We start from the raw sequence: 115343 nt of genomic DNA on the forward strand, positions 1-115343 counted from the left end.
ACTCCACGCCCCCTTGTCCCACCTCCCACCATCCTCTCTCCTTCGCTCAACAGCGTTTGTGGTTTCTCTATCAGCTGACTCCCAATAATCCCTTCTACAATGTGCCTGCGGCAATTCGCCTCAGGGGAAATTTAGATCAAACGGCCCTAGAGCGGGCGTTTAACTGCATTGTCCAGCGACATGCAACCTTGCGCACCAGATTCGTTGTCCGCGATGGAGAGCCAGCCCAGATTATTCTGAGTAACGTGCAAGTCGATTTTTTAGCTGTAGATTTGCACATGGTACCGAGTCATGAACGAGACCAAATTAGCCAACAATTAGCAGCGGCTGAAGCACATCATCCCTTCAATCTAACGGTCGATGCACCTCTACGAGTGTCGTTGCTGCAATTTGAGCCAACTGAGGCGCTGTTGCTGCTAACGATGCATCACATTGTGGCTGATGGTTGGTCCATTGGCGTGCTGATCCAGGAACTGGCTCACTTTTACGCTGCACTGGTAGAAGGCCGAACCCCTAGCTTGCCTGCTTTACCGATTCAATACACCGATTTTGTTTACTGGCAGCACAGTTGGCTACAGGGAGAAGTTTTGGAGCATCAGCTCGCGTACTGGCGCAATCAGCTACGAGATTTGCCGATGTTGAATTTGCCAAGCGACCGGCCTCGTCCTGCGGTTCAGACCTACCGAGGCGCAACACAGCCGCTGCAAATTTCTCCCAGCCTGACCCAGCAGTTAGTCAGCTTGAGTCAGCAAGCCGGAGTGTCGCTGTTTATGACTCTACTAGCGGCCTTTCAAACCTTGCTACATCGGTATACTGAACAGGATGATATTGCCGTTGGTGTGCCGATTGCGAACCGCCATCACAGCGATTTGGAAGGATTAATCGGCTTTTTTGTAAATAGCTTGGTGATGCGATCTGACCTATCAGGCAATCCGACATTTCGTGAGCTATTGGAACGAGTTCGGATCACTGCCTTGAAAGCCTATGAACACCAAGATTTACCATTTGAGAAGCTGGTTGAAGCCTTAGATCCGGAGCGAGACCTTAGCCATAATCCGCTGTTTCAAGTTGCCTTTGCTCTGCAAAATGCCCCAGTGCAAGCCCTGGAGTTGTCGGGGTTGAGGCTAGACCCCGCACCTTTAGAGACCGCCAGCACCCGCTTTGATTTGGAGATTCACCTGTGGGAACCAACTCAAGGATTGCGGAGCCTCTGGCAGTCTCAGGACGGTTTGAGTGGTTTTATCTCCTACAGCACGGATCTATTCGACAGTGACCGCATTCACCGATTGATCGGCCATTTTCAAACTTTATTGGCAGGCATTGTGGCCAATCCTGAGTCCCGTCTATCAGATTTACCGCTGCTTACACCCCTCGAATATCAGCAAATAGTTGCCTGGAACCAAACCGAAACTCAATCCACCAATCTGTACTTTCATCAAATCTTCGAGACTCAGGTGCAACAATCCCCAGAGGCAATTGCGCTTGTGTCTGAATCAGAATGCCTTACCTACAGAGAGCTAGACGAACGAGCCAATCAGCTAGCCCAAATTTTGCAGCAGATGGGTGTTCAGCCCAATACCCTGGTAGGATTAGCGGTGGATCGCTCTGCCGATATGATCATTGGAATTTTAGGAATTCTCAAAGCCGGAGGAGCCTATGTCCCTCTCGATCCCAATTATCCTGAGGAACGGCTGCACTTCATGCTAACCGATACCCAGATTCCAATTCTGCTGACCCAATCTTGGTTAATTGCATCCTTACCTACCTGCCAAGCAAAACTCCTTTGTTTAGATCAACTTTCTTTAGAGCAAACCTTTGGTTTTCCCACCTTTTCCAGCTCCTCAATTCCTTTCCCCCAGCATCACCCTGTTAGCGCAGGCAACTTTGCCTATGTTATCTACACTTCTGGTTCCACAGGTATTCCCAAAGGCGTTCTACTGTCCCATCGGGGTTTATCTAACGTAGTGCAAGCTCAGCAGCAACTCTTTGATATCGGACCCAATAGTCGAATTCTGCAATTTAGTTCTCTCAGTTTTGATGCTTCTGTTTTTGAAATTGCGCTTGCCTTCGGTTCTGGTGGCACACTGTACATTCCACCCAAATCAGCTCAGCTACCAGGAACAGCCTTAGTGCAATTTCTTCAGGACCACGCCATTACCCATGCCCTGCTCACCCCAGCTGTGCTAGCGGTTCTACCGGCAGTCGAACTGCCAGCCCTGCAAGTTTTAATTACGGGCGGAGAAGCCTGCTCTCAGCAAATCCTAGATCGCTGGGCCACAAACCGTCGCTTCTTCAATGCCTATGGGCCTACCGAAATCACGATTTTTGCCACTGCTGCCGAGCTGCATCCAGGCGATCATGCCTCAATTATTGGCCGTCCGATTGCAAATACACGTTTGTATATTTTAGATGCCCATCTTAATCCGGTTCCGATTGGCGTTCCTGGTGAACTATATATCAGCGGGGCAGGCGTAGCAGAAGGATATTTGAACCGACCCGAGTTAACGGAGGAACGGTTCGTTAGTTTAGAGTGCTCAAGACTCTACAAAACCGGCGATCGTGCTCGTTACCGTAGCGATGGCTCAATCGAGTTTCTGGGCCGGGGGGACACTCAGGTCAAAATTCGCGGATTTCGAGTCGAAATGGGCGAAATCGAGGCAGCCTTACAGCGCCATCCCGCAATCCAAGATGCGGTTGTGATTGCTTCCGCCGCCGGTACGAGTGAAACGCGCCTGATTGCCTACTTTAGCCTCGATCTAGCCAAGCTCAATTTGAGTCAGCAAAGTACTGAATGCCCGCAGCGGCAACTTGCTGTTGCAGAGCCGCTCCAATCTCAGCAACTCCAGTATTGGCGAACGCTTTATGATCAAACCTATCAGGCCAAGGAGGGCAGTCAGGAGCTAGGAGCCAGGCTTCCCAGAGCGTCAGCCGACGGGAGTCAGGAGTGGCGAACCCTTTCTGAGCAAACGGGTCAAGCCATAACTGAGAAAGCTAGGAATATAGGATTAGAAATAAAGCAGGACAAAGAGCAGGATCAAACAGCTATACAAACTGGAGAAGCTGATTTTCAATCTGATGCAAAATTCGATATTACGGGTTGGAACAGCAGCTATACTGGAGAGCCAATTTCCTCAGACCAGATGCAAGAGTGGGTCAACGATCGGGTCCAGCAAATTCTGGCTCTTCAGCCCAGGCGAGTGCTGGAAATTGGTTGTGGAACTGGACTATTACTCTTACCGATTGCACCTCAGTGTCAGAAATATGTAGGGACCGATTTTTCTCCAGTTGTGTTGCAGTCGCTTCAGCACCAGCTAGACAGACTCGATCTGCCCCAAGTTGAACTGCTGCACCGCACGGCAACTGATTTTGATGGGATCGATGCGGCCTCGTTCGATCTGGTAATTTTGAATTCGATTGTGCAGTATTTTCCAAGCAGAGAGTATTTGATGCAAGTCCTAGAAGCAGCGGTGCAGGCTGTCGCGCCAGGGGGACATGTGTTTGTGGGCGATGTGCGTAGTTTACCGCTGTTGACCGCTTTTCATACCTGGATGCAGTTTTCTCAGGCCGATGGCAGCATGGAACGAACTCAACTCCAGTCCCAAGTTGAACGGTCTCAGTTTGAGGAATCTGAACTGGCAATCGATCCCCGCTTCTTCTATGCTTTGTCTCAGCGATTTCCCCAAATTCGGCAAGTGCAAGTTCGGCTTTCACGCGGACGTAGCCTCAATGAAATGACTCAGTTTCGCTATAATGTGTTGCTGCATGTAGCAGAGATTCAAGAAGGCTGTAATCGGGTGCAATCACCGGCTGCGCAGCATAACTGGAAACTTTCCTCTGTCCGCGTTGCAGATGTTCAAGCGTTACTCGCTGAGACGAAACCAGAGACCTATCTAATCACCAATATTACGAATAGTCGAGTCAGCTATGCTATTCAGACAGCAAATTGGTTGTACAATCCAGCCCTAATAGCATCAAGGACCGCCCCGAAAACAGTTCTAAAAACAGTTGGGCGGATGCGAGAGTGGCTGCAAGCAAATTCCGGGAATCATTCTGAGAATTATGCTGAGAATTATGCTGAACTGGGAATTAACCCGGAGGATTGGTGGAACCTGGAAACACTCCTGCCCTATAGGATCGAAATTACCTGGTCTGCTCAAACCAACACAGGTGACTATGATGTACTATTCATTCGGCATGGAGTTGAGGCAACGATTGATTTCCCTTTGGCTGAGATACCTGATCGATTCTGTGATGCCTACACAAACTACCCACTTCAGTCACAATTGGCGCGCCAACTCGTGCCCGAACTGCGCCAATCCCTGAAACAAACCTTACCGGATTACATGGTACCTGCTGCCTTGATGCCGTTGGCAACGCTGCCTCGCACGACGAATGGTAAAGTAGACCGTGCCAAAATCATTACGCTGTATGAAACTGAGGGAACAGCACCTAATGATATCCAGCCAATAAATTCAGCTGCAATCGCTGCACCTACTTCAGACCATCCAGTATTGTCACGAGCAGAAGCGATGCTAGTAGATATATGGAAAGAACTGCTGCATCTCAAGCAAGTGAATACCTCTGATAACTTTTTTGAGTTGGGCGGCCATTCCCTGCTGGCAACGCAAATGGCTTCTCGCATCCGGGATCTGTTTGATGTAGAATTACCGTTGCAGAGTGTGTTTGAAACACCGACAATTGCCCAACTCGCTGCTCTGCTGGAATCTCGACGGGCTACAACCGCACCCTTGCCAATACCTCCCCTGGTACGGTTGGATCGCTCGCTTTATCGCCGTAAGGCCTCACACTTTGCAACTCCTCAGAATAGGGAAGAAGGGCAGGATGAGCAACCATTGATCTCTGACCAGCTGATCTCTGACCAGCCAGCTGCCAAAACTGCAACAGCTTCGTCTCCGCTAGTTGCCTTGACGCTCGGTGGCAGTCAGTCTCCTTTCTTCTGTATACACCCTATGTTTGGGGTTGTGTTTCCCTATTTGGAACTGGCCCATCATCTCGGACAGCAACGTAGCTTCTATGGCTTGCAATCCGTGGGCTTGAGCGGCAACGCTCCACCGCTTAACCGGATTGAAGCGATGGCAGCCTATTACATTGAGGCAATTCAAAGGCTCCAGCCTCATGGCCCCTACTACTTGGGTGGGTGGTCGTTTGGAGGGCTGGTTGCCTTTGAGATGGCGCAACAGTTAACCCAAGCCGGCCAGTCAGTGGGTTTGCTTGCTATCCTGGATACTCCAGCCCCCTGTTACCAACCCTCTTTTTCTCAAAGTCTTAAGTTTCTGTTGGGTACAGCCCTTTGGTCAGGTCTGCCATTTTTACTGAACTACGGGGCCATTGCCACCCAACGCTGGCAGTCCCAAGCTTGGCTGTCTCGCTGGCAGTGGGCGGCGATCACTCGTTTACTTCCCCAATCCCGGCTACGGTTATTGGATGAGTCTGCCATTGTACCAATGCTGCGAATTTTCTATGCCAACGCCCAAGCTGCCTACCGCTATGTGCCGCAGCATTACCCTCACCGGATCACCGTATTCAAAGCTGCTGAATCCGTAGATAAACTGCGGTCCGATCCGATGCTTGGTTGGCAGTCCTTAGCGAACGATGTTCAACTGCATTCGGTGCCGGGAAATCATCTATCCTTGCTGCAACCACCCCATGTACAAGTGCTGGCGGAAAGACTGGGACAATGTCTGGCGGAAAACCCATAGGCTTCTACTGACTGGCTTGCAGCGCCGTCTTGATTGCCTGTTCTCGCTGGGGATCGGCTCCCGCCGCGTAAGGGAGAACAGCTGAAACTGGGATATCGGGAACCACGCCTCGTCCTTCCAACCGTTGCGTTCCGTCCAATAAAACATCTGCTACTGCCACATACAGGGCGCTTCCATCCGGCATCAAAAACGGACGACCGGCCACTACAGCACCGGCAGTTCTAGAACCAACAACCGGACCAATTTTGTATTGCTGAAACGCATAGGCGAGAATTTCCTTGGCACTGCGGCTCTCTTGATTTACCAGCATCACAACCGGCTTGTTCCAGTGAGATGGCGTTGTAGCCCGCAGGTTTTGCCGGGGGACAATATTAGTGATGCTAGGTCCCCGGCCTGTAAAGAAATTCAGCACTGTGGGTGAGGCTCCTCCCCAGCCGCCGCGTAAATCCAAAACAAAAGCATCCACATCCTTCAATCGCCCATAAAGTAACTCGTCCTCTAGCTGTTGCTGATACTGATCGCCGGCATAGGACCAGAGGTGCATATAGCCAATTCTGCGATTTTGTTGTTCAATCACCTCGGTGCTGGCAATCTGCGCATCCAGAAACATCGTGGTGGCCTCAAACTGTTTGGGCGCAACGGTCAATGTTTGTAAGCTGTCTTGACTAGCGGTACGCTGAATCACCATCTCAACTCGATTGATGCCATGATCAAAAGACTGAATTGGATGAAACGGACGCCCCGCTACGCTCACGATCCGATCGCCTACCTGCAAGCCGGCAGCAGCGGCAGGGCTGCCCTCCAGCACACCGCTAACAAACGTTTCACCGTCCAGGGTGCGGGTAAAAATGCCAATACCGGGATAGGTGATCTTGCCATCTGGGAAAAAGGGTTGGAGCTGATCCTGTAAGTCAGACGATCTGGGCTGAAAGATGCCCAAAAGCTGATAATAGGCTGGCTCTTCGGGAATGTAGAGGCGGGTATGGGAGGTATTTAATTCTGCCAACATCGTGTTGATGATCGCAGCCGCTGCTTCACGAGTATTGACCTGTTGGACTTGGGGTTGATACTGTTCCCGCAGCGCCGACCAGTTGACGCCATTGAACTCAGGATCATAAAAGTGCTCGTTTACCGTCTGCCAAACTTGCTCAAATAGCGTTACAGCATTGAAGCCGCTGGCCTGATTGGCGGATGAGAGACTGCCGGAATATAGATGCAACCCAATCGTGATCAGGACTGCCAGAATACCTGAAGCCACAGATAGGCGGGAAATTTTTCGATCTAAAATTTTCATGTTGATTTTGCTAGTGTTTTGCTGGTGTAGAGGCATGTAGTGCAGTTCAACTTCAGTACTTCAGACGGTGCTGCCCTGTCTTAGTTTCGAGTCTGATCACGGCAATTGATAGCCCGTTGCTAGCGTCCGATAAGCTGCGATTTGCTGCTGCTGCCACGCTTCGTCTAGTCCTAACTCTTCGGCTAGAAGAGCAGCCACCCGAGGAGCAGATTCCAGACTTGCAGCCGCATCCAGGATCAGAGCGCGCGTTCTCCGAGCCAAGATATCTTCAACCGTGCGAGCCATTTCATAGCGGGCAGCCCAGCGCACTTCGGCCTCAGTGTAGGGGAATTGGGGATGTAGCAATTGGTCAGCGCCAGAGAGAGTTTGGATTTGAGCCGCATCGGTGCCGTAAACATCCCAGGGTGGTACAGCAGGGGTTAGGGTCCATCCATGCAGGTGTAGGGTTGCGGTGATCGAGGGTTGGGGCGGCAGCTTGCCTTGCTGAATCACCTGATCGATCACGTCTTCGCCCATTTTGCGATAGGTTGTCCATTTGCCGCCGGTAATAGTTACTAGGCCAGAGTTCGAGCAGCGAATTGTGTGTTCTCGCGATAGGGCAGCCGTTGAAGTGGTATGGTCGGCTTTCACAAGAGGACGCTGACCCACAAACACACTCAACACATCGGCTTTTGTCGGAGCCGGATCGAGATAGTGGGCGGCGGTTTGCAAGATAAAATCAATTTCAGCCTCCAGGGGACGCGGCTCGTATTCTGGTTGCTTCACTGGCGTATCGGTGGTGCCGAGCAGCGTTTTGCCGTGCCAGGGCAGCGCAAACAGCACCCGCCCATCGGCAGTTTTGGGAATCATCAGGGCGCTGTTACCGGGTAAAAACCGTTGATTGACAACCAGATGCACCCCTTGGCTAGGAGACAGCATCTCCTGCGCCGTAGGATCATCCATCTGCCGAACCGTATCGACAAACACTCCTGTGGCATTGACGGCAACATTTCCCTTCAGCGCAAAGGTTTCTCCAGTTTCAGCATCCTGTACCTGCACACCGGTAATCTGTCCTGCGGTTTTGCTGAAGCCAATCACGGGAGCATAGTTGAGGGCAAGGCCGCCCAAATCCAGCAGTGTTCGCAGCAGGGTGATGGCTAAGCGCGCATCATCAAACTGACCATCGTGGTAGAGTATGCCACCGCGCAGACCGTCCTGCTTGAGGGTTGGCAATTGTTCCAGAGTGGCTTTGGCATTGAGCCAGCGGCTAGAGCCGAGGCTGAGCCGTCCGGCCAGAAAATCATACAGCTTCAAGCCAGCCCCATAGAAGAGCTGCGACCACCAGGTATAACCCGGCACCACAAAGGACAAATCTTTGACTAGATGGGGTGCATTCCGCCGTAACACTCCTCGTTCGTACAGCGCTTCCCGCACTAGCGGCAGATTGCCCTGAGCCAGATAGCGTACCCCCCCATGCACTAGCTTCGTTGAACGGCTAGACGTGCCCTTGGCAAAATCATACTTTTCCAATAGCAAGGTTCTGTAACCGCGACTGGCAGCTTCCACGGCAGTTCCCAAGCCAGTTGCACCACCACCAATTACGATGATGTCCCACGAGCTGGGCTGCCGCAATCTGTTCAAAACGGTGGGTCGGGTGAGAGAAGTCATATCAAATCCGGTTGATTAGCCATAATTTCTGGAGCGGCAGTGCTCAGTTCGCAGGAACTATCGCCCGTACAATATCAGCATTTTAACTATGGCCATTTCGTCGGATCTGACGGGATGCCTGATTCTCTATTTCAACTATAGCCATCGCCACAACAATGTCCTATCTCTTCTGGCAAACCCTATAGGATCAATATTGGAGATCTAATAAAAAGGGTGCAGAGAGGTTTCTCTACACCCTTGTCAACTTCAGCTAACTCAAACTAGCTAACTCAAACTTGAGACATCAGACTCAGGAGCCAAATCGACCTGCAGTGGATGCCAGGAGAAAGGCCGCATAGGTGAGAATGTAGCCCACCGTGAAGTGAGTTAGCCCCACTAGCCAGCCTTGAACGATGGACAACGCTACCGGCTTATCTTTCCAGCGCACCAAATTGGCCAGCGGCGTGCGTTCATGTGCCCACACCAGCGTTTCAATTAGCTCTTGCCAATAGCCCCGCCAAGCAATCAGGAACATGAAACCCGTCGCCCAAACCAAGTGACCAAACAAGAACATCCAGTCCCAGACTGCTAAGTTGTTCATCCCAAACGGGTTATAACCATTGATCACCGGAGCGGAGTAGAGCCAGAGATAATCTCGCAGCCAGCCCATCAGGTAAGTCGATCCTTCATTGAACTGAGCTATGTTGCCCTGCCAAATTCCCAGGTGTTTCCAGTGCCAGTAGAAGGTGACCCAAGCAATGGTGTTGAGCATCCAGAAAGTAGCCAGGAAGAAGGATTGTTCCCAAGCAGCGGTTTGGCAGGTGCCGCCCCGTCCAGGACCATCGCAAGGGAAGGTAAAGCCAAAGTCCTTTTTGTCAGGAAACAGCTTGCTGCCACGAGCATCGAGGGCACCTTTGACACAAATTAACGTAGTCGTGTGCAGGCCTAGCGCAATCGCGTGGTGCACCAAAAAGTCTCCCGGTCCAATGGTGAGGAATAGGGAATTAGTGCCGCTGTTAATCGCATCTAGCCAGCCCGGTAGCCAGACGTTGCCGTGGTTGGGCCAAGCGGTAGAGGCAATGCTGTCTGGATTTGAGAGCAAGGTATCAAAACCATAGAGCAGCTTGCCGTGGGCCGCCTGAATAAACTGGGCAAATACTGGCTCGATCAGGATTTGTTTTTCTGGTGTGCCAAAGGCATTCACGACATCATTGTGGACATAGAGACCCAGCGTGTGGAATCCCAAAAACAGCGATACCCAGCTCAAGTGGGAAATAATCGCCTCTTTGTGCTTGATCACCCGATCCAACACGTTGCCCTGATTTTGCACCGGGTCGTAGTCGCGAACCCAGAAAATGGCACCATGAGCAAAGGCTCCCACCATCAAAAAGCCAGCAATGTACTGGTGATGGGTATAGAGAGCAGCCTGGGTTGTGAAGTCCTGCCCCATGAACACATAGGGCGTCATCGAGTACATATGCTGTGCCACCAAGGAGGTTGCTACACCCAGAGCCGCTAGGTGAATGCCTAACTGAAAATGCAGCGAGTTGTTGTAGGTGTCGTAGAGGCCATGATGCGGCAAATTAAACTGGCCTTCGCTTCTGCCGCCAAACAGTCCGGCTTTGGAGTCAAGCATCTCGCGGATGTTGTGACCAATGCCGAAGTTGGTACGGTACATGTGCCCAGCAATGATAAAGATAATTGCCAGGGCTAAATGATGGTGGGCCATATCCGTCAGCCAGAGGGACTGAGTTTGAGGATGAAAGCCACCTAAAAATGTCAGAATCGCCGTTCCTGCACCGTTGGCCGTGCTGAAGATATGCTCAGCCGTATCGGGATTCTGGGCATAAGCTCCCCAGTTGCCGGTAAAGAAGGGCCGTAAGCCTTCTGGATGGGGTGGTGTAGTCAGGAAGTTTCCCCAGCCGACATGCTGCCCCCGCGACTCAGGAATTGCAACATGCACGAGGTGGCCTGCCCAAGCTAAGCAACTAACGCCGAACAAACCTGCCAAGTGGTGATTCAGACGAGATTCAGCATTCTTAAACCAGGATAGAGAAGGCCGGAACTTGGGCTGGAGATGCAGCCACCCTGCAAACAAAAACACTGCCGCCAGCAGCAGTAGGAACACCGAACCCATCCAGAGATCGCCATTCGTTCGCATACCGATGGTGTACCACCAGTGATAAATGCCAGAATAGGCGATGTTGACCGGATAGGTTGCTCCTCCCTGCGTAAAGGCATCGACTGCCGCCTGACCAAAGTGGGGATCCCAAATCGCATGGGCAATCGGACGAATATGGGTCGGGTCTTTGATCCAGCGTTCAAAGTTACCCTGCCAAGCCACATGAAACAGCAGACTCGAAGCCCAGAGAAAAATAATTGCGACATGACCGAAATGAGACGCAAAAATCTTTTGATATAGATTCTCTTCCGTCATGCCGTCATGCATTTCAAAGTCATGAGCTGTCGCGATCCCATACCAAATTCGGCGAGTGGTGGGATCTTGCGCTAACCCTTGACTAAATTTCGGAAACTTTGTTGCCATATAGTTACCTCATCCCTAACAGCGCTTGGCGCTTGAATGGCGCTTGAAGAAATGCTCTGTCAGCTTTCAAGCGCATCAGGTATTGACTCAAACCAGGGTGAACGCTATTGCGGGCGCTAAACTTCCCTGCGCGGCACTTGATTGGCGTAAGGGCTACCCTGCATTCTCCGGTAAGGATTTTTCTAGCAATCTAGTTCTACTGATTTTCTACTGATTAGTCTTTAGCAACCGATGTCTCCAGCTTGGGGTTGAAGTATGCCTATCCCAAGTATGCCCTGCGCCATAAAGTGCCAGTTAGCTCCTTACATTAAACTGCGGCTTCTTTGCCCTCTCTCTACCTCTAGAATGAGAATTGCGTTGATTTCGCCGGTAGTTTATGTACAGCCTCAATACGTAGCCCAAATAGACTGAAAAGAATGTTCTTGTAACACTAAATTGCTTCATCTGATTTTATTCCCAAGAGAGAGGGTAGTTTCAAAGCATTTTGAAGTAATAGAAGAGAGGCTATATATAGATGAAAAAACACGTGCGTATATTTAGTTTCATATTCAACTTCAGGGTTTTGGTAGTAGCAGCACTGCTGAGTTCGCTGTTTGTGATGGCTATCTACTACGGGATTATCAATCCTTAAGGTGGAGAACAAGTAGAGAACGGGTTTGGAATTGCTGCTGTGACCTGTTGGCTCGATGGTGAGTATGAATTAGGCACGGAAATCAGGAGATGAAAGTATGCATTGGTTTTTTGCGTTTGCAGCATGGGGATTTATTTCAACAGCAGTGTGGAGCCTGTGGGCTATTGTTCGAGACACCATTAAACAGACAAAACAACTCCACCAAATTCCCTGCTCTAACTGTTTATTTTTTACAGACAGCTACTATCTTAAATGTCCAGTCCATCCTCATAGCGCTCTGACAGAAGAGGCAATTAACTGCCCTGACTATTTTTCATCACATGCGAATTACTCGGTGACCCCAACAACTGTTCCATCCCGTGCAACAACCCATGCAACTGCTAACCGCAGATGAATCTAACTTGCCAACCTTTTCCTTGGATTTTGGTAAAGGTTACCGAATGATAGATGCTGGTTGGTCGAGAAGTGGATAAGGTGATTGGAGTTTTTATGTCGGACTTATCGGACTAAACTGTTATGGATGCCTTTCCTCTCGTTGTTAACCAACAGCAACTCAAGCTGATGCAGCAAGCTGCGAATCAGGCTATTGCTGATTTAGAGAACCAAAAACAAGCTGGAGCATTTGACTCAAATGGCAGTCAGCAGGAAGAAAACCTGTTGACTTATGGAACTGATGATTATGAGTCAGCGCGTCAGCTGGTCCAGACTATTGAGCAGGAGCTTCAGTCAAAAGTACAGGCTTGGGAGGAAACTCCGGAAACCAACCAGCCTGTAGAAATTTCTTTCAATTCCTACCAAATTGGCTTAGTGCGAGCCAACCTGAAGCGAGTCATGCAGTCGCGCGCAGATGCCCAGCCTTCAGCCGATCAGTCTGAAACACAACTGCTGCAAGACTTGTTAGAGCAACTTCCTGAAGACAGTCCGCAAGAAGATGCTGATTAGGCTGTAGTTGCTTCCGTGGCAGGCCCCAAGAAACTGCCCAGGCACAGGAAGGTTACACTACACCAACGGGGCTAGATACAAGAGTTAAGGCGCTCTGGTAACAACGTCTGGCGTTCCTGAATAGGAATGATTGTTTGGAGTTTCGTTTCCTGCCAGCCTGCTAACTCCCTCATCTTTTAGCTCTGTCGTGCATCCTAGAAAGAAGATAGATTCACTTAGAATTTGCCGTTCATAAATTTCACAGCAACAAGGAAAAAACAATAAAGACCAGAGTAGCAAAAGCTATTCTCTGGTCTTTTCCCCTGTTATCGAACTGTTGTTATCAGCGTGGAATCAGCGTAACATTAGCGTCGGTAGTCTGGACGAGTTGTGGAAGCAGGGTCTACATCGGCTGGGTCACGATAGCGAACCCGCTCTTCTGGTTTACGAGCTAAGCCTGCTAGACCAAGCAAACCAATGAGTCCCAGCAATCCCCAGTCAAATCCATCGTTGTCATCTTCCACAGTTGTGGTGGTATCTGGAGAGGTGGTAGTACCCGTTGCCCCCGGAACCGTGGTAGTAGTTCCGGTTGTACCTGTCGTGCCGGTGGTGCCAGTAGTGTCTGGAGCAGTTCCAGTTCCGGTTTGAGCAGAACCAGAGAGGGCTAGAGGTGCTGTGAGGAGGCTCATCGCGATGGCACTGATCCAGAATGGCTTAGCGAGCTTAGATATTTTCATGAGGAAGTTCTCCTTGCTTCTACAGAGTAGAGATGATTTCTTACTGGTTAGTTGAGTACTCGTTTTTTGAGCACTTGCTGCCCATCTTTCGGGTCTAAGAGATGAGCAATCAATTGAAAAACAGACAGAAGGAATGGGATACTTTAGCTGCCAACTTTAGTTGCCAAAACTTTAGTCGCCAAAAAGATAACCCGGTTATTAAGGATGACTCAGTTGATTGAGTTAGTTGATTGGTTCTTGCTCAGAAGCTGGTGGACTTTAGCCGATGCAGCAATCCAACGGAATCGCGATTCTGCTTTTAGTTTGCGCTAGAAAATCCGGTTTCATATCTAACTTTGGATTTATCTACGCTAAGGTCAGAGCTATACCTAACTTTTGATATAGCCACCATTAACTAAAGCTGTATTCTAGGCTAAACAGTTTTAGCTGGATATGGAGCGATTGCCCTGGGTTGAGCAACAAAGGCAACCGCTTCATATTCCCACCAGTTTTCAAGTTAGCTTAGCCAACTGTCAGAGAGGCAACGTTAGCTTGCCACCTATCTACAGCCTTTTTCAGGCTAGTGAAGTACGAAAAACGGGGTGCTAGCGCCCCTGCGTGGGGGCGAAGCCTCCACACCCCCTACACCTCACATGAATGAAAAACGCTGTATCTGAGCAAACTGCTCTACTTTTTAGAGGATGACTTGGAAGATGGCTGCATCGGCTGGCCTTCCGGAATAGCATTAGTTCCATGTAAGCGCGGATCGCCTGGAGGCGGCAAATGCTCTTCGCTCAGGGGTTGGGGCTTGGCAACATACTGAAATTCGCCTTTGCCATCGGGGGTTTGCCCTTTGGCCCAGCGGCCCTCGCCACTCTCTTCGCCTTCGGAATGGTTCCAGAACTGATAGGCATGTTCGTTCTTGCCATATTCGTAAGCAACTTTGGGAACCACTACATCTTCAAAGCCTTCAGCTTGCAAATCTTCAATGGCTGCTAACCACTGGTTTTGATGCATCGTATCGCGGGCGATCATGAAGCTGAGGTGGTCTCTCACGCCTGGATCGTCGGTCATTTCATACAGTCGTACCGCCTGCATCAAACCCTGAGACTCGGCATGCAGATTAGAGCGAAAATCGGCCAACAGGTTGCCGCTGGCAACAATAAAGCGACCATTCCAGGGAAAGCCAACGCTATCAGCCGGCATAGCACCGCCACCTGACACAATGCCATGCTGCGGATTCATTGCAGCATTGATCGTGTCGGTAATCACTTCTCTGGGATTACTACCTCCCATCACGGCACCCACTACCGGATCTTTGGCACCATTCTCTTGCATTTTGATCGGTGCTTTATCAAGTAGATAGGCGATCATTGTAGCCAGCATCTCGACGTGACCGATTTCCTCAGTGCCGATGTCTAGTAGCATATCGCGGTATTTAGCAGGGCCTCGGCAATTCCAACCTTGGAAGAGATACTGCATCATCACAGTCATTTCACCAAAAGCACCGCCAACCAGTTCCTGTAGCTTTTTAGCGTAGGCGGCATCAGGCTTGGCAGGTGGAGTAAAATACTGCAACTGTTTTGCATGATAAAACATCGAAGTTACCTCAATTCAACTTCAAACAGAGCTTGGACAATGCTGCAAGGATGCCTGTGATAAGCAGGCAACAAAATAGAGCATTAGGTTTTCGCTACTTGCTTTTCTAACGTTTGAAAATAGTTGCTAAATCAACCGCAGGAGAGACCATAGGAAAACTCAATCCTAAGGGCGACTAAATGTTGAAATTGAGGAATTTTCGCTATCTCAATCTGAGTAAGCGAAGGTAAGAAGCAGTGTATTTGCGATCACCTGATTAATTCATTCAGAAGCTCGGCGGGGTTAGAGAATGCAGGCAGGAGCATACTGGCAGAGATGTCCAAGCCTTCGCTGCCCCCGAACCCCCAAGACTGGGGACTTTGAAGAGCTATGAGCGGGTTCCCCAACTTTGGCTACCGTGTATACCGATCTCGATCGCGACTCATTGCAAGGGGTGATCCCCCTTTTCTGAGATGCCCGCAGGGCTATAATCCCCCCTAAACCCCTACGGGGATGCGCCTTCGGCGTAGGATAAGGGGGACTTCAATCCCCGATTGGTAGGTGCTGCGCACAGGCTGTGCCTCTTCCCTTTTATTTAAGGGGGGTTAGGGGGGATCTTCGACTTGTGTGGACACCGTAGCCAACTTTGGGGGCTAGGGGGGCATTCTTGCACAGCTTCTGAATAGCTGGTTAAACTCCCCGCTTTCCCACCCAATTCTGGTAGGCATGGGTAAGCTGAATTTGTTCCCAAGTAGACAGTTTCTCCAGCTTTTTGATCGAACCTTGGATTTGCAAAAACTGTTCCAGCTGCTGTCTGGTTGGAAGTAGGGTTGTTTGGCTTGATGTAATTTGTTTCCTCATAGCTAACGGCACTGTAGGCTGTTGTGTTACGGAATGCGCTGTAGAAAAAAGATTATACGAAGACATAGGTGTTGATTCTTGTTTTGTAGTTGTTTTGCGATTGTTTTGCGGTTGTTTTGCGATTTTCAAACGTTGATTGAGCAAGTCTTTACTCAACCTGCTCCTGGAAGTCCATCAGGGCATTTAACAAGTCACTTGATGCACTCTCATGTCGTGCATTCTCATGGATACTATTCTATGTAGCATCCTATGTAACTTTGTAGCTTAAATAAACCTGTGCTAGGTCAGCCCTAGAATAGATTTAAACCTGCTTCAGTCCTTACTGTTCCCTCTATATTCGGGGAAAAGCTATGTCGGGGAAAAGCTATATCGAGAAAAAGACAGCACTACAGAGAGCAGAACACTGCTCAACGTCTTCCCTGAGTTTGTTTGAGCCAAGGGACACAGACAGACTGAAGGCTTTTCAGTTCACTTCAATAGTTAGCCCTGTAAAGGTTACCACATATGCCACCGCAAGCGCCACTCACGGTTATTAGTGGTTTAGACTATTGGCGATTTAATATTTGCTTTTCAGCTGTACGCTTGTTAGAGTCGTATCGGTCCTTATGATGCGGCTAATACAAGCTAATACAATCTTTATACTAACAAATTTTCTCTACTCCATGTAGGTTGCTCATGTAGGCTGCTACTGAGTACATGTTATACAAGCCCATTAGCTTGGGGTTGCATCAGGCCAGGACGAGATGCTGATGAACTTCTTCTACTGCAGCTTCCCTTGATCCAGACCTAATCCAAAGGCACAGCTACAGCTTTTTCCGCTCTGGTAAGGTACGAGGGGTGGGGGGCAAAGCTCCCACGCAGGGGCCGTGCCCCTGTACCCCATTTTTTGTACTTCATTAGCCTGGAAAAGGCTGGATCAATGACTTGAAATGACTTGAGCAGAGTCGCTAAGCAATACCTAGAAGAAGAAGCGAGTCCGCACGACACCGATGATCACATCATCGTTCTCAGCGTTGTGGTTGGGAGCGGTGAGCCAAATCACCCCTGGAGTAATATCGATATTGTCGGTGAGGCGATAGCGGTAGAAGGCTTCGATGTGAAGCGAGGTGTCGGGATCGGCTTCTCCATCGTTGACACTGCTGTCAATTCGAGCTAAGCGCGGTTCCATGCCCACGAACAGCCCGCCGATATTCCCTTCGCCACCCAAATCGGGGAACGATAAGCTACCGGCCCAAGTCCAAACATCGCCATCCCCACGCCCAATATAGCGATGATGGGAATAGCCAACCCAACCGCCAATCGCCAGCCAATCGGTGATATCAATTGTGCCGGAGATGCCATAGGAGTTGGTGACTACTGGACGGTCAAAGTCGCTATTGGCCAGGTTACTCCCCGTGGCTAAGCCAAAGTCGGCCTCAGTGGGGCTGTAGGAGTTGATGTAGGTGAAACCGAGGCGGATGCTGTCGCTGGGATAGACAATGACTTGCCCCAATGCTCCGTATTTGCCGTTAAACAAGCCGCGACCGGGGGAAGGATCTCCTGCATCTGGCACCAGATAGCCCAGGTTTAACTCGACTACATCGCCGAAGAAATGCCGGAGGCCAAAGCCTGTGCCGCCTGAGTAGTTGTAAATTGGGTTGCGCAATGCAAAGAGGGAAACGGCTGTGCCGTCTAGATAGGGCGTCAGCTGACTTGAGGCATCCAGATCCACAAAGCCGTTGCCTGTACCGGCGAGATAGATGTTGGTATTTTCGCCCACTGGAAACACATAGCGCAGCAAGGCCAGATTGACTTCATTCTCACTGTCGCCGTCAAATTCAATTCGGCCTTCGTTGGTGCCCAGAACACCGCTATTGGTGCCGCCCAGCGGCTCAACGTTGCTGGCCTGGAGCCGAGTTGTGAGCAGATCTTCGCCGGTGAAGCTGGTTTGCAGATTTAGCCGCACCCGATAGCCAAACGTCGGATTGCGGGGCGCATCTTCACCGTCGGCACTGTCGCCAGCTGCCACTCCAATCAGGCCAAAAATGGTCTCACCTTCGAGCTTGGTAGTAGTCGAGAACTGGTTGGCTTCTAGTTCGGCTGTGCGGGCTTCTAGCGTATCGACCCGTCCGCGCAGGGCTGTGAGTTCTGCCGCAAATTCTTCTTGCAGGCGTTGCAGCGTCGCCAGGTCTTCTTGAGTCGCGAAGTTGGCCGTGCTGGCCGCAATGAGTTCGCTGATCCGATCCAAACAGGCGTTGAGGCCGGCGGCGAACTCGTAGCGACTGAGAGCACGATTGCCGCGATAGGTCTGATCGGGATAGCCTACGATACAGCCATAGCGTTCTACCAAGGATTGCAATGCCTGATAAGCCCAGTCAGTTGGCTGCACATCGGACAACTGATCTACGGATGTGACCTGGCCGATACTGGAGGGAATTGACAAACTATTAACCCCAGCCCCTGTAGTTTGTGTAGTAGTCCCTGTAGTAGTCCCTGTAGTAGTCCCTGTAGCAGTCTCTGTGGCAGTTTCTGTAGTAACACTAGCTGTTGATTGCGCTAATTGTACGGATTCTCCTAGTTGCACTACCGGCATCCTGGTTTCTGTGGGGACAGGTTCAGGCAAGAGAGATTCTGACAGAGATTCCCCCAACGAAGCTGATAAGAAATCCGCGTGTCGCGAGGCAGCCACCGGGCTAACTGATTTGCTAAACGCTTCAGCAGAGGACTTTAGATCTACGGAAGTAGGCGCATCTGAAATAGCGTTAGCCGGAGCAAGGGCTACTGGAGAATTTGCCGCATCCAACTCAATTGTTGCAGCGAAACAGGGTAGTCCACCGATTAAGGCAAGCGAAGCACTCAGTAAGCATGAGTACTGTAACTTTAGAACTATCTTCATTTTTTGATTTAGCGATTTGAGGTAATTAGTGATTTAGCAGAAACGCATGAGTTGGAAGCCAATGAGGATTAGAATTAAGCAGATTAAAGCAATGATCTAGCATTAGAGCGCCTGCTCTCACTTAGCTCATACTTACTCATACCTGACCCATATCTGTACATTTATATGTACATTAATTTGTTCATCAAGCTGTGATCAAAAAATTGATACAGCATCAATAAAATATCAACCTAAACGCTCTAACTTAACTCAAAATACTATTAAGCATTGTGACAACTCAACCGTTCATAAGTGGTCTATGTACGATCCACAAGCGGCTGCAATTGAGGCAAGATTAGCGATTAGTTGATGAACCAAGAACCTATAGAAAAACTTGTTTGATCAAGTGGCACGGTCCACCCAATCAAGCTGCCTAAAATAGGCTCAGAATCCTCGCTTACGCTTAGGTTCTTAGGTATGTAAAACTTGATAAGAATCAGAGAGCAGATGTAATGCTTTTTCTTTGCTTCTAATGCAATTTATACTGCAATCTATACTGACCCTATATTGATTTTTTTTATTATTTCTCTATCTCAAGAGTGAATTGAATCTAAAGAAATCTTGCTAAATATGCTACAACCAGGCAAGAAACAGGTTATATTTCTTAACTTTTAGTCTATGTCTATTGATAGAAGTAATTGGAAAATTAATCATCGTAACTTATAGATTGTAGGGGCTTGTATCCATAGATATAAAACAGCGACGATGAAAAATTGTTAACACTTACAAACAATTTTTCTAAGTTTCATATATTGTGTTTGATCTTGTCAAGTTAGCATCAAGTTCAAATCTCAATTGCTCCACCACTATCATAGATTTGATATTTGGTAGAGCAGTAATATCTTTGATATAAACTCCATCCTGTGTTACGCGACTGCATTTACCTGTTTGAAAAGTAGAGTAAATGCTAGCGGTTCATAAATTAACAAAATTGCCTTTGCTCCATTCTGGTTTCAGAGTGGTGAAGTTTCGCATTAGGGTGATTTATTTCGTTTGTTATTAGGGAACCATGAATGTTCATCTATTGATTCGTAGACTGCGTCGGCTTTTCTCACATTGGCTATTTCATCGCTGGCGCTGGGTTGGAGTCGCGGTTACGGTTTGTTTGGGTATCCTATTTGCCAGCGTGGCATTTTCACAGCAGCCGGTGCATGTCACAATGCTGACATCCGCTTTAGATGCGGCTCAAGAGCGCCACATTATTGAAGCATTTGAAGCCAAAAATCCTGATATTAAAGTTGACGTAATCGAGGGACCGAATGCCTCTAACCTAATTGAGGACCTCTATACGTCATCGTTTCTGCTGGGCGGTTCACCTTACGATCTGGTGATGATGGATATTGTCTGGTTGCCCAAGTTTGCGGCAGCTGGATGGCTGCTGGATTTATCGGATCGAGTCACCCAAGCTGATTTAGCCGATTTTCTACCTGCTGATGTAGAAGGCAGTCGTTACGATGACAAACTCTATCGGATGCCGATTCGCACAGACGCTGGCTTACTCTACTACCGAGAAGATCTGCTGCAACAGGCCGGTGTCGAACCGCCCGAAACCTTTGCCGATCTGATTCAAGTCTCGCAGCAGCTACAAGACTCTGATGTGGCCAATTGGGGCTATGTCTGGCAGGGTCGCCAATATGAAGGGCTTTCGGCCATGTTTCTAGAGGTGCTCGCCGGCTCAGGTGGTTTTTGGATCAATCCCGAAACTAGAGAAGTTGGCCTCGATCGACCCGAAACCCTGAAGGCGATTGAATTCCTCCGCAGTACAATCAGTCAGGGCGTTTCGCCTCCGGGTGTGACGACCTATCAAGAAGAAGAAGCGCGCCGATTGTTCCAGAACGGAGAGGCGGTATTCATGCGCAACTGGCCCTATGCTTTGCCTTTGACTAATTCAGAAGATTCGCCAATCAAAGGCAAAGTTGGGATTAAGCCAATGGTTCACGCTCCGAATCAAGAGAGTGCTGGCTGTTTAGGCGGTTGGGGATTGGGTATTGCCAGGTCTTCTCCCAATGTGGATGCGGCTTGGCGGGTAGTTGAGTATTACTCTAGCACCGAAGCTCAGCGCAATCTGGTGTTGAAGAATGGTTATTTGCCATCCCGTCGCTCGCTCTACACCGATCCACAAATCGTGCAGGAGTATCCCTATTTCCCCGACATGTTGGAAGTGGCGGAAAGTGCCGTATTGCGGCCTCCAGTGGCTCAATATGCCCAAGCCTCTGATATCCTTCAGCGCTACCTGAGTGCCGCACTGACTAATCGAATGGAGCCGGAACAGGCGATGCGAGCGGCGGCTGAAGAAACGCGCACCCTTCTGAAACGCTATGCCCCATCCTAAGGAGAACCCCATGACGGACACGATTCGGGCAAGAGAACAGCGGACGGGCTGGATATTATTGATTCCGGCACTGCTGGTGCTGCTCTTGGTCTATGCCTATCCCATTCTGCGGTCTTTCTGGTTGAGCCTGTTTACCCAAAACCTGGGTACCGAGCTACAGCCGGTGTTTTCAGGCTTAGAAAACTATGGGCGGATGGCCCAGGATGGCCGCTTTTGGCAAAGTATCATCAACACTACGGTCTTCACCATTAGCTCGCTGATTCTAGAGTTGATTCTGGGCATGGCAATTGCGCTAGTGCTCAATCAGGCGTTTCGGGGGCGCAGCACAGTACGGACAATTGCGATTATTCCCTGGGCGTTACCCACGGCGTTGATTGCTACTACCTGGGCCTGGATTTTCAACGCGGAGTTTGGTGTGTGGAATGACATTCTGATGCGGTTGAACATTATTCCCGAAGGTCAGGGTATTAACTGGTTGGGGGAACCGACTTTAGCGATGATGTCGGTGATTGCCGCTGATGTCTGGAAAACCACGCCGTTTATCAGCATCTTGCTGCTGGCTGGATTACAGTCGATTCCCGAAGATCTGTATGAGGCTCATGCCATTGATGGCGCATCTGCTTGGCAGAGTTTTCGGCAAATTACCCTGCCGCTGCTAATGCCCCAGATCCTGATCGCTTCGCTATTCCGGTTTGCTCAAGCCTTCGGGATTTTCGATTTGATTGCGGTCATGACAGGCGGTGGCCCAGCAGGTGCAACGGAAACCGTCTCTATTTATGTCTATGCCACAATCATGCGCTATCTAGATTTCGGCTATGGCGCAGCGTTGGTGGTGATTACCTTCCTGGTGCTGATTTTGGCGGTTGCCTTGGCTGCCGTCTTGCTGTCGAAAACTCGTACTGCCCTGAGAGGATAACCCATGACCACGACCCATCCGTCTGCCTATCCTGCGGCCAAAACCGATCGCGCCTTTTCACTGCGCAAAGTATTGCTGACGATTGGTGTAATATTCGTTGTGGTGTTCAGCCTAGCGCCAATTCTGTGGCAGGTATTGACGTCGATTAAAGTAAACGCTGATATTGCCGCGATTCCTAACGTTTACTTTCCCCGCCAATTTACACTGCAACACTATATCGAAATTTTCAACCGGCGTCCGTTTCTCAACTACATGCTAAACAGCTTTTTTGTGGCAGCCACGTCTACGCTGCTGTGTTTAGCCTTGGGTACTCCGGCGGCCTATGCACTAGCACGGCTGCGAGTGCCGGGTGAACGGTTTATTCTAGCGCTGGTGCTGATCGTAACGCTGTTTCCCTACATTCTGCTGTTCATTGGTCTGCTGGAAATTGTTCGAGCTACTGGGCTAGCAAATAACTATCTGGCGCTGATCATCCCCTACACGGCAATCAATATTCCGTTGACGATTCTGGTGATGCGCAGTTTCTTTCAGCAGTTACCCCGCGACCTGGAAGACTCGGCCAAAGTAGATGGCTACAACACCTGGCAGATGCTGGTGCAGATCTTGCTGCCTCTCACCACTCCGGCCCTCGTCACGACCGGCATTCTCGCCTTTATCGCCGCCTGGAATGAATTCATCTTTGCCCTCACTTTCATTACGCGCGAGTCGATGAAAACCATTCCGGTTGCCGTGGCCCAGATCAGCGGTACTGCCGTGTTTGAGATTCCCTACGGTGCCTTGGCCGCCGCGACGGTCGTGGGTACTTTGCCGCTGGTGATCTTGGTGCTGCTGTTCCAACGTCGAATTGTGCAAGGTCTAACGGCAGGTGCGGTGAAAGGATGATGTGGCTCTGGCTGACCCTATGGCAAGGCTATGGCCCAACGTAAGGGCGAAGCATTTGCCAAATAGTCCATAGCAGAGTCAGATAAATTTATCAGCATATGCTTCGCCCCTACTAATACCCAAACTCCAAACTTAAAACTCAAAACTCAAAACTTCCTAACGATCATGGCTAAACTTGAACTCCGACACCTGAACAAAACCTACAGTCCCAAAGTAATTCCAGTTAAAGATTTGAGTCTGGATGTGGATAATGATGAGTTTTTAACTCTTCTAGGTCCTTCGGGCTGTGGTAAATCCACGACGCTGCGGATGATTGCTGGACTAGAACAGCCAACTCGCGGTGATATTGTGATTGGCGATAAAAAAGTTACCTATGCAGCACCGGGCGATCGGAATATCGCGATGGTGTTTCAGAGCTATGCACTTTATCCGCATATGACCGTGTACGATAACCTGGCATCTGGACTAAAGCTGCGCAAAATGCATTCGGAAGAAATTCGTCGCCGCATTGCAGAGGTAAGTGGTTTTTTGGGCTTGGATAGCTTGATGGAGCGCAAACCAGGACAGCTCTCAGGCGGACAGCGGCAGCGAGTCGCGCTGGGTCGGGCCTTGGTGCGGCAACCGGAAGTCTTCTTGCTGGATGAGCCGTTGAGTAACTTGGATGCCCTATTGCGGGAACAGGTGCGAGCCGAACTGAAGCAAATTTTTGAATCGTTGCATACGCCGGTGGTTTATGTTACCCACGACCAAACCGAAGCGATGACGCTCTCCTCGAAAGTGGCCGTACTGAATGATGGCTATCTGCAACAGCTCGATCCACCGCGCCGCATCTATACTCATCCGGCGAATCGATTTGTGGCTGGCTTTATCGGCAGTCCCCAAATGAATCTGCTCGACTTGAACTGTGACCGGGGTGCCGCTGTGTTAGGCGACTATCGGATTCCTCTGCCCACGGGTGCAACCCCACCGGCTAGGATCACGCTGGGTATCCGTCCAGAGCATGTAGAGTTAGCCAATTCGGATGTGAATGGGGATACCCAAACGGTGCAGGGTAAAGTCATTCTGATGGAGAATTTAGGCATGAGTAATTTGGTCAGCATCCGCATCAGAGGTGCAGAGAATGTGACACTGCGTGCTTTAATTCCTAGCGATCGCGCTTGGCGCGAAGAAATGATTACTTTAGCATTGCCGTCGGAACATATCCATTGGTTTGATGTGGAGACGGGAGAGCGTCTATTCTCGGAACCACTGCAGATACCAACAGCCCACCCCCAAACCCAACAGCTAGATATCCGCTCAACCTAGTGACGGTTGATACGCTAAGCCTTAAGGACAAGTAAAACTCGGTAGGTAAAAGGGCGCTCTTTGGGGTGCCCTTTTCTGGGTATACGGTGTGTTTATAGGGTTGTATCTGGAGTGGCGCTACTATAACGGATACCAATTAGCTTAACATTTCTCCTTTCACCCGACAGAGGTTGGCAAATCGGCAAATCGGTATGTTGAAGGAATCAAGTCTAAAACGGAGTTATATCCGTTAACACACGATTTGACTTCATTAAGTTAAGGAAACGACAATGTCAGCACGTAATTTTGCCCTGTTTAGTGGTATCTTCTTTATTGCCATTGGCATACTTGGTTTTGTTCCAGGTATGGTCAGTATACCTCCAACTCAGCCTGATCCAGAACTGATAGTGAATACAGGCTATGGCTATTTATTTGGTTTGTTTCCGACCAATCTAGTGCATAACTTAGTGCATATCGCAGTAGGCGTCTGGGGCGTTACTTCAGCTCGTACTCCCAAAAGCGCTATCTTGTATTGTCAGGCGTTTGCAATTCTGTATAGCTTGATTGCGGTGATGGGCCTGCTTCCTGGCGCTGGCACCACCTTTGGCTTGATGCCAATCTTCGGCGGCAATGTGCTGCTGAATTTGGCTACGGCAGCGATTGCGGCCTACTTTGGCTTTATCAAGGTATCTGGAATTGACGTGGGGCCAGAAGATAAAGGTCGGGTAGCCAGTTAGAAGCATAAGCTAGGAGCATATTAATGAAAGCAGTTTGCTGGCACGGTGCCCATGATGTGCGTGTAGAAACGGTTGCCGATCCCAAAATTCTGAATCCGCGCGATGCGATTCTCAAAGTTACCGCCACAACGATTTGCGGTTCCGATCTGCATATCTACGATGGCTATATTCCCACGATGCAGGCCGGCGATATCATGGGGCACGAATTCATGGGCGAGATCGTGGAAGTGGGGCCAGAAGTGCGGAAACTGAAGCGGGGCGACCGAGTCGTGGTGTCTTCAATCATTGGCTGTGGTCAATGCTATTTTTGCTCGCAGCAAATGTGGTCGCTCTGCGATAACTCGAATCCGAATGGTTGGATGCAGGAGCCTTTGTTCGGCTTTAGCACCTCTGGTATTTTTGGCTACTCTCATCTGTTCGGTGGCTATGCCGGGTCGTTTGCCGAATATATTCGGATTCCCTTTGCTGACTATGGTGCAATTCGCGTCCCCAATGGCATTCCCGATGAAAAGATTCTGCCCATTTCGGATGCGTTTCCAACTGGTTACATGGGCGCAGAGCTATGCAATATTCAACCTGGGGACATCGTGGCGGTGTGGGGTGCTGGTCCAGTCGGCCAGTTCGCGATGCTGAGCGCTCAACTGCTGGGAGCCGAACGGGTGATTGCGATTGATCGAGTTCCAGAGCGGCTGGCATTGGCTCAGCGGTTTGCCAAAGCAGAACCAATTAACTACGAAGAAGTAGATGCTGGTGAAGCTCTCAAGGAAATGACTGGCGGACGTGGTCCCGATGCCTGTATTGATGCGGTTGGCCTGGAAGCGCATGGCATGGGCGCTGAAGGGCTTTATGACAAAGCTAAGCAAGCGGTGCGGTTGGAAACGGATCGTCCCCATGTGCTGCGCCAAATGATGGTAGCCTGTCGCAAGGGCGGTACCCTATCGGTGATGGGGGTTTACAGTGGCTTTGTCGATAAGCTGCCGATGGGTGCGGCCTTCAATAAGGGCTTGACGTTCCGCATGGGCCAGATGTTTGGGCAGAAATATATCCCAATGCTGGTAGATCTAGTCGAGCAGGGAAAAATCGATCCATCGCAGGTGTTCACTCACCAGTTGCCGCTGGAACAAACCAAACAGGGCTTCGAAATGTTTAAGCACAAGCAGGACAACTGCATCAAAGTGTTGCTTAGACCCTGAGTAGCGTTCCCGGATCAGTCGATGTTTTTCTAGTTTGAAATTCAACCCTCTTATCCGCAAAGAACTATGAAACCGGAAGAATCCTTTAATCCCAATGCGCCCCAACCGACTGGGGTACAGCGAGATAGCGAAACGCCATTACCGAAAAAGCCTTCATTTTTGTATCTCGCTAGTATCACGATTGGTGTTCTCATAATTATTCTATTAGCAGTCAGCGCTTATCACGGTATTACTCACTAATCGGTGAGTAATAAATATCCGATTGTTCCTCCTAAAACGTTCATAACGTTTAGTTTCAGTCGATCGAAAATGAATTCGTTTGGATCACTAGACTTGGATTGATCCCCCTAAATCCCCCTTGATAAGGGGGACTTCAAACCACTGTGCCCGGTTCCCCCCTTCTGTAAGGGGGGTTAGGGGGGATCTCAACAGGATTGCGATCTACTGAGTTTGTCTGTTATGAGCTTGGGGAAGCGACCGGATTTAATCGTGCAAGCAGTAGATGCTGAATTGTCTTCAAATACATTCTGTGAATAAGTAGGTAGGTGAGCCGGTGGGATATAGAGTAATGGTTCCTGTAACGTAACTAGTTAAGTGAAGCATACTGGGGGAAGCATGAAGTTTAAACCACGGCGTTCAATTCTGATCCTGCTGATTGTGATCCTTGGAGCTGCCAGCTTGGGCTATGCTCTCGAACTGTCTTTACCAACTCGTGCTCCGCTCTTAAGCAGTACACTAACGCCCAGCGCCCAACCCACGGCTCAGGAGGTTGGCTCTTATGATGTGATGGGTATCAGTGTGGACCGGGCAACCGCAGCGCAATTGCTGCAAACCGAGGCGGGTCGGATTGAGTTGGCTCCCGAGAACGGAGCGGTGGCCGTCACCGAGGATTTGATTAATCTAGGCCGGGATGCCTTTTACCGGGAAACCTTTGGCAACGAGTATTTCTTCACCGATGTGCTGGGTGCCATCGATGGCCCAATTAACCTAATTAGCGTCAGCAAAGCCATTCTGGCTCTAAAAGGTCAGCCCACAACCAATTTGCAAATTGTGCTAGATCGGGATGTGACCGTCGGTGGGCGAGAGTTTCCAGCGGGGACCGTGCTGAATACCGGGTTAGATGTGCCGGCTGGATCGCTGATTCCGTTGGGAATGCAGATCCACAAACAGGGCGCTAAAATTCGCGTCGGTTTGACTTGTGCGCTTTGCCATGCCTCGGTGGATATGGCGAGCGGACAGATTGTGGAAGGCGCACCCAATGCCGATTTGGATACGGGCTTACTGCAAGCGTTTGGCACGAACTCTGCGGCCATGTTTCGCCAAACTGGTGTAAATCCACTCACGATTCCTGTTGGCAATCGTGCTTATATCAACGCGGCGGGAGAAGTGGATCACCTGCCCGATCCTGAAGCATTAGAAGCGGCAGTAGATGCCCAGTTCCTAGCTTGGCCGCCTGGTAATTTCGATTCAACTCCCGATAACGTCAACAACCCATCCCAAAATCCGTCTTCCTACACGTTCCAATCCTATCCTTACGGCTGGAGCGGTTTTTCTGCAGTGGGCTGGTTCCACGGACTGAGTACGCTCAACAATAACGTTCACGCCACCAATTCCGATCCTACTACCGGCTCCTATGCTAGCCAAGCTCTACTGGGAATGGATAAGGAAACCTATCTCGGCGTAATTCTGCAAAATTCAGCTAATCCCCTATTCCGCTTGCCCGCAGGCGCTAAACCGTCCGAGTTTCTGCAAGCCCACGACCCCACACCCGGCACACCCGCGATCAACGAAGTAATCAAAATGCCAGGGTATCCCAAAGGTTCACCATTTATGATCGATGGCTTCATGGCTAATTCACCAGGTTTTCCAGTTGCGGCTCAAATTAACGGTATGTCGGCCTATCAGAACACTCTGGCTCCACCGCCCCAGCCTACCGCTGACGAAACAACGCTGCATCGAGGGGCTGCCGTATTTGAGCAAGCGAACTGCGCCCAATGTCATAGCGGACGTTACTTCACGAATCACGACGTTATTCCAATTGACGAAATTAAGTCCCAACCTTCACGCGCTAAAGCACTCGCCAAACTGCCGCAGATTTTTGTGCCACCCGAAACCTATCCCAGCAATGTGCCTGTCCCCCTGCCGCCCGATCCGTCGATCATCTCGGTGCCCATGGGCATTACACCTGAGCAGTCTCTCCGCCTCGCCTTTGCAATGGATAATGCGGGTGGCTACAAAGTCCAGAACCTGATTGGGCTTTACCTGAGTGCCCCCTATTTGCACGATGGTGGGGTGGCCGCGAGTCGTGAAGCCTTGCAGCCCGATGCAAATGGGCATTACAGTGTGGCTAAACCCGAAGCAATGGGCATGGCTGGCACGCTGATGCAGCAAATTCCTGCCGATCCTGAAGCTAGCCTGCGAGTTCTGCTCGATCGAGACCTACGGGCGGCTGCGGTGGCGGCCAATCGCGCCCATTCCGATCTGCAGGCAACCCATGTGGATGGTAGCGGTCATGAATATTGGGTGGATCAACAAGCAGGCTACACACCTCAAGAGCAAACCGATCTAGTGCAATTTCTACTCTCGATCGATGATGCACCACTCGTGTTACCAGCTTCCAATCAAGAATAGATTAGCTGCCCATTGTGTTTTGCGTTACAGACGTTATGCCGGTCTAATTCACCTTTCTGGGTACTCGAACATAATCCCAGAGAAGAGGTTTGTAAAGCGGTTTTCGATTGTAATAGGAGTGTCACGCTACTGGTACTACACCTTTGATTATTGAGGTGATTATTAAGGACCAGTAGCTTGATTCGTTCATAACCTTTGCCAATATCGTTCATTTTTTGGAGTGTGATTCATGCAAGGACAAGGAAAAACCACCCAAGGTCATTATTTTCAGCGTTACCTCTCGCTAATTCCCGTGCTTGCTGTACTCGCTATTTCAGTCGCCTTCACCACCTGGGTACTCTTCAACGCGGCATTTCCCGATCTGCTATTTCACCCGATGCCGTAATTTGAGCTGCTGAGTATACAGTAGCCAGTTCTGGGTAGACAAGTAGCCCCCTTCTCTGGAATGCTAAAAGACAATAATCTTCCATTCTGGGGGCTTTCAAACCATTTTCCGGCATTACTGAATAAAGCTATGAATCGTGCAGTCAATTGTCATCTCGGCAGCCCCCTAAATCCCCCAATGCTGCGGGACTTTGATGGCTTGATTCCCCCAAAGTTGGAGGGCCGCATCTCCCTCCCCTCGTTCGGCGAGGCTCTCGAGCCGCATCTCCCGCATCTCCTCACCCTACCGCTCAGCAAAGGACACAACTCATGGACCCCATACAACTCAGTAAAGAACTGCGAGAAGGCACCAGTTCCGATCTAGAGCGTCGCCGCTGGATTGTTGGACTTTCGGCAGTTAGTGCTTCGATGGCCCAAATTGTAACGCTTTACCAAATGGGTATTCTGAAACAGCTTCCCGATCTGCCAATTCCGTTTGTGGATTCAGATCGAGTCGATGCATCGGCCTATGCCTATAGTCGCCTGAATACGCCCGATGGTCCGCTCATGCTGGTCAATTACGGGATTACGGCCTGGTTGACTACGACCGGCGGCGAAAACCGTGCTAAAGAAGCTCCGCTGATCCCGATTGCAATGGGTGTGAAGCTGTTGATCGATGCGATTGCAGCAGTAGAACTGGCTCGTGAAGAATGGAGTGAAAATAAGGCGTTTTGTGAGTATTGTCAGGTGGCGACGCTCTGCTCATTTGCGTCCTTAGCGCTAGCGGCTCCTGAAGTGATAACTGCGGTTCAAACTTTGTTGGGTCAGAAAGATTAGCACGTTTCTAATAATGGAGTGTTAATGATGTAGCGTCGGTTGGGGTATAGTCTGGCTGAGGGACGGTTGCCGTAAGGCAGGACGCCGACAGAGATACACTAACGGTCCGAATAGGGGCATCCAGGTGAGCCATTCTGTTCGTCCAGCCGCAGACCAGCCCCGCCGCGCCCGATCATCGCCCCAGAGGGTAGGGTAGGGAAAGAGCAGGCAAAACAGACAAAAAGCCAAACTCATGCCGTTGACAAATCGATTGGTTTGAAACTCATAGACAAAAGCGGCCCAGTCGCCAAATAGCAGGCCGTAGGCGAGCAGAATTGCTGTGCTAACAGTAAGGATAACTCCGGTTGAACGCGCATCCATCAGCGCTAACCAGGCGTCTTTCTCGCCGCTAAATTCCTGATTCGGCTGGCGCATAGCTAAGTAGGGAATCAATCCCAGCACGCCGGTACCCATGGCCGCCAACATAAACGCCCAGGCCGGTAGATCCTGCATCCGACCGTCCGCAAAGGTCAGGCAACTATAGATCAGCAACCAGATACCAATCAAGCTAAATAAGGCGATCATCACTGGATTAACAGATGGTAATTGGCCGCTGAACAAGGTTTGAAGGGGTTGAAATGTATCAGCCTGGATAGGCGGAGCAAACAGCAGAATATAGGCAATGAAGCCCAGCCACACTATCCACAGGAGCGTTTGTCGCATTTTAATTAACCTTTTTTGTGAGCTGTTACAGTGCCTTTTTATTGTTGGGGTTCGGCTGAGAAAGCAACACTGGCTGGGGAAAGATTGCCCACCCGAACAAATTCTGTTTTGTAGAACACAGCGTCGCGCAACATCAAATTTGCTACTCGAACGGCTAAATTTCAAGCCTATCTATAGACAGAGGTAAATCAACCGCCGCTCCATAAAGATAAAGCAAGCCGGAGCAATTGATAGGTATACAGCCTTTTTCAGGCTAATGAAGTACGAAAAACGGGGTGCAGGGGCAGTGCCCCTGCGTGGGGGTGAAGCCCCCACGCCCCCTATACCTCACATGAGTGAAAAACACTGCAAGTACAAGATAAAAAATGGAAAATTATGATGTAGTGATCATTGGTGCGGGACATAATGCGCTAGTTTGTGCTGCGTACTTGCTGAAGGCCGGCTATCAGGTGCTGTTGTTAGAGAAGCGGACTATTCCTGGCGGAGCTGCTACCACCGAGGAACTGATGCCAGATGAAGCTCCTGGATTTCGCTTCAACCCTTGCGCGATTGACCATGTGTTTATTCACCTTGGCTCGGTTATACAAGAGTTAGAGTTAACCAAGTATGGCCTAGAGTATCTATTCTGCAATCCGGTCGTATTTTGCCCCCATCCAGATGGCAAATACTTCTTGGCCCATCGCTCGATTGAGAAAACCTGTGCGGAAATTGCCCGCTATAGTCCTCGTGATGCGGAAAAGTACGCTGAGTTTACCAACTTTTGGCAGCGGATGGTAAGCATGGTGACACCGATTTTTAACGCGTCGCCGAAGTCATTGGTAGATATAGCTGGAAATTACGACCTCCGCAAACTGAGCGATTTGTTTTCGCTGCTAAATGGTGCTGACGAAACGCTGGATTTGCTGCACACGATGCTGAGCAGCCCGATGGATATGATCAATGAATACTTTGACTCCGAGTTCGTCAGAGCACCGTTGGCCCGCTTAGCAGCCGAACTGAGTACGCCGCCTTCGCAGAAAACCATGACGGTTGGTTCGATGATGATGTCGCTACGGCATGATCCGGGCATGGCTAGACCCAAAGGCGGTACGGGAGCTTTAACCGATGCCTTGGTGCGCTGTGTGCAGGACTTGGGCGGCAAGATTCTCACCGAACAGCCGGTACAACGAGTCCTGATCGATGACGGACGAGCCGTGGGCGTGCGCTTGACCAACGGCCAAGAGTATCGCGCTAAACGAGGCGTAATTTCGAGTTTGGATGCTAAGCGTCTGTTTCTCGGCCTGATCGATCCGGCTGAGGTAGATGCGGTGGCTCCGCGGTTGCGGGAACGGGTAGATCGGCGGATTCCCATGCATAATGAAGCGATTCTCAAAATCGACTGTGCTCTGGCCGAACCGCCGCGCTTTGTGCATCACAATCACCAAGACGAATATCTGATGGGTTCGGTGGTGATTGCCGATTCGGTGGTACAGGTGGAGTTGGCCCATACCGATCCACAAATAGGCCGAATTCCTTTAGATGATCCGTCGATGTATTTAGTAGTACCAACAATGCGCGATCCGTCAATGGCTCCAGCGGGCAAGCATACGCTGTGGATCGAGTTTTTTGCCCCATACCAGATTGCTGGTGCCACCGATGGACTAAAGGGCACCGGCTGGACCGAAGCGCTGAAAAATCAGGTGGCTGACCGCGTATTAGAGAAGCTAGCCGACTACGCGCCGAATCTGCACTCGGCTATTATCGCTCGCCATGTCGAAAGCCCACCAGAACTGGAAGAGCGCATCGGGGTGCTGAAGGGCAATTATTATCATCTCGATATGTCTTTAGATCAAATGATGTGCTTCCGGCCTCTACCTGAATTGGCTAACTACCAAACGCCAATCGAAGGACTCTATCTGACCGGAGCTGGCACCCATCCGGGCGGTTCCATTTCGGGCCTGCCGGGACGCAACTGTGCCCGTGTGTTTTTGCAATCTCAGCACCCTATTGGTCAACGCCTAACCGATGTCGCTGATGCCCTCAAGTCTACAGCTAAATCGGTTTTTAAGTTGTAAATTACAAATCCTTAGAGCTTGTTTGTAAACAAAGATTGAGATCCCCCTAAATCCCCCTTAAAAAGGGGGACTTCAGAGATTTGACTCGGTTCCCTCCTTAAATAAGGAGGGTTAGGGAGGATCAGATGGGAAGTCGATTCTAGCCTCTTAAAATTCATTTATAAACAGTCTCTTAGACTGTAAATCCTGTTATGTACGAGAGCGGGCAGACAGTCGATTAATAGTGCCCTACTGTAAGAACAGAGACTCTTGCGCAGATATCATGATTTCTGTCGCGATTCTCCCCTGTTTTGTATTTGGCGATGGAAATTAGTCATGCTTTTATGGAGCCTTTAATTCTTGCAGTTGATGATTGTATAGGCGCGTATAGGCTCGATTCCGAACCGTTAGCGCTAGGACACCAACGAGTCGGACATCAGCAAATTGATCAGTCTGGGTGCAATTGCCTCGACCGGTAGAACCCAATCCACACAGCCTGTGTTGATTGCCGCGTTTGGCATACTAAAGCATCTGGATGTCGCTTTATTTTGAGCAATCACAATTCCACCGTGTTGTTTAATCGCTGCGGCTCCTAAGGCTCCATCACAGCCCCTTCCAGTTAAAATGACTGCAATTGCCCGTCTTTGGTAAACCGATGCGATTGACTTCAGCATTAGATCAGCAGCAGGGCGGCAAAAATTAATTCTCTCTTCACTACTAAAATGTAAGGTTCCTTCCAGAGTCATGAGCAGATGCTGATTCGGAACTGCGGTGTAAATAGTGCCGGGGCGCAATAACTCTCCTGCTTCTGCCTGCTTGACTCGCAGAGCTGTGTGTCGCTTTAGGATGCGGGCTAAGTGAGACGGATAGCGTGGGCTGAGATGCTGCACAATCACAATCGCCGCAGGAAAACTAGCGGGTAGCTCCGATAGGATGGTTGCCATTGCCTGCAAACCGCCCAGAGACGCCGCGATTCCAACCACACGATAAGCAATGTTGGGGAAGTAGTTGTAAACCCATTGCTGCGAGCTACTGATCACCTGTACGGGCATACCTAATTTCCCTTGGTAAGTGTTTATAATCGCAAACTTGATTGTGGCAGCCAGCCTTGCAGCTAACACGATTGCTGTTGAACAGCGCGAGAAACGTAAACAGCACGAGAAACGTAATGTTTCTTTAAGTACGCCAACGTACATACGTTTCATTTTAAGAAAAATAGAGTCCCTTGTGTACGCAATTGTACATAAAAATTTTACACAGAAGCTACTTTGCAGCAGAGCCTAATCGGGGAGGTGTCTGACATTGATAAGGAATAGTTCGCGAAAACTGGCTATCAATCTATGCCTGCTGAGTTAGATCCTAAACAAAATCGGCTGCTGGCAGCCCTGTCATCTGAAGAGTACGATCGCTTCTCGCCGTACTGGGAAATCGTGCCGTTAGAGTTCAAACAAATCCTGTATTCCCCCAACGAGCCGATTTCCTACGTTTATTTCGTTCTAAATGCGGTAGTTTCAATGGTCCAACTGGATCAATCTGGCTCGATTGTGGAAGTAGCTACGGTAGGCAAAGAAGGATTCGTTGGAGTGCCAGTTTTACTTGGGGCAACCCAAATGCCCGGTGAAGGATTTAGTCAAGTTCCTGGGTATGCGGTGCGGATGCGGGCTGATATTTTTACTCAAGAGGTGACACCCAAAACTGAATTGTATGCCCTGTTGCTGCGATATACCCAAACGTTGTTTAACCAGATTGCTCAATCTGCGGCGTGCAATCGCCTGCACTCGATTGAAGAACGCTTCTGCCGCTGGATGCTGATGACCCATGACCGCGTCGGGAAAGATCAGTTTCCGCTGACTCAGGAGTTTATTGCCCAAATGCTGGGTGTGCGTCGTGCAGGTGTCAGCGTGGTAGCTTCCACGATTCAAAGAGCAGGGTTCATCAGCTACAAACGAGGCAAAATGACAATTCTTGACCGAGACGGTTTGGAGTCTTCAACCTGCGAATGCTACCGCATGATTGCCGCAGAGTTTGATCGGCTGATTGGTGGTAAATAGGGGTTTTGCTTGGCTGCAACAATTTTCAAAATTAACGCATTTATCTGGATGAACTGAACGAAGCCACCGATTTATCGTTGGGGCTGAGCTTGCTGCAACTGATTGGACTAGAAGGGGATGTGGTATCAGAGCGGGGGCGGAAGCTGATTAGCCGCACGTATCAAGAGATCAGGGAGGTTGAAGACCGGCGAAAGTTTATAGAATTAATTGAGACTGTGTTTGTCTATAAATTTCCACCTAATCCCTTTCCCAGCAGAAACAGGGAAGCAGCTTCAAAGCCCCTCTCCGAGTCGGAAGGGGCTTGGGGAGAGGTTCTTCCCCCACCTCCCCTCTCCCACTCACTCCCTGCGGCGATACAACAGCAAAATACTCATCACCTCATCCGAGTTGGGCACGGGCAATATCCGACTCCAAGAACCGGCATCGGCAATGCCAGCTTGATGCTGCCGGTGAATCATCTCGCGCACGCCTTCGGTAGAGCCAATTAGAATCAAGCGGAGACGCTCACGGTTATCAAAATTGGAACTGGAAGGAGAATTAGGTGGATTCGTTGGGAACGGTAAATCGGACAGAAACTCGTCTGCCATGGAAATACTCCTTGGAATGTTTGGGGTTGGAAGAAACCCCAAAAATTTAGCCACCCCGCCAAGCACAGCGCAGGATGGCCAAGAGGAGTGTTACAATACTCCACTAGCCTCCCAGACTGGTGTGTTCAGTCGAAGGGGTTAGTCGCCCTGGTGCTGGTGTCAACAGCTAGGGGCGACGGCTAAATTTTTGGGTAGCCGGATTGTGCCCACAGAAGCAACAATCTTAATCTGATACATTACCGGGATTGCGCTACAAATGCAACCGCATCAAGAAAATTTAATCAGCGGTGATATCAATTCATCAGGATGCACAGAATTGGCACCTGCTATTTTCCGGATCTCCCCTACCTTGCGGGAAAGCTACGCCTAATAAAAGGGGGGAACCATAGGCGAAGCCTGTGCGCAGCACATACCAACCGTGGTTTGAAGTCCCCCTTCATCTACGAAGGCGCATCCCCGCTGGGGTTTAGGGGGATTGTGCGATGCACACGCTGCGCGAACAGACCCAAGTTTAGTGATCCACAGTGCATCCGGGGTCAAATCTCGTCTGGAACTAAAATTCGGCCTTTATGTTCGGTTTGATTACCAGTTTGATTACTAGCTTGATTATCCGCATTGTATTGCTGCAAAATCATTTGACCAATCGTTCTAGCTTCTCCCGGTTTCACCAGCGCCACACATGCTCCACCAAAGCCAGCCCCCGTCAGCCTTGCACCCCAGACGGCAGGTGTGTTTTGCAGCAAGTCTACCAGGTGATCGAGACCGGCAACAGACACTTCGTAATCATCACGCAAACTTTGATGCGAAGCATTCATCAGTTCGCCAAAGCGCTGGGCCGAAACGCCTTGACTCGCCTCCAAAACACGGTTATTTTCGGTAATTACATGACGGGCACGTTGTTGCAGTGGGGATGGTAACGTTTCCACTTGGTTAACATCCGTGACATCTCTCAAAGCTGGAACCTTCAGAATTTGGGCGGCGGCTTCGCATTCGGCTCGGCGCTGATTGTAGCCACTGTCAGCCAGGGTGCGGGGAATGCCGCTGTCGATCACCAGAATCTCGCTCTCTGCCGGTAAGGGCAACAGTCGCCGTTCTAGCGTGCGCGTATCGAGAAACAGCAAATGCTTAGTATCCGCTAGGCTGGCCGCCATTTGATCCATAATGCCGCACTGCACGCCCGCATACTCAATCTCAGCCTGTTGCCCCAGTTGCGCCAACTGCACCGGATCGAGATCCAACTCCAGCAGCGACCGCAGCGCTTTTAGCGTCGCAATTTCCAAAGCCGCACTGCTCGATAAGCCAGACCCGATCGGGACTGTAGAGGTGACTAGAACATTCAATGGCGGCACCTTATGACCCAATTTTTCTAACACCTGAATGCAGCCGAAGATATAGCGGCCAAAGCCAGAGGAAACCGGATCGGTGGGAGCCACATCCACCTGTGCCGCTAGTTCAACTGAGTAGAAGTGGTGACGCGGATTGGGGCTAATGCCGATATACACCGTGGTCTGTTGGGGAATGGCAGTTGGCAACACAAAGCCATCGTTGTAGTCGGTGTGCTCGCCCAGCAGGTTGACTCGTCCGGGAGCGCTGGCCCATACCTCAGGGGAGTCGTTAAAAATTTGCTGAAAATCCATGATTAGCGCTCCAGAGGTAACGGTCGCAAACGTCCGGCAATTTCGGCAGCAGGCCAAGTCGGATCAAAGGTCAGATTCTCCAGGCTGCCATCCGCCAACAGCACAAACGTGTCTTCGATTTTAGCTCCGGCCAAACTGGGATTCCAGGCCATTGCCATATTAGCTGTCAGGATCTCTGAGCAGGTGGGAGTGGCGATCACTTCGCGTGATAAATAGCCGGTCGTGCCACCTTGATGATGGTCCTGAATCGCATCCGGATAGCCCCATCTCTGGTAAGCCTGAGCCAACACCTCATATACCTGACTCAGCGCGGTTCCGGGCCGCGCCTGATTCAGACAGGCTGCCTCTATTTGCTGTACCTGATGATGCAGATCGGCCTCAACTGGCGTCAGGGAGCCAAAACACACAAATCGGGTGAGATTGGCGTACAAGCCATAGCCCCGCGCACAGAAGACCAGCATGGCAACGCGGCCCAGCAGCTCCTGAGTCGGAATCGGATGGCGATAGCGAGGCAGCCGCTTTTCTCCAGCCACTAAAGTGAGAGCCGGATGCAGCCCTCGTGACCACAGGGCTTCTGCCCCGGCCCCCGCCAGTTGATATTCACTCCAGGATGGTTCTGCTGCCAACAGTGCCTCGGTCATGGCTTCGCTGGCTAAGCGCCCCACTCGGCGATAGCGATCTAGCTCGTTAGGCAACAGGATGCGTTTATGCTGTATCAAAATCGCAGGCAATGGCGATTCTGTAGCAGCAGGGCGATCGCTGATCAGCGATCCGGCATTCGTAACTGTTTGAATAAACGTTTCTGCTGCGTCTGGATCGCTCCAGGGATGCACAAACAGCTTGTAGTGCTCAGCTAGCTCCGATCCCAACTCCTCGTCTTGAAAGCGCTGAGCTTCAATTTCGTTGGTGAGAATCCAAGCCGAATCAAGCGTAACCAGCACCTCTGCCACTCCCGTTTCTGCCGCCAACAGCACCGTATGGCAGGCTCCTGCCGTGGCCCAAGCAAACCAATCGGTGCCGCGCAACCGTATCCCGGTGGCTTGGGTTGCTTGCAATGCCTGCCGCATTAACTGAAGTTTGTGCTGAATTTCCGAGGCACGTGACATAGTGAACCAGCCTCCAATTAAGCCTGGTCGTTTGGCGATTCCGAGGAGTTTTGAGAGGTTTCGGCTTTGGCTTGAGTTGGACGTTCGGTCGCTGCTGGGTTCACCTCACCGCCTTGAGCGTTATAGGGATAGCCTTCAGCGTCTCCAACTAGGTCCTGAGGATCACTGGGAGTGGTGGCCGCAGAATCTAGCTCGCCGCTGTCATGGCTTTGCTTGATTCCGCTTCCTTTGTGGCTGGCATGTCCGCTACTCATGATTGTCTCCTATTGCGATAGGTTCTTGGCCGATATCAAATCCGATTTAATGCCCATATCTATTTGTGTACAGGCATCCTTTGTGTACGGCTGTGTACGGCTGTGTACGGGCGGTATTTTCTGCGAAATGGCTATGCCTACCGAACCATTCCGACGGAACTGACGGCTGATCAACCGAATTTGACATCGTCTTTTCATTCAAACCCGAATCACCACACCTTACCTCATCCTTCCAGAACATCCTGATGACCGAGATGACGTTTATATTAATTGCACTTGTGTTTACTGTTACGGCTTGAGGGCAATGTGGGGAGCAACAACAGTTGGAAAGCGCTCAAAATTGCGCCTGATCCAGTCCATTCCCACTTCGTTGTTTAATTTGATTCGTTGAGGTGTGTTGGCATAAATCTTTCCTAAAATCTGAGCGTCCTGCTCTACAACAACATCAACCAACTTCAGTAAATTACGTTTCAATAAATGGGCAAGGGGTGAATGGGCCTGCATATACAGCAAGATAAAGACACGAGACTGATGCTCAAATTCTGGAACATAGAAGTGACATTCCTTCAGACTCAAAAGCTGATTGTCTCCATGCATTAGCCCCATAAAGGGAAAGAAGTTTTCTAGGTGGGCTTCCAGGACTTTAGGCAGCGCGATCTGGGCTGGATTTCTGAGTATGTCGCGTAGGGTTGGTGGTTTGCGGGGTTGGGCTAGATACGCATGGGAATGAAAGCCTTCATCGATAAACTGCTTCACCTGCACCGATTCGATCTCAAAGAGTTCTCGATGCGTACCGTTTTGATGGTTGTAGTCGTGCATATTCAGCAGCAAACTCAGGAAGTCGGTAGCAATGCTTTGTTCTCCTGTGACGCCGATAAACTCGTACTCAGCTGCAATCTCGTTCATAATCGATGGAATTGGCAACTTTGGTTCATGCCCACCATAGGACCAGATCAACTCTCCCTGAACGATCAGTTTTAATGGTTGCAGGAGTGGTTGTGTAAATTTATTCGACCCTGGTAGAACGGTACAGCCATCCCGATCGAATTCCAAAGCATGGAAGGGACAAGCCACAGCGCTACTGCCATCGGCTCGCGGCACACACCAGCCTTCGGAGAGCATAGCACCCATGTGAGGACAGGCATTTGGCAACGCTGTAATTTCACCATTTCGATCCTGCCAAATCACATAATCTTGACCCAACAGCGAAAATTTTTGCGGCTGATTGAGCTTCAGCATCGAACGATGGGCCAACAGCCAGGGTGCGCCTCGCAATTGCTGCATAACTGCTTGAGATTTTACTTACTGATTAATTAGTCAGTTTATAGAATCCTTACTCTAGAGTCAATTGCAAGGTTGAAAAACCCTCCACTTGAGTCGCTTTCTGGTATGATTAGAAGACCAAGAAGGAATTGCGAACTGCCGTGGTTCGATCGAAAAAACGAGTTGTCAAATCCATCCGCGCCAATCGTGATGCCGAGTTGACTCAACGGCAAATTTTGGACGCTGCCGAGCAGGAATTTGCCTGCCACGGCCTTAAGGGAGCGCGGATGAGCGCCATTGCTGACCGAGCACAAGTTACAACCGCCACGCTGCACTACTATTTTGAGACGAAGGAAAACTTGTACAAAGCGGTGCTGCAACGTCCGGTGGATCAAATCCAAACCACGCTGGGGCAACTGAACCTCGACGGTTTATCCCCTGAAGCGGCCCTGAAACAAATCATTCGGATTGCCATTGCCAGCGAAGCTGAAAATCCGCAGCGCCAAATGCTGTGGTTTCAAGAAGCGAGCCAGAACCAAGGCCGCTATTTCAAAGAGTGCAATGTTTTGAGTCTGCACACCCACTTACTCAAGGTGCTAGAGCAAGGAATCGCTGAAGGATGTTTTCGTCCGCTCAAGCCATTTCTGGCCTTGACTCATATCCTGAGTGTTTGCCTGTTTTACTTCACTGTCCACGAAAACTGGAAGCATCTCACGCCAGAGGTGGATCGGCTCAGTCCAGACCAAGTCGAGGAACATACCGAAGCAGCAATCGCGTTTATTTTAGCTGCGGTGAAGCGAACCGCCGACTGAATGAACCAATGCCGGTGACGCCAGACACGGTATTCGCGGCACCCAAAGCAGCCAATCCTGAAGGACGGCGACGTGCCCATGAAAGCCAGTAGGTGAGCCAGATAATGACGGATGCAGGCTAGAAAGCCCTGCTTAATTGACATTGCCCTGGTAACGACATCAGGGATCAAACGAATGATTTGTGTCGTTACTCTTTGGTCTTCAAAATGGCAATCAGATCCAAACGATCACACTGTCGTCGCACCAGCGAACCGGAGGCCAGAGCGGCAATGAGAATCACAACCAGAGCAAAGGCGTAACTAACTCAACCCCCTCTAAAACAAGCGACCTACAGCGTTTTTCACTCATGTGAGGTATGGGGGGTGTGGAGGCTTCGCCCCCACGCAGAGGTACTGCCCCTGCACCCCGGTTTTCGTACTTCACTAGCCTGAAAAAAGCTGTAAAAAACTTGAAGGACTTGTGAGGCAGCTTGATCGTAAATAAATCGCAACGACCTCACAAGTTCCTCAAATTGTTGATCTAGCCTAAAATCACAGTCATCTAACCAGAGCGCGATACCGCAACAATCGCCTTCTGGTGCTTTCTGGTCTTAACAGATCTTGAGAGGTTGAGAATGAACATGATAGATTCAGCATCTACTTCAATATCAACTCCAGTACCCACTCCAATATCCACTCAAGCAACATCGCGAACTCGCACTGTGATCATGGGTGCAGCAGGGCGTGATTTTCACAATTTCAATGTCGTCTACCGTGACAATCCGCAAGTAGAAGTGGTCGCCTTTACTGCAGCTCAAATCACTGGTATTGCCAATCGTCGTTATCCGGCTGCACTGGCAGGTTCCCTCTACCCCAATGGCATTCCCATCGTCGATGAATCGGCATTGGAAACCCTCTGCACAGAGCAGCAGGTCGATCAGGTGATTTTTGCCTATAGCGATGTTCCTCATGCCCATGTCATGCATCTGGCTTCACGAGCGATGGCGGCTGGGGCAGATTTTAGCTTGCTTGGCCCCAAGCACACCATGCTAACAGCTAAAGTTCCGGTGATTGCTGTATCGGCGGTGCGAACCGGCTGCGGTAAATCGCAAACGACTCGCTGGCTCTCGAAACTGCTGCGGCAATGGGGCTTACGAGTTGGGGTAATTCGGCATCCCATGCCCTATGGCGATTTAGAGCGGCAGGCAGTACAGCGCTTTACCAGTCGAGCTGATTTGACGTTGGCAAACTGCACAGTGGAAGAGCGAGAAGAATATGAGCCACATCTGGAAGAGGGTAACTTTGTCTATGCCGGAGTTGATTATGCTGAGGTGATGAACTTAGCAGAGCAGGAATCTGATTTGATTCTCTGGGATGGCGGCAACAATGATTTCCCCTTCATTCGTCCTGATTTGCACATTGTATTGGTTGATCCACTGCGTCCCGGTCACGAAACCACTCATCATCCCGGTGAGGCCGTGCTGCGCATGGCAGATATTATCGTAGTCGCCAAAGTCAATGCGGCAGCAGCGGCTGATGTGCAACGAGTCACGGAAACGGCTCGATTGGTCAATCCCACGGCAACGATTGTGCGGGGGGCTTCGCCAATTCGGCTGAGCAAGCCAGAAGCGGTGCGCGGACGGCAGGTGCTGGTGGTCGAAGATGGCCCAACCACAACCCACGGGGGAATGCCCTACGGCGCAGGGTTTGTGGCAGCGACCCATGCCCATGCTCTAGAAATTGTCAATCCCCGTCCCTTTGCAGTTCCAGCGATTGCTGACGTGTATGCGACTTATCCTCACTTACATTCAGTCTTGCCAGCGATGGGCTATTCGGCTGAGCAGCTCAAGGCGCTTGCAGAGACGATTAACAACACGCCTGCCGATGTCGTGGTCTCTGCAACACCGATTGACCTGGAAGCACTGATTGACGTGAACAAGCCAATTGTGCGGGCTTACTACGAATTTGCTGAAGCCAGCGAACCCGGACTGGCCGCCCAGATCAAACAATTTTTGGCTCGCGCCGGAATTGGCGTTAAGCAGCCTTATATTAGCTCAAACTGAAGCGGGTGAAACTAGCATTGATTTTCGAGAACCTTCTAGGCAAACGCGCTGTTGAGGAGAATCTCTATGCGAATGGTTGTGGCATTAGGAGGAAATGCGCTGCTGCATCGCGGAGAACCGATGACCGTCGCCAATCAGCAGGCTAACATTCGCTTGGCAGTTCAGGGCATCGCCACTCTAGCCCAGACCCACGAGCTAATCATCACTCATGGCAACGGCCCACAGGTGGGGCTGCTGGCACTGCAAGCTGAAACTTACAAAGCCGTTCAACCCTATCCGCTGGATGTTCTCAATGCTGAAACCGAGGGGATGATTGGCTATCTGATTGAGCAAGCGCTTCGCAATCAATTACCTGATCGGCAAATTGTGACGCTGTTGACCCAAGTCGAGGTGGATGGCAACGATCCTGCCTTTGCCCATCCCACCAAACCAATTGGGTCGATCTACACCCAGTCTGAAGCAGAACAGTTGGCGGCTGAGCGGGGTTGGGCAATTGCTGCCGATGGAGCTGGCTATCGTCGTGTTGTGCCGTCACCAGAGCCGCGTCGGATTATTGAGCTGGGCGCAATTCAGTTGCTCGTTCAAGCTGGAGTGCTGGTGATCTGTGTGGGAGGAGGTGGCATTCCAGTCGTAATCACGGCTACAGGTGGCATTCGCGGCATAGAAGCGGTGATTGACAAAGATCTGGCAGCAGCGCTACTGGCAACATCGCTGAAGGTTGGGGCACTGCTGCTACTCACGGATGTCGATGCGGTCTACACCAACTGGGGCACACCTGCAGCCCAACCGCTCCGCCATGTTTCTCCAGAGCAATTGCGTCGTTACTCGTTTGCACCGGGGTCGATGGCTCCGAAAGTTGAAGCAGTCTGTCGATTTGTGGAGCAAACAGGCGGCATTGCTGGGGTTGGGCGACTTCAGGATGCTGCAGCGATTTTGGCAGGGCAAGCGGGAACGTTGGTGCAGTCGCTACACCGAAGTAGTGGATGAGTCGCAAATCAATACCAGCTTTCCGTTCACAGCAGCATGGTCAAGGAGTTTATGAGCCTGAGTTGCTTCAACCAGAGGTAGGCAAGCTGCGATTACAGGTTTAATCTTTCCTGTGGCTAGCAGATCCAGTAATGTGATCACATCCTCGCGATACCAATCAAAATGCAAAACATCAGGGCCACCTGGTTGTGCAATTACAACATGCTTATATTTCATAAAGCCTCTCTAACAATACTCTGGACATTTTTTCTGAGCGTACTGATTTCAGATCCAACTCGCCCAGAACCACGTTTCCCACCAAGGGCATTTTGGAACGGTGTCACTTGGACGCGTAAAAGCAGGATAGCTAGCACCACGACCCATAGCATGTAGGCGAAGATATTAATCCGCTCCCAAACTCCCATCCACGGTGTAGGTAGGTTTGCCTCAAGTCGGGAACCATCTAAACCTGCCAAAACGCCAAACACGACGAATATCAGGATTGTCGCGATCGAATAAAGGCGAAACCACTTTCCGAATGCAGTAGCCGCGCATCCTAGAGCGAGCAGCATGAAGAGAAGACCTACACCTGTGAGAGTTGCATGCATGGTATCAGTCAGCGTTCCCTCGATTCCACGGAGGTGCATTGGAAAAAATAGCGTCACTATCAAGCCGAGAATCTCCTTTCCGACAAGCCCAACTGCCGCAAAGCGCAGAGCATGCTTTCGACCCGATGATTGCCAGACACCTACTCCGAATGCATACACTAGGAAGGAATACAGGATGAAAAGCAGAACCACGAGTGGTCTCGTCGGAGCATCGATCGCGATTAGCTCGCTGACAGTTTGAGAAGTGGAGCTATAACCCTCCCACCGCATAGGTGCGAGTATAACGGTAGTGACATAGAGCAGTGAAGACAAAATACCGCAGACGAGTAAAAACTTTCGCACCACCCTTCACCTCCTGAATTAGCTTTGGTTTCGAGTTTCTGACGGGGTCAGCAAGGCAAGAGTTGCCCGAACAGGTCGATCGTCCCTAAGACACCGTGCAGCAGAATCAGTGGATTGAAGATACAGCACCCGCGCTCAACAACAGGGTGAGATCGGTTAGATGGTTGGATTGCCAAAGCTTTCGGTGCTGAATAAATCGCATAGTCGCTTTATCTAAAACAACGAGTGGTGCATTAAGTTATTTTGTGATTCGAACCACTCGTGCAGCCAGGATCGCATCTGATGAATTTCGTTCATTTGAGAGGTGGCAATCTGTTCTGCAAATGGGCGAACTGGCTCATGCTCTACTAATTGATGATGGATTAGCATCCGTGACATCATCACTGCCATATGATGGTGAACAATCATATCTTCTAAGAATGTCTGATCGAGTTCATCTCCTTGTAGTTGACTTAAATCGCGCATCATAGGTGTATAAGGCAAGGTGTTTTGTTGGTCTGGATACCATTCAGCCAGCCATGCTTGCATTTGTTCAATTTCAGCAGACTGAACCTCAATAATCTCTTGAGCAAATGTTTGCATCTCAGGTCGATCGCTGGATGCCAGCACTATTTTTGCGGTGTCGATTGCTTCCTGGTGATGGGGAATCATTTGACTCAAGTAATCAAACTCACTAGCCATTTGCATTCGCATCATTCCTGAACCCATCATTCCTGAACCCATTCTGTTTCGGTGCTGCATCCTCAAAGGACGATTGTTCTGGCTCAGGATGTTATCAGATTGAGCAGAGCGCTGGCGTTGAGCCGTTGCGATCGAACTAGAAGCCACAAGTGCAACACTAATGAGTGAAATCAATGCAACTTTTCTGAGTGACATTTTGCATCCTCCCATTCTGACGGAATGATTCACGGCCCAGTTCTTCACATCGCATGAAGGAGTAGACTTACTCACTTACTATTTGAGCGAAAAACTATGAGGAACTTGTGAGGTAAAGTTATGATCGGATTTTATTTTACTGTATTGCTATGTGGTTATACTTTAGACAGGCAAGATTGTTTGACATGGGGGTAAATCACCATGCTATTTCGTCAGCTCTTTGACCAAGATACTGGAACCTACACCTATCTGATTGCCGATACTAGAACACAAGCCGCTGTTTTGGTTGATCCTGTAGTTGAGCGAACCGAGCGTGATTTGAAGCTGATCAACGAACTGGGTTTGACGTTGCGCTACTGTTTAGAAACCCATATTCATGCGGATCACATTACTGGAACCGGAAAACTGCGAGAACTGACAGGTTGCCAAAGTATTGTCCCGGAACATGCTCATGCGACCTGTGCCGATCGCTTGATCCAGGATGGCGAAACATTACAAATCGGCGATGTACAAATTAAAGCAATTGCCACACCAGGTCATACCGATAGTCACATCGCCTATCTGATTGACCACGAACGAGTACTAACAGGTGATGCACTCTTGATTCGCGGCTGTGGTCGCACTGATTTTCAAAGTGGTGACGCAGGGATCCTGTATGACTCTGTGACTCAGCGATTGTTTAGCCTACCTGATGAAACGTTGGTTTATCCGGGACACGACTATCGCGGACAGACCGTGTCTACAATCGGTGAAGAAAAGCGGTGGAATCCTCGATTTGTTCAGCAACTCGGCGAATCATCTGCATTTAAAGATCGGTCTAGTTTCATCGAGTTTATGAACAACCTGAAGTTGCCAGATCCAAAAAGAATGATGGAAGCAGTTCCGGCAAACGAGCTTTGTGGTCGAGTCGCTGTAGAAGCCTAAACTAAGAAAAAGATTGACGTGCCTCTAATTGTAGGATCTGCGATCTTCGGTGTTGGGGCATTGCTGGATAGTGTCCTGGCCCCGGTATTACAGCTTTAATACTGGTTTAATACTGGTTTAATACTGGGCAGTTGGAATCCAGTTTTGTTTGTTGTAGCAATGATTGCAGAGATTCGCTGACTTACCGCTGACTTACCAATGATATTCAACCCATCGTCGCGGTTGTCCCAACTCTGTTTCATCCAAGTTACAAAAATATCGATAAATCCGAATCAGTTGAGTGGGCTGAAATGTTTGATCAAAATATGTTGTCAGCTTCACCTGCGGCTCTAGCTCCGGTCGCCAATTATTTCAAAGTGCTGTCTGAAGTGAGTCGTCTTCAGGTTTTATGTAGCCTTAAATCAGGAGCTAAAAACGTGACTGAAATCATGGAAGCAACCGGCTTGGGGCAAGCCAATGTTTCCAAACATCTCAAAATTCTGGCGCAGGCTGGTATGGTGACACGCCAACCCCAGGGCGTGAGTGTTTATTACGAAATTACTGATCCACTAATTTTTGAGTTATGTGATCTGGTGTGTGATCGGCTTTCAACTCATCTGGACATCCAATCGCAGCAGTTGAGACAGCTTCAAGAATTACGCCACAACAAAAGTTAGTCTTTGAATTGTTCGTATTTTTTATCTCTAGCTATTCAAGCGTGTTGACTGTGATAGTCAAACAATTTGGATTTCCTTTTAGAGGATGGCCAAAAAGGTAGGGGAATCCAAAAGTATCCCTAAGTTAGATGTCTCTAGAGAGGGGAGACAGTTTAATAGATTAGCGCATAGATAAGCGCTTGGCACGGCTATTACTTGTCCAGGCTATGAAACAACGTCAGTTCAGAGGCAAAATCAATCATGAGTCAGGGATGCATCATCTCCCTTGGAAGCGTGAATGCCGATTTTCAGGTGCGGGTGGAGCGGCGGCCAGACCTGAGCGAAACCCTTGTGGCCCATGATTTTATGCAGCTCAGTGGCGGCAAGGCAGCAAACGTGGCCTATCTGGCTCGCAAACTGGAAAAGGATGCACTGCTGATCGCCCATGTGGGAACCGATGCCCTGGCCGAGCAGGCGCTGCAGCCACTGCAAGAAATTGGGGTCAACTTGCAGTATGTTGAACGAGTTGCAGGACAGCCGACCGGAGTTTCCATGATTACGGTACCGCCCGATGGGCAAAAGGGAATTATCCTAGCTGCCAATGCCAACTACGTCTGGAGCGCAGAAGATATCGCTGGGGTGCAGGGAGCCATCGTCAATGCGCCGGTTGGCTCGGTTTTAGTGGTGGATTACGAGGTTCCTCCTTTTATTGTCGAGGCAGCGATCACGGCAGCGAGGCAGCGAGGACTTCCGGTGATTCTAGACCCCTCCCCCGCCAATCGGGTTGATGCAGCGCTATTGCCTCAAGTCTCCTATCTGGTGCCCGATGCTGGAGAAGCCGAAAAGCTGACGGGGATTCAACTGGATTCACCCAAAGCCGCAATCCAAGCTGCTCACCAGTTATGGCAGCAGGGTGTGCAACAGGCTTGCGTCAAATTAAAGGACGGCGGCTGTGTGGTGGTTAGCCAAGAGCAGAAGCTGCATATTGCACCAGTGCCGGTGCCGGTGGTAGATTCCACGGGTGCAGGCGATGCCTTTGCTGGAGCCTTGGCGGTTGCGGTGCTAGAAGGGCAAGCGTTACCGGATGCAGCGCGGTTTGCCACGGCGGCTTCCCATCTCACCGTGACGCGCTATGGCTCTCAGCCAGCCTATCCGAGCCGAACCGAAATTGACTCAATGCTTGAACGACTTGCAGACCATGTCCATCTGTTTTGATTCTCCAAATAGCGATCATGAAGCCGCCTGGAATTTTGTGTTTGACGGCTACGATCCAGACGATGAGGGCCACCGAGAGGCGCTCTGTGCGCTGGGCAACGGCTATTGGGTGACTCGAGCTGCCACCTGCGATGCCCAGGCTGATGCAATCCACTATCCGGGTACCTATCGGGCTGGCCTCTATAACCGTCTCGTGACGCCAATTGAAGGGGAAGCTTCCGAGGATGAATCGCTGGTCAATTTACCCAACTGGCTAGCACTCAGCTTTCGGATTGAGGGCGGCGACTGGTTCTCGATCGATGCAGTTGAAATTCTGGCCTATCGGTTGACCCTGAATTTGCAACAGGGCATCTTGTATCGAGATCTGCAATTCCGCGATGTCCAAAACCGCCAGACGACCCTGCGAGAACAGCGCTTTGTCAGCATGGCAGAGCCGCACCTGGCCGGATTACAGCTTCAGTTGCGGGCCGATAACTGGTCTGGGGGACTGGAAATCCGCTCGGCGATTGACGGACGGGTGACCAACAGCAACGTGGAACGTTACGCGCCCTTCAGCAATCAGCATCTAGAGCCAGTTGCCGCTAGCGTGCTAGAGCCAGCAGGAATCCGACTGACGATGCGCACCAACCAATCTCGCATCGAGGTGTCGCTAGCAGCCCGCACTCGCATCGCTCTTGTTGGCGAGGATGGCGCACAGGAACTGCACCCAGACCGAACGATTGAGCGAGCAGATTGCTACATGGCTGAGCGCCTTTGTTGCTCGGTTGTCCAGGGCACAGTGGTACAAATTGAGAAAATCGCAGCCCTCTACACTTCCCGCGACTATGCAATCAGCGAGAGCGGCATGGCTGCCGAGGATGCAATTCAGATTGCGCCTAGTTTTGCTGAGTTGTTGAGTGCCCATCAATGGAGCTGGAACCGGCTCTGGCAGCGCTGTGAAATTGACATAACACCCGTTGAACATTTGCGGGCACTGCGCTTGCATATTTTTCATATTCTGCAAACGATTTCACCCCACACGGCTGATTTAGATGCCGGTGTACCGGCGCGGGGATGGCATGGCGAAGATTATCGCGGCCACATTTTCTGGGATGAAGTGTTTGTCTTGCCGTTTCTGGTTTGCCGGTTTCCCGAAATTGCCAGAGAAATGTTGCTCTACCGCTATCGTCGCCTAAATTCAGCCAGACGGTTGGCGCGGCAGCAGGGATATCAGGGAGCGATGTATCCTTGGCGCAGCGGCAGCACCGGACAGGAAGCCACCCCCCGCTTTCAGTTTAACCTCCAGTCGAAGCGCTGGATGCGGGACTACACCTACTTGCAGCGGCACATCAATGCCATCATCATCTGCAATCTCTGGCACTACTACAACTTCACGAACGATCTCGCCTTTATGGAAGACTACGGGACCGAGATGATGATCGAAATTGCCCGCTTCTGGGCCAGTGTTGCCACCTACAATTCGGATTTGGATCGCTATGAGATCCGGAATGTAGTCGGTCCCGATGAATATCATACGGCCTATCCCGATGTCGATACTCCTGGCATTCACAATAATAGCTACACCAATATCATCGCCGCCTGGACCCTGTACCACACCCGCGAAGCGCTCGATTGGTTACCGCCCGCCTGCCGTACTGAACTCTGTGACCGCCTCCAGCTTAATCAAGCAGAACTAGATTATTGGGATACGGTCAGCCGCAAACTGCGCGTGGTGTTTGAGCAGGATGGCAGTTTGAGTCAGTATGAAGGCTTCGACACTCTGCAATCGTTTGATGCCCAGCCCTTTCAGGATCAGTCGGTCAATTTGATCCTGGAAGCCAAAGGCGATGATGTGAATTGCTACCGGGTGATCAAGCAGGCCGATACTGCTATGCTGTTCTTTCTCTTGCCAGAGCAGGAGCTGTTTCCGCTGATGCAGCGCTTGGGTTATGGGTTTGACCGCACCCAAATGCACCAAACCATTACCAATCACATTCAGCGAACTGTGCATGAATCGAGCCTGTCTCGTCTAGTGTATGCCGGAGCCTTGGCTGAGTGCGACCCGGAGGCATCCTGGCAGCTATTTCTCGAAACTCTGTTTGTCGATATTTCGGGAGCCAGCAGTAAGGAAGCCAAAAACGGTATTCATTTAGGAGCAATGGCTGGCACCTTACATCTCCTGCAACATCAGTATCTGGGATTACGGATTCATGGCGATACCATCTGTCTCGATCCGTCTATCCCTTCATCGCTGCGACAATTGTGCATGAGTTTTGAGTTTCGGAGTCATGATCTCAAGATCGAAGTAAAAGAGGATAAGTTAAGCATCACTGCCTCATTCCTCAACTCAGATTCGATTCAGCTCTGTTGCAATGGTGAGGCGATCACGCTACAGCCTGGAAGCGTATATCAATGTGAGTGTATACCAACAGGAACGATTAAATTTCACGATTACGTATGAGTCGTACCAGTTCTTAGTTTTGAGTTTTGAGTTTTGAGTTTTGAGTTTTGAGTTTTGAGTTTTGAGTTATGGAACCTGCACAATGTAGCCTGTTGAGCTGGGTGATCGGTAGCTCAATCAAAGGAATGGTATCAAGAGACTAGTTCACTGGGTTCAATCGGCTGATCTTGAAGCACGCCCTTAGCGATCCGAAAGCCGGTAATCCCATAGGCGATTGACAAAATTGGGCTGGCAATATTGAAGATGCAGTAGGGCAAATACAGCATCGTAGGAATACCCAGAGTAGCTGCCATAAAGGCTCCGCAGGAATTCCAGGGGACCAACGGCGACGTAACCGTACCGCCATCTGCAGCTGCACGGGACAGGTTTTGGGGTTGCAGGCCGCGCTTCTGAAACTCGACTCGGAATAAGCGAGCGGGTAAAACTAGGGCAATGTATTGATCGCCTGCAATAATGTTTAACCCTAGGGCCGTTAAAACAACGGTAGCAACCAGAAGCCCCGTGGTTTTAGCTCGATAAAGTACCGGGTTGATCAGTTTTGCCAGCAGGCCGAATTCCTCCATCAGGGTGCCAAACGTGACCGCGCCAATAATAATCCAGAGTGTATACAGCATGCTATCCATGCCGCCCCGCGTCAGCAGTCGATCCACATCGGCGATGCCGGAATTCTCCTGATAGCCATTCGCCATCGCCATCCAGATGCCTTTGATATACACTAACGGCGCACCCAGGGACGGATCATTGACAAAGCGGAGAATCGCCTGAGGTTGCAGAATAGCGCCGGTAATGCCTCCCACGATTGCCGCTCCCATAATTGCTAATGGGGCTGGAGCTTTGCGCAGGGATAGAAAGACCAAAAATGCCAGCGGAATCAGATTCAGCGGTGTGATCCAAAACAGCTGATTCAGCTTGGTCAGATCGGTCGCCGTTTCCACATTGGCAACCACGTCAGCTCGAAGGCCAAGAAACGTAAAGATGATTACCGCGATGATAAAAGCCGGAACCGAAGTCCAAATTTGAGCACGAATATGGGTATAGATATCAGCACCAACGAGCTGGGCACTCAAAATCGTGGTCTCAGACAAGGGAGAGGTTTTATCACCTAGATAGGCACCCGAAATTACCGCACCGGCTGTAATGACCGGCGAGACGCCCAGCAACGACGCAATTCCCACCAACCCCACCCCAATCGTGCCCACCGTCGTCCAGGAGCTGCCAATGCTAAGAGCAACCACAGCGCAGATAATTGCGGATGCAGCATAGAACCAATTGGCTTGAAGCACCTGAATCCCGTAGTACACCATGGTGGGAATGGTGCCAGACATATTCCAAACCCCGATTAACCCTCCCACCGCTAGCAGAATAAAAATAGCGCTGGCAACCGAGGAAACTGCCCTACCCGCTGATGCACTGATCTCTGACCAGGGATGGCCGTTTTTGAGAATAATCAAGGCCGCAACCATAGTACTGATCAGCAGCCCTACCTGAACAGGGCCATCAATCGCACTCAGCCCAAACAGCATCACCGCTCCACCGATAGAACCCATGAGCACAACGAGCGGAATCATCACATCAAGGAACGAGGGATCCCGAATTGCACGCGGAGGAGATAAATTTGACATAGAAGTCTTCCCTAGTAGATATCAATCAGGTCCTGATGATGAATAGTCAGCGCCCGCGGGCCTTATACCAGTTCCCTTTGATGGAGCGACAGATCACCAAGCTCAACAGGCTCCATTGTGCAGGTTCCATCCCTTAAACCGGCGTGCTCTGCCGAACGGCAGGCTATCGCCAAGCGCACAGGCTACGCCACCAACACTCAAAACTAAGAACTGGTATTAGTTTGGACACTGTGGTGTCGTCTGGACATGTGTGCCTCCATCCTCTAGTAATCAGCCGCGTCTCGGATGATTGGACAGGTCATACAGTGGCCGCCACCGCGTCCGCGCCCTAGTTCTGCTCCTACGATCGTCACCACTTCGATGCCTTCTTTGCGCAGGGCAGTGTTGGTCAGAGTGTTGCGGTCATAGGCCACGACTACACCCGGTTCCAGACAGACAAAGTTATTGCCGCTGTCCCACTGCTGCCGCTGGCGGGCGTAGGCATTGCCTTGAGTTTCAACGACGCGCATTTTCTTGAGACCCAGAGAGGAAGCCACCACATCCACAAAGGGTTGCTCTTCTTCGGTAATTTCGTATCCCGGTGCTTTATCGCTTGGGCGGATCGAGAAGGCCACAATTGGATTCACAATCTCGGCAAACAGACTGACCACATCCCGATCGCAGAAGGTAAACACCGTATCCAGGTGCATCGCGGCTCGCAGCTTGGGCATCGCAGCCACAATCACGCGTTCGGCTCCGCCTTTGGTAAATAGAGCGGCGGCCACCTGGGTAATCGCCTGCCGTGAGGTGCGTTCACTCATGCCAATCAAAACCACTCCCTTCCCAATCGGCATCACGTCACCGCCTTCCAGCGTGGCTGAGCCGTAATGCTGGGTTGGGTCACCCCACCAGACTTCAAACTTAGCCTGGGTAAAGCTGGGATGGAACTTGTAGATGGCGGTTGTCAGCACCGTTTCTTCATGACGAGCCGGCCAGTAGAGCGGATTCAGCGTTACTCCCCCGTAGATCCAGCAGGTGGTATCGCGGGTATAGAGGGTGTTGGGCAACGGCGGCAGCAGGTAGCCGGTCATTCCACTCGCCTCTTGCGCCATCCGCAGCCACTGACTGCCAAAATCATTGGGAATGTCGTAGGCAGCAAGTCCGCCGATCAGGTATTCCGCTAGCTGGCGAGCGCTGAGGCTTTCTAAGAAGGAACGAACTTCGTCCACCAGACCCAGCCCAACTTCATTTGGCACCACTTGCTGATCGAGAACCCATTTTTTGGCTGCTGGGATCTCTAGCGTCTCGGCCAATATTTCGTGCATCTCGATCACATCGATGCCGCGATCGCGCATTTTGGCGATGAAGTCTAAATGGTCGCGTTTGGCCATTTCTACCCACATCACATCATCAAACAGCAGATCGTCGCAGTTAGTGGGAGTCAATCGTTTATGAGCTAAGCCCGGTGAGCAAACCATCACTTTTCGCAGTTTGCCAACTTCCGAGTGAACACCATAGGATACGGTACCTTGATTGGTAGCAGCAGGATCGGTTGCAACAGTCATAGTTACTCCATGAGATTGATTTCAGTACAAAGATTCAACATCAAATAGCAATCAGTCCAGTGGATAACCCGTAAATAGCAGACAGGGCAGCAATGGCGATGATGGTGAAAAAGAACCATTCCCAGGACTTAAAGATATTCAGGCTCTGCTCACGCCGAGCCATGAAAAACAAAATTGTGCCGGGAGCCAGGATCAAGCCCGACAGCAGCAACTTATCGAGGCCACCAGCATATAGCATCAAAACGGAATAGGCCGTGGCGATTGCAGCAATGACTAACTCACGAGTACGGTTGCGCGAATTTCGCTCATAGGTTTCGCCGTTCCAGGCCAGCTTCAACCCAAACGCCGCTACCAGTAGATAGGGAATCAGCGCCAGGGCGCTAGTTAACTCCAACGCTAATTCAAACGCCTGTTGAGCAAACAGCGTCACAAGCAAAAAGCTTTGGACCACAATATTCGTCAACCAGAGCGACCGCGATGGCACCTTTTGACCATTCTCATGATTCAAGAAATTGGGCATCAGGCGAGCCTTGGCTGCCATGAACGGCACCTCCGCCGCAAACAGCGACCAGGCCAAATAGGCACCCAATACCGAAATCAGCAAACCAATACTGATGAATATGTTTCCCCAGCGGCCCACAATCACTTCCAGAGCACCGGCCATTGAGGGATTCCGCAGGGCGGCAATGTCGGCTCTAGGGAGAATGGCGTAGGGCAATACGGTCACCAGAACCAGCAAACAGAGCACGCCCACAAATCCCAGAATTGTTGCTGCACCTACGTCAGCTCGCCTTTCGGCATAGCGGGAATAGACACTCGCACCTTCAATCCCGATAAACACAAATACGGTAACTAGCATCGTATTGCGCACTTGGCCGAGCAGCGACTCCTCATAGCCCTGACCAGCAGACCAGTTGGCTGCAAACACCTCTGGATTAAAGTTGAACAGCAGAATCAGAATAAAGATAACGATGGGAACAATTTTGGCGATGGTGACAATCGTATTCAATCCGGTAGCTTGCTTAATTCCCCGCAGAATCATGAAATGAAACGTCCACAGAATCACAGAAGCAACAATCACAGCTTGAATCGTGTTGCCATCTCCAAACACCGGAAAGAATTCGCCCAGGGTTGATTTGATCAGAACGAAATAAGAAACGTTCCCGACACAGGTGCTCGTCCAAAAAGCCAGTGCCGCTAGAAAACCCAGGTAATTACCAAATCCGGCTTTGGCGTAGGCGAAAACACCGGAATCCAGATCGGGCTTACGTTCTGCTAAGAATTGAAACACAAAGGCCAGCATCAGCATGCCGACCCCAGCAATCACCCAGGCAATCAATGCACCCATAATTCCCGTCGCTCGACCAAACGCGGCAGGCAAGGTAAAAATCCCGGCTCCCACCATTGAGCCGACAACAAGGGCAATCAACGAATTCAGAGACAGGGTTTGCTTCTCTTGAGTCGGGCTAAAATCCTGATCTAATGTTGTACCGTAATCAGATGTCATGCTACCTCCAATGATGTTGTGCAACAATTGCGCCAACTAGCTCGCATGGGAAAGATTTAGCCGCGCTGCTACACCTCTGCACCGAAGTCTTCTCGCAGCTTGGCTTCCTGCTCGGCAGATAAATTGGATTGAATTAATTCCCCTTTTTCCTCAGCGGTAAAGGCCGCTTCCACTTTATCGAGCGTCACCTGGCCGGTCAGCAAGAACAGAGCCGAGGTACCTTCGGTGACTTTGCCCTGAACTTCTTTGATGAAATCATCGTTGATGCCATAGTCGGTAAACTTGCCGGCAACCGCTCCCGCTGTAGCGCCAACAATCAGTCCTAATAGCGGCACAAAAAACAGCAGCCCGAACAGCATGCCCCAGAAGGCACCACCCAGGGCACCTGCCCCTACCGTATTCATCGCCTGATAGGTTTTGGGACGACCGCGTCCCTGCGGCCAGGAGACAATCGCAGCATCGAGCACCTGAATCAACTGCTGCTTTTGCAGACCTTCCAGTTTGGACAATGCCTTATCCGCGCCATCAACGCTGTTGAATTTCCAGACTGTTAAAGTTGACATGCTTTTCTCCTAAGTCGATTCATAAGGGTGTAATTCTGACAGACAATTTCAGACTCCAGCCCACAAACAATAGAATTGTTAGGATTGCTATGAGTGTTTATCATTCCAACCCAGCAAGCCAGAAATCTGAGTTGATACGATAGAAGGGTTGAATGGTTTTGTGATCGCTCCAGCAAAACCCATTTGATAGAGTTGCCCTGGCGTAAACCAGTTGGCCCTAGCACTAATCAGCAGAATCGGAATAGATTGAGCGGTTGAAAGCAGCTTTAATTGCTCAATGAATATTAGCGCATCTACCTCAAAGGTAGACGTATCTAGTAAGATGACATCTGGATGAATGGTCTCGCATAGATTCACGCCTTCTCGAATTGAGCTGCATAAAGTCACTCTCCAGCCGCCAAATTCACTGAGGCAAGTATGCAATATCTCTCGGATACTTGCTTCATGCTCAATCAGCAAAACTGTTTTAGCAGACATGAACATCGTCCCTCTATCTACCGGAAGGCGGCTAGACTTCGGCGCTTTTTTAGATTAGGACAAAAAGATAGGAAACTCATATGAACGAAAATCTTATCAGCCAACGCTCAATGGTCCTGTTTGAGCGGCAAGGTAAAGTAAAAGGCGCTGCCCTCGCCCAGACTACTTTCTGCCCAGATCTGACCGCCGTGCTGCTGCACAATCTTTTTACAAATAGCCAGCCCCAAACCCGTTCCGCCCTTTTTGCGAGAATCAGATACATCCACCTGCTGGAACTGTTCAAAAATGATGTCCAGCTTTTCCACCGGAATGCCGCGCCCTTGATCTTGGACGGTGAAGAGGATGTAGGGGGAAGGTGGGGAGGGTGGCGGCTCGTGAGCCTCGCCGAACGAGGAAGATGGGGAAGATGGGGAAGATGGGGAAGATGGGGAAGATGGGGAAGATGGGGAAGATGGGGAAGATGGGGAAGATAGGGAAGATGGGGAAGATGGGGAAGATGGGGAAGATGGGGAGGCATTTTTCTCCCCTATCTCCCCTATCTCCCTCATCTCCCCTATCTCCCTCATCTCCCCTATCTCCCTCATCTCCCCTATCTCCCCTATCTCCCCTATCTCCCTCATCTCCGCTCCCAACCAAACCGTCTGACCGGGAGCAGAAAACTTGATGGCGTTGCTGAGTAGATTGGTGAGGGTTTGAATAATTGCATCGGGAGAAGCCCAAAAGTCGATTGTCGAGGGCATAACGGCAAGGGTGATTTGGGACTGATCGGCAATGGCCTGCACGCTGTCTACAGCCTGCTGGATCAGGTCTGACGCTTGGCATCGCTCCATGGCCAGTTCTACTTTGCCAGACTCTAATCGTTCCAGGGTGAGGATATCATCCACAAGTCGGGCTAGCCGATCGCTGTTGTTCAGGGCGATACTGAGCATGTGTGCGGCTTTTTCGGGCCTGTCGTTAAACACACCAGAACCCAGGATACCGAGCGCACCCCGAATCGAGGTGAGGGGTGTCCGCAGTTCATGGCTGACGACCGAGATAAACTCATCCTTCATTCGCTCCACTTTTTGCCGATCGCGAATATCTTGCACCTGCCCTACACAGTAGAGCGGATGTCCGGATGGGTCTCGAATCAGGGCCGCGTTCATCAGCACTGGAACGATCGTGCCTTGCTTGGTGATATAGCGTTTTTCCATTTGGAATGAACGAATTTCACCGGCCATCATTTGCCGAAACCCCTGCCAATCGGTCTCCACATCGTCTGGATGGGTAATCTCTGGAAAGGAGAGGCTCAAAAGCTCTGCTTCGCTGTATCCCAGCAGGTCGCAGTAGCAAGCATTGACCTTCACAAACTGACCCGTCAGCGAAACCAGCGAAATTCCAATCGGGGCATTGTCAAACGCGCCTCGAAACAGGGCTTCACTGGCCCGCAGGGCGGCCTCGGTTTGCTTCAGGTCAGTAATATCAACTTCGATGCCGTCCCAAACGATGCGGCCATCCTCTAGGCGGCGAGGCGTTGAGCGAATCGAGGACCACTGGATTTTGCCCCCGGCTGTGCGGTTCCGCATTTGGAGTTCAACTGGCGACAGATTTTGCAGCGATTCCTGCACCACCCGATCGGCAATCGCCAGATCCTCATCAAAGCCCACACTCCGGATTAGCTTAGGATCTGCGATCACGGCCTCCGGCTTCAGCCCCAATAGGTGCTCAATCCCGGCGCTAATATACGAATAGTAGGAACCTTTACCAGGTTCGTAAACCCGCTGATAAATAAATCCTTTCGGTAAATTATCGCCAATTGCCCGCAGCATCGCTTCTCGTTCTTGCAGCGCCTCTTCTGCCTGTTTGCGCTCCGTAATGTCTTCGACTAGCCCAATGTAGTGCGATGGCTGTCCGGCTTGGTCGCAGACTGGAAAAATTTGCGCCGAAATCCAGCGAATGGCACCGTTTGCTTGAATAATTCGGTAGTCTCGTTGAACTCGCACAGCGCCCTGTTCAACCAGGAAATCGAGCGATTCTAGTACCGCTGCCCGATCGTCTGGGTGGATGACGTCTAACCAGGAACTGGCATCTTGATAGAGACTCTCACAGGAAAGTCCCCAAATCTTTTCGTAGGCTGGGCTGATATAGAGATACTCTCCGGTGGCTGCTGCCTGCACAAAGAATATCTGATTGATAGTTTGAGCAATCTCTCGAAACCGTTCTTCACTCTGACGCAGCGCTTCTTCTGCCTGTTTAAGCTGGGTGATGTTGCGTACACTCACCACAACACCAGAAATCGTCTGATCGGCCTCTAGATAGGGAGCATAGGTCACGCTAACAAATTGCCGCCCTAGGGCCGGAAACTCAAACCACTCGTGATATTGGATCGTTTCTCCGGCTAGACAGCGATCGAGGTAGGGTTGAACCACGGCTCTAAAGATGTCCGCTCCCACTAATTCATCAACGGTATAGCCGACAATTTCACTGTAGGATTTCTGATTCCAGTCTAAGTACGTTTGGTTGACAATCTGGTAACGATACTGGCGATCGACCAAGGAAACGGCATCGGTGGTGGCAGAGACAATTCGCTCATACCGCCTCAGGGCCAGTTCAGCTGCTTTGCGATCGCTAATGTCCCGATGCATCACAATTACACACTCTTGCCCATCCAGAGTTTGCACACCAGCAGACAACAAAACCGTTCGGACTTCACCTGACTTAAGGCAAAGCTGCACTTCCAGGTTTTGTGCACTGCCTTGTTGATAGAGCAAGCTGCGGCACTGGTCTCGCTGCGCCAAATCATGCCAAAAATTCAGTTCCGTGGTTGTGCAACCAATCATTTCGCTGCGGGAATAGCCAAAGAACTCGATCAGGCTGTCGTTAACGTCTAAGAACCGCCCTTCCGCCAAACTAGCAATCGCGATTGGATCGGGGCTGGTGCGGAAAATGGTGGTGAATTTTTCCTCGGACTCCTCTAGGGCTGTGCGGATCCGCTCGAAGGACTGTTGCAGTTGATCTGCCATTTGATTAAACGTCTGCGCCAGACCGTTTAATTCCGCGATGGGGCTGTTGGTGGGTAAGCGTTGTTTCAGATTGCCAGCAGCGAGTTCTTGGCTGGCTCGATTCAGTTGGGCAAAGCGGGAGATGAACCAGTTGGCGGCCCAAAGTCCCACCCCAATTGCCCCAGCCAGCGTCAGCAGACACAAGAGTGCCGTGGTGCGGGCGTTATGCTGAATTTCTGCTAGGAAATGAGACTGGGGAATCACAGTGACAATCTGCCAACTCAGCCCGTGCTGGTCCTGAAATGGCATAATCTCAACGAATAGTCGTTCCCCATTGTGATAAAAGTCGAGTTCCTGAACTGCATCGGGAGCTAGTTCCTTCGGAGCGGGACTTGGAGCCGATACTCGCCCTTGCGGCGATTTCACAGGTGATTTCACAGGTGATTTCACAGGTGATTTCACAGGCGCTTCCAAAATATTGGTATGCTCGCGTAAATACTGCCCCAGCGATTGGATCAAGCCATCCTGACTTTCGTAAATTTTGAGCTGCCGAAACTGCTGATGATAGCCAGTACCCGACTTGAACTGATAGGGTGCTTCTTGAGTGGACGTGGCGACAAGATTCCCCTGCTGATCCATAATCAAGACCCGGCCAGAGCGACTGATAGGCAAGCGGTGCAGAAATTCACTCAGATAGTCTAAGCGGAGATGAACAGCAAACACGCCCAACAGTTGCTTGGTGGCCGGATCGTAAATCGGATGGGATGCATCTAATGTCAATAGTTTCGTCGAGCCATACTGGGAAATTGGGCTCCAACCGGGTTGGCCGGTTCTAACCGCTCGTTCATACCAAGGCCGGTCGCGGCGAACATCCAACCCCTTCAAGGTAGTAACTAGCTCCCTCCGTTTGCCCTGACTGTCTAGCCGGTAAACGAGGATCCGATCGGGGCGAGAAGCGTTAGCCGCCACCAGATACAAATTGGGTAATCGGTCCACTAGGCGAAACAGCCCTTCTGGATTGGCAAACAAAACCGCCGAAACCTGTTGATCAAACTGCTGCAACCGATTAAATAAAGCCGCTTCGAGCGCAGGGATGTCCTGGAGATCGATCTGCCCCTGGTTGGCAGCATCAACATTCAACCGATTAATCAACAGCGGCGTCTGCAGATAGGTTTTGAGTTCCTGCGTCACCCGGTCATTAATACCTAAAACCAACTGGTGCCTCAAGTCGTCTACCGCTTTCTGCCCGCTCCGATACGATAGATACCCCACCAGCGCCGTGGCCCCAACGGTCGATAGCACAAACGGCACCGTCAAGGCCCAACGCAGAGGCACATGGATAGTCAAAGGAAACAGCTTTGGCAGCTTTGGCAGAGACATGCAGGCAGTTTGGCGCTGAGAGGTGCTGAGAGCACTAACTTAATCTTAATCTCAGTAGATCGCAAATCATGTTGAGATCCCCCCTAGCCCCCTTACCAAAGGGGAACCAGGCCACCGTGGCTTGAAGTCCCCCTTCTTCTACACCGAAGGCGCATCCCCGCTGGGTTTAGGGGGATTTAGGGGGATTGTGCTATGCACACGCTGCGCGAACGAACCTAAGTCTAGTCATCAAAACGCATTCATTTTCAATCTACTTAATCTGCATTCTAAACGCAGTTTCCAACTCCGAGAATCATCAGGCTAGAACAGCAGTCCAACCATCAGAGCAGGGAGAGATGAGCTTTCAGAGCTTGTTTGCAAACAAAGATTGAGATCTCCCTGAATTCCCCTATACCCGCAGGGCAGGCTTCACCCCAACAAAAGGAGGACTTCAGAGATTGGGTATGGGCTAGGCACAGGCTTCGCCTACGGTTCCCTCCTGATTTATAGGGTTTATTTATAGGCTGTGCCGTCCCGTTAGGGTAGGAGGGTGAGGGAGGATCAGATGTGAAGCCGATTTTAGTCTCTTAAAATTCATTTACAAACAGTCTCTCATATAAATTTCATATCTTCTTGTTCTAAAATGCTGTTTAGCCAACAAATTACCTTAAAACAATACTTTAAAAATAACGGCTGTCATTCCCCTTGTTCTCCAGTCCATATTCTATTGTTCTAGGTTCTAGTGTTCTAGTGCACGCCAAGAGGCTTGAGGATAACAACAGGCAAAGGAGCAAGCTATGAATACGCGCATCCCAGCCGGCGAGTTGGGCATTTCTTCAGCAATATCAACGGGACATTTGCCACCTTCCCATTTCGTTCAGGCGCTGGTTACTGAGGCGTACAATCATTTTCAGACCGTTGATCAGGGAGAGGTTGCCGACTATATTCCAGCTCTAGCCAAGGTGCCGCGTCAGTGTTTTGGCATCTGTCTGGTTGGGGTCAATGGTGCAGTCTATCAGGCAGGCGATACCGACTATCCCTTCTCGATTCAGAGTATCTCCAAGCCGTTCGTATTCGCGCTGATCTGTCAAGCGATTGGCGAAGACGCAGCCCGCGACAAGCTGGGGGTCAACAGTACGGGACTGCCATTTAATTCGGTCATTGCAATTGAGAAGATCAACGAAGGAACGAGCAATCCGATGGTGAATGCTGGCGCAATCGCCGCAACCAGTCTGGCCCCAGGTGATACGGCTGCCGAAAAGTGGCAGTTTATTCAGACCAGTCTATCGAAATTTGCAGGCAGAAAGCTGACGCTGAACCAGGAAATCTATCAATCCGAAGCCGCAACAAACCAGCGAAACAAAGGCATTGCTAAGATTCTCCAGGCTTACGACCGCATCTTTTTCGATCCGATTGCTGCCACTGATATTTACACCAAGCAATGTTCGCTGAATGTCACTGCGAAGGATCTGGCTGTCATGGCCGCGACGTTAGCAAACGGTGGCGTCAATCCGGTCACAAAAAAGCGAGTCATCGATGCCATCCACTGTCAGCATGTGCTAGCCGTGATGGTGACTGCCGGACTCTACGAAAACTCTGGCGACTGGCTGTATGAAACTGGTTTGCCCGGTAAAAGTGGCGTCAGTGGCGGCATAGTAACGGTTTCACCCGGTAAAGGCAGCCTTTGCACCTTTGCACCACCTCTGGATACTGCCGGGAATAGCGTTAAAGGCCAACTGGTAGCCAAATTCCTCTCTGAACGCTTAGGGTTGAATCTATTTGCATCTCAACCTTTATAGGCCGTAAGACTTGGTAGACCGTAAGACTTGGTAGGCTCTAAGACTTGGTAGCAATAGTGCGATTCATCTGCTTTTGACCTATAAACTGATTTACATCAACGAGGACTGTTCTATGTATGCTGATTTGCCTTCTCATATCGATGTCCGAAAATCTACCGGCTGGATTATTGCCCTCAGTATTGCCCTGATCATTCTCGGCATTCTAGCTATCTCATCACCTGTGATCGCCTCTGCCTTTTTTACAGCTCTGATCGGTTGGATTACCTTGATCGGCGGCGTCATTAGAATTATTCAGGCTTTTAAAGCCAGACCACTGCGAGGATTCTGGTGGAGCCTTGTGGTAGGTATTTTCTACGTAATTGCAGGTATTTACATTCTGTCCAATATTGCAGCCGCAGTAGTAGCACTCACATTTGCCTTTGGGATTCTGTTTATTGTTGAGGGCATTTTTACCATCATCATGGCCTTCACTAATCGGACAGGGCGGGGCATGTCGTGGTTGGTCGCGTTAAGCGGCATCGTAACGCTAATTCTAGGCATTATGGTGCTGAATCGGTTTCCCTTTAGCGCCTTGTGGTTGATTGGCTTATACGTCGGAATTAGCCTGCTGTTCAATGGTATTGCTTTTCTGTTTGCTGCACTCGCCGCTCGACGGGCTGCTGCTGAGTATCTGCCAAGAACCGATGAGGCCAATTACTAGCAACCTTGCAATTGACCGAGCAAGGCTTTGCTGTTTAAAGGGCTGGCTGTCTAAAAACTCATTGAGCAACTCCTATGATCACTCGTCAAGATTTGAAGCAATTGCAGTCTTTAGTCAAAGTTCCTGCCCTTTCGATTTTGCTGCCAACCCATCGGTCTTTTCCTGAAAATAAGCAGGATCCGATCCTGGTCAAGAATCTGATAGATGAGGCCAAAACTCGTCTAGCTGAGGAATTCTCTAACCGCGAACTAGAACCACTTCTACAGCGACTCGATGCCCTGGCTAGTCAAATTGATTATCCTCATACCCTCGACGGGTTGGCCCTATTTGTCAGCCACGACTTCGCTAAGCTCTACTACTTGCCGTTTTCGGTGCCAGCGCGGGTGGTGATTGATCAAACCTTTGCGACTCGCGATCTGGTGTATGGCATGCACCGAGCGCAGCGCTATTGGGTGCTGCTGGTGAGTCAGGCTTCGACTCGCCTGCTAGCTGGCACCGGAGAAACCCTAGAGGAAGTTCAAGACAAAGATTTTCCGATGCAGATGACCGGCCCCGCCGCAACAGCGCCTATTCCCTACGATGCAGATTCAAGCTACGTGGATGACCGGCATCGCCGCTTTTTCCAACAGGTCGATCGCGCCTTGGCGACCTATATGCAAGACGAGCCACTACCCTTGATTGTTGGTGGAGTAACTCGCCAAATTTCCTTCTTCCGTGAAGTGTCAGGACATGCCCAGCTAATTGCAGGAACCTTAGAGGGCAATTTCGACAAAGCTGCCGTCCATGAACTGGTGCCGCAAGTCTGGCCGATTGTGCAGTCGGTACGGCAAGCCCAACAGGACGAGGCGCTGCAACAGCTAGAAAATGCGATGAACACTCGCAATGTGGTGTCCACGCTCGGAGAAGCATGGCGGCTGGCCCACGAGGGACGAGGCAAGCGACTCTTGGTTGAAAAGAGTTACCATATGGCCGCCGTTTTGACCGAGGACGGTGAATTTAAGCAGGTCGAGCAGGTCGGTGGGGTAGAAGTAATGGATGATGCCGTAGATGAGCTAATCGAAGCCGTGCTGGCAAAGGGAGGAACAGTCACTTTGATGGACGATGGCAAGCTCGCTGTCCACCAGCAGGTGGCATTGATTTTGCGATATTGAAGTATTTTGGAAGCCAAGAGAATATCAAATTCGGTTGTTGAACCATAGCTGGAGCGGTGATTTGCATCAGCGTATCTTTTCTAAAGTTTCTGCCCGTACAATATTTGAAGGGCAGATTATTGGGGCAGCTCATTCATGGTGCATCAGTCCAGTCAATTCAGCGGTAGGCGTTATCTTTGGCTCAAACGCGGAATTGCCATTTTGGCAGCCTTCAATCTAGCGTTAGTGATATTCGATTTCACCTATCCCAGTCTACGATCGCTGTATGTAGAATTTATACCGCGCTTAGTTCAAATCTATGATCCGGTCAAGGGAATTCATCCCCATCCTGAAACTCAGCATTATCTAGAGCGCGTTGCAGCGCTCGAAGCTCAGCTTGCCCTACAGGACCACCAAGCAGCGACTCAGCAGGATAGCCAGCCAGATCCCCAGCAGGCCACACAACCACCGCTTCCAAATCAATCAGCAGAACTAGCAACATCTTTAGCTGAGTTGCGTTCGCTCAGTCAACGCTTAAGTCAACAGGATCCCTTCTCAGATCGAGGCGCAACCCTAGCAACGATTCAGCAGAGCTTACAGGCTCGAACTGGGGCGGAATTACCGACTGCTGCTTTTGATCGCTTCTGGAGCCAGGATTATCTCACTCAGACCGATTGGCTAGCGGAGATCGAATTTTGGCATCAGCAGATCCGTCCCTTAATCAATGCCAATTACTATCGACGAGTTAATCGCTTTGGTCATCCGGTTGACTATTTCTGGCTGATTGATTTGCCGTTCATGATCATTTTTGCAATCGATTTAGCCGTGCGGATACGAGGAATTCGTCAGCGTGATCCACAGTTAACCTGGTTCGAGTCTATCTTGCGGCGATGGTATGACCTATTTTTGCTGTTTCCCTTCTGGCGATGGCTGCGGGTTATTCCGGTCACCCTGCGGCTGCATCAGGTAGGCTTGATCAATCTGGCTCCTCTAGAAGCAGAAGTGCAGCGTGACTTTGCCCTCGGATTTGCTGGAGAGCTGATCCAAGTAGTTGGTGTTCATGCCATCGATCTGAGTCAAGATGCGATTCGTCGAGGTGACGTGATGCAGTGGCTGCTTTATCCAAAACTGCGACGCGAATACATTCAGGTTAATAATCAAAATGAGATTAGTATTATCGTTAAGCGAATTACCGACATTATCATTCATCAGGTGATTCCGCAGATACAGCCAGATCTGGAGCTATTTCTGAATTACACCTTACACCATATCATTCTCGAACAGTTTCCTGGCTATACTCAACTGCGATACGCACCAGTGATTGGTCGTCTACCGCAGCGAACAACAGAGCGAATCACCAAGAATCTATCGGAGGGAGCCTATCAGAGCTTGGTGCAAGTTTGGGAAGATCCGGAAGTGGCTGAGATGACTGTAAACCTGGCCCAAAATTTCCGAGATGCGTTGGCGACTGAGCTGAAGAAGAAACACAATGTCCAAGAAATTGAAGACCTGCTAATCGATTTGCTAGAAGAAATCAAAATCAATTACGTTCAGAGACTTACAGATGTAGACATCGAACAGATTGTAGACGAAGCAGAGCGGCTCTATCGGCAAAGGGAAGGAGGAGCCAGGTCAGAAATTGGGTAGTGCTAAACAGGTAAGGACGCATTGTAGTGGTGAACGAAGAGCCAAATTGCCCTAATGTGGTTCTCTAACTTCTTCGAGAACGATAATGTTTTCCTGACTAAACGCGATACTCGTTGGCGCAAGGTGCAGTTAAACCACTCAATGTGGCTGGTTTTGCCACTGTCTTTTCCCACACTCTTTTCCCACACTTTGATGTCGCTGACCTGGAAAAATCTCATCATAAGCAGACCAAAAATCGGTGTAAGCAACCGCGCACTGCCGATACACGGCTGGCAACGCATCCCATACCCCCTGCGCTCCCTTGCAACTACGATCACCCACATACACTCCGACAAGTTCTCGGGTTTCGACATCGAGAGCTAGCCAAATCCGTATGGATTTTGCCGTTTTTGACGACACGGTTTGACAGGCAATCAGGGCAGGTGGGCTGGCAATCAGACATGGGTTTTCTGGTGGAACGGTTATCCCTTCCATCCTTCCATCTTTAGGACTACCCTATTCTAAATCAGGTGCGATCGTACTCAAAATTTAGGGAGCAAGGAGCGATTAAGAATCAAGAAAAAGGTAATTGTGTACCGCACACACTTCTCGAGCAGGTTTAGCACGAGATGGGCGATCACTACCGATTCTCAGCTAACCAATTCTGCAAATCGTCCAAACTGGTAAAGTCCAGCAACGCTTCGCTCAATGCTTCCAGCACAGGCAGCGGTAAACCAGAAATGAGCGATTCGATTTCCTCAGACAACTCTTGCCCCAGTCGCCGCTTCAACAACCGAGTGACCAACGCGAGCGCCTCCTCTTCTCGTCCTTCTTCTCGTCCTTCTTCTCGTCCTTCTTCTCGTCCTTCTTCCTTCGCTTCCCGAATCGCCCGGGGTTCTTTCGTTAAATCCAGTCCTAGCATGACTCGAATCTCCAACTGACTTAGGTTTGCAAATTTATACACCATTATAGAGGTCACAATATCAATGAGATTTGCTCTTTCCCGCTCGTTTAAGGCTTCCCGCTCGGTTCTTTCAAGCAAAAACCGTGCCGCTGCTGGCGCTTCTGCCTCGTCTGTGATTGTCAATACGGTTGCTGCCACCGTCAGCGGTAGCGATTGCACATCTCCTAACTCGTCCAGGTAGATTCGATGCACTTGTTCACTATTGAGCAGTGCTCGATGGGGATGCAGCTTACTTTGCTCCAGAGAGCGGGAAGGATAAATCACCACTGCCTGCCAATCCGAGAAGCGAGTAGAGTTGCGGTAGAAATAGAGCAACGATTCCCCAAACAACCGTTCGTAAAGTTGCTCATCCTTCTGAAACTGGATCTCACAGAAGTAGACCACATCCACTTCACCTTCGGGTGGCAGGAAGACCCCATCAATCTCAAACTTCGGTTCCTTGACTGCCACTGAATCAAAGCGATAGTTAGCTGCATTGTCGGGTCGATCGCCAATTAAGTCAAACAGCAACTGAGGTGAGCGCTGAAACATTTGATAGAAGATGGGATCACGTCGCATACCACTGCCGCTGCATCGCTGAATCTTACCATTGTTATTTTGCCACTTTAATGATCCAAGTTCTCCTCCTGCATCTGCTGCGCTATGCCAACCCCTATCAAGCCCAACTCTGGGGTGCAATCCTCTGCTCCATCTTCCGCACACTATTTGACCTAGCACCGCCTTATCTGATCGGCGTTGCGGTAGATATCATCGTTGAACAAGAAACGTCGTTAATCGCTCAATTCGGTATTCAAGATCCGCTGACGCAGTTGTTAGTGCTGTCGGTGCTGACGATCGCCACCTGGGGGTTAGAATCGCTCAGTCAATATGGAGCCGACAAACTCTGGCGCAATCTGGCACAAACGGTACAGCACGAACTGCGCGTCGATACCTACAATCATCTTCAGGAACTCGAACTGGCGTACTTTGAAGACCACAGTACGGGAACGTTATTGTCTATCCTCAACGATGACATCAACCAGCTTGAGCGCTTCCTCAACTTTGGTGCTCAAGACCTCATTAGTTTCTCCACGCGAGTGATCGCCGTTGGTTTCAGTTTCGTATTCCTGGCTCCGGGTATTGCTTGGCTTGCCATGCTGCCGATCCCATTCATTCTCTGGGGCACATTCGCGTTTCAGTCATGCCTTGCACCTCGCTATGATGCTGTGCGGGATCAAGCAGGACTGATTAGCGATCGCCTCTCCAACAACCTTTCCGGCATGGCCACGATCAAGAGCTTTACGGCTGAAGCCTATAAACGCGATCGGGTGTACAGCGAAAGTGAGGCGTATCGTCGGGGTAACAGCAGAGCAATCGCCCTCAGTGTTGCCTTTCAGCCCGTGCTGCGGGTTCTGATTTTGCTGGGGTTTGTGATGACGCTGTACTTGGGCGGTCGAGAAGTGCTTCAGGGGCGGCTCAGTGTGGGGACTTACGGCTTCATGGTGTTTATCGTTCAGGATTTACTTTGGCCCTTCACTGAACTGAGCGAAATCATGGACGAATATCAGCGAGCCATGGCATCCATTCGGCGGATACTGGGGTTGCTCAATAGCCCGATCGCAATTCCTCACGGCACTCATCCATTACCGCTCCATCAAGTTCGTGGAGAGGTACAGTTCGACGACATTACCTTTGCTTACAATGGTCGCAATCCTGTGCTCAAACAGTTGTCTTTGCATGTTCCTGCTGAAGCAACGATCGGGATTGTCGGTGCAACAGGTTCGGGCAAAAGTACGTTAGTGAAACTGCTGTTACGGTTCTACGAAGTTCAAAGTGGGCGCATTTTGATTGACGGCATCGATATTCGGGAACTCAACTTTCCCATAGTTGACTTGCAAGTGAGCAATAGCAATAGCAATAGCTGAATTAACACACGATTGAGAACAGCCTCAAAACATCCAGTTTCTGACTCCTGTCTCCCGTCGGCTGACGCTCTGGGAAGCCTGACTCCTAAATTAATAGATCAACCCTGATGCCAACTCCCGAGTAATAATAATTTGAAACTTCCCAACCGGAACGCTAGTGCTGAGTCGACGCACGGTCAGATGATAGACACCCGTACTCGAATGCACATCGCGTTCAACAGCCACAATTGGCGCAACACTTTGGGCACTATCTTCTAGAAAGCTGCAAACTTCTAGCAAAGCATCAACTAACACCTCATCTACGTCACCCGTAGCTTTTTCAACGAGGGCTAGCGCTTGGGCATGTAGGCGGTTTCTGATATCGGCAAATGGGCTAAAATTCATGGGTGATCGCGAGCAGAGCTTCCCTACCTAAATTACTATAGCCTTTCTAGCCAATTCTGCTGTTTGAACGTCTCTCCCAACCTACTCAAGGTTGCAATACCTCTAGCCGCAAAGCCAGCTTTTCCCCCAGCCAGAGGGCGTGATTCGTGTGGTCAGCCAAATCATTACCGGTTTCGGGATGGATCAGGATGTCCAAACCCTGCCGATGCAGCATTAACCAAGGCACCACTTGAGCAAACTGGTCCAGCGAAAACACAACCTGATACATGGCTTGAGAATGGGGACCGATGGGACGATCATGCCAGCGTCCAAGCTGCACCTCAAACTGAGTTGCTAAAGCTTCGCGAATTTTGGCAGCGGCTTCCCGGCTCTGAGGATTCTCAGGATCGTAGTAAACGTGGGCGTGAAACCCTTTGACTTCTGGAGTAGCGTTCATAATTTCGTTCAGCTGTTGATGCATTGTGTCGGGGGTGAAGTTCTTACACTCATTCGTCTGACAGCTATAGTATGACAAATGTTGAAGCTCTCAGCCTCATAGTTTATTGAGGCGTTTATTGAGGCGAGGACGCAGTTTGCTTTTGGGAGGTGCGTAATAGCCGCCAACCGCTAGCGGTAATTATGGCATTGAGAATCAGAAAACCAATGTCATAGGCCAATTCGTGAGGGCCAGATTTGACATGGTGAATGCCTAGAAGCTGGTGATCGACCAAACCCTCGACTAGATTAAATAAACCGAAGCCCAGCACCCCTGCTGCTAACAAGGTGCGGGTAGAGAGCGGTACCCGAAGTTGAACCAACTGCCACATCAATGTGATTCCAAGCGATAGCAAGAACCAGTCGAAAAGGTGAAACAAGCCATCGCCCAATGTGTTCAGTTCCAAACCCGCAACAGTCGCATCGGTTTTGATACCAGAAAACATATGATGCCACTGTAGGAGCTGATGCAGCACAATGCCATCAAAGAAGCCTGCCTGACCCATACCCAAAATCAGACCAGTTGTGACTAAGCGGCGCTGAATATCGCTAGGAGAACGGTTGGCTGGTGAAGTGTTCATAGCAGCAAGGAGGTTGACGAGTGATCAGGCGTAGCTGACTGCTGCGAATTTTCTTGTGAATATTCAGTAGTATTACTTCTTATCAAGGGAGGACGGAAACAGAGATATAGCAGTGGACCGAATAGGGGTACCAATGCCACACTCCAGAAGATCATCGGACGATGCGACCAACCGCGCCGCGCCATATCATCTTTCAGCAGCGAAGTAACCGGGAGAATCAGCGCCATACAGCAGAAATCAAGGCTAATCAGATGCACAAAGGCGCGAGTTTGAAACTGCTGAAGATAATCCTGCCAATCTCCGGCAATTAGCGCATAAGCGATTAAGCCGAGGGTGATGAGCAACATCGCAAATCCAGTCGCCTGCCGCTCAAAGAAACGCAGCACCGGGTCAAACTTGCCGTGGAATTCTTGATTAGATTGACGCAGAATCAAATAGGGCAACAGACACATGACGCCAGTGAAATTGGACCCCAAAAAGTAGGGCCAAGCGCGAAATCGCTGCATCCGTCCGTCGGCGAACATGAGGCAGCCGTAAATCATTGACCAGATGCCCATCAACCAGAAAATTGCTGGAATAAAGGCATTCAGGGCAGTCCAGTTGAAGCTGAGGAGCTGCTTACCAACAAACCAGGTATAGGGACGATCCAGCGGAGCAATCCACAGCGTATAGGCCGTGAATCCGATCCAAATTGCTCCCAGAATCAGCTTGCTTACCATTGGTTTGCCTAGCAGCTCCAACGTGTTCTGCTCAAAACGCAGTCATCACCTGCACTAACTCTTTCGAGATATCAGTATCACCGTAGCTCTTTTGCTTGAATAGCACCCCTGCTAATAGGTAGATATTAGAGGAATAGAATGCTTTACGGGCCGCCCGCAACGCTTGGATGGTTTGCTTTACCTTAGCTTCTGAACTGTAATAGCCGAATTGCAATGGAGCAATCATAAAGTCTACGATCTGGTAGCCTTGAGCTAGAGCATGTTCAATTGTTTCAACCGGATTTGAATAGGCCGAAATCAACGACAACACCTGATCACAGCCCAGCGACAGCAGCTTGCGAGTCAATACGGCCCCGTCCGAACCGCCATGCAGGGATGGCATGTACAGGTGATTGTCAGGAGCTGGAAGATAGGGAGGGTTAGAAATCAAACACTTGGCATCGGTCTGCTGCCAACCTTCGAAGAAGCACTGGTTGCGGACAATGTAGTGACGCCCCAACTGATACTGACGAATTCGCGATTGAGCCACCTGACAGGCCGTGGAGTTTAACTCATAGCCATAAACCGTGCCTTTGAACTGAGTTCTGAGCAAGCTGTGGATCACAGGGCTGCCGTCTCCGGAGCCAAATTCAATCACGCGATCGGCCTGGGTGCAGCGGCTGAAAACCATTTTCTCCAGGCACTGAGAGTAGAAGTGAGACTCTTCGGGGCAGAAGAACACCTCATTGGGTGAATGACTCGATGAATACTCAGAGTGATCGACCTGAGATGCGGTTTGTCCAGAGTTTATCAATGTTCCTGTCAAGGTGTTACCTCACTGTTTGTATTGTTGAAAACTGAGTGACGTTACGGTGGTTTATCCACTGCTAGATCCGACCCTGGCTTAGGCGTAGTCCGAGCATTTAATCAATTGAAATTGCATTGAAATGGGTCAGATGAATGGATTTCAGCTATGCCTTTTTGAAGCTACGGCTGTTTCTGCAGCCTGAATAGCGGCAATTACGGCAGCGCCGGCCCGGTCGCCCATGTATTTCTCCTGGTCGTAGCCTAGAACCAACTCCCATGCTTCATTTGGATACAACTCTACTAGAGGCAGAGATACCTGTTCTAACATCCACTGGCCGTGTCGTTCATCTTCACGGATGTGCAATTCCCAATATCCCATTGCTATATCCGATAGTCCTAACCGAGATGCAGCCGCCATATAATCTTTGTAGATCGACGGACCCACAATCTCAAAATAGGTGAAACCACCGATATAGCGCAGGAAATGCCGCTTGCGCTGGGTCAGGAGAAAATTGTGGTTAATCGAAGCCAGAACCTGCCAAGGTACCCAGTCGAAGTAGGCTTCCGGATCGGGGTTCAGATTCAGCTCCTGCATCATCTGGGCAAAGAAAGTAGAATGCTTGCGGCTGAGGCGACCGTTGCCATATTCTTCGAGTAAAACTCGAATCAGCGTTGCCTGCACCTCGTTACTGGCTCCGCCCAAGATGTGACAAAGCCGGCTCGACTCTACCAATCCATCGAGCGATGCAATCGCAATCAAATGTCGATAGCCCACCTGCGTCATCTGCTCGCGGATGTAGCGCTTTCCAGGTGACAGAGGCGGATCGAGATCAACGCTGGCTCGTTCTGTTAACGCCTGTTTCACGTCGATTTGCTGCAACTGCTCCAGATCAAACTGGGCGGTTTCCCAAGCCTGCCAGACCATTTCGATCCGGTCCCGCACCCATTGCAGGTAAACGGAACGCTCGTTGGTGTATTGACTCAGATCGCCGTACCAAACAAAGTTGAGCCGATTGATTCGGTAGAGAATCCGCTGCAAAAATCGATTTTCCGCCTCAGGCAACTGATTCTGATCGTGAGTTTGATCGGCATAGGCAAGGGCAAGGGCTTGTTCCAGTGTGGCTTCAAACGCTTCAGTCAAGCTCGGCTGTGTCAGCACCTGTCGGTCCAAATCTTCAGTGGTAAGGAACTGGATGAACTGCTGCTCAGCCTCATCGTAACTTAGAGGTGAAGTCTCTGCCGATGATTTGCTTGATGACTTAAGACGTGATGAACCAAGGAATGCATCCTGCCAGCTTTTGCTGAGACGCGATGTAATCATAGTAAAACCGAGGATATTTTGTTTAGTACTGCAAACTCTTGTAACTGCAACAGACTGTAACTGCAACAGACGGGCAGATTACCGATTCAATCATCACAGTACCCAAGCAGCGGCAGGTTAGCCTTCCATCTTTTGGTGGATCTCTGGTGTGTTGAATTTTACTTCTTTAGGGATGGTATGGATGGAATCTCTTCAATCTGCGTGGGGCAAGTGTGGTGAATCGGGCGAAATCCAGGTCAGCGGCCTCTACAAAAATCACTCGCCAGTCGAGCGCAGAATCGCTACACTGGTTATGTTGAGTGCAATGTTGAGCATGATGTTGAGCGAAGAGTGGGCAGACTTTGGTCCTGAGCTTGATGTACAACCTAAAGCGCAAAAACTAGAGAGGCGCAAAAACTAGCTCGAAATTAGATTGAGAATTACTGCCCTTGCCTTAAGTTCAACTGTCTGCGCTTTTTGCCAGTTATTAATTGCAGGATTGAATTCATATCAGCCTTCATTCATCTGGTGCACTCTTTGACATTTTGCTGACTCTACTCCTTTCTGTTCTATCTTCTTGAAGCTGACGTGTTTATCAATTTTGCTAGAGCTGTCGTTAGATTGGTCCATCTTTATCCAAAATCAATTTCTAGACTAGTTCCCAAACCAATTGCGGGGGCTGCAATTGCAACTACTGCGGTGCTGTTGTTAACGGGTTGCGAAACCCTGCGGGAAGCCTTGCCAAATTTGCCGCTTCCGACTGCTCCGCCTTCTAGCCAGCCCCAACCAGCCCCAGCCCAATCCACCAGCACTGCCGAAATGGAGGCTCAGGTACGGGAACAAATCAACGCGATTCGGCAAGCAGAAAGTTTGGCTCCCCTACGCCACAACGATAAGCTAGCTCAAGTAGCTCGTGACTACAGCCGCCGCATGGCCGAAGAAAGCTTCTTTAGCCACACCAGTCCTGATGGCGATTCGGCAGCCGATCGAGTCCGCTCAGCGGGTGTGTTCTACTTGATGGTGGGCGAAAACCTGTTTACCAGCACCAACATTGCCCAGCCGGTCCCGGCGGCGGTCGAAGGTTGGATGAATAGCCCTGGGCATCGTGAAAATATTCTACGTTCGGAATACCGCGAAACCGGGATCGGCGTTTGGCGTCAGGGCGATACATACTATTTCACTCAGTTATTCATGCGGTCGCTTTGATTGGATTTAAAAAACTTAGTGACGGGAGTAACGCAGAGCAGCGCTGTCAGATTACAATAGCGCTCATGACTTCCTTTGTTGCCCTCGACTTTGAAACCGCAGACCACGGACGGGATAGCGCCTGTGCCATCGGCTTGGTGCGGGTAGAAAACTCGCGAATTGTGGAGCGGGTCCATTATTTGATTCGGCCACCGCGTCCGCAAATTCTGTTTACCCATATTCATGGCATTTGCTGGTCTGATGTCGTCGATCAGCCGGAGTTTGGTTCGCTTTGGCAGCACATAGCGCCCGTGCTGGAGGGAGTCGATTTTTTGGCCGCGCACAATGCCCAATTCGATCAGGGCGTGCTGTATGCCTGCTGCGATGCCCACCAGATTACTCGACCCTCCCATCCGTTTATCTGCACGGTGCAGTTGGCCCGTAAAACCTGGAAGCTCTACCCCACCAAGTTGCCGAATGTCTGTGAGTATCTGGGCATTGACCTAAATCACCATCAGGCCCTCTCCGATGCGGAAGCCTGCGCTCGGATCGTGTTGGCATCGCTTAAATCCACTACTCGATGACAGATGCGCCGCAGCAAGGCGGCTTCGTGACTGATTACCAGTATGCCTAACCGATGCTGTGCAGCATGGGCGAGAACGGCTTGCCAGATCAGGGCCTGGGTGTTGGCGTCCAGCATTGCCGTCATTTCATCGGCAATTAGGTAACGAGTCTGGGGATTAAGGACGCGAGCTACGGCAATTCGTTGCAGTTCACCGCCGCTCAGCTCATGGGGAAACCGATCCAGCCAGCCGGAGTGGATACCCAAGCGAGCTTGCAGATCCAGACTAGGAAACTGGCCCTCCTGCAGCACCTTAGCGATTCGCCAGCGGGGATTGATGGCCGACTCTGGCGACTGAAATACCATTTGCACCGGGCAGTATCCCTGTGGCGGTAAGGGCTTTCCTGCTAGAGTGATGCAGCCTTGAGTCGGCGTGAGATAGCCAGCCAGCAGTTTGCCCAACGTGGTTTTGCCAAATCCCGACGGCCCCTGCAACCCCACCACCTCGGCGGGGGCCACCTCCAGATTCACTTGATGCAGCACCCAGGGATGCCTGGGGCTATAGCGAAAACAAACTTGGTCAGCGATCAGCATGAATACACCTCACCCATCCATCTCGAACTGAACGCAGTTGTGGACGCGCCATCTGGCAATCTGGCGTGCTCCAGGCGCAGCGGTCGCTAAACAAACAGCCATCAGGCAAAGCCTCTGGACTGGGCTGATCTCCAGCTACGGGGGTAAAGTCGTGCTGGGGCAATGCTCGCCAGAGAGCCTGCGTGTAGGGATGGCGCAGCTTACCGTTGGCGAAATCGCTAGCTGCGGCAATTTCCACCGTTGTGCCCGCATAAAAGACCGCCACCCGATCAGCAATTTGCAGCGCCGCTTCAATGTCGTGGGTAATCAGCATTACCCCTTTGCCTTCCGAGGCCAACTCTCGCAAATGGTTTAAGGTTTCCGTCACCACATCCGGATGCAAACCGGGCGTTGGCTCATCGGCAATCACCAACTCTGCCTGACCCACCACCGCTATCGCCACCAAAACCCGCCGTGCCATTCCGCCTGAAAGTTGAAACGGATACAAATGCTGCACTTCGCTCGCCAAATTGTAGCGCTTGAACGTTTCCAGCATTACCAGTTTAGCTGCTGGTTTCGCCAACCCGTTCAACTGCCCTACCCGGCACACCTGCGCTCCTACCGTCATTAGCGGATCAAGATAGCCGATCGATTGGGGAATCAGGGCAATGGCCCGACCGCGCAAGGCTTGACAACGAGCCGCCGACAACGGTTCCCCCTGAAACAGAATTCTGCCGCTGGTCTCAGCATTGGCTGGCAAAATTCCCAGCACCGCATGGGCCAGCAGACTTTTACCCGACCCGCTAGAACCAACTACTGCGACCACTTCCCCAGCCCGGACCTCTAAATCCAAATCGGTGATCACCGTCAACTGTTTCTGGACCAGGCCACGGTCATACATAGTAAAAGTGACGCTAAAATTCTCAACTGATAGCATTGCAATACAATTCTAAGTTTGAGTTTTGAGTTTTGAGTTTTGAGTTTTGGCGGCGTAGCCTGCGCGCGTTCGGTGACCTCAGCGGAACCGGAGCACGTAGTTTTAAGTTACGGAACCTGCACAATGTAGCCTGTTGAGCTTGGTGATCTGTAGCTCAATCAAAGGGAAATGGTATAAGCTACCACCCATTCACCCCTCTCCCTTCACAACTGACTCGTCTTCGGATCAATCAACACCCGCAAATTCTCACCTAAGCTATCAAACGCTTTCACCGCCAACAGCAACAGCAAACCGGGCAGTACTCCCAGCCACCAGTAACCCGTGGAAAGATGGCGCATTGCTTCAGCCAAAATGATACCAATTGCGGGTGTATGAGGGGAGAGGCCAATCCCAATAAACGATAATGCCGCCTCGTGTAGGATAGCGTGGGGAAACAGCAAAATTAGGCCGACGAGCACCTGTGGGAACACATGGGGCAGCATGTGGTGATAGGCAATCCAGAAGGGGGAGTGCCCCAGGCGATGGGAAAGCTGCACATAATTGGAACTGTTGATTTGCAGCACCTCGGCTCGCACGATCCGAGCGAGATTCGTCCAGTGGGTGAGGGCCACGGCCACGATCACACCCTTGGTGCCGCCTCCAAGGGCAAAGGCAATCATGATCAGCAGCACTAGATGGGGCAAACTAAAAAACACATCCACAATCCAGGTAATCACCGCATCAATTTTGCCGCCAAAGCTACCGGCGATCATGCCCAAGCCAGTGCCAATCACCGCACTAAAGCTGGCAGCCAATAATCCTACCTGAATACTTAGCGACATACCATGTAGTGATCGCGACAGCATATCCCGCCCCAGCCAATCGGTGCCAAAGGGATGAGCCAAGGAAGGTGGCTGGTTGCGCTGTGTTAAAACTGGGTTTAGTCCCGCGTCACCGATTAGCCAGCTGCCAAAAACTAGGGCGATCAGCAACAGGGCGCACGCCCCAATGGCAGCTAAGGTACGCTGTCGCCGATTCCACAGGCGCGCACGTTTGGATACAGCAGTTGGAGTTACAGCCTGAGCAGTCATAGGCCACCAATCCGAATGCGTGGATCAATAATTTGGTAGGTCAGGTCAGCAATTGTGTTGCCAATGTAGACGAATAGGGCGCTAAAAAACACAATCCCCACCAGCAGGGGCACATCGCTACGCAGCGCTGCCTGCACCGTCGCTTCGCCCAAGCCCGGATAGGCAAATACCTGTTCTGCCAGCACGGCACCGCCGAACAGTTCGCTGAGGGACGCAAATTGCAGCGTGATTGCCGGCAGCAGAATATTGCGCAATCCATGATGCCGAATGATGCCCCACAGCGTTTCTCCCTGGGCACGAGCAAACAGAACATAGTCACTGTTCAGGACTTCGATCAGCTTTTGCCGAGTATGGAGAGCAATACTGGCTACGCCAATAATGCTGAGAGTGACAGCAGGTAGAATCAAATGGTGAATTCGCTGGCCTAGGGTGACATCAGTCGTTAACACGCCGGGAGGAGCAGCACAGCAAATTGGGGTGAGCTTCAGCATTACTGAGAAAATAATCAGTAGAAGCAACGCCATCCAGAACGTAGGTGAAGATGCCAGGATATAGGCATAAAACCGAATCGTCCGATCAATCCAGCGTCCTTCGTAGGCTCCTGCCAGTACCCCCAACCCTAACCCTAGCAAACCAGACAGCAACCAGGCGATTGCCAGCATTTGCAGCGATACCTGAAACCGATTGGCGATCACGGTACCAACCGGCTGATTGAAAATCATCGAGGTACCCAGATTGCCGCTGCCTAACTGCTGGAGCCAGAGCCAAAAGCGCGTGATCATCGGCTGATCCAACCCCCAGCGCTCGGCGATCAACTGCCGCTGTTCCGGGCCGATCTGCAACATCTCGGCTCCCACATAGGCATTGATTGGATCAACCGGCGACAAACTCACCAACACAAAGCTGAATAGGGACACAGCAATCAGCAGCAGTACCAGTCGAATCAGCTTGCGAACCGTAAATTGAGCCAAACGCTTTAGTTGCATGTCCACTTCCACTCAGCAATATTCGCAGTAATCGGCCAGCCATGTCCATGTGGTTCAATTTGCGGCTCGCCAATATCTAAGCAATTGTTGACAAAATAGGTGTGATCTAAATTCACCAACCAGGCCCAAGCCGCATCTCCCTGAGCCGTGAACCCCTTTTGACCATCCCACTGGGCTGCTTTCCAAAAGGCAATGGCCTCCTGTTCTGAAGGCGCACCCATCGCCAGATCCAGCACCTGATCGATCTGAGAATTGGCGTAATAGCCTGCGTTATAGAAATCGCCCTGCGCCGCTTTGCTGTGGTAAAGATTGTACATCTCGGTTTGGTCGTGGCTGCCCCAACCAAACAGCACCACGTTGCTGTGCATCAACGGTTCGATTTCATCCCAGCTTTTACCAGCGGCTTTGGCTTGAATTCCGACTGGCTTCAGCATCTCTACCACTGATAGCGCCAGGGCTTGACGAGTACTGTCACTGGCCGGATAGAGAATCGTGAACTCGGCCTTGAGGCCATTCTTTTCAACAATGCCGTCTCCATTCGTGTCTTGCCAGCCCCCTGCCGCCAAAATTTGTTTAGCTTTCTCCGGCTGGGCATCCTGAATGTTAGCTTGCAGCTCCTCCCAGGCCAAACCACTAACCGGACCATAGGCCGGTGAACCGTAACCTTCCAATACCCCTTCAACCAAAGCTTTCCGATCGACTGCATAGTTTACTGCTTGGCGAATCGCCCGATCAGCAGTTACATCGTTGCCAACCGGATCACCGTCCGGTGTTTTCTTCTGATTTGCCGTTGGGTAGGGAAACATCAAGCCGCGATTATCGATACTGGTGACATCGTAAAGCTTCATGCCTTCAATGGATTGTACTGCCAGTGACTGGGGCACTGAAGCCACCTGTACCTGCCCCGCCTTGGCTGCCGCAAAGGCCGCATCTTCTTCGGTAAATAGAAACACCAGGCGTTTAATTTGTGGCGCTTCCCCGTAGTAGTTTGGGTTGGCTTCCACAATCAACTGCTGCCCTTCGTCCCACTGCACCATTTGATAAGGACCCGAACCAATCGGTTTACGGGCGTAGTCAGGGCTGTGGGCATGTTTCGGCACAATTCCCAACGTGATCAAGCGATTGATGAATGTACTCTGGGGTTGCTTCAGACGTAACTCTACCGTTGTTGGATCGATGGCCACGGCCTGATCCAATACCGTCACATCCGTAAGTCCACCACTCTCTGCCGCTTTGTTAAACGTATAGGCCACATCTTCAGCCGTAACAGGTTTTCCATCCGAGAACTTAGCATCCGAGCGAATCTTGACTGTCCAAACTTTGCGGTCATCGCTGATTTGATAATCTGTGGCTAAATCATTGACAATTTCTAGATTTTGGTTGCGCCGCAGCAACGTACTGTGAAACAGCGGCGAACCATAGCGCCCCCAGCCCAAGGTTGGGTCATACCCTTCTTCGCTCTCACCGCCGATCGCTAAAACAATCTGCTCAGCCGAGCCAACCTGAGCTGCCGGACTACCGGCATTTGGGTTTGGATTTTGATTCGGATTTTGAGTTGTAGTGGCTGGAGTATTCGATCGATTGGGAGTACAGGCGGTGAACAACATGGCTAATCCCAACAGCCAAGCAGAGAATTTAACACGCTGATTCATATTGAACTGTAGATGAATAAATTGCTTGCAACATCAAAGCGTACTTGGCGAATCAATAACCCTGTAGGCAAGCTTCACCAACGTAGCTACACAGACTACACAGATAATGTATGCAGTTGCCAGTCACCTTCGTAGACAGAACAGATTTAATGGGCTGTTGAGTGTGCGCAGGTGCACATTGTTCTGTATAGCTGCCGTTAAAACCGCCAAGCTTCTTCGAAACACATAAGCTGCACCTTATCACTCGCACCAGAGCCAAACAATCCTGGGGCAGGGGATTTTTCTTCCCAAATTGTTCAAACTTTAGCCTTTCTTAAGCCACAAAAACTACTTTCCCATCTCCCCTCGTTCGGCGAGGCTCACGAGCCGCATCTTCCCCATCTATACAGCTACGGTATACACACAAGTCGAAGATCCCCCCTAACCCCCCTTAAATAAAGGGGGGAACCGGAGGCGCAGCACCTACCAACCAGGCATTGAAGTCCTCCTTATCCTACGCCGAAGGCGCATCCCCGTAGGGGTTTAGGGGGATTATAGCCCTGCGGGCATTTCAGAAAAGGGGGATCAAACCCTTCCATTGCGTCGCGAGCGAGATCTGTGTATACGGTAGATCTATACAGTCAGGCTTAAAACCCTACCTTCAACATTCTTCCATTAGCAGGATGACACCTTGAATCTGCTGCTGTTCACCAATTAGAGGCGTACAGGTGATCCGACATTGAATATTACGGCCCCGGCGATTGATTGCACTCAGCACAACTTCAGACACACCGTCTACAGGACCAGATAAACAGTCGCGGATGGGCTGGCGCAGTTGCTCGACGGGTAGGCCAATATCTAAATTGAGGAAGTTTTGCTCCACCGCTTCTTCTGGACGCAGTCCCCACATGTCTTCTGCTTTGTGGTTCCAGATCTGGACATGCAGGTTGCGGTTGACTACAATCACCCCACCCTTGAGGCTAGTCAGAATTGCTTCTAGAAATGCATTGCTGCGGTTTAACTCTTCGCTGCGGCGCTGGAGTTCATCGTTTACAGTTTGTAGTTCCTCGTTGGTAGACTGTAATTCTTCATTCATGGTCTCCAACTCTTCATTGGTAGATTGCAACTCTTCGTTGGTCGTTTCTAGCTCTTCATTGCTGGATTGTAGTTCTTCGTTGGTCGTTTCCAGTTCTTCATTCGTAGACTGGAGTTCCTCATAGGCCATCTCTAACTCTTGGTTCGAGTGTTCCAATTCTTCTTGCAGACGTTTGTAGCGCGTTACGTCAATAAAATTAATGCTCACGCCCAAGATAGTACTGACTAGATCGAACAGCGGCACTACCTGTATGTCAAAATAAGTGATTTCCCCCTGGGGCGATTGCCATTCAATATCTCGTAGATTGATTGTGACGCGCTCGTTATAGGCTCGTTCAATACAAGAACGTAACTCCACCGGACGGTAAGAAATTTCTAGGTCCTGCAAGGGGCGGCCCAGATCCTGAACGGTCAAGCCAAACAGGGAACGCGCTCGATCGTTGAGCAGTGACAGCGATCCATTAGCATCAATCACAACGCGGGCAGACGGACCACTTTCAAAAGCGGCTTCTCGCAAACGCACATGGTTAGACAAAGAATTGATCTCCTCTTCGCTGTTGGTTTGCGCCATCAACAGCAACCGATCGCGTAGGTTGGGTTTGGCAACTTTGGTAAAAATCCGGTATCGCAGCTGAACGGGCGTAAACAAATTGGAGTGGGTGAGCAACATTTCGGCTTTCCCCAAAAAGATAAAGCCACCATCTCGCAGAGCAAAATGGAACCGGGCCAAAATCCGGCTCTGGGTTTCCGCGTTAAAATACATTAGTGTGTTGCGGCACACCAGCAGATCGATTTTAGAAATGGGCGGATCCTGGATCAAATCATGGCGACCAAAAATCACTGCCCGCCGCAGATCTTTGCGAAAGGTGTAGCGCTCCTCATTCTGTTCAAAAAACTGTTCGATCTGCTCTGCTGTCAAGCCATGCAACTCTGAAGCTAAATAGGTCGCCTGTCGCGCCTGATTCAGCGCCTCTTCATCCATATCGGTAGCGTAAATTTTCACCCGCTCGCGAAATTGCTCGACTCCCAGCAGTTCAGCCAGCATAATGGCAATCGTATAGGCTTCTTCCCCAGAGGCACAGCCTGCTGTCCAGATGCGAACCAGCTCTTCGCTGTCTTTTGTTTGCAGGATACGCGGCATAATCTCATTGCTAAGATGCTCCCAAGCTGGCCGATCCCGAAAAAAGGCGGTGACATTAATCAACAGCGTATTAAATAAATGGTTAAATTCTTCTGGATGAACTTCTAGATAATCAAGGTAATTACCATAGCCTTGAATATCAACAGTTTGCATGCGCTTATTGACTCTGCGCGTCAAGCTAGAGCGTTTGTAGCCAGTAAAATCAAAACCACGACTGCGCCGAATGTAATCCAGTAATGCTTCAAATTCAGTATTAAGTGAATCCGTCACTCGTCATCTCCCTTCGTGCCTGAACCAGTTTTACCAAAGTTGGGGCAATTTGGTTCAACGGTAAAATTAAATCTACTGATTTGGTTTGAATTGCAGCCGTTGGCATGCCTTTAAATGATGCGGTTTGTGGATCTTGCGCAATTGTCAGGCCCCTAGCTTGTTTCACCTTTTGTATTCCCACCGCTCCATCCTGCCCTCTGCCGGTCAACACCACCGCAATGGCTCGCTGCTGATAGCTGGCTGCCAGCGACTCGAACAGCACATCCGCAGAAGGGCGAGTAAAATTCAGCTTTTCGGTTTGGGCTAAGCTCAAGCTGCCATCTGGATTAACTAGTACGTGCCAGTTGGGAGGAGCAATATAAACTGTACCAGCGTGCAAGGCTGCTCCTGATTCTGCGTGTTTGACTGGCAGCAGAGTGCAGCGAGTGAGTAAAAAAGGCAGCATACTGGGAGCATCGGGATCCAGATGTTGCACAATCACAATCGGGGCAGAAAAATTAGCCGGTAATCCTTTGAGTATGCAACTCAAAGCCTCCAATCCACCCGATGATGCTGCGATTGCCACAACATGATTCAGCATATTAGCCTCTGAGGGGAAAAATTGGTAGAAAGAGACAGGAGACGGGAAGCTGAATTTCCTGATGATGTTGATTATGTCAGTATTTCTCCCTGACTGCTTCGCTCCGGCAGTATTTTTATGGACTACACCTACGCATAGCTCGGTTCTCCATAAGGAGTACTGCCCCTACCATCCTGACGCCCTATCAACCAAATTCAATCTAACTCCTGACTCCTGACTCCCGTCGGCTGACGCTCTGGGAAGCCTGACTCCTGACTCCTCTACCCTTCGCTCTTCAAACCATTGTCCCCTTCTAATCTTAGCCCGGTCTGTTGCAGGATCACCTGTCGCACCAGGTCTGCATGTTGCGTGGCTTCGTTAGCTCGGTCTAGAAACTGAGCTTCTGATAGCGCTCGGTGTTGGTGTCTGGCTTGAGCGGCCATGCGGCGGGCTAGAGCAGCCTTTTCTTCTAGGGCACGAACTGCCGACCACAGCGCTCGTTCCAGATCATCGGCCTGTTCGGCTACTAAACTATCCAGAGAATAAGCATGGCCGACATGGCAGCGGTAGCGGATGATATTATTCTGCCGCAGTTCCCAAAGTACCCCTCCGCAGTCGGGGCAGGTGAACGTAGAGGCCGTACCCGGACGTTTTCCCTGCTCCAGAATCGCCTTGTCTTGGGCGACCATTTCATCTTCTCGTTCCATTCCGTTTGTCACCGCCGGTTCCTCCTCGGCCAAGTTCTTAGCAGTATGCGATCCATCATTCTGAAAAGTTTGACTCGATGCCCAACTAAGGGCGAACTGCTGTATAAGCTGCGCAATCGCTTCGATTTTGAGTACATAGTCGATTGGAACAGACTCAATCGCGGTGCGGGGCATGCTGTCAAATAGGGCTTCTTCGGGGTCTTGGGCGACCGTAATCCCACCTGCCGCATGGATGATCCGCAATCCAGCGGTGCCATCGTCGAGTGCGCCCGATAGAATCACGCCCATCGTTTGCGGCCCATAGACGCGAGCAGCAGAACGAAACAGCGTATCGATTGCAGGGCGATGGCCGTTTTCGCGAGGGCCACGGCTCAACCGCATGTAGCCACGCCGCACGAGCAGGTGATGATTTGGTGGAGCCACATAGATCGCTCCGGGCTGAATCGCGGCTTGATCTTGGACATGCTTGGCGGGCAACGGTCCTGCACGGCTAAGAATTTTGGGTAACAAGCTAATGCTGTGGGGCGGAAAGTGAACGACTACAAACAGAGCGGCTGCTAAATCGGCAGGTAGGTGCTGCACCAGTTGGGACAATGCTTCGACTCCTCCCGCAGATGCGCCGATCACAACCAAGGGATACTCCAACCCATCGGCTGCCAATCGCTTGCCGTTTGGCTCAGATAGCGGTATAGAGGGGGTTTTACTCATGAGCCGAAGCTGAGACAACCCAGCGCGGCAGGTCGATGCGGAACGTGGTGCCCCGACCGAGTTCACTTTCGACAGCAATGTTGCCCTGCATCAGCTTCACCAGCGCATAGACAATGGCCAGTCCCAAGCCGGTGCCACCCTGCTTACGAGTGGTGGTTTGGTTGACCTGCCAAAACTCGCGGAAGATTTGGGACTGATCCTCAGGGGCGATACCGATGCCCGTATCCTGCACCGTCACTCTGACCCGTTCTAGCGGCAATTCGCCTACCTCAACCGTGATGCCGCCAACATCGGTAAATTTGATGGCATTGGAGAGCAAATTGATCATCACCTGCCGCAGTCGGGTGGGATCATTGGTGATGGCCAAATGGGACTCAGTAGATTTTACTGTCAAATTGAGTGCTTTTTGGCTCGCCAATGGCCGGAGTTCTTCGACCGTTTGCGTGACGAATTCGACCAAGTCAAACGACTCTAGCTGCAGCTCCAACCGCTCAGCCTTGAGCTTAGAGAAATCAAGCATTTCTTCGATCAGGGTGAGCAAATGGCGACCGTTGCGGAAAATTGGCTCCACCATGGGGATCAACTGTACGTCGTGCCGTCGATGAAACTGCCGCAACAGCAATTCCGAAAATCCCAAAATCGCATTCATGGGTGTGCGCAATTCGTGGGAAATAGTCGCCATAAATTGGCTTCTCAGCCGGTCAGCTTCCAAGAGCTGGAGGTTCTGGAGCTGTACCTGCCGCAGTTGTTCCTCAGCCTGCTTGCGTAGGGTAATATCTCGCACCAACCAGCGCAAGGCCGTTGCTTCTCCTGCCGGAATCCGCACCGTTTCCACGGTCAAAGCGGCATCAAACGGCTCCCCATCTCGACCGCACAGGACGAGTTCCCATTCCTGCACTCGATTCACGGTTGGCAGCTGGTTCAGCATTTTGCGAAACGCCCGCCGTTGCCCGTCTGGGACAAAATTGATCAAGGGCTTCCCCACCAACCGATTTGAACTGATGTGAAATAGGGACGCGGCGGCTTGATTGGCTTCTCGCACCGTGCCATGCAGATCCGTGACCAGATATCCATCGGGTGCAAACTCGAACAGTTCCTGATACCGCTGCCGTTCTGCCTCAATCGCGTGCTGAGCCTCTAGTAAGGCGTCATGCTGCTGCCGTAATTCTTCTTCAGCTACCTGTAGCTCTTCTAACGCCAGCCAAAGCTCTTGCAGGCAATCGAGCACCAACTGGGGTTGACGCCAGGGCAGCTCGCTGGCATTCTGATACAGCGCCTGGGTACGTTCCTGAACTGCCTGAATGTGTTGGGTAAAAACCGTATGATTTTCATCATCTTCGGTATACATAATCATATCTCCCAAACCTGGGGGATGCTCCTGATAGGTTGTTTACTAAGTTTGGATCAACAAGTTATTTTCAAATAGCGTAGTTAAACGCATCGTGAAGATGCATTTAGAGGCATTTAAACGCATTAAAACAAGTATGGAGTACCTCTGGGCAAGAAATATCTCTCTTCTGGAAGGGTTACGGATACGCCAAGAGGACAAAGTCTGAAGCTGGACTAATCTTAGCGAATTGCCGATCACGAGTAAAGGTATTTTATCCAGCGCTATAAATTGAGTACGTATATTAAGTACGTATATTGAGTATCAAATTGATTAAGTAATCGCCTAATGAGAAGACGCATTTCGACTCCGCTCAATGCACAACGTTTCGGGGAGCAGAGGGTTGAGCGGAGTCGAGACCCGGCATTGTGGAGCGAAGATTAATTTAGCCTACCTACTTATAAATAATTTCATTAATTCATCAGGTGTTGAACGTAACAATTAAAGTTAATTGAGCAGTCAAGGTTCGCTCAGGTTCGCTCAATCGAGCAGTCAGTCCATAGGGGTCGTTCTTCACCAACACAAACAATGCCCCCCTTGTGGGAAGGGGGGTGAGTTTTTTGACCTGAGCCTATCGGATGGCAATAGTGTCAGGACACTATCGGATTGCTCCTTCCTGACCCTGCCGCCTGCTTAGCGCATCGAGCTGGCCATTTCTTGCTGAATTCTGCTCTTAGCCGCCTTGAACTCGGACGCCATTTGCTCCTTCTGTGAAGTGCTGCAATTGCGGTCGATTGAGGCAAACATAGTGCTTTCTTCTTGGCGAATGTGGTCTCCCACGACATCCATGAGTTGCTTGATCATCGACTTGAACTGGTCCTTAGAAGTGGCAGGATCAACGGCTTTGATTTGATCCAGCATCCGCTTCATTTCAGCTTGCTCATCGTACAGCTCTTGGGTGTCTTCGTTGCCGTAGAAGGAGCGCACTTGTGGATAAACGACCTCTTCTTCCGCTTGGGCATGGGCCATCAGGTCTTTGTAGATCTGACCGAAGTATTCCTGCAGCTTCTGCGGATCGTTCGTCGCGCCAACCTGGGTAAACAGGGTATTCACCTTGTTGTGGTCCAACCGAATCAGGGTTTGAATGTTCATATCCTGCTTGTCGGTGTTTTGAGTCACGACGCTGCCCGCCACACCCGAAAGCGCCGCCACTGCATCCTGGACTCTAGCCCACAGACCCTGATCGGCATCTTTGCCGGTGAGTTCCCGCACGCCGACCAATTCCAGCATGCCCTTGAGTTGTTCTTGATGCGCCCGGTTCTCGAAGTTAATCGTATTGAGCGGACCAATCGCCACTTCAATGTCTGCCCCCACTACCTGGGCTGCCTTATGCACCAGGAGACCACTCATCACCTGACCATGCTTCAACAGCTCATGCTGAACCAGCTTCTGATAGAAACTCAGCTCATTGCCCGACATCATCTGCTCGATCTGCTGCACCATGTTCTGGGTGGTCCGGTTTGGCTCAGACTGAATGCCGTACTGCACGATCACGGTTTCCAAAACGCCCATATTTTTCCGGTCATCTTCCAGCATGTTTTGCAGCCGCTCGCGCACATCCTGATCCGGACACTCTTGCATCAATCTTTGCTCATTAGAAATAATCAAATTTTGAATTGCTTTCATATCGGCCAGTTTCTCACCAATGGCCAGCCGCTTAGCATCATCTAATTGTGTAACCATGAGTTGTTCTCCTCAATCAAAAGATTGTGATTAAGCTAATAGCTCAACCCTTTTTGATCTTGAACGGTGATCACAAGTTGTTCAGCTATCCTTAGTTAGATGTTTGAGAAGGAGAGGTAGGGGAACTTCATTCTGCTTCCCCTTCCCCACCTGCCCAGTCCTGCGGAACAATTTCCCCTCTTTCAGCCTCTAATAACTGTTTGCCCCCATTTTTTCTTGACCGAATGCTATTTAACTCAGCCCTATTCATCGGTTGTTTTTTGCCTATAACGCTGCTGATCTTCTTTCAGATCGGCGGCAGGGGCTATTTTCGGCTGGCGACGGCTTGGCTGCTGGCGGCTTCTCTGGTGTTTTATAGCTGGTGGAATCCGGCCAACCTGCTGTTACTGCTGGCTTCGATTGGGTTTAACTATGGTGTGGGTGTGGGGCTGGTGCGCGTCGCCCAACCGTACCTGAGGAAAGCCCTACTGGTGCTGGGAATTACAGTTAACTTAACTTGGCTAGCCTATTTCAAGTACGCCAATTTTTTGCTCGCGACCGTAGCCAACTTAACCGATACAACCTTGAATCCGGTGGAGGTGGTCTTACCGCTGGGCATTTCTTTTTTTACGTTTCAGCAAATTGCCTATTTGGTAGACTCCTATCGCAGTCCTCAACCGTTCGCCTATCGTTTCCTGGATTATTCGCTGTTTGTTTCCTTCTTTCCCCACCTGATCGCCGGTCCACTGATTCACCATAAGCAGATCATTCATCAGTTTGCTAATCATGCGATTTATCGTTTTAATTCTGCCTCGTTTGCGATGGGAGTCACCCTATTTGGCATGGGGCTATTCAAAAAAGTCATCCTGGCGGATGGGGTAGCGCCCTACTCGACGCAGATTTTTGCTGCTGCCACAGACGGGGTAGCCCTCACAGTTGTGGAAGCCTGGATCGGTGCGCTGGCCTTTACCCTACAGCTCTATTTTGATTTCTCTGGCTATTCGGATATGGCGGTTGGTTTAGCCAAAATGATCGGAATTGACTTGCCGATCAACTTCAATTCGCCCTACAAGGCCGTGAACATCATCGATTTTTGGCGACGCTGGCACATGACGCTATCCAATTTTCTGCGTGACTATCTGTATATTCCGCTGGGCGGCAACCGCAAAGGCGAACTCCGTCGCAACCTCAACTTAATGACTACCATGCTGTTGGGTGGCCTGTGGCATGGTGCAGCCTGGACCTTTGTGGTTTGGGGCGGCCTGCATGGGGTATATTTGCTGATCAATCATCAATGGCGATCGTTGTGGCAGCGGCTAGGGGAGCAGAATTCGCAGCAGAACCTTGTCTGGGCCAAGCGAGCAAGCTGGCTGTTGACGTTTGTCGCCGTGGTGGTGGGCTGGGTGTTTTTCAGAGCCAAGAGCCTAGAGGTGGCTGTTTCGATGCTGAGGGGTATGGTTGGCCTAAATGGCATTTCCCTCCCGGCATCGCTGGAGGACTCACTGGGGTTCATGCAGGCGTGGGGGGTGCAGTTTAATGATCTGATGCCAAGCGTTCAGTTGCAGGTCGAGCAATTAGATGACGTGAATGAAATTGACCCAATCGTGCCGATTCTGAAAATTTCAGCATTGCTGTTGCTAGTGTGGCTAGCGCCAAATACGCAGGAGTGGCTGACCAGAGGGGCCGTTGCCGCCGTGCCTGATCAAGGCATCCAACCCAGCGATGCCGATCAATTACGCAGGGACGATCTGCGCATCGGGCCAGTCAACTGGCAGACACTAGGGCGATTGAACCTAAGATCATTCAAGCTGAACTCACTTAATCCAAACCAACTCAGCGCACGGTTGAGCTGGCGACCAAACCGGGTTTGGGCCGTAATCAGCGCGATTCTGACAGCCGCTGCCCTATTAAATCTGGCGCAAGTGAGTGAATTTCTCTACTTCGAGTTCTAGTGATGGCACACTCCTATCTCAAAACCTACTTCACGGTTCTGCTGACGATTCTGCTGCTGGTTGGCTTGGTAAATCTGGCGGTTGATCCGCTTTGGTATGGCCAAGGTAATTTGATTACGAACGTAAATCCACCCTGGAATGAACGTCTGGCTAAAACGAATTTGCTGTTACAAAATCCTCAAGCCTATGACTGCTTAATTTTGGGTACCTCTAGGGCCACGCTGCTCAATTCGGCGTTTCTGCAAAACAATCGCTGTTTCAACTATGCCTTTAGCGGCGGCAAACCGGAGGAATTAGTCAACTATGCTGAGTACGTTAAACAGCAAGGAATCAGTCCTAGCCGGGTATACGTTGAAATTGAACCTTCCGGCCTGAACCGCCGCGCCCAGCCCAGACAATTTGCAGAAGTCACTGACCCGCTGCCGATGTATCAGGCGTACCTGTTTTCGTTCGACACCTTTTGGCTCTCGCTCAAAACCCTTGCTCAAGATTATTCCTATGCCAGACTCTACGACCACAACTTTCAGGTGCAGCTCTCAGAGGAGATTCCCCGCTATCAGCCGGAATTTGACGTGGAAAACGAGGATCACCTCGGCTGTGATCGCAGTCGTATCCAGTTCTACCAATCGTTGCGGCAGATTTTCTCGCAGGCAGAGCTAATTGGCTTTGTCGCTCCTGTTTCAGTTTGGCGAGTGTATAACATGCAGTATGCCAATGGGTTGCTCAACTGCCAGCTCAGCGGTATCCATCAGTTAGCGAGCAGCTTTGATGCTATTTACGATTTCTCGGTTCCCTCTCCAGTGACCGAACGCACTGATAATACCTACGATGGTAACCACTACTACCCGGCCGTGTTTCAGCAAGTGGCAGCCGTGCTAGAAGGCAGAACCACCGTCAGACCTGAGACCTTTGGGATGAAGGTAGCCAGCAACAGTTTGGCTGATTACCAATCGCTTTATCAGCGCCGGATGCGCTCCTTTTTAGCCAGAGTTGATTCAGATGACCGTCCTGAGCTGCGGCCCTCTAAAAGCTAGGTGACGGTTCTAAGGTTGTCTCTTGAATTGTCTAGTGAATTGTCTAGTGAATCGTCTACTAGAGTATCTACAGAGAAGTTCCAAGCTCGAAGCAGATCGACATGGATCAGCTTTGTGAAAGCGCTGCTTTAAACATCAGAACCGCTTCTAGCCAGTCGGTTTCGCCTACTAAAACGCATTGAGTCAGTAGGTCAAAATCTAATGCTGCTAATTCAGGGATTTGGCTTTTGTAGATTCTGGTATATCCGTTGTCTCCCAAGCGGTAAAGGGTGAAAAGCCCGTCTTCCCAGAACCAAACTTCAGGTACTCCTAACGCTTGATACCGTTTCAATTTTGTGGCAGAACCGCTGGTAAAAATCACTTCAATCGATAAATCCGGGATCGGTTTAGCATTTCCAAAGCAGTAGGATTCGTCTGCTTGGGCAGAGGCTACCCCTTCCTGCTCCTGGGTGACCGCTCCGGTAGGAACGACCTTGATGCTCCAGTGCAGAAAGAATGCTTCCAGCAGTGAGGCAATAATTTTTTTGAAGATTTCGTGCGATTGCCCCGGCATGAATATCTCAACTACTCCTTCGTAAAAGGATAATCGCACGCCCGGAGAGCCTTCCAAGCCTTTCTGAATGTGTTTAAACTGTTCCCAAGTGCGGTCGTAGTAAACAGTTACCTTGTCTTCTGAGGATCTGGGTTCCTGAAGTACCTGAATCATGGCGATCTCCTTATCCATGCCGCTACTGACTTGGGTAACTGCCGATCGTGAGGGCGTGAAACTCTACCTCTGAAGCATACACCCAAGTATTTCTCTAAGCCAAAACTTCCCCTAACGCAAATAGGCTGGCGGCGTCGAGGTGGTGATCAGGGGCAGTGTTACGGTAAAGGTGGCTCCTTGGTTTTCGCCCGGACTCTCGACCCGAATTTCGCCTCCGTGTAGTTCCACCAACTGCTGCACAATCGCTAGTCCCAAGCCTAGGCCGCCGTGCTTACGAGTGGTGGAGCTATCGGCCTGACGGAAGTAGTCGAAAATATAGGGCAGGACCTCGGCTCGAATCCCTTGGCCTGTATCGCTGACTCGGATCTCTGCCTGATCCTGGTTCTGCTCCAAGTGAATCTCAACTCGGCCTCCGGCAGGGGTGAACTTGACCGCATTTGCCAGCAGATTTTCCACGATTTGCTTGAGACGGTCGCTATCCCCTAGGACGGCACCAATGGCATCGGCGCAATGGGCTGTTATTTGAATCGACTTGGCTGTTGCTTCAGATTGCACGGTTTGGAGTGCGGCTTGAATCACCGCAGTTAAATCGACTGGCTGTTGATTCAGCAGCAGCTTGCCCCGCATCAGCCGAGAAATGTCGAGCAGGTTCTCGATCAGTTGAGTTTGCAGTCTGGCATTGCGCGCGATGGTTTCTAAGGCGCGATTGGTGACGGTTTCGTTGAATTGGCGCGCTCGCAGAGCCTCGGCCCAACCCAGAATCGAGTTGAGGGGCGTGCGCAGCTCGTGGGAGACAATGGCTAAAAATTCGTCCTTCAGCCGATTGGCCTGTTCCAGCTCCTCGGCCTGCCGTTGAAGGGCATTGAGGGCAATCTGAAGTTCCCGGCGACGCAGACTAACTTCCTCGACCAAGGCTTCCAAATTGTGGCTTTGGCTAGCCAGTTCCTGTTGCAGCAAATCGCGGACTCGCTTTAGCGCCACCAAGTTACCAATCCGGGCCTTTAGTTCTTCCACCGAAAATGGCTTCATCAGGTAGTCTTGTGCCCCTTGCCGCAACAGTTGCACCCGCAATTCATCGTCGGTCTTGGCCGTCAGTATCACTATGGGGGTATGGTTTAATTCGGGATGGGTGCGGAGTTGCTGAACCATCTGCTCACCGCTGAGCTGGGGCATCATCACATCACTGACAATCAGGTCGGGTTGCAGGGCAATGGCTTGCTCGAGGCCAGCTTGTCCGTTGGTGGCGGTGGCGGTGCGATACTCGCTGGCTAGGGTCATCGTGATGAATTGCTGCATCTCTAGGTTGTCTTCAACCACCAAAACCAGCGGTTTGCTAGTGGGCGGCTCCTGGCTGTGTGGCTCGGTTGCACGCACGGTAAGTTCTTCAACGAGCAGGTCGGCCATTTCGGTCGCAGGTCCCCAGTCCCCGGCTGAGGTGGTCATGGTAATGCCAGTGATGCCAGCGGGTGGTTGCAGCGGTAGCTCCACGGTAAAGCAGGCACCACCAATTGGCGCATCGTTCACCGTAATCGTGCCGCCCTGGAGTTCAACAAATTCCTTGGCAATCGCTAACCCCAAACCCGTCCCTCCAAAGCGACGAGTGGTTCCCCCTTCGCCCTGACTAAACCGTTCAAAGATGGTTTCCCGAAGTTCTATCGGCACTCCCGGACCACTATCTTCAACAGTGAGTATGGCTAGGTTAGAGGATGGGGCTGAATTTAGCCTGCAGCAAATGGTGCCGCCATCGGGAGTAAATTTGAAAGCATTGGATAGCAGGTTGAGCAACACGCGCTGAAGTTTAGCTGCATCTGCTTGGGCCAACAGCGACTCTGGTACTTCCAGTCTAAAGTCAAGCTGCTTTTCCTGGGCCAATCCATCGAAATTAGCGGCTGTGAGGCACACCAGTTGAGCTAGGTCAATTTGCTGGTAGTCTAGCGTCATCTTGCCTGCTTCTAGCTTAGAGACATCGAGCAGGTCATTTACCTGCTTTAGCAACAGGCGGGCATTGCGTTTGATCAGTTCTAGAGCCTGCTGGTGCTCTGGAGGCAGTCCTGCTTGGTGCAGCAGCTTGTCCACCGGACCGAGAATCAAGGTTAACGGCGTTCGCAACTCATGGCTGACATTGGCAAAAAACTGAGTCTTGAGCTGGTCTACTTCTTGGAGTTGAGTGTTTAGGGTAGCAAGCTTGTGATTGGCCGCTTCTAAATGCCGCCGCCGTTCTTCCGAAAGTTTGGCTGCTTCTACCAAGTTCAGTGCTTTGGGTACTAAGGCCGGCAAGACCACCGCCGTAGCCACCGAGGCCACCGCCGTGACCACCTTCAAGGCTCCAGACAACCAGTAGGTCGGATACCACAAGGTCCACACCTCCATGAAGTGGGTACTGCCACAGGCGACAATGAAGGTGCCAAAGGCCAAAAACATCCAGTGAAACGGAATTTCTCGGCGAGTGCGGTAGACTAGGTAGGCCAGCGTTGCCGAGATTGCCACATAGGCCAGGGCAATCAAGGAGTCAGAAATTACATGCAGCCATACCAGTTCCGGCTTCCAGAGGTAACAATGCCCGTGCGGCATAAAGCCGTTTGCGCTCAGCAGCAGATTCCACCAATCTGAAAACGCCATCAGCAGAGCAAGAGTAATGCCAAACACTCCTGCCCCCAAGCCCAAGTCTCGTTGGTTAATCCCAATCATCGCGTTTGCAATTATCAGCCAAATTCAGTTTAGTCTGTAACTATTTTGACTGGTAACGGCAAGATTGGCTTCATCTGAATTGATAGTTGATTGTAAAGGGGGCAAGGGGAGCCTATCATAGCCGTCAGCAACACCCAGATAGCTTCACTGCTTCTCCTAGCGAGAACCACCTGGAGATCTTCTGATTATGATCGGATGCTGGTCAGTATTATTAGCCAATATTTGCTGAGCCGTCAGCACTAAATCAGTTACAGGCTGCAAAGATTGGGGCTGAATCAGCAATCCCTTTCGTAGCTGACAGCTCGACAAAGACAAAACTGTGGGCAACAGTAGCACTACAAGTAATACCCCATTAAACAGACGCATGGGAATTCTCCTTTGTGTGACGATTTACAGCAACTCAAACGGCAGCTAAAACAGCAGCTAAAACACCAGCTAGAACAGGATTTCTGCTTTGTTTCAGCTCAAGCGGCTATGATTGTGGCAAGCAAAATTAATGAATGAGAAGAAACCTACTGGAGTTTTGATAATTCATCAAACTCTGGAGTGAAATCAGTTCGGGAACGAAAATGGTAACTAAATATCGCAATCAATAAGAACAGTAAATTGAATGCACTGTGAGGAATCGATTTACATTCATACAGTACCGAACAAAAAGCTCATATTGTCTTAGGAATTTCAAGACAATTGAATAATTTAATTCAAAACGATCAGGTTTCTAATTCAAGAAATTGAAAAAATTCATTTTCTTGAATTTTCAAATATTTATACGTTACGATTTCTGTTTTGAATTTCTCAGATCTTTTCTAACTAGAGAAACTCAAGCTATGCTGCTAATAGCAGAGCTGACTTTAGCAAGCTATGAATTCCACAGAAATATCAGAATTGATTCAAGTTGCCGATGCCCAGATCCATGCCAAGCAAGGTAGATCTCTGACGCTCCAGCAAAAAGAAATCCTGCGGCAGGCTCTAGGGGGAAAACGGCTGAAGCACATTACGATTGAAGGATATTCTGATTTGACTGTGCAGCAGCTCTATTGCCCAGAACTTTGGAAACTGCTTTCAGAAGCGACTAATCAAAAAGTCAGCATCAGAACCGTTGCTCTAGTGCTGAGGAACTTGAAAGAACAATCCGCTGGGTTAGAGCCTAGTGCGGCTGAGCTTACAGCCCATTCGTTACCTACTGAGGTTTTCCCCGCTCATTCTTCAACTCCTTCCACCCGTGATTCCGCCCATCAGTCCGCAGAGGTTCCTCCAGCTTGTTCTTCTACCAAGCCCTCCAATCCAGCCTCCTCCCGAGTTCGCCACAACTTGCCCACCCCTACCTATAGTCGATTTGTGGGGCGAGAATCCGAAATTGCGAAACTGCTAGAGCTACTCTCACCTCGACACGGTGCCCATTTGATCAGCATTGATGGCATTGGCGGCGTTGGTAAAACTAGCCTAGTCGTCGAAGTCGCCTATCGCTGTTTGCAAGCCAGCCAAAATCTCGACGAAACTTTCCAAGGCTTTCCCAGCTTTGATGTCATCATTTTCACCTCGGCCAAACAGCACCTGCTCACATGCTTCAGTCTGCTGCCCCGCATCAGCAAACCCCATCGCACGCTGCAAGACATCTTTCGGCAAATTGCTCGCACACTAGGTAATATCGAAATCACTGGCATTAATCTGGAAGATCAGATCGAGCGGTTGCAAGATGCCCTATCGACCGTCAGGACGCTACTGATCGTTGATAACTTAGAAACCGTTGAGAATCAACAGGATGTTTTATCTTTCCTGTATCACGATCTGCCCCCCACTGTGAAAGCGGTCATTACAACCCGCAGGCAAGGCGTCTTCGTACCACTGCGGCTATCGGCCCTATCCGCATCAGAAGCATTGCAGCTCATTCAGCATGAGGCAGACGAAAAAGGCGTGCATCTAACTCAAGACGAATGCGAGATCTTGTACCAGCGCACGAGCGGAATTCCGGTTGCAATCTACTATGCCATCGGTCAAATGGTGAGCTGCTATTCGGTGCAATATGTCCTGGAACAACTCTCTCAGGCTAGCAATGACGTAACTCGTTTTTGTTTTGAGCACTCTGTTGCGCTTGTGCGACAGCAGCCAGCTCATTTTATTTTGATGGCTTTGACTTTTTTTGCTTCACCGATCCAGCGACAAACCCTGCTAGAGGTAGCACTGTCGCAGGAAAATGCAACAGCGGCTTCTAGTCATGCAGAAGAACCATTTGCCCAACTCCAAGAGCTATCGCTCGTGTTGCAGTCTCAGGACGGCTATAGTCTGTTGCCCCTGACCCGTGAGTATGTAATGGCTGAATTGCCAGCTTATCCAGAATTTGAGCAGGCCGCACGCGAGCGCTGGGTCAACTGGTGCCTCAAGCTGGTACAACGCTATGGTGGGCAGAGCCGCTTTGACTGGCAGACGCAAAATGATGTTTTAGAAGCAGAATGGTCAAACATTCAAACCGTGCTGGATTGGTGCCTGCATCAAGAACGGTACGAGGATCTATGTAAATTCTGGCAGTATTTGGATGCTCATATCTATTTACAAGGATCTCGTCAAGATCGGCTGAAGTGTTGGGGTGAGCAGTTGGAATGGATGGACTGGCTGATCCAAATGGCAAAATCGCGAGATCCGGCCCTTGCGATCAAAATCATGGCTAGTCGCGGTTGGATTTACACAACGATCGGACAACCTGATGGATTGGCAGAAGCTGAGCGGCTCTACACAGAAGCATGGTCGCTTAATCAAACCCTTGCCCAGAGTCTCGATCAACAGCAGCGCAGTTTGGATCTGGCCGTGAATCTGCTGGTGCTACGAGTTCATCAAGGCCAGACAGAAATGCAGCCTTGGCTCGATCATGCCCTGATGCTGCTAAAGCAGGATAGCATCCCCGAGTCTAAACGCGCTCTACACCTGAGTCGGATTCGCTATTACCAAGGTAGAGCCAGCTTCACACTGGGAGACTATGCTCAGTCGGAGACATACTTTCTAGAAGCTGTAAAATCTGCCCAAGCCATTAACTGGCAGAAAGTGATTCATCGTTCTCGTAATTGGTTGGCCGATATCGCGACCCATCGCGGAGATTATGCAACGGCTGCCCAGATCCTGCAGGAAGAATGCCGTAGTGCTGAAGTGAGTCACGACATCTATCAAAGCGCTTGCTGTCAGCAATCCCTGGCTCAATTGGCACAGATTCAAAACCAGCCAGAAGACGCCCGCCGATGGGCCTTGCAAGCATTAGATAATTTCGAAAAATTAAGCATGGATGCAGAAGCGGATGCTATCAGGACACTGCTACAAACCCTAGCTAACAGTGCTCCCTCGCCAGTGTAGGTTGCCCAGATCAAAACGACTGCCCAGATTAAACCGCCAATTGCACCACACAATTAGCAGGCTTGAGTGCATTCAGGCTAGCCCAGTTGAAATGCTGTTGAATCAGCGCTTTTGTGTAATTAAACCGCTCCAACCAGGAGCAACGATCTGCCTCTCCGCGTGTACCAAATCCATTCTCGTGGAGCAAATCAGCACCAAACAGGATTTGACAGTCCCGAACATACTGGTCTGTTTCCAAATGGGCATGCAGAACTGAGTCGGTTTCGCGATCAGGCACAAATTCTTGATCGGGATACTGTTGAATGAGAAACAAAAACTGCTGGTACCGCACCATTGCCTGCTCAATTTGCTGATCGCTCCAACCCTCGGTTTGAGAAAGCCGTTGAGCAACGGGGCCTAGATCTACTTGTGCTAGCTTGTGAGAAAATTGAGTATATTCTGCAAATCCAGTTGGAGTAGAGTTCATAAGGCTTTCCCTGTGTGATGTGTTTCGATGTTTTCATCAAAACTCTGGACTCATTTTGATGCAAGCCTCACTTAAGCCTCAGTCAACTCGTTGATTGGCTCTTAGATCAGCCTCAGATCATCTTCAGCCACTGCCAACATGCTCAGAGGATGATTAAAAAATGATGGGCTGTGAGTTTAGGCTTCTACGGCTCTCGCCTATCCTCCTTTTCTGCGAGCCTACCAACGTTACAGCAACTCCACGATTCATACCTCTATTCACCTCTACTCAGCAACGCCATCAGGAAACGATTGCAGTCTGACTGTAGTTAAGGCCAATCTGTTGACATTGCGGCAGGAGACTATAAACTGATTGACTAAAAGCTTGATTAAAACTGGCTAAAAGCAAATCATGCATGCAGGCCAGATCAAGGCCAAAAAATTAAGACTAAAATAAGTGAGTTCTGACCTGTTTGACTGTAGGGCAATTGCCCAGTCAACGTCTGCGAAAAGGAATATTCATGAAAGTATCTTTTATATCAATCTAATTGTTTTAACTACTGAATAGCTAGTTAAGAGTTAGTCAAAGGCAGGGTGATGATGAACAAGCAGGAAAGGAATAGAAACAGCATTCCAGCCTCCACTGACGGACTTGAGCGGATCAAGGCTGAGATGGCAAAGCGAGGATGGCGACGAGAAGATTTAGTCGAACAGGCGCAAGTCTCTAAGGCAACGGTTGATCGGTTTTTTGCAATGAAGAATGTGGATGCTTCAACCGTTGAATCCATCGCCGAGGTATTGGATTTATCGATGGAAACAATTGTGGACGCCAACGTTATCGCCCCACCAGCCAGCTACGAATTTTATATTCGCCGCACTGAAGAAGAAGCTCGGTGCTATGCCGCCTTACAGAAGCCAGGAGCAATTGTGCGAGTCAAGGGGCCGCAGTTGATGGGCAAAACCCTATTCCTAAATGAAGTACTTACCAAACTCAGCCAGCGCATTGATTTCCGCAAGGTGGAACTAGACATTGATCGACAGGTGCTCACTAATACAGAAGCTTTCTTCAAATGGCTCTGTGTGTCGGTCAGTATTGAACTAGATTTGCCGGTCAAGCTCGATGTCTACTGGTTAGATGAGCTAACGCCCAGCCAAAAGATTACTAATTATTTTCAAAAATATGTGCTGACGGAAATGGCTAACCTGAATAGCTCCTTACTGCTGGTTCTAGACCGGGTGGACCATATTTTTGAGAATCTCGATATTATGGACGAGTTTCGTGCTCTGCTGCGGAGCTGGGGTGACAAAGTAATCAAAGGCAGTACAGCCAGCCAAAAAATCTGGAGCCACTTTCGGCTAGTCACAGTTTATTCAACCGATATTTATGGGCTATCGAGTGACATCGATTACTCGCCTTTCACCTCGATTGGTACTGACGTTGAACTGTCAGAGTTTGATAACAACCAAATCGAGGAACTGGCCAGACGATACCGATTACGCTGGGAAAGCAATTATACCGACGAACTGGTGAAACTGGTGGGAGGGCATCCCTACTTGGTGGATACCGCCTTTCTCTACATCAAGCATCAAAAAAAAGAAACAGACAAGGTGCTGAAACGCATCACGGAAACTGCTTGCACTCAAATTGGCATCTATACGAATCATCTGCTACAAATTACCACAGCTCTGGAAAGCTGCGCCGAATTAAAATCTCAATTTAAAGAGATTGTTACGGTTAATGAAGCAATGCCCATCGCAGCAGTTGATGCCTTTAAGCTATACAGCATGGGCTTAATCCGTCTGATTGACGCCTCTGAAAATGTTGCAGCGCCGCGATGTCATCTCTATCAACGATATTTTTATAACTATTTCAAGCGTCAGATCTAGATGGGGACGGGTAGATGGGCTTCGCCGTGAGCGGCTCAGCCGAACGGTAAATGGGTAGATGGGTAGATGGCAGCTTTGTAGCAGTTGGGTGGATGGTAGACAGAGCGATGTTTATTATAAAGTGCTCTAGTTAGTAACCTTAGAATTTAGAATCGGCAGATTATTTATTCCCTATGGTTGGAATCAGTACAGATGCTAGAACCAGATACTGAGAGCTTTAACCCATATTATGAGTACCAGGTCGGGGGCACCCTTGACCCTAATCATCCAACCTATGTGGAACGCGCCGCCGATCAAAAGTTGTATAGTCTGTTGAAAGCAGGTGAATTTTGCTACGTCCTCAACTCGCGGCAAATGGGAAAATCCAGCCTGGTGGTACGGACGAGAAAGAAGTTAGAAGCCGAAGGGGTTTTGTTTGCCTTTATTGACATGTCCTCGGTTGGGGCCGAAGTTAAGTCATTAGACCAATGGTACACAACAATACTGGACAACTTTAAGGAGAGCTTTGAGCTAGCCGAGATTAGCCTATCGGCCTGGTGGCAACAGCATGATCACCTCACGCCCTCCGCTCGGCTGGGGAAGTTCATTGAAACCTTCTTGTTGACCCGATTTCCAGACCGCAAGCTGATTATTGTAATTGATGAAATTGATTACATTCTAAAACTTAAACTGAAGTTGAAAAAAGAATCCATTGATGATTTATCAACCGATGATTTTTTTGCCTTCATTCGCAGTTGCTACAACCAGCGTACTAGTAATCGAGACTACGAGCGACTGACTTTTGTACTGATCGGTGTGGCAACGCCTTACGATTTAATTTCTAACGTAGACTGTACTCCATTTAATATTGGTCAAGAGATCAAGCTCTACGGTTTTAGTCAAGCAGAGGCGAAACCATTAGAATCTGGAATCGGTACGGTTGCAGATCGACCAGATTGGGTATTGAAGGAGATTTTGGATTGGACCGGCGGCCAACCGTTTCTGACCCAGAAGCTGTGTAATTTGGTATCTAAAAAGCAGCATAAAATTATTGCCGGTCAAGAAAAATCGGCTATTGATACGCTGGTGCGTTCAGAAATTATTCAGAACTGGAGTCAGAAAGATCAACCCGCTCACTTTGGTGTGATTCGTGACCGCATTCTCAAAAGTAGACGGTCGCCCAGCCACCTGCTGAACCTGTATCAGCAAATTTTAGAGCGGGGGGAAATCATCGAGAATCGAGAAGATTTGGAGCATCTGGAGCTAAAGCTATCGGGGTTAGTGATCGAACGCGAGGGAGCTTTACGGGTTTATAACCCAATCTATCAAGAGATTTTTAATCAACAGTGGATTGAGCAAGAGCTGGCAAAACTGCGCCCCTACAGTGAAGCGATCAAAGCCTGGGTCAAGTCAGGTTACACAGATGAATCACGGCTGCTGTATGGTCAAGCGCTGCAGGACGCTCTAGCTTGGGCTGAGAGCCAACGGTTAAGTAAAGCAGAACTCAGTGAAGAAGATCAACACTTCCTGGAAGCAAGCCGCACCCTAGAACAAATTTCCGAAGCAAAACCGGAAGTGATCCCGATTCTCAAGGCATTTTTGCCAAAGCTAAACCAGATCACCAGCCAACCCTCCCAGCTCATTCGGGCGATTCGCACCTGGGTTGGTTCCCAACCGGTTCTAACCGAGCTGCTGTGCCAGGACTTGCTCAAAGCTTACCAACAGCAACCGATTGCAGATGCAGATGCAGCAGCCGTTGCCACCCTGATCCAAACCGAATGGCTGCAAAAACAAACCCAACCGGCAGTATTAGACCACCTGAAGCAAATCCAGGTGGCGCTGCGGGCAGAAGACGACAAGTTTGTAGCGCTGCTGGAGCTGTATCGCAGAATTGGGCAGGGGCAAGTTCCCCCTACAGAACACCCACCGGGGTTAAACCTGCTGGAAGATCTAGGCTTAGTCGAAAAACATCAGGTCGCTAATCGCCTCTATGCCGAAGTATTCAGTCCCGAATGGGTGGCTCAAGAGCTGGAAGAAAGCAGCCAACGCCGCACAATTGCTGGACGCTTCCGTGAGATCGAAAAGCTCAAAACCAGAGATACCTGTCATATCTATCGGGTAGCTGACAAACACCTAAAAAATAAATCTTGCTTGCTGCGAGAATACATTCCTGTATCTAACGATGCCGAAACTCTAGAGCAGGCCCGCCACGAAATTGATCGCATTTTTCGCGATCTGGAAAAACTGAAGGGCCATGACCAGATTCCGGAGGTGTTGGCAATCGAAGATGACGGAAAGTTCTACATCACCCAGGAATTTATTGAAGGCGACAATCTCGATCAGGAAATTCAGCCAGGGCAGCCCTGGGATGAACCGAAAGTCGTCGATCTGCTGATCGAAGTTTTGAGCATTCTGGAATTTGTGCATTTGCAAAAACTGGCTCACCTCAATCTCAAACCGTCTAACCTGCGGCGGCGGCGTCAGGATGGCAAGCTGATCCTGATTGATTTTGGTGCCTTCCAATCAATTAATCGCCTATTACAACGCCTCGCAACCCATCCCAAACCAGAGCTGACCGAATCGCCCCAATACGCACCACCAGCTAATATCGCTACTCGCACCGCGGTAAATCAGGACATTTACGCTGTTGGCATGATTGGGATTCAAACCATCACAGGGATTGCCCCAGAAGATTTGAGTGTCGATAAAGTGACTGGCGAAGTGATCTGGCTCTACGAAATTCCGCCCCACCACTCCAAAGCCCAAGTCAGCGACGAACTAGCCAGAATCCTAGCCAAGATGGTGCGCCATCGTCCCGGCAATCCAACCGCCGATCAATATACCAATGTGGCTGAAGTGCTACAGCAGCTCCGCGGTCTTAAGGAATCGGGCCGCCGGGTTGATCCAAAACGCAAATATGATTGGCTCACCGACAAGCGGATCTTGGCCTGGGGAGGCGTGGGCCTAGCGGTGGCTGGGATCGTGGCCGGTATTTTGGGGATGGCGTCTGTCGAACGCCTGAGAGCCGCCCAACGCTCCGTAGAGCAGTGTAATCAGCCAATCACCGTTCAACCGGTCACGTCAGCTACCAATGCCTCTGCTTCAGGGAACGCGGCTGCGGGAAGTTTGATCAATCGCCAAGTGGTGATTGATGCCAATCAGGTAGCTCAGGCTTGTCAACAGGTCTTAGCACGACAGCCTGGAAATCCACAAGCTTTGAAGAATCAGGGCAAGGCCCATCTTTTACTCTGGAAACATGCCGATCTGCTAGGCAATGCAGCCGAAGCTCAGACTAATTTAGATACTGCTTTGAACAACTTTAACCAGGTGATTGAGGCCAATTCGAATCAACCTGATCCGCAAGCGTTGTTCTATCAGGGGTTAGCGCTATCGGCCCAAGGCGATGAAAAATCCGTTGCAGCGGCTGAACAGGCATACGAACAGTCAATTGTGCAGTACACAACAGCCAGTACAGTACAACCAGAAGACTTTCCAATTCTGGCCCAGTTGATTGCCTTCCTAGTTGAGGAAAAAGATGGCAAAATCGTGTCTAACCAGAAATACAATCAGGCCCAAACCCTCTTTAATAAAGCAGATGCATTGATACAGCATCCTGATTTAAAAAATAAGATCTATACTGAAAATCTGATTTACAATCGTGGCTCTCTCTATGCTAGAACTCAAACGTTGCAAGAAGCGTTGAACCTGTATGGTGAAGTGCCGATGAGATCTAAGCAGATTGAGGTGTTGACATTGAGAAGCAAAGGTTTTGTACACCTACTGCAAAACGACTTTGACAATGCAGCAGATGCATTTCAGCAGGCGTTAAAAGTTGGTGCCGATCCGCTGGTTTCCGAATACTTGAACCGAGCGAACACCTGCCGCTCCAATCCGACGAATCAAGCCGCCTGTAGTTTCTCTTCGGCTCAATTTAGACCCATCTTTGCACAGATCTTTCCGATTCGGCGCGTCTACCGATGCAAAGATTATCCGGTTCTGAGTGTTGTAGATAATCTCAGCCAATCTGTCTGCCAGCCATAAGCTTGGTTAGTGATAGAACGCAGCTTTCACTAAACCCGCCTGCGCGGAGTACTGCGCCTGTTCACGGGTTGATCAGAAATATTGCGCGGTCATTGATTAACAGGCTGGAACAAAGTGATGAATATAAATTAAACACCAACCCTGATTTACTTTTAGCGGTTGGCCAATTAAGTGATTAAATAAGTAGCTGGCTGAACTTCTGGGTTGAACGATCAATAAAGGCTGGATCTCATTCGGCAGATCAGCTCGGATAAACGCCTCTTTCCATCCTTTTGATTGAACCTGGTCGGACATCGCATAGGTTTGAAACAGGGATTGGAACGATCTCGGTTGGTCCTTAATTTGTTCACAGGCTAACTGAGCCTCTACCCGATCGGTAAAGATCAGCCGAGAGAGCACAAAATAGTCAAACTGGTGCTTTCTGGCCTCAAATTTGGCTTTGATATGTTTATGTTTGTCAATGTGACTACAAAACTTCTTCATAGAAATAATAATTCGAATGCGCTCCATGAACGAATCGTAGTCATCATCGTTTGTCTCTAACCATCGCTCAAATTGCTCTGCACTCGTGAGTTTACTCACCTCGCTGAATTGGTTCAGATAATCTTCCACTTCCTCAGAGCTGGGTGTTAACTCAAGATACATCTGTAGGAGTTGCTCTAAAGTGATCGGTTGATCCGCTAGGCTTGGAATATCTGACATAAGGTAGGCTCCCCACATTGGTTGATTCCTATGTCTTGATCAAATCTCTAGACTCACTTTGCGGCAAGCCTCACTTAAGCCTCACTTAAGCTCACTTAAGCCTCAGTTACAGCAGCAACAGCAAGAAATGGCGGAATATCAAGGCTGCAAAACCTGCATTGGCCGAATTATTAGTAATGGGCTGACGCAAATCGAAGGATGACCACCGTCGGCTGTGCGGTTGGAGTGGCAGTTTATATTTTGGCATTGGAGGTGATTGCGCCTCGTCACTCGGCCTTGCCCTTGATTGCAGTGCAATTAGTCACGATGGCCGTTCTGGGATTGACTTTCTCTACCTCGGAACTAATCGAGCAGATGGCAGCGATTGCGAATCAGTTCAATAGTCTTCTCTACTTGAGTCTGATCGTAACAGCAACCCCGATCTGGACACAAGCGGTGGCTCAACGGTGGGTTGCAGCTCATGAAGCTGCTTTGCTTTATACGCTTGAACCGATTTTTGCCTCAATTTTTTCGTTCTGGTTTCTGGGAGAAAGCTTTAGTTGGCGGGGCATAATTGGTGCTGGGTTGGTGCTGGCCGCAACTGTGTTTAGTCAACGGCGTCGCTAAACGACAAACTGTTTGCCACAATCCTTACAGAGATAGCACTGCTTGCCTCGCCGACGCCCATTTTTAGAGATCTGATTCGATTGACAGTGAGGGCAAATCATTACTTTCATTACACGACCCAACTGTGCATCGCCCATATGCGGCTCCAAATACGACACCAATAAGTCTTCAATTTGCTCGGTCAAACGCTGGCGATATGCTTCATCGGGGTTGCGAAGTGCGGCTAAAATTACGGCGTTGCTGCTGTGCACACAAACTTCGGCTAGCAGATAATACTGGTCCTCCGATAGGGACGGATTGCGATGCTTGAGAATTTTGGCCATCAAGGCAATTGCGTCCTGGGTCATGCTTTCATCAATTGACTGAAAAATCTGGCGGGCCAGATAAAACTGCACAAATACTACCCGCGATACAGGTTGTTCAAACAGTTCAGCAACCGAGACAACGAGCCTATGAATCATTTGACGTAGCGGCAGCCGAACTAGGGCCGGAATATCGATCTGTGTCCAAAATCCCTTGACTCGCTCGGTATGGCGTAACTCCATCGCCTTGAAAATCGCTGCTTTATCCGGAAAAAACTGATAGAGTGACCCAATCGCCGTTCCGGCTCTAGCCGCAATCATGTGTGTGGTTGCGGCCTCATAGCCCACCTCATCAAACACCGCCGCCGCCGCATCCAGAATTTTTTCAACTCGTTGCTTACCTCGCTGTTGTTTGGGTTGGCGACGCAAGCTAGTAGAGGTTTGCGGACTTGACGAACGTGAAAGTTCTGTCATATTTTAGAAACACGACGGATTTTTCATAATTTTACTCTGATCTAGCTTTAACGGAGAATGCCATGCAGTCTATGCTTCCAGGTGCACCCTGGCTATTGGCTCATCGGTCGATGCTGAAGCCCAACCAGCCTCGCAAATTTTCCCTCTACGGTATTGACTATGTGATCTGGCAGGATCAAGCGGGAGCGATTCATGCCCTACCGAATGCCTGTCCCCATATGGGGGCAATGCTGTCCGAAGGCTGGTGTGAGGTGCAACCAGACGGCAGCAGCACAGTTGTTTGTCCATTTCACGCGCTGCCATTCGATAACGCCGGATGTACCGTTCTACCCGACTCAAGCAAAAAAACATTACCTCTACTGCAGCCTCTAGAACTGATTGTTCAAGGAGATTTTATCTGGTCCTATGGAGGACATGAACCGAAGATTCCGATTCCCACAGTTCTGAACCAGATCGCAAACAAGTATTCCTTTATCGGCTATACAGCCGATTGCAGCGTTGCAACCGATCTGTTGACCATGCTCTTGATTATGCATGACTATAATCATCAGAACGGTACTCATCGCGACCTATTTCGCATCACTGAAGTCAAATTCCACCGTTTTATCGATCAAGGGCATCATTCCCATGCATTCTACGATATGCCGACTGCACCGTACAGTTTGCTAGAAAAGCTAAGGAAGCCAGATCTATTTCTATTACCGAGCTTAATCAAGGCTCACCTAGAAAATTACTTCCCGTTTCTAGTGATGCTGCACGGGGAAATGCCGATCGGTAGGGCAGTGCAATGTCATTTGTTTGTTCCCGAAGCGGAGAACCGCACCCGGACCTATATTCTGCTGTTTGGTCAAGCAAAACATCCTGCTTTCAATGTATTAGGCCGCAGCTATCTCAATTTTGGTAAGATTGTTGTCGATCAGGATACAGATATTCTCGGTAAACTTTATGCTGATACACCTCAGAAAGTTAAGCTCAATAACGAGGTTGGCATGGATTGGGTACGGCGTAATTTTGCCAGTTTCCCAGAGGTTGTAGAGCCGAATCTTTCTAGATAAATATCATCTAGGTAAGTATTATCTAGGTAAGTCTCATAGAGAGTTGTCCTAAATGTAAGCTGAATCCTCTTCGCGATTTGATTTGTTAAGTTTTCAAAAGATAGTTTTTCTTCAGAAAAGAACGATGCTATAAGCGAGTGAAAGTTTTGTCAGTTGTTCCAGACAGCGATATGGCAGTGGCCAGGAACTTTGTGCTGTGAGAATATTCCCTACTGATAGTTCAACATCGAAAAATCACTGCATTGTACTTTTCTACATTTACCTTAGTTTCACAATTTCATTGCCAATCTTAATTCTAACCAAATCAATTAATGCGGCTCCAGCTCCCGAAAGAGCAGCAACTAATCGGATTACTATAAATAGAACAGACACCACTAATTCCGCGTTCTCGAGGAAAGGATCGAACAAAGTATTCAATCAAATAGCTAATGAAACATCTGGCAATGATCTAGTCATCGCTGACTACAATAAGCAAAACAATCCACCTGAACCCTTACCTTCACCCTCTCCTGCCAATCAAGAACCTGAACCAGCGGTTACGCCACCTGAGTCCCCTGAGTCCCCTGAGTCCCCTGAGTCCTCTGCTCCAGCAGAAAACCAACCTCATATTTGCACCAGCTCCGAGCCAACTCCACCATCTGGGGCTGAAATCTCGATTCAACTCGATGGGATTGAAGTGATAGGCAGCAGCATTTTCGATCGCAATGATATCAGTAATGCGATTCAAGCATTTCAACAAAAGAACAATTTGCCAAACCTGACGCCGCCCCAGATTGCTGATGCCATTACTGAACTGTACTTAAGTCAGGGCTACATCAATTCATTGGCGATTTCGGTTGAGCAAGCAGCGCCTGCCACTGAGACCATCAGAATTCAGGTAATTGAAGGACAAATTGGTCAGATCTTAGTATCTGGCACACGACGTTTAAATCCTAGCTATATTTGCAGCCGCATTCAACTGGGAACAAATGTGCCCCTGAATACGGCTCGGCTAGAGGAGCAGTTGCGGCTACTGCGGGTCGATCCGATTTTTGAAACCGTGGAAGCCAGCCTGCGTCCGGAAGGAATCAGAGGGCAAAGTACCCTACTGATTCGCGTTGAAGAAGCGCCTCCATTTACTGCCAGTGCCAGTGTAGACAACTATTCGCCGCCCAGCGTTGGCTCTGAGCGGGTCGGCATTGATTTGCGTCATCGTAACCTAACCGGCTTGGGAGATGAGTTAGCAGGTTCCTACTATCGCTCCACTACTAGCGGCTCGGAAGTATTTGACTTCAGCTATCGGATTCCGCTCAACGCTATGAACGGTACGATTCAACTCAGGGCAGCCCCTAACCGCAACCGCATCACCGAGGCCGAGTTTGCCGACTTGAACATTGAAGGCTCCCAGCAGCTCTATGAAGCGACGTACCGCCAACCGATCATCCGCTCGTCGAATCAGGAGTTGGCTCTGTCGCTTGGCTTTGCCTATCAAAACGGCCAGACCTTTGTGTTCGATCAGCCGACCCGATTTGGTATCGGGCCAGACGAGAATGGCGTCAGCCGCACTAGCGTGTTTAGCTTCAGTCAGGACTATATTCTGCGCGATCCTGACGGAGCTTGGGCCGCTCGTTCGCAGTTTAGCCTTGGCGTCGATCTATTTGATGCCACGACCAATGAAGCGCCGATTCCGGATGGGCAATTCTTGAGCTGGTTGGGGCAAGTGCAGCGAGCGCAGTTGATTGGCAACGATCATTTAGTGTTGATTTCGGCTGATTTGCAACTTACACCCGATAGTCTGCTGCCCGCGCAACAGTTTGTGATTGGGGGCGGTCAGTCGGTGCGGGGCTATCGGCAAAATGCCCGGTCGGGTGATAATGGCTTGCGGTTTTCGATTGAGGATCGGATTACGGTGAATCGGAATGAGTCGGGTGCACCGGTGATTCAGATTGCGCCTTTTGTGGATGTGGGTTATGTCTGGAATCATCCTGATAATCCGAATCAACTGCTGCCGCAGACATTTCTGGTGGGAGCAGGGCTGGGACTGCTGCTGAATGACCCGTTGGGACTCGATGGCTTCAGCCTCAGGTTAGATTATGGCTTTCCGTTTGTCGATTTGGACGATCGGGAAGACAACGCTCAGGATGATGGATTTTACTTCAGCGTTCGCTATCAGTATTGAGGTTGAATAAACCCCAAAAACACTCCAGTGAAGTGAGTAGAGAGAGAAGTACAAGTTCAAACCTATCTCTCAAATACTCACTAATATATGCTAGAGACATCACCATGACTTACATTTATCGAGGTACAAACAACAGCGATTATTTCAATTACATGGGTACAGATCGTCTAGTAGCTTATGGCTACAGCGGTAACGACAGGATTTTTGGCAATACCCAAAATGATTCAATCTATGGTCACGATGGCAATGATTCGCTCTACGGCTGGACAGGCAATGATTATCTCAGTGGCAGTTCCGGCAACGATTATCTCAGTGGCGGCAGTGGCAATGATTCCCTGTTGGGCGGCAGCGGCAATGATTCGCTCGTCGGTGGATCGGGCAACGATCGTTTAGATGGTTACGCCACGACTGGAGTTGAGTACGACACGCTGGATGGCAGCATAGGTTCAGATACGTTTGTCTTGGGCGGTTCTTGGGGTGTTTCCTATCAGGGTCGCGGTTATGCCACGATCAAAAACTGGGATACCAGCGACTGGATCGAGGTGCGAGGCAGCCGGAGCCAATATTCGCTGCGGTCGGGCAACTGGGGTGGCTCTTCGGCCACAGATATGGGAATTTATTATGGCAGTGATTTGGTCGGTGTCGTTCAAGATACCACTAACGTCAGCATGTCGAGAGATTTCCGGTTTGTCTAGTTCGGTTTGTTTGGCAGCCTAGCCATTTCTCCTGAAGTATGTGAATGAAACGAGTTGATTCAACTACTTGCGCTCACCGCAGGTAGTTTTTTATAGCCCCCTACATTCCCCTTAGCGCAGCGTGTCCGCAGGACATATTGCTTTGAGTCAGTGAACTACCCAGGCTATTACTTGAGACACCAAAATGGTCGAGTCAGAATAGATAGGTATGAGGACAGCAGTTGACTTTTGGCGGATGCAACCCTTTGTCTGAGACCAGGACTTGCTAACTCAGATGACTTTTCGTTTGAGTCCTACAATGATTGTGGTTGCTTTATTCGACACTGAAATGGACACCTGTACATCGAGCAAGATCGAGGAGATTTGTTCAACAAAGATGCCACGTTTAAACTACGCTCGGCTTTGTGGAATTGATTTCTCCAAAGTACTTCACTTGATTGACGCTTGCTGAAGGTAGTGATAGGATTTCGCCATTCGACGGAGTGAGGTTCTGATCTACTCTCAGTAGATCGCAAGATTCCGCCCGCGAATGAATTGCGGGCTACTAGAGCAGGGCACTGAAGTGCGCTGGATAAATGGGGCAGTTGAGCCAAAAGCGAGTCGGAGCGTCTCTATCGTCTTGACATCAAATCCTTTGAACCTGGGAGCAGCCTGAATGGGCTTTGCTTCATCAGTGCGCTGAAATTGCCCTACTCTACTAGCTCGCAATTTATTCGCGGAGGATCTGTGAGTAAAACCAGTTTGCAATCTATTGAGTCTTTCTGCAAAGCGGATATAAACTTAATGTCTCCCTTAATCACTATTGTTACAACGGTCTATAACCGAGAACGATATCTTGATCAGGCCATCGAAAGCGTCTTGACTCAAACCTACGATAACTTGGAGCTATTGATTTGGGATGATGGGTCTACGGATCGTTCAATCGAGATTGCACATTACTATGCCAAGCAGGATAACCGAGTGCGGGTAATCGCCGCAGACCATCGCGGACAAGGACGGGCGCTGCGAGCCGCGTTTGCTCAGGCTGCTGGTGAATACATTGGGCAAGTAGACAGCGATGATGTACTAGCATCCACAGCACTTGAGGCAACAGCCGCCGTTTTAGACGCTCAGCCGTCTATTGGTTTGGTATACACAGACTATATGGTGATTGATGAAAAAGGCTGGATTCAAGGCCAAGGCGAGCGGTGTAAAATTCCTTACTCGCAAGAGCGGCTTTTAATTGATTTTATGATCTTCCATTTTCGCTTGATGCGGCGATCGATTTATAACCATGTCGGAGGCATTGATCCAGGGTTTGAATATGCTGAAGATTACGAACTTTGCTTACGCTTATCTGAAGTGACAGAAATTTACCAAATCAAACAACCGCTTTACTACTACAGAGTTCATCAACAGAGTCTTTCCTGCCATCGACGAATCGAGCAAATTCTCCAGTCTCACAAAGCGATCTCTCAAGCCCTCGAACGGCGCGGTCTAGCCGACCAATTTGAAAGCCATGTCGAGATTAGCGCCACATTCTCGATTCGGGCTAAGAGCTAGTAACTTTCCAGTAACTTTTCAGTAACTTTTTCATTCACTTTTTCAGTTATATCATTTCCCCTTAATCGTGCTACAGATTACACCGTCCAACGAGTTGCGGTATGCAGCTTCCATCATTCAAAATACTGCTCCGCAGAAGCAAGCTACAAAACTCAAAACTCAAAACTTAAAACTAAGAATTGGTATTACCAGGGGCTACCAATCATCGTAAATGCCGACCAATAGAAAGGATCCGCTAAATTAGGGCTACCGATTTGATCCTCCAGCCCTTTTAGAGGAATCATCGTTCCATCCGACAGGCGCAAAAAGCCATCCCCGTTTTGGTCATAATCAAACTGGACTTCGCCATTGATCATTGCGAGTTGAGCTTGTCGCAGCGCTTCCGCTTTGATTGGGGCTTGGCGGAGCTGCCGATACAGTTCAACCATCAGGGGCAAGGTTCCTTCCTGGCTAACGGTCCAGAGGCTGGCAATCGCTGACGTAACACCTGTGCGATAGGCTAACCCGGCAAATCCTAGTTCGGCTTCCGGATCGCCTAAGGCCGTGCGGCAGGCGCTTAGAACTAAAAGCTGGATGGGCGGATTATTCCAGCCGAGGGCGCGAATATCGTCGGAGTTGAAGTAGAGTTTGCTGTTTTGCAGTTGGATGTAGGAGCGAGAGGGATCACCCGGTTCAAAATCGGCATGGGTGGCGAGATGAACGATGCCAAAGGGCTGCTGCTGCCGTTCGTTTTTTAGCGTCTCATAGGTGAAGTCGGGGTTGAGGAAACCCTCGCCTTGCCAGAGGTTGAGAATCGAAGAAACCTGGGTTTCGACGGTGGGCAGATCGAGCTGTCCCTGCTCGGCGGGGAAAGTCGAGGCTCCCATTGCCAGCACTTCTGAATTTCTCAAGTTTTGATAGCGAGTGTCGGTGAGGCTGAGGCTGGGAGTCAAGCCAACGCTGTAGCGCTCGACTAAGAAATGATCCTGGTTGTCTGGGCCTTGATAGATCAGAGCAGCTAGCGGCACTGAGCGCAGTCCTTCGTCGAGGATAAATACCAAATTGCCAATTTCTTGTGCCTGGAGCTGGCTTTCGAGTGGTTGAATCAGCCATTCGTAGAGCTGGCGGGCGTTGTCACGATAGTCTTCAGTTCTGGTTCTGGGATCGGTAGCCACCTGTTCGCTGAACTGTTTGGCGAGGGCTTGCACCTGCTGACGGCTAGCGTTGATTCGCTGACGCAGCGGGACGGCATCGGCGGTAACGAGGATCAGTTCGAGCTGATCGTCGGGTTGAGGGGGTAATGAGAGATTGGCTTCTGAATATTGCTCGGTGCTGATAGAGGCAGGCACAAAATTGGCGTAGATTACGGCTGGACGAATGCCGGTGGCGCTGGCGATGTTGGTGAGAATGGCACAGGTATCGACCAGATCGCGGTCGGGTTTGGAGTCGGTGTCGAGATATTCCTGAAACTCGCGGGCGTAGTCGTCTTCGAGCTGGAAGATATTGGGATCGGTTGAAGCGCAAGGAAGCTGGGCACGCAGATTAGGCGGAGGCAGGGTTGACGGATATTTTTCTGGCGGTTCGGGAAGTTCTGTCTCTGGCGGTGGCGGTGGCGGCTGTACATCCAGGTTCAGCGTTATCGGCGCTGAGAATGAGACATTATCACTGGCTCTGAGACTAAAGGCGTCAATCGAACCGGTTGCATTGGGAGGAGGCTCATAGGTTAAACGCTCGTTTAAGGACACGGTCGATCCAGCGTTCAGCACAGAACCATCTGCTCTTCTCAATGTGCCACCCTGTCGAATCGAGGCAATTTCTACGGAGGTTACATCATCATTGGCATCGCTCACTCTAATATTCAAATCCGACACTCTGAACGTAATCGATTGATTTACGCCAGTTTCACCCAAGCGAGTGTTTGCACGTAACCTAGGAGCTTGATTGACGAAGGTGATTTGAATATTATCGACCGTCGAAACATTGTTATCAGGAATTTGCGGCACTGTTCTGGGATCGGGAATTGTACCTGTGGAGAGGGTGGTTGTGCCAGTGCTGATTGCGCCTACGGTACCATTGCTGCTAGGACCGCCGATCACAAAGCGCACGTTGGTCGTACCGCCGCTATGACTCAGCTCAATTGCACCCCCTTGACTGATACCGCTGCTGAGAATGGTCGTCGCAGGCGTTGTGTCTGCTAGCGTTCCTTGACCATTGATCAATCCTCCAGCCGTGATTGCCACTCTGCCGCCGCTGCCTGTAGCAGTTGCTGTTCCACCAGGAGCAAGATTTTGTGAGCGAGTGTCGATTGTATTGAAGCGAATATCCCTGTTTGATTGCAAAATCACTGAGCCACCCGTAGCTTGAATTCTGGTGTCAGGAGGCACACCATCGTCACCATCATCGTCACCATCGGGCGGATTCACCGTTGCCGAGGCAGTGATTGCTCCAACCGCAATTCCGTTTGGTGCTCGCAACGTGACCGCACCGGCATCAGCCACAACCGGATCAGTGGCAGAAGTGTTGATATTCCCTGTACTGATGGTGTTGCCAGCGGTTAAGCTGACTGAACCTGCAATCGAGTCGAATAGAATAACACCGCCGCCGCCCGTACCACCCGTACCACCCGTTCCTCCAGCTCCGCCTGTACCTCCTCCTTCGAGAGGAAAAGCCTCAAATGGATCGACAACTGCTGAAGTATTGATTGAATCAGAGATAATATTTCTGCCAGCATTCAGGTTGACTGCACCGCCTCTCGCTCCTACCGTGATGCCGCTAGCAAAATTAGAGCCAAAATTTCCAGCCGATGCGTCAATATCATCAATATTGATATCAAGGCCGGCATTAAGAGAGACCGTTCCTCCAATGGCATCGCCAACTGGAAAATCAGGATTACCATCAGGTGCATCAACAAAGGCAGATGTGTTAATTAAATCGATATTGGTGATAGAACCACCTGCTCGCAAAACAACTGCTCCACCTCTGCCAGTTGTGGCATTCGCGACCGACACATCAATATCGCTTCCATTCGTTGTAATGTTACCAGCGGCATTTAGGTTGACACTTCCACTATTTCCACTGACATTGCCAGTGCCACCAGCACCACCTGCGCCACCAGCACCACCAGCACCACCAGTACCCGTTTCGCCTGGATCTCCCGCTTCACCATTATCTCCTGCATTACTTCCAGCCCCACCAGTCGCATCAATTTCACGGGTTGATATATCACCAGACGTTGCTGTTAAAGTGACTTGGCTACCTGTGCCGCCTGTGCCGCCTGTGCCGCCTGTGCCACCACGTCCACCTGTGCCACCTCGACTAGCCGTAGCACCAGCACCGCCACGTCCACCGTTACCACCAGTACCGCCATTGCCGCTATTTCCACCAGTAGTCGTAATAGCTCCTGTCGTTATAGAAGATGCGGTTGCGCTGACCTGATTGGCATTACCACCTGTGCCGCCTTGCCCACCTATGCCACCAGCTCCGCCTGTGCCAGTAGTAGAGATACCTCCACTACCATCACCGCCCCCTCCGCCTGCGCCACCAATCCCACCAAACGTAGAGATATTTCCAGTATTAATAGCTCCCAATGTTGCCGTCAACGTGACTTGCCCACCCGTTCCACCTGTCCCGCCAGCTCCACCAACGCCACCTGTCCTGCCAGCTCCACCTACACTGCCATCACTGCCATAGCCTTGTCCACCAGTTCCGCCAATACCACCAGCTCCACCAGCAGTCGAGATGTTTGCAGTCGAGATATTGCCTGTTGTTGACAGCATGACTTGCCCACCCGCTCCGCCATCTCCGCCAATCTCACCAGTTCCACCGATCCCACCTGGCAAGCTAACTCCTTCAATGCCTCTTCCACCAATCCCACCTATCCCGCCAGCAGTCGAGATATTTTCTGTCCTGATATCACCGGATGCCGACAACATCACTTGTCCGCCCGTGCCGCCACTTCCGCCAGCTCCATTAACGAACCCATTACTGCCAGATCCACCAGTACCACCAGTAGTGACAATGTCTCCTGTTGTAATTTCACCTGAAGTTGCTGTTAATGAGACTAAGCCTCCGTTGCCTCCAGCACCAGCAGTGGGAGTCGGGCTGGGTGTCGCTATAATAACACCGCCGTTACCACCAGAAGCGGTAATATTTCCGGCCACAATATTTCCTGAAGTTGCTTCTAAAATCACCTGTCCGCCATTACCTCCTGGAGTGCCCGGATCTGCGGCAGTTGTGACAGCAGTATTAATATTTCCTACAGTTATACTTGCGGCTCGAATCGTCAGGTTTCTGCCCGCAGCAATGATTGACTGCGTTCGCTGCATCGAGAAACTGCCGCTACCATTTTGATCAGCATCGGCGGTGAATGTAACGGTTCCAGCTCCAGGTTGAAG

The 115343-nt window shown here is 50.2% G+C and carries 85 protein-coding genes and 5 pseudogenes (2 of these 90 running past the window's edge); 42 read left to right on the plus strand and 48 right to left on the minus strand.

Annotation, left to right across the window (positions count from 1 at the left end):
- On the plus strand, nucleotides 1-5720 hold the 3' portion of the coding sequence (locus HJG54_RS30135) for a non-ribosomal peptide synthetase (protein ID WP_316436803.1). 253 nt of this gene lie to the left of the window's left edge; only the last 5720 of its 5973 coding nucleotides appear in the window; the start codon falls outside the window, past its left edge; the stop codon is at nucleotides 5718-5720.
- Nucleotides 5721-5724: 4 nt separating this feature from the next.
- Here HJG54_RS30135 and HJG54_RS30140 read toward each other — a convergent pair whose 3' ends face one another.
- The 3 genes from HJG54_RS30140 to psaB all read right to left on the minus strand — a co-directional run bounded on the left by HJG54_RS30140 (nucleotide 5725) and on the right by psaB (nucleotide 11185).
- Nucleotides 5725-7014 (minus strand): S41 family peptidase, encoded by a 1290-nt coding sequence (locus HJG54_RS30140; RefSeq protein ID WP_316436804.1) that lies wholly within the window; start codon nucleotides 7012-7014, stop codon nucleotides 5725-5727.
- 96 nt (nucleotides 7015-7110) lie between these two features.
- On the minus strand, nucleotides 7111-8661 hold the full coding sequence (locus HJG54_RS30145) for a glycerol-3-phosphate dehydrogenase/oxidase (protein WP_316436805.1): 1551 nt from the start codon (nucleotides 8659-8661) through the stop codon (nucleotides 7111-7113).
- Nucleotides 8662-8950: 289 nt separating this feature from the next.
- Nucleotides 8951-11185, minus strand: coding sequence for a photosystem I core protein PsaB (gene psaB, locus HJG54_RS30150; protein ID WP_316436806.1), 2235 nt, complete (start codon nucleotides 11183-11185; stop codon nucleotides 8951-8953).
- A 1147-nt stretch (nucleotides 11186-12332) separates the two neighbouring features.
- On the opposite strand from psaB, the gene HJG54_RS30155 reads away from it, so the two are divergent.
- Nucleotides 12333-12758: a hypothetical protein gene (locus HJG54_RS30155; protein WP_316436807.1), complete on the plus strand. Its 426-nt coding sequence runs from the start codon at nucleotides 12333-12335 to the stop codon at nucleotides 12756-12758.
- A gap of 344 nt (nucleotides 12759-13102) precedes the next feature.
- Here the strand turns inward: HJG54_RS30155 and HJG54_RS30160 are convergent, their stop codons facing one another.
- The 4 genes from HJG54_RS30160 to HJG54_RS30175 all read right to left on the minus strand — a co-directional run bounded on the left by HJG54_RS30160 (nucleotide 13103) and on the right by HJG54_RS30175 (nucleotide 18314).
- Complete coding sequence (locus HJG54_RS30160) at nucleotides 13103-13474, minus strand: WGxxGxxG family protein (protein WP_316436808.1); 372 nt, start codon at nucleotides 13472-13474, stop codon at nucleotides 13103-13105.
- A gap of 666 nt (nucleotides 13475-14140) precedes the next feature.
- Complete coding sequence (locus HJG54_RS30165) at nucleotides 14141-15052, minus strand: manganese catalase family protein (RefSeq protein WP_316436809.1); 912 nt, start codon at nucleotides 15050-15052, stop codon at nucleotides 14141-14143.
- A 669-nt stretch (nucleotides 15053-15721) separates the two neighbouring features.
- Nucleotides 15722-16048 carry a hypothetical protein gene (locus tag HJG54_RS30170; RefSeq protein ID WP_316436810.1) on the minus strand — a complete coding sequence of 109 codons (327 nt, stop codon included), beginning with the start codon at nucleotides 16046-16048 and terminating at the stop codon, nucleotides 15722-15724.
- Between the two features lie 802 nt (nucleotides 16049-16850).
- Nucleotides 16851-18314 carry an iron uptake porin gene (locus HJG54_RS30175; protein ID WP_316436811.1) on the minus strand — a complete coding sequence of 488 codons (1464 nt, stop codon included), beginning with the start codon at nucleotides 18312-18314 and terminating at the stop codon, nucleotides 16851-16853.
- Nucleotides 18315-19815: 1501 nt separating this feature from the next.
- On the opposite strand from HJG54_RS30175, the gene HJG54_RS30180 reads away from it, so the two are divergent.
- The 10 genes from HJG54_RS30180 (at nucleotide 19816) to HJG54_RS30225 (ending at nucleotide 29981) form a co-directional block, all read left to right on the plus strand.
- Complete coding sequence (locus tag HJG54_RS30180) at nucleotides 19816-21138, plus strand: ABC transporter substrate-binding protein (RefSeq protein ID WP_316436812.1); 1323 nt, start codon at nucleotides 19816-19818, stop codon at nucleotides 21136-21138.
- Nucleotides 21139-21148: 10 nt separating this feature from the next.
- Nucleotides 21149-22054 carry a carbohydrate ABC transporter permease gene (locus HJG54_RS30185; protein ID WP_036010626.1) on the plus strand — a complete coding sequence of 302 codons (906 nt, stop codon included), beginning with the start codon at nucleotides 21149-21151 and terminating at the stop codon, nucleotides 22052-22054.
- A gap of 3 nt (nucleotides 22055-22057) precedes the next feature.
- Complete coding sequence (locus tag HJG54_RS30190; RefSeq protein WP_316436813.1) at nucleotides 22058-22936, plus strand: carbohydrate ABC transporter permease; 879 nt, start codon at nucleotides 22058-22060, stop codon at nucleotides 22934-22936.
- A gap of 165 nt (nucleotides 22937-23101) precedes the next feature.
- Nucleotides 23102-24241, plus strand: coding sequence for an ABC transporter ATP-binding protein (locus HJG54_RS30195; protein WP_316436814.1), 1140 nt, complete (start codon nucleotides 23102-23104; stop codon nucleotides 24239-24241).
- Between the two features lie 269 nt (nucleotides 24242-24510).
- Nucleotides 24511-24957 carry a DUF4383 domain-containing protein gene (locus HJG54_RS30200; protein WP_316436815.1) on the plus strand — a complete coding sequence of 149 codons (447 nt, stop codon included), beginning with the start codon at nucleotides 24511-24513 and terminating at the stop codon, nucleotides 24955-24957.
- A gap of 23 nt (nucleotides 24958-24980) precedes the next feature.
- Nucleotides 24981-26150: a zinc-dependent alcohol dehydrogenase gene (locus HJG54_RS30205; protein ID WP_316436817.1), complete on the plus strand. Its 1170-nt coding sequence runs from the start codon at nucleotides 24981-24983 to the stop codon at nucleotides 26148-26150.
- A gap of 66 nt (nucleotides 26151-26216) precedes the next feature.
- Nucleotides 26217-26390 (plus strand): hypothetical protein, encoded by a 174-nt coding sequence (locus HJG54_RS30210; protein ID WP_316436819.1) that lies wholly within the window; start codon nucleotides 26217-26219, stop codon nucleotides 26388-26390.
- Nucleotides 26391-26765: 375 nt separating this feature from the next.
- Nucleotides 26766-28781 carry a di-heme oxidoredictase family protein gene (locus HJG54_RS30215; protein ID WP_316436820.1) on the plus strand — a complete coding sequence of 672 codons (2016 nt, stop codon included), beginning with the start codon at nucleotides 26766-26768 and terminating at the stop codon, nucleotides 28779-28781.
- A gap of 229 nt (nucleotides 28782-29010) precedes the next feature.
- A complete protein-coding gene (locus HJG54_RS30220; RefSeq protein ID WP_036010635.1) occupies nucleotides 29011-29166 on the plus strand; it encodes a PsaJ asl3190 in 156 nt (51 codons plus the stop codon).
- A gap of 308 nt (nucleotides 29167-29474) precedes the next feature.
- Nucleotides 29475-29981, plus strand: a complete 507-nt coding sequence (locus HJG54_RS30225) for a vitamin K epoxide reductase family protein (RefSeq protein WP_316436821.1) — start codon at nucleotides 29475-29477, stop codon at nucleotides 29979-29981.
- A 21-nt stretch (nucleotides 29982-30002) separates the two neighbouring features.
- Here HJG54_RS30225 and HJG54_RS30230 read toward each other — a convergent pair whose 3' ends face one another.
- A complete protein-coding gene (locus tag HJG54_RS30230; RefSeq protein ID WP_316436822.1) occupies nucleotides 30003-30683 on the minus strand; it encodes a hypothetical protein in 681 nt (226 codons plus the stop codon).
- 365 nt (nucleotides 30684-31048) lie between these two features.
- Here HJG54_RS30230 and crtO point away from each other — a divergent pair, with 365 nt between their 5' ends.
- A complete protein-coding gene (crtO, locus tag HJG54_RS30235; RefSeq protein ID WP_316436823.1) occupies nucleotides 31049-32737 on the plus strand; it encodes a beta-carotene ketolase CrtO in 1689 nt (562 codons plus the stop codon).
- 392 nt (nucleotides 32738-33129) lie between these two features.
- On the opposite strand, the gene HJG54_RS30240 is transcribed toward crtO, so the two are convergent.
- Nucleotides 33130-33768, minus strand: a complete 639-nt coding sequence (locus tag HJG54_RS30240) for a chemotaxis protein CheB (RefSeq protein WP_316436824.1) — start codon at nucleotides 33766-33768, stop codon at nucleotides 33130-33132.
- Between the two features lie 288 nt (nucleotides 33769-34056).
- Here HJG54_RS30240 and HJG54_RS30245 point away from each other — a divergent pair, with 288 nt between their 5' ends.
- Together HJG54_RS30245 and HJG54_RS35635 are read left to right on the plus strand one after the other, a co-directional pair.
- The gene (locus HJG54_RS30245; protein WP_316436825.1) at nucleotides 34057-34767 is read left to right on the plus strand and encodes a Crp/Fnr family transcriptional regulator; all 711 of its coding nucleotides are present in this window, start codon (nucleotides 34057-34059) and stop codon (nucleotides 34765-34767) included.
- Between the two features lie 44 nt (nucleotides 34768-34811).
- Nucleotides 34812-34991, plus strand: a pseudogene (locus HJG54_RS35635) (DUF2887 domain-containing protein); the annotation flags it as partial.
- 114 nt (nucleotides 34992-35105) lie between these two features.
- Here HJG54_RS35635 and HJG54_RS30250 read toward each other — a convergent pair.
- From HJG54_RS30250 to HJG54_RS30270, 5 genes are all read right to left on the minus strand, one after another.
- Nucleotides 35106-35354 (minus strand): hypothetical protein, encoded by a 249-nt coding sequence (locus tag HJG54_RS30250; RefSeq protein WP_316436826.1) that lies wholly within the window; start codon nucleotides 35352-35354, stop codon nucleotides 35106-35108.
- Between the two features lie 536 nt (nucleotides 35355-35890).
- Nucleotides 35891-36991, minus strand: coding sequence for a galactokinase (gene galK, locus HJG54_RS30255; RefSeq protein WP_316436827.1), 1101 nt, complete (start codon nucleotides 36989-36991; stop codon nucleotides 35891-35893).
- Nucleotides 36992-36993: 2 nt separating this feature from the next.
- Nucleotides 36994-38097, minus strand: coding sequence for a M24 family metallopeptidase (locus HJG54_RS30260; RefSeq protein ID WP_316436829.1), 1104 nt, complete (start codon nucleotides 38095-38097; stop codon nucleotides 36994-36996).
- A 17-nt stretch (nucleotides 38098-38114) separates the two neighbouring features.
- Entirely contained in the window at nucleotides 38115-38351 is a 237-nt protein-coding gene (locus HJG54_RS30265; RefSeq protein WP_036010656.1) for a hypothetical protein, read from the minus strand.
- Nucleotides 38352-38639: 288 nt separating this feature from the next.
- Nucleotides 38640-39635 (minus strand): Rieske 2Fe-2S domain-containing protein, encoded by a 996-nt coding sequence (locus HJG54_RS30270; protein WP_316436830.1) that lies wholly within the window; start codon nucleotides 39633-39635, stop codon nucleotides 38640-38642.
- A 140-nt stretch (nucleotides 39636-39775) separates the two neighbouring features.
- Between HJG54_RS30270 and HJG54_RS30275 the strand changes: the two genes are divergently transcribed.
- The 3 genes from HJG54_RS30275 (at nucleotide 39776) to arcC (ending at nucleotide 43454) form a co-directional block, all read left to right on the plus strand.
- Entirely contained in the window at nucleotides 39776-40426 is a 651-nt protein-coding gene (locus tag HJG54_RS30275; protein ID WP_316436831.1) for a TetR/AcrR family transcriptional regulator, read from the plus strand.
- A gap of 706 nt (nucleotides 40427-41132) precedes the next feature.
- On the plus strand, nucleotides 41133-42467 hold the full coding sequence (locus HJG54_RS30280; protein WP_316436832.1) for a cyclic 2,3-diphosphoglycerate synthase: 1335 nt from the start codon (nucleotides 41133-41135) through the stop codon (nucleotides 42465-42467).
- Between the two features lie 66 nt (nucleotides 42468-42533).
- Nucleotides 42534-43454: a carbamate kinase gene (gene arcC, locus HJG54_RS30285; protein WP_316436833.1), complete on the plus strand. Its 921-nt coding sequence runs from the start codon at nucleotides 42534-42536 to the stop codon at nucleotides 43452-43454.
- Here the strand turns inward: arcC and HJG54_RS30290 are convergent.
- The 3 genes from HJG54_RS30290 to HJG54_RS30300 form a co-directional block, all read right to left on the minus strand.
- Complete coding sequence (locus tag HJG54_RS30290; RefSeq protein ID WP_316436834.1) at nucleotides 43434-43670, minus strand: zinc-binding dehydrogenase; 237 nt, start codon at nucleotides 43668-43670, stop codon at nucleotides 43434-43436. The two genes, arcC and HJG54_RS30290, sit on opposite strands and share 21 nt — an antisense overlap.
- Nucleotides 43667-44386 carry a DUF998 domain-containing protein gene (locus HJG54_RS30295; RefSeq protein ID WP_316436835.1) on the minus strand — a complete coding sequence of 240 codons (720 nt, stop codon included), beginning with the start codon at nucleotides 44384-44386 and terminating at the stop codon, nucleotides 43667-43669. Before HJG54_RS30295 ends, HJG54_RS30290 begins: the two co-directional genes overlap by 4 nt.
- A gap of 210 nt (nucleotides 44387-44596) precedes the next feature.
- Nucleotides 44597-45259, minus strand: a complete 663-nt coding sequence (locus tag HJG54_RS30300; RefSeq protein WP_316436836.1) for a DUF305 domain-containing protein — start codon at nucleotides 45257-45259, stop codon at nucleotides 44597-44599.
- Nucleotides 45260-45460: 201 nt separating this feature from the next.
- Between HJG54_RS30300 and HJG54_RS30305 the strand changes: the two genes are divergently transcribed.
- From HJG54_RS30305 to HJG54_RS30320, 4 genes are all read left to right on the plus strand, one after another.
- Nucleotides 45461-46183, plus strand: a complete 723-nt coding sequence (locus HJG54_RS30305) for an MBL fold metallo-hydrolase (RefSeq protein ID WP_316436837.1) — start codon at nucleotides 45461-45463, stop codon at nucleotides 46181-46183.
- A gap of 305 nt (nucleotides 46184-46488) precedes the next feature.
- The gene (locus HJG54_RS30310; RefSeq protein ID WP_036012242.1) at nucleotides 46489-46839 is read left to right on the plus strand and encodes an ArsR/SmtB family transcription factor; all 351 of its coding nucleotides are present in this window, start codon (nucleotides 46489-46491) and stop codon (nucleotides 46837-46839) included.
- Between the two features lie 240 nt (nucleotides 46840-47079).
- Nucleotides 47080-48033, plus strand: coding sequence for a ribokinase (locus tag HJG54_RS30315; RefSeq protein ID WP_316436838.1), 954 nt, complete (start codon nucleotides 47080-47082; stop codon nucleotides 48031-48033).
- Nucleotides 48017-50473: a glycoside hydrolase family 65 protein gene (locus HJG54_RS30320; RefSeq protein WP_316436839.1), complete on the plus strand. Its 2457-nt coding sequence runs from the start codon at nucleotides 48017-48019 to the stop codon at nucleotides 50471-50473. Before HJG54_RS30315 ends, HJG54_RS30320 begins: the two co-directional genes overlap by 17 nt.
- 131 nt (nucleotides 50474-50604) lie before the next feature.
- On the opposite strand, the gene HJG54_RS30325 is transcribed toward HJG54_RS30320, so the two are convergent.
- The 6 genes from HJG54_RS30325 to HJG54_RS30350 all read right to left on the minus strand — a co-directional run bounded on the left by HJG54_RS30325 (nucleotide 50605) and on the right by HJG54_RS30350 (nucleotide 60547).
- Complete coding sequence (locus HJG54_RS30325; RefSeq protein WP_316436841.1) at nucleotides 50605-52095, minus strand: Na+/H+ antiporter NhaC family protein; 1491 nt, start codon at nucleotides 52093-52095, stop codon at nucleotides 50605-50607.
- 263 nt (nucleotides 52096-52358) lie between these two features.
- On the minus strand, nucleotides 52359-53639 hold the full coding sequence (arcA, locus tag HJG54_RS30330; RefSeq protein WP_316436842.1) for an arginine deiminase: 1281 nt from the start codon (nucleotides 53637-53639) through the stop codon (nucleotides 52359-52361).
- A 40-nt stretch (nucleotides 53640-53679) separates the two neighbouring features.
- Nucleotides 53680-55146: a basic amino acid/polyamine antiporter gene (locus HJG54_RS30335; RefSeq protein WP_316436843.1), complete on the minus strand. Its 1467-nt coding sequence runs from the start codon at nucleotides 55144-55146 to the stop codon at nucleotides 53680-53682.
- A 68-nt stretch (nucleotides 55147-55214) separates the two neighbouring features.
- Nucleotides 55215-55709 (minus strand): DUF1269 domain-containing protein, encoded by a 495-nt coding sequence (locus HJG54_RS30340; protein ID WP_316436844.1) that lies wholly within the window; start codon nucleotides 55707-55709, stop codon nucleotides 55215-55217.
- A gap of 87 nt (nucleotides 55710-55796) precedes the next feature.
- Nucleotides 55797-56186: a response regulator gene (locus tag HJG54_RS30345; RefSeq protein ID WP_316436845.1), complete on the minus strand. Its 390-nt coding sequence runs from the start codon at nucleotides 56184-56186 to the stop codon at nucleotides 55797-55799.
- A gap of 107 nt (nucleotides 56187-56293) precedes the next feature.
- Nucleotides 56294-60547: a PAS domain S-box protein gene (locus HJG54_RS30350; protein ID WP_316436846.1), complete on the minus strand. Its 4254-nt coding sequence runs from the start codon at nucleotides 60545-60547 to the stop codon at nucleotides 56294-56296.
- Between the two features lie 776 nt (nucleotides 60548-61323).
- Here HJG54_RS30350 and glsA point away from each other — a divergent pair.
- The 4 genes from glsA (at nucleotide 61324) to HJG54_RS30370 (ending at nucleotide 65802) form a co-directional block, all read left to right on the plus strand.
- Nucleotides 61324-62325 carry a glutaminase A gene (gene glsA / locus HJG54_RS30355; RefSeq protein ID WP_316436847.1) on the plus strand — a complete coding sequence of 334 codons (1002 nt, stop codon included), beginning with the start codon at nucleotides 61324-61326 and terminating at the stop codon, nucleotides 62323-62325.
- Between the two features lie 112 nt (nucleotides 62326-62437).
- Nucleotides 62438-63025 (plus strand): HdeD family acid-resistance protein, encoded by a 588-nt coding sequence (locus HJG54_RS30360; protein ID WP_316436848.1) that lies wholly within the window; start codon nucleotides 62438-62440, stop codon nucleotides 63023-63025.
- Nucleotides 63026-63099: 74 nt separating this feature from the next.
- Entirely contained in the window at nucleotides 63100-64176 is a 1077-nt protein-coding gene (locus tag HJG54_RS30365) for a hypothetical protein (RefSeq protein WP_316436850.1), read from the plus strand.
- Nucleotides 64177-64311: 135 nt separating this feature from the next.
- Nucleotides 64312-65802: a hypothetical protein gene (locus HJG54_RS30370; protein WP_316436852.1), complete on the plus strand. Its 1491-nt coding sequence runs from the start codon at nucleotides 64312-64314 to the stop codon at nucleotides 65800-65802.
- A 2-nt stretch (nucleotides 65803-65804) separates the two neighbouring features.
- On the opposite strand, the pseudogene HJG54_RS30375 reads toward HJG54_RS30370, so the two are convergent.
- Nucleotides 65805-66171: pseudogene (locus HJG54_RS30375) on the minus strand (IS1 family transposase); the annotation flags it as partial.
- 250 nt (nucleotides 66172-66421) lie between these two features.
- On the minus strand, nucleotides 66422-67303 hold the full coding sequence (locus HJG54_RS30380) for an Rpn family recombination-promoting nuclease/putative transposase (RefSeq protein WP_316436853.1): 882 nt from the start codon (nucleotides 67301-67303) through the stop codon (nucleotides 66422-66424).
- A 50-nt stretch (nucleotides 67304-67353) separates the two neighbouring features.
- Between HJG54_RS30380 and HJG54_RS30385 the strand changes: the two genes are divergently transcribed.
- Nucleotides 67354-68649, plus strand: a complete 1296-nt coding sequence (locus HJG54_RS30385) for an ABC transporter transmembrane domain-containing protein (protein WP_316436854.1) — start codon at nucleotides 67354-67356, stop codon at nucleotides 68647-68649.
- 90 nt (nucleotides 68650-68739) lie between these two features.
- On the opposite strand, the gene HJG54_RS30390 is transcribed toward HJG54_RS30385, so the two are convergent.
- The 6 genes from HJG54_RS30390 to HJG54_RS30415 all read right to left on the minus strand — a co-directional run bounded on the left by HJG54_RS30390 (nucleotide 68740) and on the right by HJG54_RS30415 (nucleotide 72914).
- Nucleotides 68740-69033 (minus strand): hypothetical protein, encoded by a 294-nt coding sequence (locus tag HJG54_RS30390; protein WP_316436855.1) that lies wholly within the window; start codon nucleotides 69031-69033, stop codon nucleotides 68740-68742.
- Nucleotides 69034-69118: 85 nt separating this feature from the next.
- Nucleotides 69119-69493 (minus strand): DOPA 4,5-dioxygenase family protein, encoded by a 375-nt coding sequence (locus tag HJG54_RS30395; RefSeq protein WP_316436856.1) that lies wholly within the window; start codon nucleotides 69491-69493, stop codon nucleotides 69119-69121.
- 91 nt (nucleotides 69494-69584) lie between these two features.
- Nucleotides 69585-70088, minus strand: coding sequence for a DUF2243 domain-containing protein (locus HJG54_RS30400; protein ID WP_316436857.1), 504 nt, complete (start codon nucleotides 70086-70088; stop codon nucleotides 69585-69587).
- The gene (locus tag HJG54_RS30405; protein ID WP_316436859.1) at nucleotides 70085-70807 is read right to left on the minus strand and encodes a hypothetical protein; all 723 of its coding nucleotides are present in this window, start codon (nucleotides 70805-70807) and stop codon (nucleotides 70085-70087) included. The genes HJG54_RS30400 and HJG54_RS30405 overlap by 4 nt, the downstream gene beginning before the upstream one ends.
- Nucleotides 70808-70838: 31 nt before the next feature.
- The gene (locus tag HJG54_RS30410) at nucleotides 70839-71612 is read right to left on the minus strand and encodes an SAM-dependent methyltransferase (RefSeq protein ID WP_316436860.1); all 774 of its coding nucleotides are present in this window, start codon (nucleotides 71610-71612) and stop codon (nucleotides 70839-70841) included.
- 141 nt (nucleotides 71613-71753) lie between these two features.
- Nucleotides 71754-72914 (minus strand): iron-containing redox enzyme family protein, encoded by a 1161-nt coding sequence (locus HJG54_RS30415; protein ID WP_316436861.1) that lies wholly within the window; start codon nucleotides 72912-72914, stop codon nucleotides 71754-71756.
- A gap of 151 nt (nucleotides 72915-73065) precedes the next feature.
- Here HJG54_RS30415 and HJG54_RS30420 point away from each other — a divergent pair, with 151 nt between their 5' ends.
- The 3 genes from HJG54_RS30420 (at nucleotide 73066) to HJG54_RS30430 (ending at nucleotide 74662) form a co-directional block, all read left to right on the plus strand.
- Entirely contained in the window at nucleotides 73066-73314 is a 249-nt protein-coding gene (locus tag HJG54_RS30420; RefSeq protein WP_316436862.1) for a hypothetical protein, read from the plus strand.
- A gap of 278 nt (nucleotides 73315-73592) precedes the next feature.
- Nucleotides 73593-74099: a CAP domain-containing protein gene (locus HJG54_RS30425; protein WP_316436863.1), complete on the plus strand. Its 507-nt coding sequence runs from the start codon at nucleotides 73593-73595 to the stop codon at nucleotides 74097-74099.
- A gap of 65 nt (nucleotides 74100-74164) precedes the next feature.
- Complete coding sequence (locus HJG54_RS30430; protein WP_316436864.1) at nucleotides 74165-74662, plus strand: 3'-5' exonuclease; 498 nt, start codon at nucleotides 74165-74167, stop codon at nucleotides 74660-74662.
- Here HJG54_RS30430 and HJG54_RS30435 read toward each other — a convergent pair.
- The 10 genes from HJG54_RS30435 to HJG54_RS30480 all read right to left on the minus strand — a co-directional run bounded on the left by HJG54_RS30435 (nucleotide 74593) and on the right by HJG54_RS30480 (nucleotide 87387).
- The gene (locus tag HJG54_RS30435; protein ID WP_316436865.1) at nucleotides 74593-75234 is read right to left on the minus strand and encodes an ABC transporter ATP-binding protein; all 642 of its coding nucleotides are present in this window, start codon (nucleotides 75232-75234) and stop codon (nucleotides 74593-74595) included. The genes HJG54_RS30430 and HJG54_RS30435 overlap by 70 nt on opposite strands.
- Nucleotides 75221-76114: an ABC transporter ATP-binding protein gene (locus HJG54_RS30440; RefSeq protein ID WP_316436866.1), complete on the minus strand. Its 894-nt coding sequence runs from the start codon at nucleotides 76112-76114 to the stop codon at nucleotides 75221-75223. The genes HJG54_RS30435 and HJG54_RS30440 overlap by 14 nt, the downstream gene beginning before the upstream one ends.
- 239 nt (nucleotides 76115-76353) lie before the next feature.
- Nucleotides 76354-77220, minus strand: coding sequence for an ABC transporter permease (locus HJG54_RS30445; protein ID WP_316436867.1), 867 nt, complete (start codon nucleotides 77218-77220; stop codon nucleotides 76354-76356).
- A complete protein-coding gene (locus HJG54_RS30450; protein ID WP_316436868.1) occupies nucleotides 77217-78206 on the minus strand; it encodes an ABC transporter permease in 990 nt (329 codons plus the stop codon). The genes HJG54_RS30445 and HJG54_RS30450 overlap by 4 nt, the downstream gene beginning before the upstream one ends.
- Entirely contained in the window at nucleotides 78197-79858 is a 1662-nt protein-coding gene (locus tag HJG54_RS30455) for an ABC transporter substrate-binding protein (RefSeq protein ID WP_316436869.1), read from the minus strand. Before HJG54_RS30455 ends, HJG54_RS30450 begins: the two co-directional genes overlap by 10 nt.
- Nucleotides 79859-80498: 640 nt before the next feature.
- Nucleotides 80499-82343: a CheR family methyltransferase gene (locus HJG54_RS30460; protein WP_316436870.1), complete on the minus strand. Its 1845-nt coding sequence runs from the start codon at nucleotides 82341-82343 to the stop codon at nucleotides 80499-80501.
- The gene (locus tag HJG54_RS30465; protein ID WP_316436871.1) at nucleotides 82327-82923 is read right to left on the minus strand and encodes a chemotaxis protein CheB; all 597 of its coding nucleotides are present in this window, start codon (nucleotides 82921-82923) and stop codon (nucleotides 82327-82329) included. Before HJG54_RS30465 ends, HJG54_RS30460 begins: the two co-directional genes overlap by 17 nt.
- Before the next feature lie 260 nt (nucleotides 82924-83183).
- A complete protein-coding gene (locus HJG54_RS30470; protein WP_316436872.1) occupies nucleotides 83184-84317 on the minus strand; it encodes a chemotaxis protein CheB in 1134 nt (377 codons plus the stop codon).
- Complete coding sequence (locus tag HJG54_RS30475; protein WP_316436873.1) at nucleotides 84310-85665, minus strand: PAS domain-containing sensor histidine kinase; 1356 nt, start codon at nucleotides 85663-85665, stop codon at nucleotides 84310-84312. The genes HJG54_RS30470 and HJG54_RS30475 overlap by 8 nt, the downstream gene beginning before the upstream one ends.
- Before the next feature lie 672 nt (nucleotides 85666-86337).
- Nucleotides 86338-87387 carry a hemerythrin domain-containing protein gene (locus HJG54_RS30480; protein WP_316436874.1) on the minus strand — a complete coding sequence of 350 codons (1050 nt, stop codon included), beginning with the start codon at nucleotides 87385-87387 and terminating at the stop codon, nucleotides 86338-86340.
- Between the two features lie 224 nt (nucleotides 87388-87611).
- On the opposite strand from HJG54_RS30480, the gene HJG54_RS30485 reads away from it, so the two are divergent.
- Both HJG54_RS30485 and HJG54_RS30490 read left to right on the plus strand, forming a co-directional pair.
- Nucleotides 87612-89318: an MBOAT family O-acyltransferase gene (locus HJG54_RS30485; RefSeq protein ID WP_316436875.1), complete on the plus strand. Its 1707-nt coding sequence runs from the start codon at nucleotides 87612-87614 to the stop codon at nucleotides 89316-89318.
- A 2-nt stretch (nucleotides 89319-89320) separates the two neighbouring features.
- Entirely contained in the window at nucleotides 89321-90352 is a 1032-nt protein-coding gene (locus HJG54_RS30490; protein ID WP_316436876.1) for a hypothetical protein, read from the plus strand.
- 106 nt (nucleotides 90353-90458) lie between these two features.
- Here HJG54_RS30490 and HJG54_RS30495 read toward each other — a convergent pair whose 3' ends face one another.
- Together HJG54_RS30495 and HJG54_RS30500 are read right to left on the minus strand one after the other, a co-directional pair.
- On the minus strand, nucleotides 90459-91058 hold the full coding sequence (locus HJG54_RS30495) for a Uma2 family endonuclease (protein WP_316436877.1): 600 nt from the start codon (nucleotides 91056-91058) through the stop codon (nucleotides 90459-90461).
- A 111-nt stretch (nucleotides 91059-91169) separates the two neighbouring features.
- Nucleotides 91170-93746: an ATP-binding protein gene (locus tag HJG54_RS30500; protein WP_316436878.1), complete on the minus strand. Its 2577-nt coding sequence runs from the start codon at nucleotides 93744-93746 to the stop codon at nucleotides 91170-91172.
- A gap of 861 nt (nucleotides 93747-94607) precedes the next feature.
- On the opposite strand from HJG54_RS30500, the gene HJG54_RS30505 reads away from it, so the two are divergent.
- Nucleotides 94608-97085 carry an NB-ARC domain-containing protein gene (locus HJG54_RS30505; protein WP_316436879.1) on the plus strand — a complete coding sequence of 826 codons (2478 nt, stop codon included), beginning with the start codon at nucleotides 94608-94610 and terminating at the stop codon, nucleotides 97083-97085.
- Nucleotides 97086-97113: 28 nt separating this feature from the next.
- On the opposite strand, the gene HJG54_RS30510 is transcribed toward HJG54_RS30505, so the two are convergent.
- Complete coding sequence (locus tag HJG54_RS30510) at nucleotides 97114-97551, minus strand: hypothetical protein (protein WP_316436880.1); 438 nt, start codon at nucleotides 97549-97551, stop codon at nucleotides 97114-97116.
- Between the two features lie 575 nt (nucleotides 97552-98126).
- Here HJG54_RS30510 and HJG54_RS30515 point away from each other — a divergent pair.
- Together HJG54_RS30515 and HJG54_RS30520 are read left to right on the plus strand one after the other, a co-directional pair.
- Nucleotides 98127-99416, plus strand: coding sequence for an AAA-like domain-containing protein (locus HJG54_RS30515; protein ID WP_316436881.1), 1290 nt, complete (start codon nucleotides 98127-98129; stop codon nucleotides 99414-99416).
- Nucleotides 99417-99608: 192 nt separating this feature from the next.
- On the plus strand, nucleotides 99609-103436 hold the full coding sequence (locus HJG54_RS30520) for an AAA-like domain-containing protein (RefSeq protein WP_316436882.1): 3828 nt from the start codon (nucleotides 99609-99611) through the stop codon (nucleotides 103434-103436).
- 96 nt (nucleotides 103437-103532) lie between these two features.
- On the opposite strand, the gene HJG54_RS30525 is transcribed toward HJG54_RS30520, so the two are convergent.
- On the minus strand, nucleotides 103533-104138 hold the full coding sequence (locus HJG54_RS30525) for a hypothetical protein (protein ID WP_316436883.1): 606 nt from the start codon (nucleotides 104136-104138) through the stop codon (nucleotides 103533-103535).
- A gap of 198 nt (nucleotides 104139-104336) precedes the next feature.
- Between HJG54_RS30525 and HJG54_RS30530 the strand changes: the two genes are divergently transcribed.
- Nucleotides 104337-104744 carry a DMT family transporter gene (locus HJG54_RS30530; protein WP_316436884.1) on the plus strand — a complete coding sequence of 136 codons (408 nt, stop codon included), beginning with the start codon at nucleotides 104337-104339 and terminating at the stop codon, nucleotides 104742-104744.
- Here the strand turns inward: HJG54_RS30530 and HJG54_RS30535 are convergent.
- Nucleotides 104744-104845: pseudogene (locus HJG54_RS30535) on the minus strand (transposase-like zinc-binding domain-containing protein); the annotation flags it as partial. The gene HJG54_RS30530 and the pseudogene HJG54_RS30535 overlap by 1 nt on opposite strands.
- A gap of 57 nt (nucleotides 104846-104902) precedes the next feature.
- A pseudogene (locus tag HJG54_RS30540) lies at nucleotides 104903-105520 on the minus strand (TetR/AcrR family transcriptional regulator); the annotation flags it as partial.
- A gap of 62 nt (nucleotides 105521-105582) precedes the next feature.
- Here HJG54_RS30540 and HJG54_RS30545 point away from each other — a divergent pair.
- The 6 genes and pseudogenes from HJG54_RS30545 (at nucleotide 105583) to HJG54_RS30560 (ending at nucleotide 110970) form a co-directional block, all read left to right on the plus strand.
- Nucleotides 105583-106575, plus strand: coding sequence for a Rieske 2Fe-2S domain-containing protein (locus tag HJG54_RS30545; RefSeq protein WP_316436885.1), 993 nt, complete (start codon nucleotides 105583-105585; stop codon nucleotides 106573-106575).
- A gap of 454 nt (nucleotides 106576-107029) precedes the next feature.
- Nucleotides 107030-108733 (plus strand): ShlB/FhaC/HecB family hemolysin secretion/activation protein, encoded by a 1704-nt coding sequence (locus HJG54_RS30550; RefSeq protein ID WP_420717441.1) that lies wholly within the window; start codon nucleotides 107030-107032, stop codon nucleotides 108731-108733.
- A gap of 104 nt (nucleotides 108734-108837) precedes the next feature.
- Nucleotides 108838-109428: a calcium-binding protein gene (locus HJG54_RS30555; RefSeq protein ID WP_316436887.1), complete on the plus strand. Its 591-nt coding sequence runs from the start codon at nucleotides 108838-108840 to the stop codon at nucleotides 109426-109428.
- Nucleotides 109429-109569: 141 nt separating this feature from the next.
- Nucleotides 109570-109653: pseudogene (locus HJG54_RS35640) on the plus strand (AbfB domain-containing protein); the annotation flags it as partial.
- Nucleotides 109654-109656: 3 nt separating this feature from the next.
- Nucleotides 109657-109755, plus strand: coding sequence for an AbfB domain-containing protein (locus tag HJG54_RS35645; RefSeq protein WP_420717431.1), 99 nt, complete (start codon nucleotides 109657-109659; stop codon nucleotides 109753-109755).
- Nucleotides 109756-110211: 456 nt separating this feature from the next.
- Complete coding sequence (locus HJG54_RS30560) at nucleotides 110212-110970, plus strand: glycosyltransferase (protein ID WP_316436888.1); 759 nt, start codon at nucleotides 110212-110214, stop codon at nucleotides 110968-110970.
- 185 nt (nucleotides 110971-111155) lie between these two features.
- Here HJG54_RS30560 and HJG54_RS30565 read toward each other — a convergent pair whose 3' ends face one another.
- Nucleotides 111156-115343, minus strand: partial view of a CHAT domain-containing protein gene (locus HJG54_RS30565; protein ID WP_316436889.1) — the 3' portion only. 1530 nt of this gene lie beyond the right edge of the window; 4188 of the gene's 5718 nt are visible here — the last part of the coding sequence; the start codon falls outside the window, past its right edge; its stop codon occupies nucleotides 111156-111158.

Source organism: Leptolyngbya sp. NK1-12, from assembly GCF_032598965.1.
Lineage (GTDB): Bacteria > Cyanobacteriota > Cyanobacteriia > Elainellales > Elainellaceae > Elainella.

Bases quoted from the DNA above. Each gene is read 5' to 3' on its own strand.
- HJG54_RS30140 (WP_316436804.1), bottom strand. From the start codon at position 7,014: ATGAAAATTTTAGATCGAAAAATTTCCCGCCTATCTGTGGCTTCAGGT.
- HJG54_RS30145 (WP_316436805.1), bottom strand. From the start codon at position 8,661: ATGACTTCTCTCACCCGACCCACCGTTTTGAACAGATTGCGGCAGCCC.
- psaB (WP_316436806.1), bottom strand. From the start codon at position 11,185: ATGGCAACAAAGTTTCCGAAATTTAGTCAAGGGTTAGCGCAAGATCCC.
- HJG54_RS30155 (WP_316436807.1), top strand. From the start codon at position 12,333: ATGGATGCCTTTCCTCTCGTTGTTAACCAACAGCAACTCAAGCTGATG.
- HJG54_RS30160 (WP_316436808.1), bottom strand. From the start codon at position 13,474: ATGAAAATATCTAAGCTCGCTAAGCCATTCTGGATCAGTGCCATCGCG.
- HJG54_RS30165 (WP_316436809.1), bottom strand. From the start codon at position 15,052: ATGTTTTATCATGCAAAACAGTTGCAGTATTTTACTCCACCTGCCAAG.
- HJG54_RS30180 (WP_316436812.1), top strand. From the start codon at position 19,816: ATGAATGTTCATCTATTGATTCGTAGACTGCGTCGGCTTTTCTCACAT.
- HJG54_RS30185 (WP_036010626.1), top strand. From the start codon at position 21,149: ATGACGGACACGATTCGGGCAAGAGAACAGCGGACGGGCTGGATATTA.
- HJG54_RS30190 (WP_316436813.1), top strand. From the start codon at position 22,058: ATGACCACGACCCATCCGTCTGCCTATCCTGCGGCCAAAACCGATCGC.
- HJG54_RS30195 (WP_316436814.1), top strand. From the start codon at position 23,102: ATGGCTAAACTTGAACTCCGACACCTGAACAAAACCTACAGTCCCAAA.
- HJG54_RS30200 (WP_316436815.1), top strand. From the start codon at position 24,511: ATGTCAGCACGTAATTTTGCCCTGTTTAGTGGTATCTTCTTTATTGCC.
- HJG54_RS30205 (WP_316436817.1), top strand. From the start codon at position 24,981: ATGAAAGCAGTTTGCTGGCACGGTGCCCATGATGTGCGTGTAGAAACG.
- HJG54_RS30210 (WP_316436819.1), top strand. From the start codon at position 26,217: ATGAAACCGGAAGAATCCTTTAATCCCAATGCGCCCCAACCGACTGGG.
- HJG54_RS30215 (WP_316436820.1), top strand. From the start codon at position 26,766: ATGAAGTTTAAACCACGGCGTTCAATTCTGATCCTGCTGATTGTGATC.
- HJG54_RS30220 (WP_036010635.1), top strand. From the start codon at position 29,011: ATGCAAGGACAAGGAAAAACCACCCAAGGTCATTATTTTCAGCGTTAC.
- HJG54_RS30225 (WP_316436821.1), top strand. From the start codon at position 29,475: ATGGACCCCATACAACTCAGTAAAGAACTGCGAGAAGGCACCAGTTCC.
- HJG54_RS30230 (WP_316436822.1), bottom strand. From the start codon at position 30,683: ATGCGACAAACGCTCCTGTGGATAGTGTGGCTGGGCTTCATTGCCTAT.
- crtO (WP_316436823.1), top strand. From the start codon at position 31,049: ATGGAAAATTATGATGTAGTGATCATTGGTGCGGGACATAATGCGCTA.
- HJG54_RS30240 (WP_316436824.1), bottom strand. From the start codon at position 33,768: ATGCCCGTACAGGTGATCAGTAGCTCGCAGCAATGGGTTTACAACTAC.
- HJG54_RS30245 (WP_316436825.1), top strand. From the start codon at position 34,057: ATGCCTGCTGAGTTAGATCCTAAACAAAATCGGCTGCTGGCAGCCCTG.
- HJG54_RS30250 (WP_316436826.1), bottom strand. From the start codon at position 35,354: ATGGCAGACGAGTTTCTGTCCGATTTACCGTTCCCAACGAATCCACCT.
- galK (WP_316436827.1), bottom strand. From the start codon at position 36,991: ATGGATTTTCAGCAAATTTTTAACGACTCCCCTGAGGTATGGGCCAGC.
- HJG54_RS30260 (WP_316436829.1), bottom strand. From the start codon at position 38,097: ATGTCACGTGCCTCGGAAATTCAGCACAAACTTCAGTTAATGCGGCAG.
- HJG54_RS30265 (WP_036010656.1), bottom strand. From the start codon at position 38,351: ATGAGTAGCGGACATGCCAGCCACAAAGGAAGCGGAATCAAGCAAAGC.
- HJG54_RS30270 (WP_316436830.1), bottom strand. From the start codon at position 39,635: ATGCAGCAATTGCGAGGCGCACCCTGGCTGTTGGCCCATCGTTCGATG.
- HJG54_RS30280 (WP_316436832.1), top strand. From the start codon at position 41,133: ATGGGTGCAGCAGGGCGTGATTTTCACAATTTCAATGTCGTCTACCGT.
- arcC (WP_316436833.1), top strand. From the start codon at position 42,534: ATGCGAATGGTTGTGGCATTAGGAGGAAATGCGCTGCTGCATCGCGGA.
- HJG54_RS30290 (WP_316436834.1), bottom strand. From the start codon at position 43,670: ATGAAATATAAGCATGTTGTAATTGCACAACCAGGTGGCCCTGATGTT.
- HJG54_RS30300 (WP_316436836.1), bottom strand. From the start codon at position 45,259: ATGTCACTCAGAAAAGTTGCATTGATTTCACTCATTAGTGTTGCACTT.
- HJG54_RS30305 (WP_316436837.1), top strand. From the start codon at position 45,461: ATGCTATTTCGTCAGCTCTTTGACCAAGATACTGGAACCTACACCTAT.
- HJG54_RS30310 (WP_036012242.1), top strand. From the start codon at position 46,489: ATGTTGTCAGCTTCACCTGCGGCTCTAGCTCCGGTCGCCAATTATTTC.
- HJG54_RS30315 (WP_316436838.1), top strand. From the start codon at position 47,080: ATGAGTCAGGGATGCATCATCTCCCTTGGAAGCGTGAATGCCGATTTT.
- HJG54_RS30320 (WP_316436839.1), top strand. From the start codon at position 48,017: ATGTCCATCTGTTTTGATTCTCCAAATAGCGATCATGAAGCCGCCTGG.
- HJG54_RS30325 (WP_316436841.1), bottom strand. From the start codon at position 52,095: ATGTCAAATTTATCTCCTCCGCGTGCAATTCGGGATCCCTCGTTCCTT.
- arcA (WP_316436842.1), bottom strand. From the start codon at position 53,639: ATGACTGTTGCAACCGATCCTGCTGCTACCAATCAAGGTACCGTATCC.
- HJG54_RS30335 (WP_316436843.1), bottom strand. From the start codon at position 55,146: ATGACATCTGATTACGGTACAACATTAGATCAGGATTTTAGCCCGACT.
- HJG54_RS30340 (WP_316436844.1), bottom strand. From the start codon at position 55,709: ATGTCAACTTTAACAGTCTGGAAATTCAACAGCGTTGATGGCGCGGAT.
- HJG54_RS30345 (WP_316436845.1), bottom strand. From the start codon at position 56,186: ATGTCTGCTAAAACAGTTTTGCTGATTGAGCATGAAGCAAGTATCCGA.
- HJG54_RS30350 (WP_316436846.1), bottom strand. From the start codon at position 60,547: ATGTCTCTGCCAAAGCTGCCAAAGCTGTTTCCTTTGACTATCCATGTG.
- glsA (WP_316436847.1), top strand. From the start codon at position 61,324: ATGAATACGCGCATCCCAGCCGGCGAGTTGGGCATTTCTTCAGCAATA.
- HJG54_RS30360 (WP_316436848.1), top strand. From the start codon at position 62,438: ATGTATGCTGATTTGCCTTCTCATATCGATGTCCGAAAATCTACCGGC.
- HJG54_RS30365 (WP_316436850.1), top strand. From the start codon at position 63,100: ATGATCACTCGTCAAGATTTGAAGCAATTGCAGTCTTTAGTCAAAGTT.
- HJG54_RS30370 (WP_316436852.1), top strand. From the start codon at position 64,312: ATGGTGCATCAGTCCAGTCAATTCAGCGGTAGGCGTTATCTTTGGCTC.
- HJG54_RS30380 (WP_316436853.1), bottom strand. From the start codon at position 67,303: ATGCGACGTGATCCCATCTTCTATCAAATGTTTCAGCGCTCACCTCAG.
- HJG54_RS30385 (WP_316436854.1), top strand. From the start codon at position 67,354: ATGATCCAAGTTCTCCTCCTGCATCTGCTGCGCTATGCCAACCCCTAT.
- HJG54_RS30390 (WP_316436855.1), bottom strand. From the start codon at position 69,033: ATGAATTTTAGCCCATTTGCCGATATCAGAAACCGCCTACATGCCCAA.
- HJG54_RS30395 (WP_316436856.1), bottom strand. From the start codon at position 69,493: ATGCATCAACAGCTGAACGAAATTATGAACGCTACTCCAGAAGTCAAA.
- HJG54_RS30400 (WP_316436857.1), bottom strand. From the start codon at position 70,088: ATGAACACTTCACCAGCCAACCGTTCTCCTAGCGATATTCAGCGCCGC.
- HJG54_RS30405 (WP_316436859.1), bottom strand. From the start codon at position 70,807: ATGGTAAGCAAGCTGATTCTGGGAGCAATTTGGATCGGATTCACGGCC.
- HJG54_RS30415 (WP_316436861.1), bottom strand. From the start codon at position 72,914: ATGATTACATCGCGTCTCAGCAAAAGCTGGCAGGATGCATTCCTTGGT.
- HJG54_RS30430 (WP_316436864.1), top strand. From the start codon at position 74,165: ATGACTTCCTTTGTTGCCCTCGACTTTGAAACCGCAGACCACGGACGG.
- HJG54_RS30435 (WP_316436865.1), bottom strand. From the start codon at position 75,234: ATGCTGATCGCTGACCAAGTTTGTTTTCGCTATAGCCCCAGGCATCCC.
- HJG54_RS30440 (WP_316436866.1), bottom strand. From the start codon at position 76,114: ATGTATGACCGTGGCCTGGTCCAGAAACAGTTGACGGTGATCACCGAT.
- HJG54_RS30445 (WP_316436867.1), bottom strand. From the start codon at position 77,220: ATGACTGCTCAGGCTGTAACTCCAACTGCTGTATCCAAACGTGCGCGC.
- HJG54_RS30450 (WP_316436868.1), bottom strand. From the start codon at position 78,206: ATGCAACTAAAGCGTTTGGCTCAATTTACGGTTCGCAAGCTGATTCGA.
- HJG54_RS30455 (WP_316436869.1), bottom strand. From the start codon at position 79,858: ATGAATCAGCGTGTTAAATTCTCTGCTTGGCTGTTGGGATTAGCCATG.
- HJG54_RS30465 (WP_316436871.1), bottom strand. From the start codon at position 82,923: ATGCTGAATCATGTTGTGGCAATCGCAGCATCATCGGGTGGATTGGAG.
- HJG54_RS30470 (WP_316436872.1), bottom strand. From the start codon at position 84,317: ATGAGTAAAACCCCCTCTATACCGCTATCTGAGCCAAACGGCAAGCGA.
- HJG54_RS30475 (WP_316436873.1), bottom strand. From the start codon at position 85,665: ATGTATACCGAAGATGATGAAAATCATACGGTTTTTACCCAACACATT.
- HJG54_RS30480 (WP_316436874.1), bottom strand. From the start codon at position 87,387: ATGGTTACACAATTAGATGATGCTAAGCGGCTGGCCATTGGTGAGAAA.
- HJG54_RS30485 (WP_316436875.1), top strand. From the start codon at position 87,612: ATGCTATTTAACTCAGCCCTATTCATCGGTTGTTTTTTGCCTATAACG.
- HJG54_RS30490 (WP_316436876.1), top strand. From the start codon at position 89,321: ATGGCACACTCCTATCTCAAAACCTACTTCACGGTTCTGCTGACGATT.
- HJG54_RS30495 (WP_316436877.1), bottom strand. From the start codon at position 91,058: ATGATTCAGGTACTTCAGGAACCCAGATCCTCAGAAGACAAGGTAACT.
- HJG54_RS30500 (WP_316436878.1), bottom strand. From the start codon at position 93,746: ATGATTGGGATTAACCAACGAGACTTGGGCTTGGGGGCAGGAGTGTTT.
- HJG54_RS30505 (WP_316436879.1), top strand. From the start codon at position 94,608: ATGAATTCCACAGAAATATCAGAATTGATTCAAGTTGCCGATGCCCAG.
- HJG54_RS30510 (WP_316436880.1), bottom strand. From the start codon at position 97,551: ATGAACTCTACTCCAACTGGATTTGCAGAATATACTCAATTTTCTCAC.
- HJG54_RS30515 (WP_316436881.1), top strand. From the start codon at position 98,127: ATGATGAACAAGCAGGAAAGGAATAGAAACAGCATTCCAGCCTCCACT.
- HJG54_RS30520 (WP_316436882.1), top strand. From the start codon at position 99,609: ATGCTAGAACCAGATACTGAGAGCTTTAACCCATATTATGAGTACCAG.
- HJG54_RS30525 (WP_316436883.1), bottom strand. From the start codon at position 104,138: ATGTCAGATATTCCAAGCCTAGCGGATCAACCGATCACTTTAGAGCAA.
- HJG54_RS30530 (WP_316436884.1), top strand. From the start codon at position 104,337: ATGACCACCGTCGGCTGTGCGGTTGGAGTGGCAGTTTATATTTTGGCA.
- HJG54_RS30545 (WP_316436885.1), top strand. From the start codon at position 105,583: ATGCAGTCTATGCTTCCAGGTGCACCCTGGCTATTGGCTCATCGGTCG.
- HJG54_RS30555 (WP_316436887.1), top strand. From the start codon at position 108,838: ATGACTTACATTTATCGAGGTACAAACAACAGCGATTATTTCAATTAC.
- HJG54_RS30560 (WP_316436888.1), top strand. From the start codon at position 110,212: ATGTCTCCCTTAATCACTATTGTTACAACGGTCTATAACCGAGAACGA.